Genomic DNA, 102,013 nt, shown 5'->3' with positions numbered 1-102,013 from the left:
GCAACACCACGAGAGCGGAGCGGACACTGGAGGAATAGTCCAGCCCGCTCACAGCGTCCTCGCTGTGTGTTTTTCTTCAAAGGAACCTCGTCCGACCGGCCATATGGCCGACCGTACGGGGTATCAACATATCTGGCGTTGACTTTTGGCACGCTGTTGAGTTCTCAAGGAACGGACGCTTCCTTTGAAACCGTTTCACCGGTTTCTCCGGGCGCTTCCCTTCGGTGTTTCACACGCTATCAGACCGATTTCGTTTCTCCGAATCCGTGCTTTTCGCAGACATGCGAAAGCTGATCCGAAGATCTGTCGTCAGGTGACTGATGGCGCTGCCTCGACCTGGATGTGCCCGCAGTGGACTGCGGCGCTTCATCCGGGGCAGGGATACGACAGTACAACCCTCGCGCAGCCGTGGCAAATCGATTCGGCCCCCAGGGGTGCCCTTCGGGGTGCACAGCTTGTGCGGAATCCGCAGTTCCTATGACTTACGCTTCTGGGCAGTGCGCTGCCTGGGACGGGCAGTGACAGTGCGTAACGAATTCTCCACCCCTGGGAGGCTTCCCATGACCACCGTGACCTCCCCGCTCGCCGGGCGCGTGATCGGACTCGAGGCGGTGCCCGATCCGGTGTTCTCCGGGGCGATGGTCGGCCCCGGTACCGCGATCGATCCTGTGCTCGAACCCTCCGTGGCGGTGGCGCCGATCGACGGCGTTGTCGTGTCACTCCACGCCCATGCGTTCGTCGTCGTCGACGGGGAGGGGCACGGCGTGCTCATCCACCTCGGCATCGACACCGTTCAGCTGGGCGGCGAGGGATTCGAGTTGCTCATCAACAAGGGCGACACCGTGCAGCGCGGCGACGCCGTGGTGCGGTGGGACCCCGCGGCCGTGGTGGCCGCCGGGAAGTCGCCGGTCTGCCCGGTCGTGGCGCTTGAGGCCACCGCGGAGTCCCTGGCCGACGTCAGTGCGGACGTCGATGTGAAGTCCGGCGACCTTCTGTTCAGCTGGACATGAGCTCAGTGCCGGTCGGAGCCGGTCTGATCGGCCATTACGGCGAGTAGACAACCACCGCGGCGGGTGATCCCGCCGCATCGAACCGGAGACGGGTGCAATGGAGACAACGCTGCGAGGCGTCGGCGTGAGCCACGGAGTGGCGATCGGCGAGGTGCGGCACATGGGGACCGCGGTCCTGGAGCCGCCGGCGAAGCAGATTCCGTCGGACGAGGCGCCGCGCGAGCAAGGGCGCGCTCGCCAGGCGGTGGAGGCCGTGGCCGCCGATCTGCTGGCGCGCGGCAATCTGGCGGGCGGCGAGGCGCAGGCCGTGCTCGAGGCACAGGCCATGATGGCGCAGGACCCGGAGCTGATGGCCGATGTCGAGCGGCGCATCGCCGTGGGCAGCACGGCCGAGCGCGCGGTGTACGACGCCTTCGCCGCGTACCGGGCGCTGCTGGCCGGGGCCGGTGAGTACCTCGCCGGGCGGGTGGCCGACCTGGACGATGTGCGGAACCGGATCGTGGCCCGGCTGCTGGGGGTGCCCATGCCGGGTGTGCCCGACAGCGACGAGCCGTATGTGCTGATCGCGCGGGACCTGGCCCCCGCCGACACCGCGCTGCTCGACCCCACCCTGGTGCTCGGGTTCGTGACCGAGGAGGGCGGGCCGACGAGTCACAGCGCGATCCTCGCGCGCGCCCTTGGTGTGCCGGCGGTGGTGGCGCTGCCCGGCGCCGGTGAGCTCGCCGAGGGGATCCTGATCGCTGTGGACGGCAGCACGGGAGAGATCTTCGTGGCCCCGAGCGAGGAGAAGCAGGCCGAGCTGGCCCTGGCCGCGGAGGAGCGGAAGGCCGCGCTGGCCGCGTCCTCCGGGCCGGGTGCGACGTCGGACGGGCACAAGGTGCCGCTGCTCGCGAACATCGGCGGCCCGGCGGATGTGCCGGCGGCCGTTGAGGCCGGTGCCGAGGGCGTAGGGCTGTTCCGTACCGAGTTCCTCTTCCTGGACGACAGCACCAAGGCGCCGTCGGAGGAGAAGCAGTTCGAGGCGTACCGCCAGGTGCTGGAGGCCTTCCCCGAGGGCCGGGTGGTGGTGCGGGTCCTGGACGCGGGCGCGGACAAACCGCTGGACTTCCTCACCCCGGCCGACGAGCCGAACCCGGCGCTGGGTGTGCGTGGGCTGCGGACGCTGCTCGACCACCCGGATGTGCTGCGGACCCAGCTGACGGCGCTGGCCAAGGCCGCGGCGGGGCTGCCGGTCTACTTGGAGGTCATGGCCCCGATGGTGGCCGACCGGACCGACGCCAAGGCGTTTGCCGACGCGTGCCGGGAGGCGGGGCTGCGGGCCAAGTTCGGCGCGATGGTGGAGATCCCGTCCGCCGCGCTGCGGGCGCGCTCGATCCTCCAGGAGGTGGAGTTCCTGTCGCTGGGCACCAATGACCTGGCGCAGTACACCTTCGCCGCGGACCGCCAGGTCGGCGCGGTGGCCCGGCTTCAGGACCCGTGGCAGCCGGCACTGCTCGATCTGGTGGCCCTTTCTGCCGAGGCCGCGCGGGCCGAGGGCAAGAGCTGTGGCGTGTGCGGAGAGGCCGCGTCGGATCCGCTGCTCGCGTGCGTGCTGACCGGCCTGGGCGTCACCAGCCTCTCCATGGGCGCCGCGGCGATTCCCTATGTGCGTGCCACGCTGGCCAAGCACACGCTCGCCCAGTGCGAGCGGGCGGCCGCCGCGGCCCGCGCGGCGGACACCGCCGAGGATGCCCGCGTCGCCGCGCAGGCGGTGCTGTCCGGCGAGTGAGCCGGTGATGTGAGGTGTGGTCCGGGAGGCGTCCCGTCGCGGTGGGTGCGGCGGGGCGCCTCCCGTGTACGTCGGTCTCCTTACGAGCCGTCCGGTCCTTCCGGGCCTTCCGGGTCCGGCAGCGGGATGCCCGGCCGGTACTCGACGCCGTGCTCGGGCGGGACGGGCTCGCCGGTCTCCGCGTCGGTGCAGTACGCGCTGAAGACCTCGGCCTCGCTCAGCGGCCGTAACCAGCCCTGGTGCAGCGCCCAGCCGCGGACCGTGTCCGGGGCGCCGGGCGTGGTGGTGCGCAGCACGACGCCGCCTGGGCTGTTGGTGGCGATTCCGCAGGCCAGCACGGTGCTGAAGATCAGGGCCTCAATACCTTCCACGACTTCTGTGGCTTCCGCGTGGACCACTGCCACGAGCGGGGCGCCGTTCGCCGGGACGCTGCACACCACGTGGTGGCGGCCGGGCCCGGCCGCCTCGAGCAGTCGCCGCAGCGCGGCCTGGGCGCGGCGGAACGCGGCGTGGCCCGGGTCGTCGCCGCACCCGCAGCCGCCCGCGCGGGACAGCAGGGCCGTGGCGTACTCCCAGGTGGCCTGCTGCTCGGCGGCGCCGACGAGCCCCTGGACGAGTTGGTCGAGCGGCTGGCCCTCGTATGTCACGGTCGGGCCCGCGGCGGCCACGTCGGCCGTGTAGCGGGTGCGGGCGACGGAGGTGTCGGGGTCGATGCCGGAGTCCGCGCAGAACTCCTCGTACTCGGCCGGGTCGAAGAGGGCGATGGAGGTGTGCACGCCCTGTGCCGCGAGCATCCGCAGCAGCCCCTCCGTCTGCCGCAGATACGCGGCGTGGTCGTCGAAGGCGAACGATGCGTAGCGCCGCATGGCCGCGAAGTCCTCCTCGCCGGCCAGCAGCGCCACGGTGCTGGGCGCTTCTCTGCGCAGCGCGCGCCGCGCGGCGCGGTCCCTCCGGTCCGTGCCGCCCTGTGTGGTGTGCGCCATGACTCCCCCTCTGCGCGGTCGATCAGTGCTCACTCACCGTAACCGGGGGCACTGACAACGCGCGGTGCCGCTACGCGGCGGGCGGGGTCGGCGGGGCGGGCGGGGCGGACTTGTCGCGGGCCAGGCGCTCGTAGAAGCGCAGCAGCTCCACGTTGTCGACCGAGCCCGGGTTGACGGCCTTGTCCAGGGTGGTGCCCTGGAGCAGCCGCTTGACCGGCACCTCGATCCGCTTGCCGGTGAGGGTGTGCGGCACGCCGGGCACTTCGATGATCTCGTCGGGCACATGGCGCGGGGAGAGCTGTTCGCGGATGGTGCGCTTGATGCGGTCGCGCAGCGCCTCGTCGAGGGCGGCGCCCGGAGCCAGGTGGACGAACAGCGGCATCCAGTAGCCGCCGTCGGGCTGTTCGACGCCGATGACGAGGGATTCCCGGATCTCGGGGAGGCGCTCCACGGCCTCGTAGATGTCGGCGGAGCCCATCCGTACGCCCTGCCGGTTGAGCGTGGAGTCGGAGCGGCCGTGGATGACGACCGTGCCGCGCTCGGTGAGGGTGATCCAGTCGCCGTGCCGCCAGACCCCGGGGAACATGTCGAAGTAGCTGTCGCGGTAGCGGCTGCCGTCCGGGTCGTTCCAGAAGCGGACGGGCATGGACGGCATGGGGCGGGTGATGACCAGTTCGCCGACCTCGTCGAGCACCGGTTCGCCGCTCGGGTTCCACGCCTGTAGGTCCGTGCCGAGCCCGGGGGCCTGGAGTTCGCCGATGTGGACCGGGAGGGTGGGGACGGCCCCCGCGAAGCAGCTGCACACGTCCGTGCCGCCGCTGACCGAGGCGATCCACATGTCGCCCTTGTCGGCGGCGAACTCGTCGTGGATCCAGCGGAAGCCGTCGGGCGGCAGCGGGGAGCCGGTCGTGGCCACGCAGGCGACGCGCGAGAGGTCGAAGTCGCGGGCCGGGTGGACCCCGGCCTTGCGGCAGGCCATGACATAGGCAGCCGAGGTGCCGTAGAGCGTGGTCCCGGTGCGCTCGGCGACGCGCCACTGGGCGGCGGTGTCGGGGTAGCCGGGGCTGCCGTCGTAGAGGACCACGGTGGTGCCGACCAGCAGGCCCGACACCAGGAAGTTCCACATCATCCAGCCGGTGGAGGTGTACCAGAAGAACCGGTCCCCGGGGCCCAGGTCGCAGTGCAGGCCCAGCTGTTTGAGGTGCTCGATCAGGATGCCGCCCTGGGACTGGACGATCGCCTTGGGCAGTCCGGTGGTGCCCGAGGAGTAGAGCACCCACAGCGGGTGGTCGAAGGGCACCTGCTCGAAGACCGGTTCCGCCGGCTCGCGCACCACGGCGTCCCATTCGATCGCGCCCTCGGGGGCCGGGGTGCCCAGCAGCGGGATGTGGACGACGGCGCGCAGGGTCGGCAGTTCGCGGCGCAGCTCGGCGACGGTCTCGGTGCGGTCGTGTTCCTTGCCGCCGTAGCGGTAGCCGTCCACGGTGAACAGGACCACCGGTTCGACCTGCTGGAAGCGGTCCAGGACGCTGCGCGCGCCGAAGTCGGGGGCGCAGGAGGTCCATACGGCGCCGACGGCGGCGGTGGCCAGGAGCGCGACGGCCGCCTGCGGGATGTTCGGGAGGTAGCCGCTGATCCGGTCCCCGGGGCGTACGCCCAGGCGGCGCAGCTCGGCGGCGGCCGCGCCGACCTGGCCGCGCAGCTCGGCCCAGCTGACGGGCCGCGGCTCCTGGCTCTCGTCGACGTGGAGCAGGGCGGGTTCGGTGGCGCGGGCGGGGTCCTCGGCGGCGCGCAGCGCGTGTTCGGCGTAGTTGAGGGTGGCTCCGAGGAACCACTGGGCGCCGGGCATGGCGGCGTCGGCGAGCACGGTGTCGTACGGGGTGGCGAAGCGCACCTCGAACCACTCGGCGACCGCCTGCCAGAAGCGCTCCAGCTCCGTCACGGACCAGCGGTGCAGCGCGGCGTAGCTCGCCGCCGGGTCGGCGGGGTCGGGCGCGGGGGCGCCGTGGCGCTCGGCCGCCCAGGTGTGGAAGCGGGTGAGCTGGGCCCGGGCGATCCGCTCCGGCCCCGGCTGCCAGAGGGGGCGCGGCAGGTGGTCTGGGTGCGCTGCGGTGGTCATCTGTCGGCTCCCGGCTCCTCGCGGTGCGCGGATTCGCGCGGTGTGTGTCCCGTGCAGGACGATGCCATGTGATCGACTTGTGCACCAGGGCCGCCACTCCATATCGGGGGCGGTGGGGATGTGTCGGGACCACGGGTGAACGGCAGTTGAACGCCGCGCGCACGGGGCTCCGTCAATGGCAGGGTGATCAACATGGATGCGCGTGACCTGGTGCGGTCGGTGAAGGTGGTCGGTACGGCGCAGGGGCTCAGGTCGCTGCGCTCGGCGTGGCGGCGTCGGCGTTCCGACGCGGTCGGGCTGCCGCCGCGGGGGCCCGAGCGCGCGCGGGTGCCGGGCGAGGTCCTGGGGGCGGATCCGCAGCCGGGCGGCGGGGTGGTGCGGTTCGCGCGGTCCTCGCTGCTGGTGCGGGTGACGGCCGGTGGCGCGGTGTTCTGCGGGTGGGACGGCGCCGAGCCGGAGCCTTCGTACGCGCTGGACGGGCCGTGCCCGGACGCGGACGAGCGGGTGCGTCTCGAGCCGGACACGGACGGCGGCTGGCGGGTGGTCTCCGAGCGGGTGACGGTGACGGTCTCGCGGACCGGGGCGGTGGAGATGCGGACGCCGGGCGGGGTGGTCCTGCGGCGGGATCTGCCGCCGCGCTGGTGGGAGCCGGCCAGGGCCGATCCGGAGGGGCGGGGCGTGGATGCCGACGGGCCGGGCACGGGCGGCGACGAGCCGGCTACGGACGGGGCGGATGCGGACGGGGCGGGGCCGGGAGCGGGCCGGGCCGTGGCGCGGTGGGAGCACCGGTCGCAGGTCGCGGCGGACGCGCGGTTCTTCGGGCTGGGCGGGCGGGCGTCCGGGCCGCGGCTGCGGGACGGCTCGTACCGGCTGTGGAACACCGATCCGGGCGGCAGCTTCGAGCCGGAGGACGACCCGCTGTATCTGACCATGCCGGTGCAGCTGGTGGTGGCGGACGCGGGCACCCATCTGGTGTTCCACGACAACTCGTGGGACGGCACGGTCACGCTGCGGGAGGGCGAGGAGGGCGAGGGCTCCGGGCACGACCGGCCGGGCGGCTGCCGGATCCGGATGGAGGGCGGCCCGCTGCGCTACTGGGTGATCGTGGGTACGCCGGCGCGGGCGCTTCAGGGCTGGGCGGCGCTCACGGGCGCTCCCGCGGTGCCGCCGGGCTGGGCGCTGGGCCACCACCACGCCCGCTGGGGGTTCGGCGGCCAGGAGGAGGTGCGGCGGGTGGTGGCGGGCTACCGGGAACGGGAGCTGCCGCTGTCGGCGCTGCATCTGGACATCGACCACCTCGCCGGGCACCGGGTGTTCACGGTGGACACCGGCCGCTACCCCGATCTGCCCGGGCTGGCGGCGGAGTTGCGGGAGGGCGGGACGCGCCTGGTGTCGATCGTCGATCCGGCGGTCAAGGCGGAGCCGGGCACCGCGGCGTACGACAGCGGCTCGGCCGAGGAGGTGTTCGTACGCGACGCGCGCGGGCGCGAGGTGCGCGGGGTGGTGTGGCCGGGCGAGGCGGTGTTCCCCGACTTCACCGATCCACGGGTGCGCAAGTGGTGGGGCGGGCTGTACGCGGAGCGGCTGGCGCAGGGGTTCTCCGGGGTGTGGCACGACATGAACGAGCCGGTGTCGTTCGCGGCCTTCGGCGATCCGACGCTGCCTCGCTCGGCGCGGCACGTCCTGGAGGGCCGGGGCGGCGACCACCGCGAGGCGCACAACGTCTACGGTCTGGCGATGGCGCGGGCCGGCTACGAGGGGCTGCTGGAGCTGCGGCCCGAGGAGCGCCCGTTTCTGTTCTCCCGGTCGGGGTGGGCGGGGCTCCAGCGGTACGGGGGCAGCTGGTCCGGGGATGTGGCGACCGGGTGGCCGGGGCTGCGCGCCTCGCTGTCCCTGGTTCTGGGTCTTGGCCTGTCGGGGGTGCCGTACTCCGGCCCGGACGTCGGCGGGTTCACCGGCAGCCCGTCCCCCGAGCTGTATCTGCGCTGGTTCCAGCTGGCGTCGTATCTGCCGCTGTTCCGCACGCATTCGGCGATCTGGGCGGGGCGGCGGGAGCCGTGGGAGTTCGGGGAGTCGGTCCTCACACACGCGGCGGCCGCGCTGCGCGAGCGGCAGCGGCTGCTGCCGTACTTCGTCACGCTGGCGCACGAGGCCCGGCGCACCGGGGCGCCGTACGCGCGTCCGGTGTGGTGGCGGTGGCCCAAGGACCGGGCGCTGCGCGACTGCGAGGACGCCTTTCTGCTGGGGGACGCGCTGCTGGTGGCGCCGGTGCTGGAGGAGGGCGCCGAGCGGCGGGCGGTGCGGCTGCCGCGCGGCCGCTGGTACGACACGGCGACCGGCCGGGCGTACGAGGGCCCGGGGCAGGTGATGCTGGACGCCCCGCTGTCGCGTGTGCCGGTGCTGGCGCGGGCGGGCGCGGTGGTGCCGGTGGCGGGCGCGGACGGCGGGGTGGAGCTGGAGGCGTGGACTCCGGTGCGGGGCCGCCCGGGCCGCGGGACGCTGGTCGTGGACCCGGGCGACGGCTGGGACAGGCCGGAGGTGGTGCGGTTCGTCTCGCGGCTGCGGGACGGCGAGGTGGTGGTCGAGCGGGACGGCGCGGCGGAGCCCGGGTACCCGGTGCGGGTGCGCGGCGAGGCTCCGAAGGAGCGGCCGCGCCGGCAGTGAGCGGGGCCGGATGGGCAGCGGATGGGCCGCTTGAAGGCCCGCGGATGGGCGTGTCGGTTCCGGTGGGGCTTGTTCCGGACCCGCCCGCCCTGATATCTGAGGTGGGCATGCCGAGATTCACTGTCGCGCTGCGCGCGCTCGCCCTGCCCTTCGCCGCCCTGCTGGCCCTCTCCGCCCCCGCCCCGGCACAGGCCCGGGCCGAACCCAAGGCGCCGAAGGAGTTCGTGGCGCTGAGCGCCGTGGACCCGACGATCCTCCAGGAGATCCGCTACGACACCCCGCACAACTTCACCGGCCACCGCGTGGACGGCTACCTCGAGCCGCTGTGCATCCTCACCCGCCCGGCCGCCGAGGCCCTGCACCGGGCGCAGGGCTCGCTGCTGCGCCAGGGCTACACGCTCAAGGTGTACGACTGCTACCGGCCGCAGCGCGCGGTCAACGACTTCGTGGAGTGGGCGAAGGACCTCGACGACCAGTCGATGAAGGGGGAGTTCTACCCGGACGTCGACAAGACGCGGCTGTTCGAGGACGGTTACATAGCCGAGAAGTCGGGGCACAGCCGGGGCAGCACCCTGGACCTGACGATCGTCAAACGGCCCGCCGTGCCCACCCGTCCGTATGAGCCGGGCGAGAAGCTGGTGCCGTGCTACGCGCCGAAGGGCGAGCGGTTCCCGGACAACTCCGTGGACATGGGCACCGGTTACGACTGCTTCGACACGCTCTCGCACACGCTGGACCCGCGGATCCAGGGCGTGCAGCGGGCGAACCGGCTGCTGCTGAAGGACACGCTGGAGGCCCTGGGCTTTGTGAATCTGGCCGAGGAGTGGTGGCACTACACCTACAAGCCGGAGCTGTTCCCGGACACCTACTTCGACTTCCCGGTCTCGCACCGGTCGCTGCGCGGACACTGAGGCGGGGGCTCCCCCGTGCCCGGCGGGCGGCGGCACGGCTCACAGCCGGCCGCCCGCCGGGTCGGCGGAGAGCCGCTGCGCGATGTAGACGGGGAGCACGGAGAGGGCGACCAGCAGGGCGGCCACGACATTGACGACGGGCGCCTGGTGGGGCCGGGCCAGGTTCTCGTAGATCCAGATGGGCAGGGTGCTGGTCCCGGGCCCGGCGGTGAAGGTGGTCACCACGATCTCGTCGAAGGACAGGGCGAAGGCCAGCAGCCCGCCCGCGAAGAGCGCCGAGCGCACGGCCGGGAACGTGACGTGGCGGAAGGTCTGCCAGGGGCGTGCGCCGAGGTCGGCCGAGGCCTCCGCCATCGAGGGCGCCAGCCGGCGCAGCCGCGCCCCGACGTTGTTGAAGACCACGACGACGCAGAAGGTGGCGTGCCCGACGACCACCGTGAACAGGCCGAAGCCGACGCCGAAGGGGTCGAGGAAGGTGCGGAAGGCCGCGTTGAGGGCGATGCCGCTGACGATGCCGGGCAGCGCGAGGGGCAGCACCAGCAGGAAGGACACGGTGCGCCGCCCGAAGAAGCGGTGGCGGTGGACGGCGAAGGCGGCCATGGTGCCGAGCACCAGCGCGATGGCGGTCGCGGCGAGGCCGGCCCGTACGGAGGTGAGCAGCGCTTCCCGGGCTCCGTCGCTGTGCAGCGCGGCGCGCCACCACCGGCCGGTCAGGCCGCTGGGCGGCCAGCCGAAGGACCGGTCGGAGTTGACGGAGTTGAGCAGGACGAGCAGCAGGGGCGCGTAGACGACGGCGAGCCCGGCGGCGGTGACACAGCCGAGGGCGATGCGGGCGGTGCGCGACAGCCGCACGGGCGGGACCTCCTTGAACGGGACGGACGGGCGGGGTCTCAGAGGGAGTCGAGGGCGCCCGCCCGGCGTACGGCGGCCAGATAGCAGACGATCAGGACGACGGGCACCGCGGAGAGCGCGGCGGCCATGGGCAGATCGAGGGTGATCTGCGAGGCGATGACGTTTCCCAGCAGCTGGGTCTTGCCGCCGACGATCTGCACGGTGATGTAGTCGCCGAGGCTGAGCGAGAAGGTGAAGACCGACCCGGCCAGCAGCGCGGGCCGCACGGCGGGCAGGACGACGGAGCGCAGCGTGCGCCAGGGCCCGGCGCCGAGGTCGGCCGAGGCCTCCAGCGTCCGGTCGGGGATCCGCTCCAGGGCGGCGTACACCGGCAGGATCATGTACGGCAGCCACAGGTACGCCAGCACGATGACGACGGCGGTGGTGCCGTATCCCGGTCCGTGCAGCCCGAGCGGTGCCAGGGACCAGTTGAGGACGCCGCCTTGGCCGAGCATGACGCGCCAGGCGTAGGCCTTGACCAGGTAGCTCGCCCACAGCGGGGTGAGCACGGCGACGAGCAGCGGCCGCCGCCAACGGCGTCCCGCGACGCGCGCCATGAAGAAGGCCATGGGCAGGGCGAGGAGCGCGTCGATGAGGGTGACGGCGACCGCGATGGACAGGGTGCGCAGCGCGACGGTGCGATAGACCGGGGTGGTCAGCAGGTCGTGGAGGTTGTCGGTGTTCCAGGTGTGGACGACATCCGAGGTGAAGGAGTCCGTCGTCCAGAAGGCGGAGATCAGCAGGACGCCGAGCGAGCCGAGGTAGGCCAGGGTCAGCCACAGCAGCGGCGGGCCGAGCAGGGCGGCGAGGCGGAGGCGGGCGGCGGCGCGGGGGCGTTTGGCCGGGCGAGTCTCTTTCTCGGCGCCGTTGCTGACCGGGCGGGCCGCGGGGGCGACCACCTCAGCCCTTGATCTCGGTCCAGGCCCTGGTCCACTGGGCGTAGTCGGTGCAGGTGGTGTTCTTGCGGCCGTCGAGGCACTGCTTGATGGGCGTGGTCCAGAAGTGGACCTGCCGGTAGTAGCTCTCGTCGTCGGCGTGGTAGACGGCGCAGTGGCGGGGGTCCTTGGTCCGGGCGCACGCCTTGGCGTTGGCGGGGGCCTCGCCGAAGTACTCGGCGACCTGGGCGTTGACCTTCGGGGACACGATCCAGTCGAGCCATTTGTAGGCGCAGTTGGGGTTCTCGGCCTTGGCGGAGACCATCCAGGTGTCGGACCAGCCGGTGGCGCCCTCCTTGGGCAGCACGGCCTTGACCGGAGCCTTCTCGGCCTGGGTGAGGTTGGCGATGACCTGCCAGGTGGTGCCGATGACGCTGTCGCCGCCCTTGAAGGCGGTGATCTCCTTCTGGTAGTCGCTCCAGTACTCCCCGATCGCCCCGTGCTGCTTCTTGAGCAGGGCGACGGCGGCGTCGAGCTGGCCGCGGTCCAGGGCGTAGGGGTCCTTGATGCCCAGTGAAGGCTGGGTCTTCATCAGGTAGAGGGCGGCGTCGGCGATGTAGATGGGCGAGTCGTACGCGGTGACGTGGCCGCGGTAGGCGTCGGCGTCGTCGAAGACGGCGCGCCAGGAGTCGGGGGCGGGCTTGACCTTGTCGGTGCGGTACATGAGGAGGTTGGCGCCCCGGCCGTGCGGAATGCCGTACATCCGGCCGTTCCTGGAGTTGAAGGGGCGCATCTTCAGGCCCGGGAAGATGTCCTTGTAGTTGGGCACCAGCTCGGTGTTGACGGGCGCGGCGTCACCGGAGGCGATGAGGCGTAAGGTCGCGTCGCCGGAGGCGGACACGGTGTCGTACTGCCCGGTCTTCATGAGCGAGACCATCTCGTCGGAGGTCCCGGCGACCTTGGTGTTGACCTTGCAGCCGGTCCGCTGCTCGAAGGGGTGGACCCAGTCGGCCCCGGGGTCGTTGGAGCCGTCCTCCGCGTAGCCCGCCCACGCGATGATGTTGACCTTGCCCTCGCCCTTGCCGAGCTTCTCCGGGGCCTTCGCCTTCTCGTCGTCGCCGTTCGAGCCACATGCCGTGGCGGCCAGCAGCAGGGCGCACGCCACGGCCGCGGACCTCCCCACGAATGTCTTCCGCATCCTGGTCCTCCCCTACGACATGGCTGTCTGGGATCCCGCCAGTATCAGGGGCGGGATTCCGCCTCGCCAGGGCGCCTCATGCAATGTCCAGGTCAACCGGCGGCTCAGCCGGGCAGCGGAAAGGCGTCGTCGTCGTCCCACAGCAGCCGGATCTCGGCCTCGGGGCGGACGGCACGCGGCAGTTGGGCCAGGTTCTGCCGGATCACGGTCAGCCGGTCGCCGTGTGGAAGCACAACGGTGAAGCGGGTGTGCGCCCCGGCGTGCACGATGTCGGCGATGCGCCCGGTCACGCTCCGCTCCCCGTCGGCGGACGGCTCGGCGAGGGCGGCGAGGCGGATGCGCTCGGGCCGGATGCTGTAGGCGCCAGAACGGCCCACCACACGGACGGCCGCGGCGCCGCGCAGCAGGTTGGTGCTGCCCATGAAGCCCGCAACAAAGGCGGTGGCGGGGCGCTCGTACACCTCCACAGGCGGGCCGATCTGTTCGATCCTGCCGTCAGAGACCACCGCGACGCGGTCGCTCATGGTCAGCGCCTCCTCCTGGTCATGGGTGACGAGGAGGAAGGTGATGCCGGTGGTGCGCTGGAGCTCCTTCAGCTCGGTCTGCATCTGCCGCCGCAGGCCCAGGTCGAGCGCGCCGAGGGGCTCGTCCAGCAGCAGCACGGCGGGCCGGTCGACCAGCGCGCGGGCCAGGGCGACGCGCTGCCGCTGGCCGCCGGAGAGCTCTGCGGGGCGGCGCGGCCCGAAGCCGTCCAACCGGACCGTGGTCAGCGCCTCGCGGGCGCGGGCGAGCCGCTCGGCCTTGCGCACGCCGCGCACCATCAGGGCGTACGCGACGTTCCGCTCGACGTTCATGTGCGGGAACAGCGCGTAGTCCTGGAAGACGGTGCGCACGTCGCGGCGGTGGGGCGGCAGCGCGGTGACATCGCGGCCGGACAGCTCGACGCGGCCCGCGGTGGGCCGCTCGAAGCCCGCGACCAGGCGCAGCAGGGTGGTCTTGCCTGAGCCGGAGGGGCCGAGGAGGGAGAAGAACTCGCCCTCGGCGAGGGAGAGATCGACGCCGTCGACCGCTCGTACGGAGCCGAAGTCCTTGCTCACGGCCGCCAGCCGGACCGCCGCTTCCATCGTGGCCACACGTGCTCCCTTCGCTGGGGTGGTACCCCTGATACCGGGGTTACGTGCCCCACGGCCGCTGTGCCACACTTCTGACGTATCGTCAGCTCTCGTTGTCCGGCCGTCTGGGAGGCGTCGTGCCGCGCACCCGTACACCGGTGGTCCCCGGGTGGTTCACCGCCGAAGGCGAGGAGTTCCGGCTGCTGGGGACGCGGTGCCGGGTCTGCCGCTCGGTGTTCTTCCCCCGGGAGGACTCCTTCTGCCGCAACCCCGGCTGCGCGGGCACCGAGCTGGACGAGGTGCCGCTGTCCCGGCGCGGCCGCGTCTGGTCGTACACCGACGGGCGCTACCGGCCGCCCGCGCCGTATGTCAGCGACCCCGGCGTGGAGTGGCGGCCGTACACCCTGATCGCGGTGGAGCTGGCGGCCGAGCGGATCGTGGTGCTCGGGCAGGGCGCGCCGGGGGTGACCGTGGCCGACCTGGCCGTGGGGATGGAGGTCGAGGCCGTGCCCGGGGTACTGAACGAGGACGCCGAGCACATCTGGACCACCTGGAACTGGCGACCCGTCAAGCCCCGCGCGCCCCGCGCCGAGGAGCGGTCATGACCGGGGCGGGCGGCGAGGTGGCGGTGCTGGGCGCCGGGATGCACCCCTGGGGCAAGTGGGGCCGCGGCTTCGTCGAGTACGGCACCGTGGCCGCGCGCGCCGCGCTCGCCGACGCCGGTCTCGACTGGCCCGCCGTCGACTCCGTGGTCGGCGCCAACACCGTGCGGAGCGGCTACCCCGGGCAGGTGGCGGGCGCGACCTTCGCGCGGGCGCTGGGCTGGCAGGGGGCGCGGGTGACCAGTGTGTACGCGGCCTGCGCCTCCGGCGCGCAGGCCATTCAGACCGCCCGCACCCAGATCCTGGCCGGGCTGGCGGACACCGTGCTCGTCGTCGGCGCGGACGCGGCGCCCAAGGGCTTCTTCGCGCCCGTGGGCGGCAACCGGCCCGATGACCCCGACTGGCTGCGCTTCAGGCTGCTGGGCGCCACCAACCCCGCGTACTTCGCCCTCTGGGCCCGCCGCCGGATGGCCCGGTACGGCGACACGCCCGACGACTTCGCGCGGGTCAAGGTGAAGAACGCGGCCGCGGGGGCCGCCAACCCGAACGCCCGCTACCGCGCGGCGGTCAGCGCCGAGGACGTCGCGGCCTCCCCGGTCGTCGCCGACCCGCTGCGCCTGCTGGACATCTGCGCGACGTCCGACGGGGCGGCCGCGCTGGTGCTGAGCAGCCTGGACTTCGCCCGGCGGCGGGGCGTCCGGCGGCCGGTGCGGATCCGCGCGGTCTCCACCGTCACCCCGCGCTATCCGCGCACCGAGCTGGACCTGCCGGACATCGCGACCGACTCGGCGGCGGCCGCCCCGGACCCGGAGCCCGGCTCCTTCCGCTCCGCCCTCGCGCGGGCGGCATACGAGGAGGCGGGGCTCGGGCCCGAGGACCTGTCGCTCGCGGAGGTGTACGACCTGTCCACCGCGCTGGAGCTGGAGTGGTACGAGGACCTGGGGCTGTGCGGGGCCGGGGAGGGCGCGAAGCTGCTGAGCGAGGGTGCCACGGCGCTCGGCGGGCGGCTGCCCGTCAACCCGAGCGGCGGCCTCGCGTCCTTCGGCGAGGCGGTCCCGGCCCAGGCCATCGCCCAGGTGTGCGAACTGACCTGGCAGCTGCGGGGCCTGGCCGGGGAGCGGCAGGTGGCCGAGGCGCGGACCGGGATCACCGCGAACCAGGGGCTGTTCGGACACGGGTCGTCGGTGATCGCGGTCCGCTGAGCGGTGCGGTGCGGTGTCGGTCGGGTCTGTGCGGGTCGGTGCCGGGTCGTCGGTCGCGGGCCGCCGACCCGGGCCGCTCGTCAGGCCAGCGACAGGAACAGCTTCTCCAGCCGCACCCGGTTGCGCTCCCTGGTCTGCGTCCGGGCGCCGTTCTCGTCGGCGAGACAGTGCTGAAGACCGCTGGCGATGATCGCGAAACCCGCCCGGTCCAGCGCCCTGGACGCGGCCGCCAGCTGAGTGATCACCTCTTCGCAGTCCCGGCCGTCCTCGATCATCCTGACGACCCCGGCGATCTGCCCCTGGGCCCGGCGCAGCCGGTTCAGCACCGCGGTCAGCTCCTCGGCCGCCAGCTCCAGCTCCAGTTCCGGCTCCGGTTGCGGTTGCGGCTCCACAGCCACTCCTTCCAGATACCCGGCGGGCGACCTGCCCGGCCGGAGAAGTCCCGAGACACACCACGGCCCGCACCCCGGACGGCGGGGTACGGGCCGTATCGCCGACGCCGACCTGGCGGCGCGCGCCGGCCTAGCGCCTGGCCGCGGAGGCCATCATCGCGTGCTCGACGACCGAGATGAGCACTTCCTTGGCGGATTCCCGCTGCCGTGCGTCGCACAGGACGACCGGCGTGCCCGGGTCGAGGTCGAGCGCGTCGCGCACCGCCTCCTCCGGGTAGCGCTGGGCGCCCTCGAAGCAGTTGACGGCGACCGTGAAGGCGATGCCGCGCCGCTCGAAGTAGTCGACCGCGGCGAAGCAGTCCTCCAGCCGCCGGGTGTCGGCGAGGACGACGGCGCCGAGCGCGCCCGTCGCCAGCTCGTCCCACAGGAACCAGAAGCGGTCCTGTCCCGGGGTGCCGAACAGATAGAGCACCAGGTCCTCGCGGAGCGTGATGCGCCCGAAGTCCATGGCCACGGTGGTGGTCGTCTTGGCCTCCACCCCCGCGATGTCGTCGACCGGACGGCCCGCCTCGGTGAGCAGCTCCTCGGTGCGCAGCGGTTTGATCTCGCTCACCGCGCCCACCAGAGTCGTCTTGCCCGCGCCGAACCCGCCCGCCACCAGAATTTTCAGTGTGACCGGGTCGATGACGTGTGAGCGGCCCGGGTCAGAGTGCCCGTAGACCATTGATCACCTCGCGCAGAATCCTCTCGTCCGGCAGTTCCGCCGGAGGTACGGGCCGGGACACTCGGACGAGTGCGGCGTGCAGCAGGTCACCGATGAGCACTCGGACGACGCCGACCGGCAGGTCGAGTTCGGCCGCCAGCTCGGCGACGGACTGAGGGGAGTCCCGGCTCATCTCGACGATGTCGATGTGCTCCGGGGACAACGTCTGGTCGGCGACGGGCACCTGGCTCACGCTGTCGGCGACGACCACCGCGATGAGGTCGAGCTTTCCCTCGGCCGCACTGCGGGTGCGGCCCCGTGTCATCGCGTACGGCCGGACCACCGGTCCCGCCGCGTCGTCGATCCAGTGGGCAGTGCCTTCACCCTCTGCGGTCATCTCCCCCCTCCCCCGTCACCCGCCGGATCGCGGCGCGCTGCCCAGATGCACGCCCACCCGCTTGACCAGCAGCGTCATTTCGTATGCCACCTGTCCGACATCCGAGTCCGCGTCGGCGAGCACGGCCAGACAGCTGCCGTCGCCGGCGGCGGTGACGAACAGGAAGGCGTCGTCGAGCTCCACGATGGTCTGGCGGACCCGCCCGACGTCGAAGTGGCGGCCGACCCCCTTGGCGAGGGAGTGGAAGCCCGAGGCCACGGCCGCCAGGTGCTCGCCGTCCTCGCGGGACAGGTCGCGGGAGCCGCCGGTGGGCAGGCCGTCCCCGGAGAGCACCAGCGCCTTGCGGATGCTGCCGACGCGCCCGACCAGTTCATCGAGCAGCCAGTTCAGCTCGCCTGATCCCCTCGGCGAAGCGTTCCGTGCTGCGTGCGGTGCGGTCATCGACCGTCCCCCTCATATGTTGTTCCAGGTGCTCTGTCCGCCCTACCGCTGCCGTCGGACGTCTGGCGTCGGCCGCGCTGCCATCCCCGTTGGAGCGAGGCCATGGTGGCCCGCGCCTGCTCGGCGTCGCGTTCGGGGTCGGTCTCGGCAGGGTAGCGGTCCGCCTCGGTCTGCGGAGCGGGGTCGTTCTTCAACTGGGGTGCCAGGCTGGCCTGCCGCACCCGCTTGGGAAGGCCGGACGCCGACCGCTGGGCCGGCACGCCACGCGCCGGGCGGGCGGGCTCCCCGTTCCAGGCCGTCGGAGCCTGCTGTTCGGGGGTGGGGGCGGGGGCACCGGGTCGGCCCGCGTTCCAGGGGGAACCGCCCTGGCCGCCGCCACCGGACGGGCCCTGGCCCTCCGGGCGGCCCTGCCGCTGAGCCCAGGACGGCTGCCCGGCGCCCTGCGGCGGCCGCGCGTGCCGGCCGCCGCCCGAGGCGCCCTGCACCGGGCGGCCGTGGTCCGAGACCAGCACCGGCGGCACCCGGCGGGGCAGCGGCGCCGGGGCGCCCTCGTCCCGCATGGCCGGGGCGCCGTCCCGCGCCTGCTGGTGCTGCACCTCGGCGACCGGCTGATGCGGTTGATGCGGCTGATGCGGTACGGGACCGGTGGGCCGGGCGCCCGCGGGCGGCGGCTGCGACAGACCGCGGGCGCGGAAGATCGCGCCCACCTCGTCGTCGTCCTCGATGTCGCCCCCGTTCGCGACCGGCGCGAGCGGCGCGAGCGGCACGGCGGACGGCTCGAGCTCGACCGGTCCGTCGACGACCGACACCTTGCGGCCCGCCCGGTCGGAGAAGGCGACCGGCGCCGCGTCGACAGCCTGAAGCCTGCTGTCCGGGCCCATCCTGACGTCGGAGACGCCGCGCTCCCGGCTGCGCTCGTAGGAGTCCTCGGCCTCCTGGCCCTGCTCGCCGCTGTCGGTGAGCAGGGTCGAGGGGATGAGCACGATCGCGGTGGTGCCGCCGTACGGGGAGGGCTGGAGCGAGACCCGGACGCCCTGCCGCTGGGCCAGCCGGCTGACCACGAACAGGCCGAGCCGGTCGGTGTCGGACAGCTCGAAGTCCGGGGTCTCGGCGAGCCGCTGGTTGGCCTCCAGCAGGGCATCGGACGTCATGCCCAGGCCCCGGTCGTGGATCTCCAGCGTGAACCCCTTGGCCACCCGCTCGCCGTGCACCTGAACGGAGGTGTGCGGGGGCGAGAAGACGGTGGCGTTCTCCAGGAGCTCGGCGATGAGGTGGGTGAGGTCGCCGACCGCCGGGCCGTTGACCGCGAGCCGCGGCATGCGCCGGACCTCGATCCGCTCGTAGTCCTCGACCTCCGCGACCGCGGCGCGGACGACGTCCATCAGCTGGATCGGCTTGCGCCACTGCCGGGAGGGGGCCGCGCCGGAGAGGATGACCAGGCCCTCGGCGTGCCGTCGCATACGGGTGGTCATATGGTCCAGGCGGAACAGGTCGGCGAGCTCGTCCGTGTCCTCGGTGCGCCGCTCCATGGTGTCCAGCAGCGTCAGCTGGCGGTGCAGCAGCACCTGGCTGCGGCGCGCCAGGTTGACGAAGACGTCGGAGACGCCCTGGCGCAGCTCGGCCTGTTTGACCGCGGCCTCGACGGCGGCCCGCTGGAGGGTGTTGAGGGCCAGGCCGACCTGGCCCATCTCGTCCGGGCTGTAGTCGCGGCGGGGCGCCTCGGTGTCCACGTCGATCTGCTCGCCCGCGCCCAGACGGCGCATCACGTGGGGCAGCCGCACGCTGGACGCCTCCTGGGCATCCTTGCGCAGCTGGGACAGGTCGCGGATCAGGCTGCGGCCGATCCGGAACGAGACGAAGATCGAGACGATCAGGGCCAGCAGGCCCAGGATGCCGGCGGCGAAGGCCCGCAGCATGACGTCGTCGGCCACCGGGTCGATGCGCTGCTGGAGGCGGTCGGTGGCCTCCTTGCCCAGCCGGTCGTAGTCGTTGAGCACCGGCTGGGCGGCGACCTCCCAGTGCTCCTCGTCCAGGGCCTTGAGCGCGTCGGACGGCGTGGTCGAGGCCATCAGCTTGCCCTCGGCCAGGCGGAGGGCGGCGGGCGCGGACTTGGTGCGCCGGTAATCCGCGAAGATCTTCTGCTCCGAGGCGGGCAGGATCGGCAGGCTGGTCTCGTACAGCAGGTTCCGCTCGGCGATCAGGTCGGAGATCGCGTGCAGGTCCTCGGGCGTCATCTTGCGCGCCGTCAGCGCCGAGACGTACAGCGCGTCCTCGCGGGAGAGCGCCTCGCGGGCACGGATCATGGCGACCAGTGCGCGGCCCTGCTTGTCCAGGTCCGTGTCGGGCACGGCGTGCAGCGAACTGCGGAAGTTGTAGCAGAGGTCGACGAGTTTGTTGTAATACTCATATGTCGCCGCGCGGTTGATGCCGCGGTCCTCGACCTTTCGGCGCAGGGCGTCCAGGCCCTCGGTCGCCTTGAGGATGGCGGAGAGCTGGTCCTCCGACTCGTCGTTCATCATGTCGCGCACGCCGCCGTCCGTGGCGGCCTCGCGCAGGGTGCCCATGACCTCGTCGGTCTTGCGCTGGAGCGCGTGGAGGACGGGCAGCGCGTCGGCCTGGCGCGGATCGGCGAGCAGAATGAGGGTCTGGCGGCGCTCCTTCTGGATGGCGTGTACCGCATCCTCGGCCGGCTGACCGGCCTTGTCGATGATGTCGGAGGCGTCCAGCAGTCGAATCGCCTCACGAACGGTGATCACTGTAGCGAAGGCCCAGATTGCCGTCAGCGAGACAAGTGGCACCAGCAACAGCGCCACGATCTTCCGGCGGATCGATTTCCCGCGAAAGCGCATGGCCTCCCCAACGTCAACCCCGTTATACGGGGGCGGTGTTCGAGTTCCGACAACAAGCGGCGCGAGCCTACTACTGCCCGTTCTACAACTCGAAGGCATGTCCGCTAGATGCCGGGGCGGGCCCACCCGGACGCCATCACGAGTTGTCCGGTGATGCCTGACTTACCCCCCGCTTTCCGGCCCTCCACTATCGGCTTCGACGGACGAGAATGAGTCAACCCTTGGCCGGTTTTCCCCTCTCTGGGGGAACCTCCCAGCGCTGTTATTCGTGCACTGAGGGGGCACACTAAGGGGGAATACGACCCATGTCCCGCTTTTTGAATCCCGCAGGACCTGGGCAGCCGCTGAAAGGTGTAGGGGCTTCATGGACGCCATGGACAAGGATCGGGACATCCCGGAGCGCGCGGTGCGGCCGCTGTGGACCGAGGTACCGGCCCGAAGGCGCCGGCTGCCCGATCCGGTCCGTACAGCGGCGGTGCGGGCGGTCATCATCGTCGCGGTGACGTTGACGCAGGCGATGGTGGCGGTGCTGAGCACGCTGGCCGACTCATGGCTGGCGTTCCCCGCGGTGCTGACCACCGTGGCCAGCACGGTTCTGGCCACGTGGGGCGTGCTGGACGTATGGGTGACGCGGCAGGTGTGGAACCAGCGCTACGGGGTGGTGTCACGGCCCAGCAGCACCGCGCGGGAGCTGCGCCGGCAGCGCCGCCGGGCCCGGAAGGCGGAGCGGGTCGGCTCGCCGCGGGCCGCGGAGCGCCGGTCGGCGCGCGGCGCGGCGGCCTGACGGGGCCTCATGGGCCTCATGAGGCCTCATGGGTTTGGCGCCCGCCCCCGCTGGGCGGGCGCCGAACCATGTGCTGCCTTCTACCACGGCGCGGCCCGCTGCGACGCCGACCGCCACGACGCGGCTCGCCGCGGCGCAGCTTGCCGCGGCGCAGCTTGCCGCGGCGCCGTCTGCCGCGGCAGGGGCTACCCCCGGCCGGGACGCCCCGCCGGGGCGTCCGCCGGAGCCGGGGCCGAGGCCGGGGCGTCCGGGCGGCGGTACATCCGGGTCGCCGTGATCTGCCCGTGCACCTGGCCGTCCTCCGCGTCCCGCTCCGGCAGCCCGGGACGCAGATGCTCCTCGACGCTGATGTACTTCAGCCCCGCGCGCAGATCCGCGTCATTGCGCAACCGGATGACCAGCGGAAACTCGGCGAGCGCCGTCGTGTCGAACAGGCCCGTGGTGTAGAGCAGCTGGACGCCCAGCGCGTCCGCGACCGCCCGCTGGAGCTCCAGCAGATACGTCGCGTTGGCGCGCCCGATGGGGTTGTCGAGGAACAGCGTGCCCGCGTGGCGGTGCCGGTCCCGGCCCCGGTCGTTGCTGCGCAGCGCCGCCATCGTGCAGTACAGGGCGATGGCCGCGGTCAGCAGCTGGCCGCCGGAGAAGACGTCGCCCATCTGGCGGACCGGCACCCGCTCGGCGCGCAGCACCGCGTCCGGCTTGAGGATCTCGACGGCCACACCGCGCGGCTGGAGCGCGGCGTCCACGCCGCGCAGCAGCAGCGACATGCCGTCGCGGCGCAGGTCGGAGTTCTTCCGCACGGCGGAGCGGGTCGCCTCGTCGATGACCTCGCCGAGCCGCTCGGCGAGCATCGCCTGGTCCGGGTCCTCGAAGCGGATCCGCAGGAACTCCTGGCCCGACCACTCCCCGAGCCCTTCGGGGAGCCGGGAGAGCCGCTGGGCCGAGCGCAGGGTCGTCAGGGACGACTCGACCAGGCCGCGCAGCCGGTCCACGATGCTGTCCCGGTTGCGCTCCAGCTGGGCCAGCTCGTCGGTCAGGACGCGCAGCCGGGGCGCGAACGCCTCGGCCCACGCCGCGGCGTGCTCCGGCAGCGCGGCCGCGGGCAGCTCGCGGATCTGCTGCCGGGCGGGGGTGCGCACCTGCTCGTAGCGGGTCGCGTTGGCATGCCGTACGAGCACGTCGCTCGCCTCCCGGACGGCGGCCTCGGCCGCCGACAGGTCGCCCGCGCAGCCGCGCAGCGAGCGGCGGGTCTCGGCGGCCGCCTGCCGGGCCTCCGCGAGGCTCCCGGCGTACGCGTCGGGCTGCGCAGATGTTCCATCGGCCGCGTCCTGGTGGTCGCGGAGCAGGTCCCGTAGCAGCGCGGCGGTCTCCTCGAAGCCGCCCGTCGCGTCCTCGGCGGCGCGGTGGGCGCGCAGCAGCTCGCTGTGGGTGGTGCGGGCTGTCTCCAACGCGTCCGTACGGGTGCTGAGTTCGGCGTTGGCCGTCCGCAGCAGCTCCTTGGCCTGCTCGGCGTCCTGCGGGACCATCCCCTCCGGCAGCTCGGTGTGCGCGTCGCCGTCCGCGGGCGCCAGCCGCTCCGCCTCGCCGCGCAACCGGCCCAGCTGCTCGCTCGCCGCCGACGCGCGCGACTCCATCATGTGCACCAGCGACTCGGCGCGGGCCGCGGCGGCCTGGCGGGACGGGCCGTCCGCGCCGTCGGTGCTCTCCAGCAGCTGCGCGGCGCGGGTGCGGACCTTGTTGGTGAGCCGGTCCAGCGAGGCCAGCGCGGCGCTCTCGTCGCTCTCCGCACGGGCCTGCTCGGCGCGCAGGTCGGCGCCGACCCCGACCTTCTCGTACACCTGCGAGGCCGCGCGGTACGCCTCGCGGAGCGCGGGCAGCGAGGTGGTGGACGGGGTGCCGTCCGCCACGTCGTCGGGCGCGCCCGCGATCTCGGCGCGCTCGGCGCGCAGCGCGCGGGCGGTGCGGTGCGCGTCGTCGGCCGCGCGCTGGGCCGCGCGCCGGTCCTCGTCGGCCGCGCGCGCCCGGTCCACGCACGCGGCGGCCCGCTCCTCGTACTCCGCGGCCTCGTCGGCCAGTTCACGCAGCCTGGTCTGCCACGCGGCGCGCTCCCGCAGCCGGAACGCGAGCCCCGCCAGCGCGTCGGCCGCCCGGCGGGCCCGCTGCGCCGCCTCCTGCCGCTCGTCGCGCACCCGGGCCGTCTCGCCGGCCGCCTCGTCCGCCTCCACTCGCGCCGTACGGGCCTCCGCCAGCTCCCGCTGCGCCTCCTCGGCCGCCTCACGCCCCCGCTCGGCCACCTCCGCCAGCTCCGCGAGCCGCCCCGGCGGGCAGCCCGTACGCCACGACGACAGCCGCGCCGCCAGCGCCCGGTCCCCGGCCAGCCGAGCCGCCAGCCCCCGGATGTCCTCGTCCCGCGCGGTGGCCCGCGCCCGCAGCTCGCGCCGCTCGTCGTCGGCGGCCCGCTCGTCGTGCATCGCCGGGTTCGGCGGCACCAGGAACACCCCGCCGTCCTGCGCCCCGGGCGGCGGCGTCGGCGCGAGCAGCGCGGCCGCCGTCCCGACGGCCACGGCGGAGCGCGGCAGCAGCGACGCCGTGGCAAGCGCCTCGCGGGCGCGGACATGTGAGTCGGGGTCGGTGATGACCACCCCGTCGACCAGCTCCGGCCGAGCGGCCAGCACCGCGGCGTGATCGGTGGGGTCCACGGCCTGCGCCAGATACCGCCAGCCGGGCAGCGCGGGGATGCCGTGCTCGCCCAGGTACTCCACCGTCGCCAGCACATCAGGGCTGGGCGGCAGCAGCCCGCCGTCACCGAGCGCGGCCAGGATCCGCGAGTCGTCGGCCGCGGCCGTACGCAGGTCGAACAGCTGCCGCTCGGCGGACGCGACGCTCTCGTCGAGCAACTCCCGCAGCGCGTCGGCGCTCCGATCGAGCTCCTCGGCACTCAGCGGCCCCTCCCCCCGGACCCGCCCGGCGGCGCCACGAGCCACGCCCCCGGTCGAGCCACTGGCGCCGCCCGTCACACCCTCACCCCGCCGGGCCGAAGCCGCGGCCAGATTCCCCTCCCCGCGAGCCGTCGCGCCCCTGGCTCCGCCCGCCGCGCCGCCAGCCAGGCGTACGGCGCCGCCGGTCGGGACGTCGGTCGCGGGCACCACCGCGCCGGTGGCGCCATCGGCCCAGCCCGCCGCGTCGCCGGTCGCACGCTCGGCTCCGGGCGCCGCGCTGCCGGTCGCGTCCGCGCCTTGGCCGGGCGTGGTGCCCTCACCCCGACGGGCCGCGTCGCCGGTCGGGCCCGCTTCCCCGGGAGCCGTGTCACCCTTGGCTCCGCTCGTCGCGCCCTCACCCGGCCGGGCCGAAGCCGCGGCCAGATTCCCCTCCCCGCGAGCCGTCGCGCCCCTGGCTCCGCCCGCCGCGCCGCCAGCCGGGCGTACGGCGCCGCCGGTCGGGACGTCGGTCGCGGGCACGACCACGTCCGTCGCGCCATCGGCACGGCGCGCCGCGTCGCCGGTCGCGTCCGCACCTTGGCCTGGGGTGACGCCCTCATCGCCGGTCGAGCCGCCAGGCCCGGACACCGCCACGCCGGTTGCCCCATCGGCCCGGTGCGTCGCGCCGCCGGTCGGGCTCCCCTCGCCGCGAGCCGTCGCGCCCGTCGTGGCCTCGGCTCCGCTGTCCCCGTCGGCGGGCGCGTCCCCGGCCTGATGGGCCGTAGTGCCGGGCGCGCCCTCGGCCGGCGGAGCCCCCGCGTCCGCCGCGGGCCCGTCGACGGCGGCACCCAGCCCGGCCAAGCCGGGCTCGCCGTCGGCCGGGCCGTGACCGGCCGACGCGGCGTCATCCTGACGGGCCGTAGCGGCCGTTGCGCTCTCGTCGCTGTCGGACGTGGCGGGCCCGTCGTCGCTGAGTTCGGGGGACCAGCAGTCCTCGTCCGGGGCGGCCGGGTCGGCGGTGCCCGCGCTCTCTTCGGGGGCGTTCTCCGGCTCGTTCACCTGGGCGGAGACGCCGCCGGGCGGGCGGGCTTCGGCCGGTAGGGAGCGGGTGTGGCGCCCGGGGGCGGGCTGTTCCAGTTCGTCGACGCGCATCGTCACCCGCCCGGGCGAGCCGGCCTCGGCCGCCAGCGGCCGCCCGGCGCGGGGGGCCGGGACGGACGGGGTGGCCGGGGTGGCACCGGGGAGGCCGAGGAGTTCGACGAGGCGCTGTTCGGAGCCGAGGGACTCGGCCGCCCGCCGCTCCGCGTCGTACGCCGCCTCCGCCGCGCGGGACGCGTCGGCCGCGCGGGCGGCGGCCAGCTCCGTGCGGGACTGCTCGGCGGCGGCCGCCTGGGCGGTGTCCGCGGTGCGGCGGGCCGCCTCGCGGGCGACGTCCCAGGCGGCGACGGCGGTCTTCTCCGCGTCGCTGGCGGCGAGGGCGGCGCGGGCCGGATCGGCGTCGGGGGCGGAGTCGTCCAGCCAGCCGGCGCGGACCGCCTCGGCGGTCTCCTGCTCGACCTCGGCGAGCCGCTGCCGCAGGTGCTCGGTCTCGCTGCGGGCGCGCTGGGCGGCCGTGGCGGCGGCGGTGGCGTCGCGGTGGGCGGCCTCGCCCGTCTCCTGGAGGGCGGCGGAGCGCTCCTCCTCCTCGTTGGCCAGCCGCTCGCCGTCCTCGGCCGCCGCGTGCAGGGCGCGTACGAGGTCGGCGGCGGCCTTGGCTCGGGCGGCGAGCGCGGGGGCGGCGTCCCGCTCGGCCTCGCGGATCGCGGCGGCGACGCGCGCCGAGCGGTCGGCGGCGGCGCGGTGGCGCAGCACCGTCTCGGCGGCCTGCCACGCGGAGTGCAGGGTGCGGGCGTCGTTGACCTCGCGGCGCTGCGCGGCCGCGCCCTTCTCCGCGGCGGCCAGCGCCAACGAGGCGTGCCGGTAGGCGATTTCCGCGGCGACCAGGGAGCTGCGCCCGCGCGCCTCCTCCGCCTCGGTGACGGCGTGGGCCGCGGTGGCGACCTGCTGGGCGAGTTCGGCGGCGCGCTCGCGCTCCTCGGCGCCGCGCCCGGACAGCCGCCGGGCGAGCGTACGGGTGCGGCGCTCGGCGCCCGCGTGCACCCCGCGGGCCTGCTCGCGCCGCTCCCCCGCGTCCGCGATGCGCGACAGCAGATCCAGCGAACCGGCCGTGAAGTCGCGCTCGGCGGTCAGCTCCGCGCGGCGGCCCAGCTTGTGGGCGAAGCCGTGCACGAGGTCGGCGAGCCCGTCCGTGTCACGGGTGTCGGTGACGGCGCGCAGCAGCAGATCGGTGAAGTCGGAGTCGTTCTTGACGGCGAACAGGCCGGCGGCCTCGCCCTCGTCGGCGTTCATCTCCCGCTGGTAGCGGAAGAGTTCGGGGTCGAGCCCGAGCTCGCCGAGGTGCTCGTTCCAGCGCTCGTGGATCTCCACCCAGGTCACGTCGAGGTGCGGATAGGCCTTGTCCGCCTCGGTGATCGCGTCACGGAAGCCCTTCATGGTGCGGCGGCGGCCGCGGGCCGTGGAGCCGCCCTCGACGATGGGCCGCACCGCCGCGGACTCCGCGACGGGCAGGGAGTCGAGGCTCAGCCCCGGCCCGGGGCGGAAGGAGTACCACGCCTCGGCGAACTTCCGCGGGTCGTTGGACACCTGGCGGCCGCGCCACTCGCTGACCTTGCCGACGACGACGGTCTCGCCGGTGACGGTGTGCTGCCACTCCAGCGCGACATGCCCGCAGTCGTCGGCGAGCAGGAACTTGCGCAGCACGCCGGAGCTGGCGCCGCCCAGGGTGTTGCGGTGACCGGGGAGCATCACCGAGAAGATCAGCTTGAGCAGGACGGACTTGCCGCCGCCGTTCTCCAGGAAGAGCACGCCGGCGGGCGCGGGGCGGCGCGGCGGGCCGACGGGCTCCTCCTCGAAGAACTCCGCCTGGGTGGGGGCGGGGCTGGGCACCGGCTCGCCGACTCCGCGCAGGTCCAGGACGGTGTCGGCATAGCGCGCACCGGCCGGCCCGATGGAGTAGAGGCGGACCCGGGACAGCTCGTACATGGCGGCGGACTCTCGTTGTCGTGAAGGTGGTCGGTAGGTGCGGGTGGTTGGGTGGGGGCGGGGTGCCCAGGTCGGGTCAGGTGGCGTGGAAGGGCAGGCCCGCGTCGGCGGCCAGGTCCAGGTCGTCGCCTTCGTCCGGCGGCAGCAGGGTCGCGCCGCCGTCGCTCATGGGCACCACGCCCAGTTCGAGCAGCTCGGCCATGGCGGCGCTGCCCGCCATGTCGCGGACCTGGAGCTGGTAGCGGGCGGTGGTGCGGTACGCGCCTCCGGCGTCGTCCCCGGTGCGCTGGAGAAAGCCGGAGTCGACGAGGAAGGCGACGGCCTTGCCGACGATGCCGGTCGTCGAACCGGCCAGCCGCCGCGCGTCCTTGGTGGCGCCGGTGGCGCTGCGCCGCGCGTACACCCGCCAGGCCGCCTCCAGGCCGGGGGCGTCGGTGGTCGGGTCGGTGTTCTCCCCCTGCTCCTCGGCCCGCTCCTCCAGGCGGCGGCAGGCCTGTCGTACGAAGGCGTCGATGCCGTTGACCGTGACGCGCCCGATGTAGCCGTCGTCGGCGAGGTCCTCGGGGCGGGGGAAGGCCATGGCGGCGACGACGAGATGGGCGAGGCCGTGCAGGAAGCGGTCGGCGGAGTCGGTCGAGGCGCGGCGGGCGTAGTCGCCCATGCGGACGGCGAAGACGGAGTCCTCGGCGGCGGCCAGGGCCATCCCGGCCCGGGTGGAGACCTCGAGCACGATCAGCCCGAGGCCGGCGGCCACCGCGTCGGCCAGCCGCGCGAACGCCGGGTCGTCGCGGTGGCGGCGCAGCAGCTCGGCGTACTCGACGTCACGGGCGGGCAGCAGCTTGGGCTGGAGCCCGAAGGCGACCAGACGCGCGGCGTCGGCCGCGTCGGCGGGGGTGAGGGGTGCGCCCGCCGCCGCGCCCGCACCACCACCTGACGCGCTCGCTGCCCCCGGGGCGCCCGGGGCGCCCGGGGCGCCCGGGGCCGACGGCATCAGGTCAGGCTGGGCGGCGTCTGCGGGGTCGTACTCGGTCACGGGTGAAGCTCCTTGGGGGCGGCGGGCCGGCGGGCTGCGGCGGGCCGGCGGGCGTCAGCGGGCCGGCGGTCCGGGGCGGTCTCGCGGGCCGGGGCCGGGCCGCCGTATCGGCACAACACGCGCATTACGCCACCTCCGCGCGGTCCGCCGCCATCCCGGCCGCGTCCAGCATCGCCATGCCCACGATCAGATCCGCGCCGCCGAACTCCGGGTCGTCCAGATCGGTGCCGTCGTCGACGGCGAACAGCAGCCGCTCCTCCCCCTGGCGGTAGGCGGTGCCGACGGGCGGGCTCGCCGCGTGCACGGCCAACAGGGCAATCAGGTACGGGAGTTCGGGGTCCCGGCGGCGGGCCTCGGCCAGGAGGCCGGAGAGCCTGCGGGGGGCGTCGGCCGGGAGGTCCAGCAGCTGCATGGCGGTCGCCAGCTGCTCCTCGCTGAAGCGGCTGTCGTCGGGGGTGGCGATCAGGTCCGGCTCGGGCATCTCCGCGCCCAGGTGCTCGCGCTCGACGGGCGGGGTCAGCAGCATGTCCACCAGGTCGCCGACGCGCACGGACGTCGGGGTGCGCAGCCCCGTGCCGCGGGCGAAGAAGGCGTCGGTGACGCGGAGGGCGCGGTCCACGGGGAGCGGCAGCACGGGCGCGAGGAGCTGCCCGTACAGGTCGAGCCCGGCGCGCGCGGCCGGTGTGGCGAAGGCCTGGCGGTCCTGCTCGGCGCGGAACAGCGGTCCGGCCTCCAGCAGCCGGGACTGAAGCTGGGTGTGGCGGCGGATGCAGTCCTTCACTATGTCGACGAGCTCGGCGGCGCGGCGCTTGTTCTCGGCGCTCTCCGCCTCGTCGCGGGCCTTGCGGATATTGGTCAGGATCGCGTTCTCATGGCGGTAGCGGTCGGCGACGTGGTCCAGGGCCTCGCTGATCAGGTCGGGGACCGTGCTCAGCCAGTCGACGGCGCGGACGTTGCGCCGGGTGGCGTCCAGGGTCCGGCGCAGCGTCTCGGAGTACTGCACGGTGCGGTAGCGGGCCTGCTCGGCGGCGAGTTGGGCGTCGGCGAGGCGGCCGCGGCTGACCAGCACCTCCAGCTTCACCTCGGCGGCGATCTGGGCGCTGGTCACGTCCGTGTCGAGCGCGCCGACCAGGACGTTGACCGCCTCGTCGGTGGTGCGCAGATAGACGCTGCCGCCGGGCCCCGGCACCTCTTCGACGAGCTTGAAGTCGTAGTCGCGGCGCACATAGACGCCGTCGGGGCCGAACGTGCCGTACACCGCGCGGAAGCCGCGGTCCACACTGCCGACGTTGATCAGGTTTTCCAGCACCCAGCGGGCGACGCGCTCGTGCTCGGTGGCGGGCCGCTCCGGGGCCTGGGCGGCGACGCGGGGCAGCAGCCTGGCCACTATCTGGTCGTGGTCGGCGCCGGTGTCGAAGTCCATGTTGAGCGTGACCAGGTCGATGGCGGCGAGGGCGACCTCCGCCATCGCGTACACCGAGTACTCACCCGCCAGGCTGCCCTTGCGCGCGTCGAGGTCGTGGAGCGGCGCGGTGCAGGCGAGCGCGCGGAGCCGCCGGGCCAGGCCTTCGTCGGCGGCCGGGCCCGGGGCCGGGCGCGCTGCCCCGGCGTACCCGTTGAGCTGGGGCGCGGCCGCCCCGGGCGGTGGAGAAGTCACGTCGCACAGATTAGGCGCTCCCACCGACAACGGACGAAACGGCGCGGAGCGGCCGAGCGCGTCGACCGAACCGTCAGTCTAAGGCCTGTGCCGGACCGGCTCGGGCGGGCCGTTCAATGGGTGGCCCCCTCGGGGACGCGGAGGTCTTCGCGGGTGGTCACCGCCGTGGTGACGATGGCCCGCAGGGCGTGCGCCACCGTGTCGGCGGGCAGCGAGGGCTCGGCCCGGTCCACGACCTGTTCGGGGGCGTACGGGACATGGACGAATCCGCCGCGCAGGGCGGGCCTGCGGGTGGCTATCAGATGGGCGAGCCCGTAGAAGACGTGGTTGCAGACGAAGGTTCCGGCCGTCTGGGACACGGAGGCGGGAATTCCGGCCGCCCGCACCGCCGCGACGCAGGCCTTGACGGGCAGGGCGGCGAAGTAGGCGGCGGGGCCGCCCGGGACCACCGGCTCGTCGACGGGCCGCCGGCCGGCGTTGTCGGGGATCCGGGCGTCGTCGACGTTGACCGCGACGCGCTCGACGCTGATGCCGGTGCGGCCCCCGGCCTGCCCGACGCACAGCACCAGGTCGGGGTCGGCCGCCTCCACCGCGGCGGCCAGCTCCTCGAGCGCCGTGCCGAAGACGCAGCTCAGCCGGGCGGTGGTGACCTGGATGCCGGGCGGGGGCCCGGCTGCGACCAGCGAGACGGCCTGCCAGGACGGGTTGACGTCCTCGCCGCCGAAGGGCTCGAAGCCGGTGAGGAGCACACGGGTCACAGGGATCACTGGGGTCATTCGGGCCCCCTCAGAAGGCGAAGAGCGAGATGATGACGATGTTGCAGGCCAGCAGCGCCCCGGCGGTGGGGATCTGGGCCTTGATGGGCCCGTACTGGTCCTTCAGTTCGAGCAGCGCGGCGGGGACGATGTTGTAGTTGGCGGCCATGGGCGTCACCAGGGTTCCGCAGAAGCCGGCCAGCATTCCGACGGCGAGGACGACCGCCGGTTCGCCGTGCAGCTGCTGGATGAGCACGGGCCAGCCGACGGCGGCGGTCATCACGGGGAACGCGGCGAAGGCGTTGCCCATGATCGTGGTGAACACGGCCATGCCGACGCAGTAGACGGCCACGGCCACGTACTTCTGACCGTCCGGCAGCAGTTGTTCGGTGATCTTGCCGACCTGGGTGCCGACCCCGGCCACCTGGAAGATCGAGCCGAGCACGGCCAGCAGCTGGGGCAGCAGCAGCGCCCAGCCCATGGACTCCAGCAGACCGCGCCCGGCGTGCAGCGACACGGCGGGGTTGCGCTCGCGGACCACGAACATGGCGACCGCGAGCCCGGCGACGGCGCCGAATCCGAGGCCGAGGACGGTCTCGCTGCCCGGCTCGAGCACCGGCTCGCCGCCCACGTGCCAGTGCTTGAGGGCGGAGGCGCAGACGACCGCGACGAGCGGGATGGTGAGCGCGGGGATGAACAGCCTGCCGCGCAGCCGCGCGGCCAGGGCGGTGCGCTGCTCGGCGGTGGTGGTGCGCGGGGTGCCGCGCCCGGTGCGGCCGAAGCCGGCCAGGCAGACCATGGCCAGCACGGCGACCCCCAGCGGCTCGGCCGGGGCCTGCTCGCGGACCACCCAGGTGCTGTAGAGGAAGCACGCGCCCAGCAGGCCCCAGAAGGCCGCGGAGCCGAGGCGCTTGGGGTTGCTGCGGTCGACCGTCATCTGTGCGGCCATGGCGAGGAAGACGGCGCCGACCAGCCAGTAGAACCACTCGACCTTGATCACTTCGCGTCCTCCTGGGTGCGGTCGCCGGGCGCGGCGGAGCGGGCGGCCGCGGCCGTCAGTTCGCGGTCCAGGGTGCGGTCCAGGCGCAGCAGCCGGGCGCCGTGGATGAGGAAGGCGCACACGGCGGTCGGGATGGCCCACAGGGCCAGCTGAAGCGGCTCGAGGTGGGTGTCGTAGGTGGTGTTGACGAAGCCGGTGATGAGCAGGATCGAGCCGATGGCGAGGAAGCAGTCCTCGCCGAAGAACAGTCCGACGGTGTCGGCGCTCGCGGCGTACGAGCGGACGCGCTCGCGCATCCGCTCGGGCAGCGGGCCGTGGCGGCGCTCGGCGGCCCCCTCGGCCATCGGCGCGACCATGGGCCGCACGCTCTGCGCGGGCCCGCCGATGCTGGTGAGGCCGAAGGCCGCGGTGAGCTGGCGGAGCCCCAGGTAGAGGGCGAGGAAGCGGCCGGCGGTGAGCTTGCCGAGCCGGCCGATGAGGGTGCGGGCCTGTTCCTGGAGTCCGTTGCGCTCCAGGAGGCCGATGACCGGGAGGGTGATGACGAAGATCGTCACCGCGCGGCTGGAGGCGAAGCCGTTGCCGAAGGCCGCGAGAACCTCCCGGGGCGAGAGCTCGCCCAGCAGCCCGGTGACGATGCCGGAGACTCCCACCACCAGTAACGGATTGCGGCGGGTGGCGAATCCGAGGACCACCACCAGGACTCCGAGAAGAACGATCATTGGTCCCGCCTTCCGTGAGCAGGACCTCACGGAAGCCGTGAGGAAGAGTGCATCGGAGGCTAGAGGATCGTTGAACGATCCGACAAGCGCCCGGATCGTTTACGGCTCGGAAACCCGCTGGGCGTAGGCCTCGGCCAACTGGAGCCGGGAGTCGTTGAGATAGGCGGCGAGCAGCCGCTCGGCCTCGGGGGCGTCCCCGGACTGGAGCACCTCCAGGATGTGCCGGTTGCGGATCAGATAGGGCGCGTGGAAGCGGCGCGGGTCGTCCATGACGTGGAAGACGAGGCGGAGTTCGGCCAGTACGCCGCGCATCAGCTCATCCGCGCGCGGGCTGCCCGCGAGGGCCACGATCCCCTGGTGGAAGCGGATGTTGGCGGTGGACAGGTCCCGCCAGGCCCGCTCCCGCGCGGCGTGCTCCCCCGCCACGACGGCCGACTCGACCGCTTCCAGCGGGTACGGCGGCGCCCCGAGGCCGCGTACCGCGCCGCACTCCACCATCGTGCGCACCCGGAAGATGTCGGTCAGGTCGTCCACCGTCACCACGCGCACGAACACGCCGCGGTTGAGCTGGTGCACCAGCAGCCGCTCGTGGGTGAGCAGCCGGTACGCCTCCCTGAGGGTGTTGCGCGAGACGCCGAGCGACGCTTTGACGCTGTCCTCGGACAGCCGGGTGCCGGGCGGGAAGAACCCTTCGGCGATGCGGTCGCGCAGGACGTCCGCGACGCGCTCGGCGGTGCTCGTCCGCCCCAGCAGCGCCCGGTCGCCCTCCAGCCCGGCCAGCCCGGCCAGCCCGTCCGGCCCGGCCGGCGCGGAGGTCTCCACAATCAGCCGTTCCGCCCCGTCTCTCACCCTTGTTCCCCTTCGCTGCTCCTGAATCCCGTATGGCGAGAAGTCAATCCCAGAACCCGCACCGGAACAACATTCTTCTTGTCGGATCGTTCAACGATCCCCTACCTTGTCATGTCATGGCGGACCTCACCATCGATCTCAACGCCGACCTCGGCGAGGGCTTCGGCCGCTGGCAGCTCACCGACGACGACGCCCTGCTGTCCGTCGTCACCAGCGCCAACGTGGCCTGTGGCTACCACGCCGGCGACCCCTCGACCATGCGCCGGGTGTGCGAGCTGGCCGCCGAGCGCGGTGTGCGCATCGGCGCCCAGGTCTCCTACCGGGACCTGGCCGGCTTCGGGCGCCGCACCATGGATGTGCCGCCGCGCGAGCTGACCGACGAGATCGCCTACCAGATCGGCGCGCTGCGGGTGTTCGCCCGGTCCGCGGGGGCGGACGTGGTCTACGTCAAGCCGCACGGCGCGCTGTACAACCGCTGCGTATACGACGCGGCGCAGGCCGCCGCCGTCGTCGAGGGCGTGCTGCTGGCCGCCGACGCCGACGCCCCGCTGCCCGTCCTGGGGCTCCCCGGCTCCCGGCTGCACGAGGCGGCCGGCGCGGCCGGACTGCCGGTGGTGAGCGAGGGCTTCGCCGACCGCGCCTACACCGCGGCCGGGACGCTGGTCCCGCGCGGCGAGCCCGGCGCCGTGATCGCCGACCCGGGCACCGTGGTCAAGCGCTCCCTCAACTTCGCCCGCGACAGGTCGGTGACCTCGATCGACGGCGAGCCCGTCGAGGTGGACGTGCGGTCCCTGTGCGTACACGGCGACACCCCCGGGGCCGCCGACATCGCCCGCCGGGTCCGGGCCGAACTGGAGTCCGCGGGCGTGCGCGTGGAGCCGTTCGCATGACCGGCCCCGGCGGACCGGTCCGGGTGCGCGGGCTGCCGGTCGGGGACCACGCGCTGCTCCTGGAAGTGGACACCGGCGAGGCCGCCCTGGCCCTGCACGCCGAACTGCTGCGCCGCTCCGAGGCCCGGACGCTGCCCGCGGTGCGGGAGATCGTGCCCGCCGCGCGCACGGTGCTGCTGGACGGGGTGGCCGACCCGCGCCGCCTCGCGGCCGAGGTGGCGCGGTGGGACATCCCGCCGCCGGCCGACGGCCACGGCGCCACCGTCGAGATCCCGGTGCGCTACGACGGCCCGGACCTGGCCGATGTCGCCGAGCTGTGGGGGGTCGCCCCGCAGGAGGTCGCGCGCATCCACTCGGGCACCGAATTCCGCGTCGCCTTCTGCGGCTTCGCCCCCGGCTTCGGCTATCTGACCGGCCTGCCCGAGCGCTGCCGGGTGCCGCGCCGCGCCACCCCGAGGACCAGGGTCCCGGCCGGTTCGGTCGCCCTCGCGGGCCCGTACACCGGCGTCTATCCGCGCTCCTCCCCCGGCGGCTGGCAGCTGATCGGCACCGCGGACGCGGTGCTGTGGGACACCGTGCGCGACCCGGCCGCGCTGCTGTCCCCCGGCACGCGCGTGCGGTTCGTACCGCAACAGCCCCTACGAGAGGAGAGCTCCGCATGACGGACAGCGCCTTCGTCGTGGTGCGGGCCGGCGCGCTGACCACCGTCCAGGACCTCGGCCGGGCCGGCCACGCCCACCTCGGAGTGGTGCGCTCCGGGGCGCTCGACGAGCCCGCCCTGCGGCTCGCCAACCGCCTGGTGGGCAACCCCGAGGGGGCCGCGGCCCTGGAGACCACGCTCACCGGCTGCGCGGTACGGCTCCGCCGCGCGGCGACGGTGGCGGTCGTGGGCGCGCCCTGCCCGGTCACCGTGGACGGCCGCCCGGCCGCGTGGGGCGCGCCCGTGCGCGTACGGGCGGGCGCGCTGGTGGAGTTGGCGGCGGCCACCCATGGCGTGCGCGGCTATCTGGCGTTCGACGGCGGCGTGGCGGCCGAGCCGGTGCTCGGCAGCCGTTCCACGGATGTGCTCTCCGGTCTCGGTCCGCCCCCGCTCGCCGACGGCGCGGTGCTGCGGCTGGGCGCGCCGTACGGCCCGGCGCCCGCGGTGGGCGCCGCGTTCTGCCCGGCGCCGCCGCGCGAGCTGGTGCTGCCGGTCGTACTCGGCCCGCGCGACGACTGGTTCACGCCCCGGGCACTGCGCACCCTGGCCACCGGCGCGTTCCGGGTGTCGGCCGCGAGCAACCGGATCGGGCTGCGCACCGAGGGCCCCGCGCTGGAGCGCGCGAGGGACGGCGAGCTGCCCAGCGAGGGCATGGCCCTGGGCGCGCTCCAGGTGCCGCCGGACGGCCTCCCGGTGCTGTTCCTGGCCGACCATCCGACGACCGGCGGCTACCCGGTCGTCGGCGTCGTCCCCGAACCCCATCTGGCCGCAGCCGCCCAGGCCGTCCCGGGCACCGCGGTGCGCTTCGTACCGCGGAGGCCCCGGTAGAGGCCCGGGAGGCCCGGTAGCGGAGACCGGAGGCCGGGCCGGTGTCCTGAGTCAGAGCTTCGCCGACGCCGAGGACGCGGAGCAGTCGAGGCTCTTCAGGTCCACCGCGTCGGCCATGGCCTGCATACCCTTGTCGTTCGGGTGCAGATGGTCGCCGCCGTCGAAGAACGGCAGGATGCGCTCGTGGTCGTACGGACTGCGCAGGGCCCGGTCGAAGTCGGTGACCGCGTCGAACACACCGCTGTCCCGAATGAACGCGTTGACCTCCTGACGCACGGCCTCGGCCTCCGGATCCCACTCCGACCAGCCCTTGAACGGCCCGACCGTAGCGCCTACCACGCGCTTCCCGGCCGCGTGCGCCCGCCGGACGATCTCCCGGTAGCCGGCGATCATGTCCTCGGCGGTCACGCCGGTGTGCGCCTTGATGTCGTTGACGCCCTCGAAGAGGAACACCGTGCACACGCCGGGGTGGGACAGCACGTCCCGGTCGAGCCGGTGCAGTGCGCTCTGCCCGGCGCCGTCGGCCAGCACCTTGTTGCCGGAGATCCCCTCGTTGGCCACGCCCTTGATCGTCGTGGTGGTGGATTGCCGGAGCCGGCGCGCGAGGTAGTCGGGCCAGCGGCGGTTGAGGTCCGTGCTGGACTGCCAGCCGTCGGTGATCGAGTCGCCGAGGGCCACCACGGCTCCCGTTCCCGGGGACGCCCGGACCGTCACGGCGTCCAGGTAGAACCAGGAGCCGATGGTGCCGCCCCAGTTCGCCGGGGAGTCCTCGGCGGTGTGATCGCCCTGGGAGACATACGAGGTCTGCATGCTCATGCCGTGTCCGGTCGCCGGGCCGGCCGCGTCCGGGCTGTGCACGCTGATCACCAGGTTGGTCCCGGCGGCCACCCGGCCCGGCAGCGGGTCGCTGGTGACGGTCGCACCGGCCGGGACCGTAACGGACCGCGCGCCGCCGAACATCAGCTGCTGGTTGCTGCCGCGCACCAGGCCGGCCCCGACCGCCTGGACGCCCGCGTAGACGCTGTCGAAGGTCACCGGCCGGTCCCCGAAGGCATTGGAGAGCCTGACGCGCAGGTCACTCCCGCCGACGCTGGTGTGGACGACGAGCCGGTACGCGCGGTCCGGCACGCCCTCCCCCAAGCGGTCGGCGCTGGCTCCCCAGGTCACGACCTCGCTCCCGGCCGGCGCGGTCCGGGCCGTCGCCGGGACGGCCTGAACGGCCAGGGCGGCGACCGCCAGGGCCACCAGCACGCACCCCCGGCCCCGTCGGGCCCTCATCGGGTGAACCCCTTCAGCGTGACCGACTCCCCCGGCGCCAGCGTCACCGGCCGCGACGCCCCGCCGAACACCACCGTGGTGGTACGGCCGCCGACGCTGCGGACGCGTACCTCGGTCGGTGTGCCCTCCCGCCAGCGCAGGTCCACCACGAACCCGCCGCGCACCGGCACGCCGGCGACCGAGCCGGACGCGGCCCAGGCGCCGGGAAGCGCCGGCAGCAGCTCGATGTGTCCGGGGCGCGAGTACAGCAGCATCTCGATCATCGCGGCCGGTGTGCCGAAGTTGGCGTCGATCTGGAAGATGCCGCGTCCCCGCTCGACCTCGTAGATGTCGAACAGGTTGAACGCCGTGCCGTTGCTTCCGTCGGACGACGGAAGCAGGTTGTCGGCGACGAGCTGGTAGGCCTTGTCCGCGTTCTTCAGGCGCGCCCAGCACAGCGCCCGCCAGGCGTTCGCCCAGCCGAAGCTCTTCGTCCCGCGCGCGGTGAGCAGCGCGCGGGCGCCGTCGACGATCTCCTTCGGGGTGGAGCCGTCTGGGCGGATGCGGTCGCCGGGGAAGAGACCGACGAGCGGCGAGAGGTGGCGGTGGGTGGTCTCGCCGAGGTTGTCCGGCGACATCCACTCCTCCAGCCAGCCCGTCGTCGGGCTCACCCGCGGCAGGTACAGCCGGTCCCGCAGACCGGTGACGGTCCGCGCGTAGCCGGCGTCCTTGCCGAGTACGGCGGCCGCCTCGGCGTAGTTGCCGAACAGCGCCCACACCAGCTCCTGGGCGTAGGTGATGCCCTTGGCGTCCAGCGGGCCGTGCTCGGGCGACCAGTCGCTGTCGGCGATCAGCACCTCGCCCGAGCCGTCCGGCGCGGCGATGGTGAGCAGCCGGGCCTCCCAGAACGCGCAGGCGCCCTTGAGCAGCGGGTAGATCTTCGCCAGGTATCCCCGCGACCCGCTGTACTCGTAGTGCTCGTACAGGGTGTTGCCCAGCCAGGCGTTGCCCGCGGGATGCCACCACCAGCCGCCCCCGCCGTAGGGGTTGGTGGAGATGGCGACCGTCCAGCCCGCGACCTTCCCGGTGGAGTTGCGGTACCGGTTGCGCGGGTCGTTGAACAGGCGGCGGGTCAGGTCGGTCCACGCGGGCAGCTGGGCGAGGCAGTAGTCCGCGTAGGCGTCGAAGCACTGCGACAGGCCCGCCCGGTCGGCCATCCAGTAGTTCATCTGGATGTTGATGTCGGTGTGGTAGTCGCCCATCCAGTCCGGGTCGTTGCCGTCCAGCCACAGGCCCTGCAAGCCCAGCGGGAGGCTGCCGCGCGAGCCGGAGATCATCAGGTAGCGGCCGTACTGGAGGTACTGCGCCTCCAGCTCCGGGTCGGGGGCGCCGTCGCGGGCCCGTGCCGTGAGCCTCCCCCAGGTGTCCAGGGAGCGTTGCGCGTCGGTCGACGTGCCGAGCGAGAGGCTCAGCTGCTCGTACAGCGGGCGGTAGTCGGCGACATGGGTGCGCAGCAGGGTGCCGGCCGGGTGCCGGGCCGCGGCGGCGACCTTGGTGCGGGCCAGCGCCTCGGGGTCGAGGGCGGGGTCGCGGTACCCGCTGTCGGCGTCGGGCGCGTAGTTCGTGCCGCCGCTGAGGACGACGGTGAGGTCCGTGCAGCCGGAGAACTCGATGCGCCGCCCGTTCACCCGGACCCGGCCGCCGCTGCCGTACGCCTTGACCGCGGCCCCGTAGCGCAGGCCGTTGGGCAGCGTGGCGCCGAAGGACTCGGCCCCGGCCGGCTCCTCGCCGTGCGTGCCCTCCAGGGTGACGGTGCCGGTGTGGCGGCCGCCGCCGCTCTGGGTGAAGTGCAGGACGATCGCGTCGTCGGGGCGGCTGGCGAAGACCTGCCGGCGGTAGGTCACGCCGGAGCGGACGTAGCTGGTGGTGACCAGGCCCTGGGCGAGATCGAGGGTGCGGCGGTAGCCGTTCACGCCGGACAGGTCGTGGTCGGGGAGGTCCACCGTGAGCCGGGCCAGCAGGGTGAAGGAGCCGAAGTCGGCGCGGCCGTACGGGAACTGGCCGTCGCTGTCGAGCGTGTCGTTGAGGCCGCCGGTCCACATCGTGGCGTCGGTGACGAGGAGCAGTTCACGGCCGGGGTCGTTGCTCGCGAGGGCGCCGAGGCGGCCGTTGCCGACCGGCAGGCCCTGCTCGATCAGGGAGTGCTCGTCGCCGGGGGCCCGCCACCAGAGCTGGTCGTGCGGGCTGCTCGGTGCGGGCGCGGTCGCGGGGCGCCGGGGTTCGGCGGAGGCGGTGAACGCGGGCAGAGCGCCGAGGGCGGCGGTGAGACCGGCCGTCGCGGCGAGCGACAGCACGGACCGTCTGCTGGGATCGGTCGGGACGGTTCGTCCGCTGGGGTCCGTCGGGTGAGAGGGCATGGCGGCTCCAGAAGTCTGAGCGGGGCCCGGCCGCCCGGCCGGGCCCCGGGGGGTCAGGAGGACTTCGGTACGTCGATCCGGTCGATGTCCGGCGCGTAGCCGGAACCGCTGTCGAAGGTGACGGTGTTGGCACCGGCCTTGAGGCTCACCGGGACGTGGACGGTGTTGACCGTGGACCAGTCGCCGGTGGAGGGGAACTTGTGGCTGGTGGAGCCGTTGCCGTTGGCGGAGACCAGGGCGGAGCGGGCGTCACCGCTGATGTAGGAGACCTTGATCTGGTAGGTGCCGGCCTTGGCGACGACGACGTCGTTGAAGGTCAGCCGACCGCCCTGGTAGAGGTTGCCGACCTTCTTGCCGCCGGAGCAGGCGGAGCAGTCGCCGACGGACGCGTTGCCGGCGTGGGTGTTGGCGGGGTCCTCGGCCTCGGCGCCGGACCAGGTGACGGCCTGGCCGCGCGGGGTGACCTTGAACAGGCGGGAGCCATGGGCGGGCAGGGCCTGGGTGATCCGGTCCCGGTAGGTGCCGAGGTTCTCGTGGTTCCACAGGTCGCGCACCGCGGCCTTGCCGGTGAAGCCGAGCGTGGAGAAGTCGGCGGTCACCGCGGCGGGCGCGTCGGCGAGGTTGAACAGGGCGACGGTGAAGGTGCCGTCGGGGTTCTTCGCGGCCCACACCTGCTGCCGGTCGGAGGGGGTGACGGGCACGGCGGGCGGGGCGTCGCTCTGGTCGACGGCGATGACCTCGGTGTTGGTCAGCAGGGACAGGCCGTAGGAGTCCAGCCGGGTGAGGTCGTCACCCGTGTACAGCGGGGACTTGGAGATGGCCCAAAGGGTGGCATAGGACTGCCGCTCGGCCTTGGTCAGGCCGTCCATCGCACCGTTGCCGACGTTGAGGGAGTCGAGGTCGTTCCAGCCGCCGGGGCCGGCGTGCCGGGCCCAGGCCGGGGCGTCGTCGAACCGGTCGTCGACGGAGTTCTCCCAGCTGACCAGGGTGTTGCAGTAGCACTCGACGTCGGTGTCGATGCGCCAGCCGTGGGAGTACTTCTTCCAGTCGGCGAGGTGCCCGTAGTCCAGGGACCAGGAGATCTCCAGGTGGATCGGCCGGCCGGTGGCCGCGATGGCCTGCTGCCAGGCGGCGACGTCGGCGACGTTGTCGTAGTTCTCGCCGCTCTTGAAGGAACCGGGGCCGACGCCGTCGAGCTTGAGGAAGTCGTAGCCCCAGTCGGCGAACAGCTGCGCCTGGGAGTCGATGTACTTCTGGGCGCAGGGCTTGGCGAAGTCGAGCTTGTAGGCGCTGTCCCAGCCGTTGGTGGTGCGCAGGTCGGCGTAGACGAGGTCGGCGGTGGTGCAGCCGGGCGCGTTCCAGATGGGCGCGTCGCCTTTGTCGTACGCCTCCTTCTCCAGGCCGACCGGCAGATAGATGCCCGCCTTGAGGCCCTTGGCGTGGATGTGGTCGGCGACGGCCTTCATCCCGCGGGGGAAGCGGACCGGGTCGGCCTGCTGGCGGGCGTATTGGTCGAAGTGCGGCGTCCAGGCCTTGTCACGCCACCAGCCCGCGTCGATGTTGACGTATTCGTAGCCGTACTTCTTCAGCTTCGCGGCGAGCGCGTCGGTCTGCTTCAGGACGTTGGCCTCGGTGAGGTAGCTGTAGTCGCCGTCCGGGTTGAGCCCGGGGTACTTGGACGACTGCATGCTCCAGCTCGTCCAGCCCATGTAGGGCTTGGCGGCGGGCGTCGGCGCGGCGGTGTCCGCCTGGGCCGGCGGCACGGCGGCCAGGGCCCCCACGGCCATGGCGAGGACCGCCAGGAACCTCGGGGCGCGCGTGCGCAGCACGGAGTACGAGGGTGACCGCATGGGTCGTACCTCCTGGGGATGGGGATGCGACGGGGGGGTGGTGCGCGGGGCGGCTCAGCCCTTGCCCGAGCCGATGGTGAGGCCGCTGATGAACTGGCGCTGGAGCGCGAAGTAGACCAGCAGGGTGGGGATCGCGGTCAGCAGGGCGCCGGCCGCGATCAGGTTCGGGTTGGTGAAGTACTGGCCCTGGAGGTTGGCCAGCGCCGAGGTGATGGGCCGCTTGTCGCCGGTCTCGATGAGGGTGAGCGGCCAGAAGAAGTCGTTGTAGATCCAGATCGACTCCAGCGTCGCCAGCGCGGCGAAGGCCGGGCGGCACAGCGGCAGGATGACCTGGAAGAACTGGCGCCACACCTGCGCGCCGTCCACGACGGCGGCCTCGGAGATCTCCTTGGGGATCGTCTTCATGTAGTTGCTGAGGACGAACGTGCAGAAGCCGCACTGGTAGGCGATGTGGATGGCGATGACGCCCCAGGCCGAGTTGTACAGCAGAAGGGAGTCGCTCATCCACGGTGGGAGCGGGATCAGCAGGTACAGCCGGTACAGCGGGGTGATGAGCACCTGGGCGGGCAGCAGGTTGCCCGCGGTGAACAGCATCAGCAGCGCCAGGTTGAAGCGGAAGCCGAAACGGGAGACGAAGAAGGCGACGGCCGCGGAGAACAGCAGGGTGCCCAGCACCGAGGGGACGGTGATGAGGAGCGAGTTGAGGAGGAAGTGCGGCATGCCGGACTGGGTCCAGGCGTCGGTGTAGTTCTCCAGGCTGACGCCGTGCGGCCAGGAGAAGTAGCCGTGCCGGGCGGTGTCGCCGTACGACCTGAAGGACGTGTAGACGGCCCAGAGCAGCGGGATCAGCCACAGCAGTGAGACGCCCGCGAGCAGCAGGTGGCGGCGGGTGTCGCGGCGGGGGCGGGCCGGCCCCGCCGGCGGTCCGGGACGGCGGGCCGCCGGCGCCCGGGTGGAGCGTCGCTCCGCGGTGGTGGTCACCGGTCCTCCTTGCGGAAGGTCTGGACGAGGAACGTGCCGATCGCGGCCAGGGAGACCAGCAGGAGGACGACCGCGAGCGCGGACCCGTAACCGACCTGGCCCGACTCGCCGATGATGTTGTCCGTGATCAGCAGGGACAGCAGTTCCATGCCCGGTTTGCTGCCGACGCCGCCGCCGAGGACGTAGACGATGTCGAAGGCGCGCAGCGACTCGATCACCGTCACGACCAGGATGATGATGTTGACCGGTTTCAGCGCCGGGAAGATGACGCGCAGGAAGGTCTGGCGGCCGTTGGCCCCGTCCAGCGCCGCGGCCTCCTTCAGCGCCGGGTCGAAGCTCTTCAGGCCGGCCAGGTAGAGGATCATGATGTAGCCGGTGTGCCGCCAGCCGGAGGCGACCAGGACGGCCCACAGGTTCAGGTCGGGGTCGCCGAGCCAGTCGATGTGGTGCCCGGCGCCGGCCGCCCCGAGGGCGCTGTTCAGCAGTCCGGTGTCGGGGTTGTAGATGATCTCCCAGATGAACCCCACGACGGCCAGGGACAGCACCATCGGCAGGAAGATCGCGGTCTGGTAGATCCTGGTGAAGCGGATCTTCTTGTCGAGCTGGTAGGCGAGGAAAATGCCGAACGGGGTCGGCAGCAGTGCGGTGAACAGCAGCCAGATCACGTTGTGCCGCACCGCGGGCCAGAACGGCGGGTAGTTGGTGAAGATCTGGTGGTAGTTGTCGAACCCGGTCCAGCGGATGTCACCGAGGTCGATGCCGTCCCAGCTGGTGAAGGACAGCGCCACCGAGGCGAGCGCGGGGAGCCAGACGAAGACCAGCAGAGCGAGGACCGGGATGCCGATGACCGCGGTCAGAAACAGGCGGTCACCGGTGCTCAGGCGGCCGGGCCGGTGCGGGGCGGAGGGCGGAGAGGACACAGTGGGGGCCTTTCCGGTCCTGGTCAGACCGTGAAGAAACGCGCGCGCTGCGACTCGATCTTCTTCAGCGTGTCGGCGCCGTCGTCGGGGTGGCCGAGCCACTGGATCAGTCCGGGCAGCAGGACGGTGGAGACGAACCCGGGGTCGCTGTCGCGGTCGGCGAACTGGCTGATGTGCCGGGCCGAGCCGATGAGCTGGGCGGACTTCTTCTGGAGCGCGTTGTACGAGGACGTGTCCGCCTTCTCGTTGACCGCGAGGTTGCTCGGGTCGACGTCCATGTACTGCTGCTCGGCCCGGGCGCTGCCCAGGAACTCCAGGAACTTCCGCGCGCCGTCCGCGTTCTTGGGCCGGCGGCTGAGCATGAACCCGTCGGTGGGCGCCTCGACGGCGTCCTGGCCGTGCGCGGCGTCGATCTCGGGGAAGGGGAAGAAGTCGATGTCGCCGCGTATCTTCTGGTCGGTGATCTGCTGGCCGACGAACAGACCGATGACGGCCATGCCGGACTTCTTGTCGAGCAGGGACTGCGCCGCGTCCTGCCAGGACCGGCCGCCGGCACTGCTCTGGTAGTAGGGGGTCAGCTCGCGCCAGAGGTCGAGGATGCGGGCGGTGCGCTTGTCGGTCCAGGAGACCTGGCCGCGCATCAGCTGCATGTGGAAGTCGTAGCCGTTGGCGCGCAGGTTCAGATAGTCGAAGGCGCCGAGGACGGACCAGCTGTCGCCGCCGCCGTAGCCGGAGGCGATCGGGGACAGGCCGTCCCGCTTCATCCGCTTGGCCAGGGCGATGAACTCGTCCCACGTGCGCGGGACCTGGTATCCGCGCTCCTCGAAGAGGCTGCGGCGGTAGAACACGGCCCACGGGTAGTTGTACAGCGGCACGAAGTAGTACTTGCCGTCCTCGCCGCGGCACAGCTGCTTGGTCGCCTCGCTGAAGCCGCCGCCGATCGTCTCCCAGACGTCGTCGATCGGGCTGCACAGCTTTTTCTTGGCGAAGTGCTGCATGCGGTACCCGGCGAACCAGGTGAAGACGTCGTCCGGGGTGCCCTGGAGGTAGCTGGTGATGCTCTTCTGGAAGGTGTCGTGGTCTACGGTGTTCGTCTTCACCTTCAGGCCGGAGTCCTTGGTGAAAGCCGAGGTCAGCGCCGCGTAGGCGGACTTGGGCGTGGCGTCGGCGCCGTTGGAGCCGAAGGTGACCGTCTTGGGGTCGGCCCCGGCCCCTCCACCGCAGGCGGTGAGGACCGGCGCCGCCAGGGCGGCCGCCCCGACGCCGAGCATGCTGCCGACGACTCTGCGGCGGCCGGGACCACGCGCAGCCAGGGGAGTGCGGCTCTGCTGCGTCATTGTTGCTCCTCGTGCGTGTCAGTTCGGGTCTGCTGTGATGAAGGACTGGATCGCGGTGGCGGCGGCGCCGCGTGCCCACTCCTCGAAGGGCAGCGGGCGGGTACGGACGTCGCACCGGGCGGCGGAGCCGAAGGCCGCGGCGGTGAAGGCTTCGCGGATCTGCTCGGCGAACAGGTCGTAGGCGGCCAGCCCCTCGCCGGAGATGATCACGCGTTCGGGGCCGAGCAGGTTGGCCACCGTGGCGATGCCCCGGCCGATCGCCTCTCCCGCCTTCGCGTAGACGGCGCGGGCGCCGGCGTCACCCCGGTGGGCCAGTTCGATGGCTTCGGCGATGTCGGCGACCTCGGCGCCGGTCACCTCACCGACCTGGGCGACGATCGCCGAGTCCGCCGCGATCGCCTCCACACAGCCGCGGTTGCCGCAGCGGCAGGGCGGGCCGGCCGGGTCCACCGTGACGTGGCCGATCTCGCCCGCGACGCCGTGGGCGCCGGCGACGACGCGGCCGTGCACCACCAGACCGCAGCCGATGCCGGCGCCGACGGTGACGACGGCGAAGTCGGACAGCCCCACGCCCTCGCCGAACCACTGCTCGGCCACGGTGAGGGCGCGTACGTCGTTGTCCACGGTGGTCGGCAACCCACAGGTCATTTCGGCGAGTTCGGCCAGCCGCAGGTCGCGCCACTCCAGGAACGGCGAGTAGCGCACGGTCCCCTCGGCCCGGTCCACGTCGCCGGAGACGGCGATGCCGAGCCCCAGGACCCGCACCCCGAAACCGTCGGCCTCGGTCAGCAGCTCCTGCACCAGCTCCGCCGCCACGGCCAGCACCTGCCCCGGCTCCCGGCCGCGCAGCGGGACGCGGCGGGCGACGCGGATGCGGCAGCACAGGTCGGCAAGCACCCCGATGATCTCGTCGCCGGTCACCTTCAGACCGATGAACAGGGCACGCCCGCCGTCGACCCGCACGAGGTTCGCCGGGCGGCCGAGCGCCGGGCGCGCCTCGTCGTTGGCGTCCTCCAGCAGATAGCCGGCCTCCAGCAGCGGGCGGACGGCCTTGGTCACGGCGGCCGGGGAGAGCCCGGCCCGCCGGGCCACGTCCAGCCGGGTGAGGGGGCCATGGGACAGGACCGTGGTGAAGGTCTGGGAGGCGGCCGGTGTGTTGACCGGGAACGCCTCGACACGGGAGATCGACGACATGGCCGGGAACCTATGACCCATAATTTCTGCTGTCAATAAAAGAAACAGAACTCTTTCGACGACCGACACTTGGCAGGTAGCGCCTTCGAAAGTCTGGTGAGCGCGAGTGGGTTGACACCCTATTGAAGGAAGCGCTTGGCTCTGCTGAGCATTTGCTGACCCTCTGATCGTGAGGTTCCATGCCGCTCATCCACCGCTCCCCGGACACCGGCGTCTGGCTGCTGACCACCCCGCGCACGTCCTACGCACTGCGGATCGACGACAGCGGCGCGCCCTGCCACCTCGCCTGGGGACCCCGGCTGACCACGACGGAGGCGGACACGCTGGCCGTGCCCGCCGGGGACCCGCCGAGCAGCTTCGAGGGCCGGCCCCCGGTGGGCGAGGAGCTGCCGGTCGACGGCGGCACCCGCTACGGTCCACCGTCGCTCCAGGTACGCCACCCCGACGGCACCCGCGGTTTCGCATGGCAGCCCATGGGACACCACGTCCTGACCGACGTGCCCGGCAGCGCCGAACTCGCCCTGGAGTTCCGCGACCGGCACAGTCCGCTGCGGGTCGCGCTGCACTACCGGGTCCGCGACGACACCGACGTGATCGAACGCTGGACCGTGCTGCACAACACCGGGCCCGAACCCCTGGAGCTGCTGCGGGCCGACTCCGCCGCCTGGACCCTGCCGCCCCTGCCCGGCTACCGGCTGAGCCACGTCACCGGCCAGTGGTCGGCCGAGACCCAACTGCGCCGCGAGCCGCTGCCGTTCGGCGAGACCGTGCTGACCAGCCGGCGCGGCATCACCAGCCACCACACCAACCCCTGGATCATGCTCGACGGCGGGACGGCCACCGAGGACCACGGCCCGGTGTGGAGCGCCGTCCTCGCCTGGAGCGGCAGCTGGCGCGTCACCATGCAGCGCACCCCGGACGGCCGTACCGGCCTCACGGGCGGCGTCGGTCACGACGGGACGTGCGTGCCGCTCGCGCCGGGGGAGGAGTTCACCACCCCTGTCTTCGCCGGCCTCTACGGCGAGGGCGGCTTCGGAGCGACGAGCCGCGCCTGGCACGCCTACATCCGGACCCATGTCCTGCCGCACCCCGCCGAACCGGCCCCCGTGCTGTACAACTCCTGGGAGGCCACCGGCTTCGACGTCGACGAGGCCGGCCAGAAGGCGCTGGCCGAGCGCGCCGCGCGGATCGGCGTCGAGCTGTACGTCGTGGACGACGGCTGGTTCGGCGCCCGCCGCAGTGACCGGGCGGGCCTCGGCGACTGGTCCCCGGCGCCCGACCGGTTCCCGGCCGGCCTCGGCCCGCTCGCACAGGCGGTGCACGGCCTCGGCATGCGGTTCGGCGTCTGGGTCGAGCCGGAGATGGTCAATCCCGACAGCGACCTGTACCGCGCGCACCCGGACTGGGTGCTGCATGTGCCGGGCCGCGAGCGCACCGAGCTGCGCAACCAGCTCGTGCTCAACTTCGCCCGCGACGACGTCGCCGACTGGGCGCACGACTGGCTGACCCGGCTCGTCGCCGACCACGGCGTCGACTTCCTCAAGTGGGACATGAACCGCGCCTTCGGCGAGGCGGGCTGGCCCGGCCGCCGCGACGGCAGCGACCGGCTGTGGACCCGGTACGTCGCCAACCTCTACGGCGTCCTCGACCGGCTCCGCGCCGCCCACCCGCACCTGCGCATCGAGACCTGTAGCGGCGGCGGGGGACGCGTCGACCTGGGCATCCTCGCCCGCACCGACCAGGCGTGGGTGTCCGACAACACCGACGCGGTGGACCGCCTGGTCATCCAGCACGGGTTCAGCCAGATCTACCCGGCGCGGGTGATGTCCGCGTGGGTGACCGACGTGCCCAACCAGCTCACCGGCCACTCGGTGCCGCTGCGCTTCCGCTTCCACGTCGCCATGGCCGGCCTGCTCGGCATCGGCGGCGACCTGACCCACTGGTCGGAGGAGGAACTCGCCGAGTCGGCCGAGCTGGTGGCGGCCTACAAGAAGGTCCGCCACCTCGTCCAGCGGGGCCGCCAGTACCGGCTCACCGAGCCGCTCGGCGAAGGGCCCACGGCCGTGCAGTACCTCGCCGACGACGCTTCGGAGCTGCTGCTGCTCGGCTACCGGCGCAGCCCGCGGTACGGCACCCCTCGCCTCCCCGTCCTCCTCCGCGACCTGGTGCCCGGCACCCGCTACCGCGACACCGTGACCGGCACGGTCCACCACGCGACCGTGCTGACGCGGTACGGCCTCGACCTCCATCTGCCGTCGGGCGGCTGGGCGAGCACGGCACTGCATCTGGTGCGGGTGCCGGACGAGGCGACTCGCCCCTAGGGCAGGCCGACCGCCTGGCCGAGCGCGGCGGCGGACCGTGCGAAGAACTCGTCGCGCGCCTCGACGATGCCGTTGAACTGGCCGAAGAGCTCAAAGCTGACCAGGCCGAACAACTGCGCCCAGGCCGCGATGAACCCCGCGAGTGCCGTGTCGGGCAGGTCGGTCCCCAGAGTCCGGGCCAGGGCCCGGGCGTCGGCCCGCACCGCCTCGGGCACCTCGGCCTCCCCGGGGACGCGCAGAGCACCCGCGGCGTGGGCCTCGCCCACGATGGCGAGCAGGGCCAGGCCCACGCGGGAGGCGGGCACGACCGTGGTCCGGGGCGCGGAGTAGCCGGGCACCGGGGAGCCGTAGATGAGGGCGTACTCGTGCGGATGGGCCAGCGCCCACTCCCGTACGGCCCGGCACACCGCGCCCCACCGCTCGATGGGCTCCTGGCCGTCCGCCTTCGCGAGGGCCTGCTCGGCGGCCGCGCCGAGGCTGTCGTACGCATCCACGATGAGGGCGGTCAGCAGGTCGTCGCGGCTCGGGAAGTAGCGGTAGAGGGCGGACGAGACCATGCCGAGCTCGCGGGCGACGGCGCGCAGCGACAGCTTGGCCGCGCCCTCCCGGGCCAGCTGGCGGCGCGCCTCTTCCTTGATGGCGGCGGTGACTTCGGTACGGGCCCGTTCCCTGGCCCCTCGGATCGCGCTCATGGGAGCCAGTGTCTCATCGGATGGAGCGCTGGCCAATAACGAGAGCAGTGCTCTTGCTACAGCGCACCGGTTCGTGCACACTGATCTCAAGCGAGAGCAGTGCTCTCATACGAGAACGCGGGAGGACACCATGCCGGAGCACCACATCAAGCCCAGCCGGTTCGACGGCGCCATGAACGCCACCATCACCTGGCTCGCCCGGCGCGGAGTGAGCTTCTTCGGCACCGCCGAGCTGTCCGTCGTCGGCCGGAAGTCCGGCGAGTGGCGGCGTGTGCCGGTCAATCCGCTGTCGCTCGACGGCGAGCGCTACCTGGTCTCACCGCGCGGCGCCTCCCAGTGGGTGCGCAACATGCGGGCGGCGGGCGGCGGCCGGCTGCGGCTCGGGCGCCGCACCCACACCTTCACCGCCACCGAGCTGCCGGAGGGCGCGGAGAAGACCGAGGCACTGCGCGCCTACCTCGACCGCTGGGGCTGGGAGGTGAAGAGCTTCTTCGACGGGGTGACCGCGAAGTCCTCGGACGACGAACTGGCGCGGATCTCCCCGCTGCACCCGGTCTTCCGTGTCACCGTCACGGACGGCGCCAACACGGACAGCGCCGTCACCGCCGCCGGGGCCCCGGCCGCCGGGGCATGAGCGTCCGGCGGCGGGTCCGCCGCGGCGCTATCCGCGGTCGAACGCGGTCAGCGCCCGCCGCGCCGCCGGATGGCTGCGAACGATCTCGGCCAGCGTGGTCGTCCCGCGGGTGATCTTCGTGAACGCCCGCCAGGCCGGCCGGAAGCCGGTGAGCGCCGCGTGGAACATCCCGGGGCGGCGCGCGAACACCGTGTACAGCCGCCGCCCGACCCCCATCTCCACGCCGAGGCCCGCCTTGATCGCGAAGGCGTAGTTCAGCGCCTGACGGCGGGCGTCGACCGCGTCATGCGCCTCGGCGATCCGCACCGCCCACTCCCCCGCGAGCCGCCCCGAGCGCAGCGCGAAGGAGATGCCCTCGCGGGTCCACGGTTCCAGCAGCCCCGCCGCGTCCCCGCACACCAGCACCCGGCCGCGGGAGAGCGGCGAGTCGTCGGAGCGGCAGCGGGTCAGATGCCCCGAGGAGACGCTCGGCTCGAACCCGGCGAGCCCGAGCCGGGCGATGAAGTCCTCGAGATAGCGCTTCGTTGCGGCGCCCTCGCCACGGGCCGAGATCACCCCCACCGTCAGGGTGTCGCCCTTGGGGAAGACCCAGCCGTAACTGCCCGGCAGCGGCCCCCAGTCGATGAGCACCCGGCCCGACCAGTCCTCGGCCACGGTCGGCGGCACCGGGATCTCCGCCTCAAGACCGAGGTCGACCTGGTCGAGCTTGACCCCGACATGGGCGCCTATCCGGCTGGCGCTGCCGTCCGCCCCGACCACGGCCCGGGCCAGCACGGTCTCGCCGTCCGCGAGCACCACGGCCACGGTGCGCCGGTCGGGCACGGACGGGCCGTGCTGCTCGACCCGCGCCACCGCGGTGCCGGTGCGCACCCGGGCGCCCGCGTCCTTGGCGGCCTCGACCAGACCGGCGTCGAACTCGGGCCGGTTGATCAGGCCGAACAGGGCCTGCTTGGAGCGGCGGGTGCGGGTCAGCCTGCCGTTCAGCGAGAACGTCACGGCATGCACGCGCTCGCGCAGCGGCAGCTCGAAGCCGGGCGGCAGCGCATCGCGCGTGGGGCCGATGATGCCCCCGCCGCAGGTCTTGTAGCGCGGCAGCTCGGCCTTCTCCAGCAACAGCACCCGACGGCCCGCGCAGGCGGCGGCATAGGCGGCGGAGGCACCCGCCGGACCCGCCCCCACCACGACGACGTCCCAAACCGACTCGTCCGCTGGCTCTGCCGGGGATGCCCCGTTCCGGGCCGCGTTGTCGCTGCTCACGTGTGCTTCCGCTCCCACTCGACCGACCTGATCGCCCTGCGCCGCCACTGCCGCGGGCCACCGTCGCATCCTACGGCTCACCTGGGAGTGACCCCGCTGTGGGATGATCGGCAGCACAACCATCAAGCCGTACAGTCGTACATTCGTGCCATCGCGCGCATCCCACAGGAGCGTCCTCACATGGAGCAGGCACCTCACGCCCGGTCCGAAGGCCCGGCGGCCACCGCCCCGGCCGACCGCCGGGCCCTCGCCGCCACCGTCGCCGCGCTACAGCCCCGCGCCAGGACAGAACTGGCCGAACTCGTGGCCTTCAAGTCGGTCGCGGACCCCGCGCAGTTCCCCAGGAGCGAGTGCGAGGCCGCCGCGGCGTGGGTCGCCGACGCCCTGCGCGCCGAGGGCTTCACGGATGTGGCGCTGCTGGACACGCCCGACGGCACCCAGTCCGTCTACGGACTGCTGCCCGGCCCGGCCGGGGCCCCGACGGTGCTCCTCTACGCGCACTACGACGTCCAGCCGCCGCTGGACGAGGCCGCGTGGATCTCGCCGCCCTTCGAGCTGACCGAGCGCGACGGACGCTGGTACGGGCGCGGCGCCGCCGACTGCAAAGGTGGCTTGATCATGCACCTCACCGCGCTGCGCGCGCTCAAGCAGCACGGCGGGGTACCGGTGAACGTGAAGGTCATCGTGGAGGGCTCGGAGGAACAGGGCACCGGCGGCCTGGAGCGGTACGCGGAGGCGCACCCCGAGCTGCTGGCCGCCGACGCGATCGTCATCGGCGACACCGGCAACTTCCGCGTCGGGCTGCCGACGGTCACCGCCACGCTGCGCGGCATGACGCTGCTGCGGATCCGGGTGGACACCCTGGAGGGCAATCTGCACTCCGGCCAGTTCGGCGGCGCCGCCCCCGACGCGCTCGCCGCGCTGATCCGCATCCTGGACTCGCTGCGGGCCGAGGACGGCACCACGACCGTGGCCGGCCTGACGGCGGACGAGACCTGGGACGGACTCCAGTACCCGGAAGAGGACTTCCGCAAGGACGCCAAGGTGCTGGACGGGGTCGAGCTGATCGGCACCGGCACGGTCGCCGACCGCATCTGGGCCCGCCCCGCGGTCACCGTCCTGGGCATCGACTCCCCTCCGGTCGTCGGCGCCACCCCGTCGGTGCAGGCGAGCGCGCGGGCGGCGGTGAGCCTGCGGGTGCCGCCTGGCGTGGACGCGGGCCGGGCGACCGAGCTGCTGACCGCCCATCTGGAGGCCGCCGCGCCTTGGGGCGCGCGGGTCTCCGTCGAGCAGGTCGGCCAGGGCCAGCCGTTCCGCGCGGACACCTCGAGCCCGGCGTACGCGGCGATGCGGCGCGCCCTGGGCGAGGCGTACGACGGGCAGGAGATGGCGATCGCGGGCGCGGGCGGCTCGATTCCGCTGTGCAACACGCTCGCCGCGCTGTACCCGGAGGCGGAGATCCTGCTGATCGGGCTGAGCGAGCCGGACGCGCAGATCCACGCCGTCAACGAGAGCGTCTCGCCGGAGGAGTTGGAGCGGCTCTCGCTCGCGGAGACGCTGTTCCTGCGGGCGTACGCGGCAGAGGCTGCCGGGGCTGCCGGGGCTTGACGAGGCCGCGCCGCGGCATGAGGTGGTAGCCCCGGCGCTCCCATGGCGCCCCGAGTCGGGCGTCTCCTGAGCCGACGTCACGGCCCCGCGCGGCGGGGCGCGCCCGCCGGCGCCGACAGACCGAGCCGGGCCGGGTCAGGCGACCGGGCCGGGCCCGGTGCCGGAACGGCCCGGTGCCGGAACGGCCCGGTGCCGGAACGGAACCGGGCCCGGTGGCACCGAGCCGGGCGCCCCGCCGTACCGCCGCTCCGCGGCGTGGCACGGCGGGGCGCCGCGCCCGTGCCCGGGCGCTCAGCCCGCCGGGGTGCCCGCCTCCAGATACAGGGGGCGCCCCTGCTCGCGTGCCCGCAGGGCCCACCGCAGTCGGCTGAGCCGTACCGGAGGCAACAGCTCCGCCGCCTCGTCCTCCGTGACGAAGCGCCAGCCGCGCAGTTCGGAGGCCGGGAGCAGTACGTCCCGGGCCGCCTCGGTGGTCAGCCGCCCGCCGTCGAAGAGCAGCCGCAGGCCGCCGTAGCCAGGTGGACAGGGCTGTTCCCAGTCGACGACCAGCAGCCGCAGCGGCTCGGTCGGCCGCAGGCCCAGCTCCTCGACCACTTCCCGGACGCCGGCGTGGGTGGGCGGCTCGCCGGACTCCACGACCCCGCCGGGGAACTCCCAGCCGGGCTTGTACGTGGGGTCGACGAGCAGCACCCGGTCGTCCTCGTCGAACAGCAGGACCCCGGCCGCCACGGTCTCGGCCCTGGGCTCCGGGGTCTGCACGATGTCGCAGCCGCCGGCGCCCTCGCGGACGGCGTCGGCGATGTGCTCGGCGGTCCGCCGAGGGGTGAGCCCGGTGGTGTCCACGACATACGCGTCGTCGACGAGCCAGGTCAGGGCCGAGCGGTAGGGCGCGAGGTGGTCCAGGCACCAGCGGCGGACGGACTCGATGGCGTCCGCATCGCCCGGGACGGCCTCGCGCTCCGCTATTCGTTCGCGCAGTATCGTTTCGTCGGTGTGCAGCAGCACATGCCGCACGGGGATGCGACGAGCCGCGAAGCCGCCGAAGATCTCATCGCGGTACTCCTGTCTCAGGACTGTCATCGGCACCACGAGCGGGCCACCGGTCTCGGCGATCAGCGCCGCGCCGGTATCCACGACCAGCCGCCGCCAGGACGGCAGGTCCTGATAGTCGGACACCTCATCGAGGCGCTTGCGCGGCAGCATCATCCGCAGGCCGTCGCCGACCAGCGCCGGATCGTAGAATGTGCTGCCGGGCAAGAAGTCCACCAACTCGCGGGCCACGGTGGTCTTACCCGCGCCGAACGCACCGTTCAGCCAGACGATCACATTTCCCCCTATTCCATCGCCCCCTGTCAGTTGCCCGCATCACCCAGTCGCGAAAACGCGCGGGGGCCGGGGAGCTCCGGATCGCGCCGCCGCCGGGGCGGCGGCGCGGGTTCCGCGGACCGTGGCGCAAGCCCTCAGCGGGCCCCGGTGGGCTCGCAGCGGGCCCTCAGCGGATGACCTTCAGCCCTTGCTCGCGCCGAGCGTGAGACCCGCGATGAAGTGGCGCTGGAGGAGCAGAAAGACCAGCACGGTGGGCAGCGCCACGATGACCGAGCCCGCCGCGAGCAGGTTGTAGTCCGTGAAAAACTGCCCGCGCAGGTTGTTGAGCGCGGAAGTGACGGGAAGCTTGTCACCGTCCGAGATGAAGACGAGGCCCCACAGGAAGTCGTTGTACATCCAGGTGAACTGGAGCGTGCCGAGCGCCGCCAGCGCCGGGCGGCACAGCGGCAGGGTGATCCGCCAGTACTGGGTCCACACCCCGGCGCCGTCCACCACCGCCGCCTCCAGAATCTCCAGCGGCAGGGTGCGCATGAAGTTTGCCAGGACGAACACGCAGAAGCCGACCTGAAAGGCGATCTGGACGGCGATCACCGCCCAGTAGGAGTCGTACAGGGTCATCGAGTCCGACATCCAGTACGGCAGGTCGATCTTGGTGAAGAGCACATACAGCGGGGTGACGATCACCTGCTGCGGCAGCAGGTTCCCGGCCGTGAACACCATCAGCAGGACCAGCCCGCCGCGCATCTTCAGCCGCGAGACGGCGAAGGCGACGAAGGAGGCGAAGAACAGCGTCAGCAGCACCCCGGGCACCGCGATGATGAGCGAGTTGACGAAGTACTTGCTCATCCCCGAGTCGGTGAAGGCCTGCTTGTAGTAGTCGAACGACAGATGGCGGGGCAGCGAGAAATAGCCGTATTCGGAGGTCTCCTCGTAGGGGCGCAGCGAGGCGTAGACGGCCAGTAGCAGCGGGGCCAGGAAGGCGAGCGAGACGGTCATCAGGAAGGCGTGCAGCCCGAGGCGAGCGGGGCGCGTCCGGCGGCGCGCGCCCCTCTCGGGCGTCGCCGGGGCGGGGGTCCGCGCGGGTGCGGTCCGGGTGCCCGTGGTCATCCCCCTGGTCATCGTTTTTTCTCCCCTCGCAACTCCTGGACCAGGTAGGTCACGATGAATCCCAGGGACACGGTGAGCAGGACGACGGCGATCGCGGACCCGAAGCCGATGCGGCTGGCCTCGCCGATGATGTTGTCCGTGACGAGCACGGAGAGCAGTTCGAGGCCGTTGCGGCCGTGGTTGATGGCGTAGACGATGTCGAAGGCGCGCAGCGCCTCGATGACGGTGATGACGCCGACGATGACGTTGACCGGCCGCAGCGTGGGCAGCACGACCCGGAAGAAGGTCTGCCGCTCGTTGGCCCCGTCGAGGGCCGCGGCCTCCTTGAGCGAGGAGTCCACGGACTTCAGCCCCGCCAGGTAGAGGATCATCACATACCCGGTGTGCCGCCAGGCGGCGGCCAGCAGCACCACCCAGATGTTGAGGTCGGGGTCGCCGAGCCAGTCCACCGGGTCGTCGCTGTTGCCGAGGATGGCGTTGAGCACCCCCTGGTCTCGGGAGAAGACCAGCTGGGCGATGAAGCCGACGATGGCCAGCGACAGCACCACCGGCATGTAGAGGGTGGACTGGTAGAAGCGGCTGAACCGGACGCCCCGGTCGAGGAGTACGGCCAGCAGCAGCCCGAAGGGGGTCGCGACGAAGCCCAGGACGGCCAGCCACAGCAGGTTGTTGCGGGCCGCCGGCCAGAAGGGCGGATAGTCGGTGAACAGGATGCGGTAGTTGTCGACGCCGACCCAGCGGAGGTCGCCGATCCCGTCCCAGCTGGTGAAGGACAGTCCGATGGAGGCGAGGGTCGGGCCCCAGACGAGGATGAGGTCGAGCAGTACGGGTATGCCCAGCAGCACGCCGATGACGGCGAGGTCGCGGGTGGTGAACTTCCGCGGGCCCCGCCGCCTGGCACGCCGCGCGCTGGTGAACGGCACGGCGGGGTCTCCTAGTCGCTGGTGAAGATGGTCTTCTTCTGGGACTCGATGCTCTTCGTCAGGGAGTCGATGTCGTCCGGGTTGTTGATGAACTGCTGGATGGCCCGGATCATCACCTGGGACGCGAAGTCGGGGCGGGTGTCGCGGTCCATGAACTGCGAGATCTGCTTGGCGCCGGCCACCATCTGCACGGCCTTCTTCTGGAGCGCGTTGTACGAGGACGTGGACGCGCCGTCGTTGACCGCGATGTTGTTGGGGTCCCGCTTGAGATAGATCTCCTCGGCGGCGGGGGTGGCGAGGTACTTCAGCAGCTCCTTGCCCTCCTTCTGCCGCTTGGACTTCTTGGACAGCAGGAAGCCGTCGATCGGCGCCTCGACCGCGTCCTGGCCGTAGGCGGAGTCGATCTCGGGGAAGGCGAAGAAGTCGAGGTCGTCCCGGTCGGCCTCGGGGAACTGCTGGCCGGGGTGCGGAAGTCCGAAGACGGCCATGCCCGACTTCTTCTGCGCCAGGCTCTGCGCGGCCTCCTGCCAGGTGCGCCCGTTGGCCCCCTTCTGGTGGTACGGCATCAGACCGCGCCACAGGTCGAAGACGTGCTTCACCCGGGGATCGGTCCAGGATTCCTTGCCGCCCATCAGGGAGATGTGGAAGTCGTAGCCGTTGGCCCGCATATTGAGGTAGTCGAAGGTGCCCATGGCGGGCCAGCCGTCCTTGTCGCCGAAGGCGATCGCGTCCAGGCCGTCCTTGTCCATCCGCTTGGCGAGCGCGCGGTACTCGTCGAAGGTCTTGGGGACCTCGTAGCCGTGCTGCTGGAACACGCTCTTCCGGTAGAAGACCGCCCAGGGGTAGTAGTAGTACGGCACGAAGTACTGCTTGCCGTCCTTGCCGGTCGACTGCTGCTTGAGCGCGTCGGAGAACCCGTCGAAGCCTTTCCAGAGGTCGCTGATCTCGGCGAGCAGCCCCTGCTGGGCGAAGAACTGCATGCGATAGCCCGCGAACCACATGAAGACATCGTCCGGGGTGCCCTTCAGATACCGGTTGATGTTCTCCTGGAAGGACTCGTGGTTGACGGTGTTGACCTTGACCTTCTTGTCCGACTTCTTCTCGTAGGCCGTGAACACCTCGTCGAACGCCTTGCGCGGCACGGCGTCCGAGGCGTTGGAACCGATCTTCACCTCATTGCCGGGGCCGCCGCCGCAGGCGGTGAGCAGTGTCGGGAGGGTGATCGCGCCGGCTCCGACCATGGTGCCCCGGAGCAGAGAGCGACGGGAGATCCGATGTTCTGACGATGACTGTGCCATGTGCCCCTCCAAGGAGGTTCAATCAAACACAACCGAACGCGAGTGAGTGGATCTCACCCGTCGGGCGGGGCTCAGTCAAGAGTTATGACGAGATATCGAACAACCGTTATCGGTTCTCTTCCAACAGACTCCAACACGGTCTACCGTAAACGACCGCGAGTTACGTGATTTGACGCAGCGTCACCCCGTCGAGAACGGAGGAACCGCATCATGCGCCATCTCTTTTCCCCTGTCACCCGCCGAAGAATCATCGGAGGAGTGGCCGCCGCACTGCTCGGAGCCACCGGGGCGGCCGGGCTGACCGTCCCGGCCGCCGCCCAGCCCGCCGGGGCCGTGGCGGACACGCCGACGGCCGGATCCGCGCCGGACGACCCGCTCGCCCTCACACCCCCGATGGGCTTCAACAACTGGAACTCCACCCACTGCCGGGCCGAGTTCAACGAGACGATGGTCAAGGACATCGCCGACATCTTCGTCACCAAGGGGCTGAAGGAGGCCGGGTACCAGTTCGTCAACCTCGACGACTGCTGGGCACTGCCCCAGCGCGACGCGGACGGCAAGCTGGTCCCGGACCCCGTGCGCTTCCCGAACGGCATCAAGGCCGTCGCCGACTATGTGCACTCCAAGGGGCTGAAGTTCGGGATCTACACCAGCGCCGGCACCAAGACCTGCAACAGCGCGGGGTTCCCGGGCGCGCTGGGCCATGAGCGGTCGGACGCCCAGCAGTTCGCCGACTGGGGCGTGGACTACCTCAAGTACGACAACTGCAATAACCAAGGCGTGGACGCCAAACAGCGCTATCTCGCCATGCGCGACGCGCTCCGCGCGACCGGCCGTCCCATCGTCTACAGCATCTGCGAATGGGGCCAGAACAAGCCATGGGAGTGGGCCGGCGACATGGGCCAGCTCTGGCGCACCACCGGCGACATCAGCGACAGCTGGGGCAGCATGCTGTCCATCGCCAAGCAGAACCTCCCGCTCGCCCCGTACGCCGGGCCCGGCCGCTGGAACGACCCCGACATGCTGGAGGTCGGCAACGGCGGCATGACGCCCACCGAGTACCGCAGCCACTTCTCCCTCTGGTCGATCATGGCGGCGCCGCTGCTCATCGGCTCCGACCTGCGCAAGGCCACCCCCGAGACCTACGAGATCCTCGGCAACCGCGAGGTCATCGCCGTCGACCAGGACCGGCTGGGCAAGCAGGGCAAGGTGCTCTCCTCCGGGGGCGGGGGGTGGGTCGTCGTCAAGGAGCTCGCGGGCGGGGACCGGGCGGTCGCGCTCTTCAACGAGACCGACCGGCCCCGGCACATCGCCACCACGGCCGACGCGATCGGCCTGCCGAAGGCCGACGGGTACCAGCTGCGCGACCTGTGGCAGCACCGCAGCTACAACACCGCGGGAGAGGTGGCGGCCACCGTCCCGGCCCATGGCACCGCGCTGTACCGGGTCTCGGCCGACGGGCGCTGGGCCGCCCACCCGCCCGCCGTGGAACTGGGCACCGACGCGGCCGCGCTGACCGAGGCCGGAAACACCGCCGAGGTCACCACCACCGTCACCGGCCTCGGCCGCACCCCGGCCCGCCGGGTCTCGGTCCGCCTCACCGGCCCCGACGGCTGGCGCGTGGAGGCCGCCTCCCCGACCGACGCCGACGCGCTGGCCACCGGTCGGAAACTGACCACGCGCTGGCGGGTCACCGCCCCCGCCGCCACCCCGGTCGGCGCCTACGAGCTGAAGGTCTCGGCGGCCTACCGCTCCCCGCAGGGCACCCGGGCCACGGCGGAGCTGCCGACGCCGGTCCATGTGGTGGTGGCGCCGCCCTCCGGGACCTCGTACGCGAGCGATCTGCCCTGGCTGAGCGCGGTCAACGGCTGGGGTCCGGTGGAGAAGGACACCAGCGTGGGCGAGAACGCGGCGGGTGACGGACATCCGATCACCATCGGCGGCACCGTCCACGCCAAGGGCCTGGGGGTGCATGCGCCGAGCGAGGTGACGTACTACACCGGCGGCCGGTGCACCAGGTTCACGGCCCAGGTCGGCGTGGACGACGAGGAGGAGGCCGCCGGGACGGTCGCCTTCGAGGTCTGGGCGGACGACGAGAAGGTCGCCTCGACGGGGACGCTGACCAACGCCGACGCGGCCACGGCCGTCACGGCCGACCTCGGCGACGCCACCACGGTCCGGCTCGTGACCACCGACGCCGGGGACGGCATCACCAGCGACCACGGCGACTGGGCGGACGCGGCCTTCAGCTGCTGAGGCCGGCCGGCCCTTCCCCGCGCGCCCGTCAGCACACAGGGAGCCCGGGGAGGGGCTGGTCGTTGTCCCCGCCCTTGATGTAGACGTCGCTGATGAACACGTTGGTGTTCCCGCTGTCGTCGTCCGTCTTGGCCCACCACACGTTCGTCCACTTGCCGTAGGTCTCCCGGCGCCCCAGATTCTTCTGGCAGTAGAAGTAGTTCAGGCCCTCGTTGAGCATGCCGACCGGCTGGCCACCCGCCGTGTACGAGGTGGAGGCCCGCCACACCTGGCAGTTGTACTTCCCGCCGCCCGCGGCATGGCAGACCGGCGCGGGGTCGGGGTCCGCCGAGGAGCCGTCGTCGTCGCCCCCGCCCGAAACCCCGCCGCTGCCACCGTGATTGCCACCGCCCGACCCGCCGCCGGAGCCGCCGGACGCGCCCTTGCCGCCGCCGTCCGGCTCGCCCGACGCGGACGGGGAGCCGGAGCCCGTGGGCTGCGCGGTCTTCTTCCCGCCCTCGTCGCCCTTGTCCCCCTTGCCGTCCTCGCCGCCCTTGTCGCCCGTACGGCCCTTGTCGCCCTTGTCGCCCCTGTCGCCCCTGTCGGGGGTCTTGCCGCCCTCCGGTGACGCTGAGCCGGACGGGGACGCAGGGGTCTCCTCCTGGCGCGCGGTCGTGGCCTTGGCGTCGTCACCGCCGACGAGCGCGTAGGTCAGGCCTCCCCCGGCGAGCAGAACGGCGACGACCATGGCCGCGACCAGCGCCTTCTTACGACCGGGCCGCGGCGGCGCCCCACCGCCCGGCCGCCCGCCGCTCACCAGCGGCTCATCGGGGACCGGCGGCCCGAAACCCTGCGGGGCAGAGGGCAGCAGAGGGGAGGGCGGCTGGATGGACGGCGGGCCGCCGGACGGGTCGCCAGGCCGCCCCGGCCGTAAGAGCGGCGGCGCCGCGGAGCCCAGCACATCCGGCGCCGTCGGCGTGCGCTCCGCCCGGCCCGCGGCGGGCCGCGGCTCCTCCCCGGCCACCACCGCCTCCAGCATCACGCGTGCCTCGGCCGCGGTCGGCCGGGCCGCCGGGTCCTTGTCCATCATCGCGTGCAGGACCGGGGTCAGCGGCCCGGCCCGCCGCGGCTCCGGAAGCGGTTCGGTGACGATGGCCGTCAGCGTCGACCACACCGAGGTCCGGCGGAACGGGGACGAGCCCTCCACCGCCGCGTACAGCGTCATGCCGAGCGCCCAGACGTCCGAGGCCGGGCCGGGCTCCTGGCCCTGGGCGCGCTCCGGCGCGAGATAGTCCAGGGAGCCGATCAGCTCGCCGCTGCGGGTCAGCTTCGTGGTCGCGTCGTCGCCCGGCGCTTCCATGCTCGCGATGCCGAAGTCGGTGAGCACGACCCGGCCGTCGTGGTCGAGCAGCACATTGCCCGGCTTCACGTCCCGGTGCAGCACGCCCGCGAGGTGGCCCGCGCCGAGCGCGTCCGCCACCTTCGCGCCGATCGCGGCGGCCTCCAGGGGCTCCACGACGCCCCGCTCGTCGATCAGGTCGTCCAGCGAGCGGCCCTCGATCAGCTCCATGACGATGACCGGAAGCCCGCCCTCCTCCGTCACGTCGTGCACCGTGATCACGCCGGAGTGGCGGATCCGCGCCGCGGCGCGGGCCTCCCGCTGCATCCGGACGCGCAGATCGGCGAGTTCGGGCCCGGACGAGTCGGTGTAGGCGCGCAGCACCTTGACCGCGACCTCCCGGCCCAGCACCTCGTCGACCGCCTTGCAGACCACGCCCATGCCGCCCCGGCCGATCGCGCCGGTCACGCGGTACCGACCGCCCAGGACCCGGCCGGTCAGGTCCCCGCTCATGTCCCCCGATGACACCGTGCTCAGTCCCCCTTGCATGCCGTGGTCGCGCAACAGCTTAGGGGCAAGCACCGACAGTGCCGCTCAACTCACGGGCGCGCCACGGGACATGAGCCCGAAGCCTTCCAGCGGGGCCTGCTGGGCGGCCGCGGCCGCGGCGCCGACCAGTCCGGCGTCCGTGCCCATCTGCGCGGGGACGACCTTCAGACCGGCGACGAACGACAAGGTCGCGTAGTCGCGCAGCGCGCGCCGCAGGGGGGCGAAGAGCACGTCCCCGGCGCCCGCCACCCCGCCGCCGACCACGGCCACCTCGATCTCGACCAGGGTCGCGGTGGCCGCGATCCCCGCGGCCAGCGCCTGCGCGGCGCGCTCGAAGGAGGCGCGCGCGACGGCGTCGCCGGCCCGCGCCGAGGCGGCCACCGCCGCCGCGCTCGTGTCGCCGTCCGGGCCGGGGCGCCAGCCGCCCTCCAGGGCGCGGCGGGCGATGTTGGGGCCGCTGGCGATGCGCTCGACGCAGCCGCGCGCGCCGCACGGGCACGGGTCGCCGTCGAGGTCCACGCTGATGTGACCGATGTGCCCGGCGTTCCCCGTGGGGCCCGGGTGCAGCCGGCCGTTCAGCACCAGCCCGCCGCCGACGCCCGTGGACACCACCATGCACAGCGCGCCCGTACGGCCGCGCGCCGCGCCCTGCCAGTGCTCGGCCGCCGTCATGGCCACCCCGTCGCCGACCAGCGTGAGCGGCAGTTCGCCGACCGTCTCCCGGACCCCGGCGACGAGGGGGAAGTCGCGCCAGCCGGGGATGTTGACGGGGCTGACGGTGCCGACGGAGGCGTCCACCGGGCCCGCGCTGCCGATGCCGACGGCGGCGACCCGCGACCACTGCGCGGTGCGCGACAGCTCGTCGAGCACCGCCGTGACCTCGCGCATCACGGTCTCGCCCGACTCCTGGGCGGGGGTGGCGCGCCTGGCCCGCGCGACCAGCTTGCCGCCGCCGTCCACCAATGCGCCCGCGATCTTGGTCCCGCCGATGTCCAGTGCGGCGATGAGGTCACGTGGCATGTGAGTCGACTCTCCTGGCGGTCTCTTGGTGGTAACGCTGTGGGGCAACAGTCTTCCCTGCCGCTGACAACGTTGTCCAGGGGCTATGCTCGGACACCGCTTCCGCACGACGACCAGCGACGGGACATGCGCACCGTGACCGACACCGCTCCGGGCACCGCCACCACCTCGCGCCGCTACGGCACCCGGCCCACCATGAAGGACGTCGCCGCGCGGGCCGGGGTCGGCCTGAAGACGGTCTCACGGGTGGTCAACGGCGAGCCGGGGGTCACCCCCGACACCGAGCGGCGCGTCAAGGAGGCCATCACCGCGCTCGGTTTCCGCCGCAACGACAGCGCCCGCATCCTGCGCAAGGGCCGCACGGCCAGCATCGGGCTGGTCCTCGAGGACCTCGCCGACCCGTTCTACGGGCCGCTCAGCCGCGCCGTCGAGGAGGTCGCCCGCGCACACGGCGCCCTGCTGATCAACGGTTCGAGCGCCGAGGACCCCGTCCGCGAGCAGGAGCTCGTCCTGGCGCTGTGCGCCCGGCGGGTCGACGGCCTCGTCGTCATCCCGGCCGGGAGCGACCACCGCTATCTGGGCCCGGAGATAGCGGCGGGCGTCGCCACGGTGTTCGTGGACCGCCCGGCCGGCCTGATCGAGGCCGACGCCGTGCTCTCCGACAGCTTCGGCGGCGCGCGCGACGGCGTGGCCCATCTGATCGCCCAGGGCCACCGCCGCATCGGCTTCATCGGCGACCAGCGGGGCATCCACACCGCCGAGGAGCGGCTGCGCGGCTACCGGGCGGCGATGGCCGCGTCGGGGCTGCCGGTCGACGACGCGTGGGTGTCCCTCGGCGTCACCGAGCCCGACCGGGTCGGGGCGGCGGCCCTCGCGATGCTGGACGCGCCGGAGCCGGTCACCGCGCTGTTCGCGGGCAACAACCGCGTGACGGTGACCGTCGTACGAATCCTGGCCGGGCGCGGCGCGGCGGTCGCCCTCGTCGGCTTCGACGACTTCGAGCTCGCCGACCTCCTCTCCCCCGGCATCACCGTCATAGCCCAGGACTCGGCCCAACTCGGCCGTACCGCCGCCGACCTGCTCTTCCGTCGCCTCGACGGGGCGGGCGGCGAGCCGCGGCGGGTGATCCTGCCGACCCGTCTGATCACCCGCGGCTCCGGGGAGCTGCCGCCGGCGGCGTAATCCGGCTCCGCGGCGCCGTCCGGCTCCGCCCCCGGATGCGCCGTCCGGCTCGCCGCGGCGCCCGTCTGCCGTCAGGGTGGGTCCGACGGCGGCAGTCCGAACGGGCGCGACACGGCGCGCCGGGACGAGGTGAGGCGCGATGGCCCGGTGCCGGGTGCGGACGTTCTGCGCGGGAGGCCTGGTGGCGGCCACGGTCCTGGTGTCCGCCGGGTGTTCGGACGGCGGCAGCCCCTCGTCCGCCGCGTCCCGCGCCTCGCAGGCCATCGCCTCGGCGACGGCCTCCGCGAAGGCCGAGCTCGACAGGATCAAGCACGGTGTGAACGCGAAGGGCGATGTGAAGACCGGCACCGTCTCGATCGGCCAGGACGGCCACGCCGTCGCACCGATCACCGTGACCAACAAGCAGGATCACAAGGCGAGTTACGCCGTGGAGGTGAACTTCCGCGACGCGGACGGCAATTTGCTCGATGTGGCCGTCGTGACGGTCTCCTCGGTCCAGCCCCGCTCGTCGAAGAAGGCCACCGCGCGCAGCCACCGCGAACTCAGTGGGCACCTCAAGGCGCAGGTGGGCGCGGCGGTGCGGTACTGAACTCCGCGGCGGTCGCGCTCGCGGCGGCCGCCCTCGTGGTGGTCGTGCTCAGGCCGCGAGCACCTTGGCCTTGGCCTGCTCGTACTCCTCGGCCGTGATGTCGCCGTGGTTCTTCAGCTCCACGAGCTTGGAGAGCTCCGCGGCGTGGCCGCTGGCGGCGGTCTCGCGTACGAACTCCTTCAGATCCGCCTCCGCCTTCATGGCCGCCTTCGACTCGCGCTCGCCCATGCCGCGGCCCCGTGCCACCAGGTACACGAAGATGCCGAGGAAGGGCAGGACGACGACGAAGAAGCACCAGCCGGCCTTGCCCCAGCCGCTCATCGAGTCGTCGCGGAAGAGGTCGCCGATCACGCGGAAGAGCAGGATGAACCACAGGACCCACAGAAAGACCCACACCGTGGTCATGAACACGTTCAGCAGTGGATAATCCATCGTGTACCTCCATCGGGCGCGCCCGGCGGAGCCGACGTGACCCCACACAGCGCCGACACCTCAAGCTTACGGCGGCCGCCCCGCCCCGGACCGGGTCACCCGGCCGGTCGCGGCCAGCAGCGCGATCACCCCGAGCGCGGCCAGCAGGACCAGCGCCAGGAAGAGCACCGTCAGCGCGGTGGGGTGGTTCCAGGCGCCGAACGCCACGGCCGTCGGCAGCAGCGCCCCGGCCGCCAGCGCCCGCCGGTGGCCCGCGGCCCAGGTGCCGGCCCGCCCGGTGCGCAGCCCGCGGGCCGCGCTCCAGCGCGCGGCGGCCTCGGCCGCGCCGTCGGCGCTCCGCCGCGCCGCGCGGGGCAGCCGGCCGGGCCCCGCCAGGTAGGCGCCCAGCGCGACGACGAGGCCGAGCACCCCGACGGTGCGGAGGGTGGCCCGCGGGACGCGCAGCAGCGTGTCGTAGACGGCCGCCGCTGCCGCCCCGGGCAGCACGCGCGGCGGCATGTGGTCGAGGCAGTACCGGCGGGCCACGGCCAGACCCACGGCCAGGGCCAGCGAGGTGGCGGCGGTCCCCAGCGCCGCCCGGGCCAGGGCGCGGCGGCGCCGGTGGGCGAGCAGCACGCCGGAGGTGCCGAGCAACGCGGTCAGCGCGGGGAGCCAGGCCCCGGCCAGGTCCAGCAGGCGGGCCGCCTCCCTGGCCCGGCCCAACTGGGCGGAGTGGAACAGGACCATGCGCCGGTCGACGTCGGGGACCGCCTTCGCCGAGGAGAGTCCGGCGTTCCGCAGCTGCCGCTTGACCTTCGCGAGGGCCGCGCCCACATCCAGGGTCACGGTGTCGCCGTCCACTCCGACGATTCCGTGCCCCCTGCCGGTGAGCACGCGGACGGCGGCGGAGTGCGCGGCCCGGTTGGCGCCGACCCACACGGCCGGGAACTGGTCGCCGCGCACGACGTCCGCCACCACCGCGGTCACCGCCTGGTCGACGGCCGGGTCCAGCTTGGACGCCAGCCGCTCGACGGCGTGCGCGGCGTTGGGCGGGAGCCCATGGCGGCGCAGCCAGGAAGCGAGGTCCGCGGTCATGTCCCGGCCGCTCCGGTGGATCTCCACGGCCCGGCGGACATGACGCAGCGCGGCGTCCTGGATCGCCGGGTTCTTCGCGAGCGGGGAGACGGTCGCCACGTAGCGGCCGGTGTCGAGGACGACGTCATGGAGCCACACCGACGCCACGGACACGGGCACCAGCAGACAGGCCAGCGAGATGAGCAGCCCCGAGGCGGCGCTTCTGACGGAACCGCGGATCCCGCGACGGCGCGCCGGAGCGTCGGCCGTCCCCGCGGCGGCACGGTCATGCGGTGGAGTCGGCGGCGGTAGGGGCTTCGGGGCGGGTGGCCTGCCCGGTGGCTCGTCGGGAGCGCCGGTCATGACAACATCTCCCGCCCTACCCGGCGGCACCGCATCCCGGGTGAGGCGTCGGAGTGAGCCCATACGGCCGACCACCGGGCGACGGGCCGGAGTCCGCGGGGTCACTCGGCCCTCGGCGCGGGCGGGAGCCGGGCGTGCCGAGGGCCGGCGAGACCCCGGCCTGTCGAGGCCCCGGCCTGTCGAGGCCCCGGCCTGTCGAGGCCCCGGCCTGTCCGGACCCCGGCCCGTCGGGGTCAGCTCGCGGCGGCGGGGGCCCGGCCCGAGAGGGTGCCCAGGGTGGCGCGGGACAGGCCGGTGAGGCGCTCCACCTCGCCGGCGTCCACCGCTCCGCAGTCCAGGCCGCGCAGCAGATAGCCGCTGAGGGCCTTGGCCGTGGCCGGTTCGTCGGCGATGGCGCCTCCGGCGCCGCCCGCGCGGTTGACGTACGCGCCCAGGCGGGCCGCGGCCTGGGGCAGGCCCTCGCGGTAGAAGGCGTAGACCGCGGCGTAACGGGTCGGCAGATGGCCGGGGTGCATGTCCCAGCCCTGGTAGTACGCGCGCGCCAACGAGCGTCGTACCAGGCGGTGGTGGAGCCGCCAGGCCTCGTGGACCTGGTCGGCCGACCCGACGGGCAGCACGTTGATCGAGCCGTCGGAGAGCCGGACGCCGGTGCCCGCGGCGGCGACCTGTATGACGGCCTTGGCGTGGTCGGCGACGGGGTGGTCCATGGACTGGTGGGCGGCGCTGACCCCGCAGGAGGCGCTGTAGTCGAAGGTGCCGTAGTGCAGCCCGGTGGCCCGGCCGTCGGCGGCGTCGATCATGCGGGCGACGGTGGCGCGGCCGTCGGGGCCGAGGATGGCCTGGGTGGTCTCGATCTGGATCTCGAAGCCGATCCGGCCCGCGGCCGGGCCGTGCGCCCGCTCGAACTCCTCGCACAGCCGGACCATGGCGGTGATCTGCTCGGCGTAGGTGACCTTCGGCAGGGTGAGGACGAGCCCGCCGGGCAGGCCGCCGGCGTTCATCAGCCCGGTGAGGAAGATGTCGAGGGTGCGGATGCCGCGGTCACGGACGGCGGCCTCCATGCACTTCATGCGGATGCCGATGTACGGCGGCGCGGTGCCGTCCGCGACGGCGGCGGCGACCAGGGAGGCGGCGCGGGCCGCCGCGGCGTCCTCCTCGGCGTCGGGGCGCGGGCCGTAGCCGTCCTCGAAGTCGATGCGCAGGTCCTCGATGGGCTCGCGGGTCAGCTTGGCGCGCATCCGCTCGTAAACCGGTTCGGCGAGGTCGTCCTGGATGTCGAGGACGGCGGCCAGCGCGGCGGGGTCGGGCGCGTGTGCGTCGAGCGCGGCGAGCGCCTGGGCGCCCCAGTCGCGGACGATGCCGGCGGTGAAGAGGTCGGCGGGCACATAGACGGTGTGGACGGGCTGGCGGGTGCCGGGGTCGCCGGGGTAGCGGCGCGCGAGCTCGGCGTCGACACCGGCGAGGGAGGCGGCGATTCCGTCCCGTACGGCGCCGGGAAGGCTGGTCGCGAACGTCTCTGGCTGTCCCATCCGCACACCCTCCACGCCACTGCGATTACTTCCGCACTGCGGAATCCGAAATCCGTAAGGCGAAGTTATCCGCGGCTCGACCGCGGGTCAACACCCCCCGGACACGCGCACGGCCCCCGTGCGCGGCGCGTCGTCCGCACACGGGGGCCGTCCACTGGCACAGGGCAGCCCGGCAGAGGCCTCAGCCCTTGCGGGCCTGGATCTCCTCGGTGAGCTGCGGGACCACCTCGAAGAGGTCGCCGACCACGCCGTAGTCGACGAGGTCGAAGATCGGGGCCTCGGAGTCCTTGTTGATGGCCACGATGGTCTTGGAGGTCTGCATACCGGCCCGGTGCTGGATCGCGCCGGAGATACCGGTGGCGATGTACAGCTGCGGGGACACGCTCTTGCCGGTCTGGCCGACCTGGTTGGTGTGCGGGTACCAGCCCGCGTCCACCGCCGCGCGCGAGGCGCCGACGGCCGCGCCGAGGGAGTCGGCCAGCGCCTCGACGAGCGGGAAGTTCTCCGCGCCGCCGACGCCCCGGCCGCCGGAGACCACGATCGCGGCCTCGGTCAGCTCCGGGCGCCCGGTGGACTCGCGCGGGGTACGGGAGGTGATCCTGGTGCCGGTGGCCTGGTCCGAGAAGGTCACGGACAGCGCCTCCACGGCCCCGGCGGCCGGCGCGGCCTCCACGGCGGCCGAGTTCGGCTTGACGGTGATGACCGGGGTGCCGCTGGAGACCCGGGACTTGGTGGTGAACGCGGCGGCGAACACCGACTGGGTGGCGACCGGACCCTCGTCGCCGGCCTCCAGGTCGACGGCGTCGGTGATGATGCCCGAGCCGATCCGGACGGCCAGCCGGGCGGCGATCTCCTTGCCCTCCGCGGAGGAGGGCACCAGCACGGCGGCCAGGGAGCCCCCGGCGGACACCGCCTTGTAGGCGGCCTGGAGCGCGTCCACCTTCGGGACGACCAGGTAGTCGGCGAACTCGGGCGCGTCGGCGGTCAGGACCTTGACCGCGCCGTACTCGGCGAGCGTGGCGGCGGTGTCGGCGGCGCCGTTGCCCAGCGCGACGGCCACCGGCTCACCGATCCGGCGGGCCAGGGTCAGCAGCTCGAGGGTGGGCTTGCGGACGGCACCGTCCACGTGGTCGACATAGACGAGGACTTCAGCCATGGGAATCGATCTCCTGCGGAAATGATGCGGACGGTTGGCGGTGCGTCAGGCGCGGCGGTCAGATGAACTTCTGACCGGCAAGGAACTCTGCGAGCTGCTTGCCGCCCTCGCCCTCGTCCTTGACGATCGTGCCCGCGGTGCGGGCCGGGCGCTCCGTGGCGCTGTCGACCGCGGTCCAGGCGCCCTCCAGGCCGACCTCGTCCGCCTCGATCTCCAGGTCCTCCAGGTCCCAGGAGGTCACCGGCTTCTTCTTGGCGGCCATGATGCCCTTGAACGACGGGTAGCGGGCCTCGCCCGACTGGTCCGTCACCGACACGACGGCGGGCAGCGAGGCCTCCAGCCGCTCCGACGCGGTGTCGCCGTCGCGGCGCCCCTTCACCGTGCCGTCCTCGACCGAGACCTCGGACAGCAGCGTGACCTGCGGGACGCCCAGGCGCTCGGCCAGCAGGGCCGGCAGCACGCCCATGGTGCCGTCGGTGGAGGCCATGCCGCAGACGACCAGGTCGTAGCCGGTCTTCTCGATGGCCTTGGCGAGCACCAGCGAGGTGCCCAGCGCATCCGTGCCGTGCAGGTCGTCGTCCTCGACGTGCACGGCCTTGTCGGCGCCCATGGACAGCGCCTTGCGCAGCGCGTCCTTGGCGTCCTCGGGGCCGACGGTCAGCACGGTGATCTCGGCGTCGTCGGCTTCGTCGGCGATCTGGAGGGCCTGCTCGACCGCGTACTCGTCCAGCTCGGAGAGCAGGCCGTCCACGTCGTCGCGGTCGACGGTCAGGTCTTCGGCGAAGTGCCGGTCGCCGGTGGCGTCGGGCACGTACTTCACACAGACAACGATCCTCAAGCTCACGCCGGCTCTCCTACTGCATCGTCTCGTCAAGCTGCCTTGTGCAGGCAGCATAGGCGCCTTCGGGCACGGATTCCGGCCGGTCGGCGACCGGGGCGGCACCTGCACCGATCGAAATATTACTCGCCAGTACACTCACCGTGTTCCCCGTAGGCAACCCGGTTGAACTGTGACCTTGCCAACGGGTGCCGGCGGCGGCTCAGACCGCCGCGCCGAGCGCCGCGATCACGTCCGCCCTGCGCGGCTGCCCGGCCGCGCGGCGCACCACGCGGCCGTCGGCGTCGAGCACCAGCACCGTGGGGGTCCGTACCACGCCCAGCCGGCGCACCAGGTCCAACCGCGCCTCGGCGTCGATCTCCACATGGGCCACGCCGTCCACCATCCGGGCGACCTCGGCGAGGATCCCCCGGGTGGCCCGGCACGGCTGGCAGAACGCGCTGGAGAACTGCACGAGCGTCGCCCGCTCCCCCAGCGCCGCGTCGAGTTCCGCGGCGCCCAGCCGCCCGCTCCGGTCCGGCTCGTCCTGTCCGCTTCGCACCCGCTGTCCTTCCGATCGTCCCTCGAAGGATGCAGCACCGGATTCCCGGGGGACATTCCTCCCCGCGGCCGCCCCCGCGTACGCCCTTCCGCCGACGTGATGAGGATCTCGCGGCCGCCCCGGGCCGCCTGGTAGGCAGAGGGGCGCGATATGGGGCACCATCTGCCAGAAGCCCAGAACCTACGGCCGCGTAACTTCCGTCGGGAGAGCCCTCCCAGGAAAAGAGAAGGGTCCCCCCCCCATGGCAGAGCTCGTCTACCCGCCCGTGATCGGGGCCGCCCGGACCATGTTCAGGGCGCAGGACCTGCGCTTTGACATCAAGGGCACCGAGAACATCCCCAAGCGGGGCGGCGCGGTTCTGGTGAGCAACCACATCGGCTATCTGGACTTCGTCTTCTGCGGGCTGACCGCCCGCCCGGCCAAGCGGCTGGTCCGCTTCATGGCGAAGGAGTCCGTCTTCCGCCACAGGTTCGCCGGGCCGCTCATGCGCGCGATGAAGCACATCCCGGTCGACCGCGCGGCGGGCATGGACGCGTACAAGCACGCGCTGCGGTCGCTGCGCTCGGGGGAAATCATCGGGGTGTTCCCCGAGGCGACGATCTCCGAGTCGTTCACCCTCAAGAACTTCAAGACCGGCGCGGCCCGGATGGCCCAGGAGGCCGGCGTACCGCTGCTGCCGATGGCGCTGTGGGGCACCCAGCGGCTGTGGACCAAGGGCCACAAGCGGGATCTGGGCCGCAACCACTTCCCGATCACGATGCGGGTGGGCGCGCCCATGGAGGCCGACCCGACCGAGCCCGCGGACACGCTCACCGAGCGGCTGCGCGCCCGGGTGCAGGAGCTGCTGGAGGCGGCGCAGCGGGCGTATCCGGTGCGGCCGAAGAACGCGGACGACACCTGGTGGGTCCCGGCCCACCTCGGCGGCACCGCGCCCACCCCGGCGCAGGCGGCCGGGCTCAAGCGCGGCTGACCCGTCCCCTCTTCCAGGACTCTCTTTCAAGGACTCCGGCCCTGTCCGAGCTCTCGGACAGGGCCGGAGTCCTATGTGCCGCTACGCCTTGCCCAGCTCCTCGCGGAGGGCCGCGATGAAGCCGTCGACGTCCTCCTCCGTCGTGTCGAAGGAGCACATCCACCGCACGTCGCCGGCCGCCTCGTCCCAGAAGTAGAAGCGGTAGCGCTTTTGCAGGCGCTCGGCCGCGTCGTGCGGCAGCCGCGCGAAGACGGCGTTGGCCTGGACCGGGTGGAGGATCTCCACGCCCTCGACCGCACGGACCCCCTCCGCCAGCCGCCGGGCCATGGTGTTGGCGTGGCGGGCGTTGCGCAGCCACAGGTCGCGGGCGAGCAGCGCCTCCAGCTGTACGGAGACGAACCGCATCTTGGACGCCAGCTGCATGGACAGCTTGCGCAGGTGCTTCATGCCGCGCACGGCGTCCGGGTTCAGGACCACCACGGCCTCGCCGAACAGCATGCCGTTCTTGGTCCCGCCGAAGGACAGCACGTCCACGCCCACCGCGTTGGTGAAGGCGCGCATCGGCACGTCCAGGGACGCGGACGCATTGGCTATCCGGGCCCCGTCGAGGTGGACCTTCATGCCCCGCTCGTGGGCGTGGTCGCAGATGGCGCGGATCTCGTCCACCGTGTAGACCGTGCCCAGCTCGGTGTTCTGGGCGATGGAGACGACCTGGGGCATGGCCCGGTGCTCGTCGTCCCAGCCGTACGCCTCGCGGTCGATGAGCTCGGGGGTGAGCTTGCCGTCCTCGGTAGGCACGGTGAGCAGCTTGAGCCCGCCCACGCGCTCGGGGGCGCCGCACTCGTCGACGTGGATGTGCGCGGTGTCGGCCGTGATGACCGCGCCCCAGCGGTCGGTGAGCGCCTGGAGGGCGACCACGTTGGCGCCGGTGCCGTTGAAGACCGGGAAGGTCTGGGCGGCGGCCCCGAAGTGGCTGCGCATCACCCGCTGGAGATGCTCGGTGTAGTCGTCCTCGCCGTAGGCGACCTGATGGCCGCCGTTGGCGAGGGCGAGCGCGGCGAGGATCTCCGGATGGGCTCCCGCGTAGTTGTCGCTGGCGAATCCGCGCAGATCGGGGTCATGGTGGCGACGGGCATCGGTGCGCCCTGGGTTCACGGCTCGGGGGTCAGCCACAGACGGGTTCCGTTCACTTCCCGGGCGGGCCGGTCCCAGAGTCCGGCGATGGCCTCGGCCAGCTCCTTGACGTCCGTGAAGCCCGCGAACTTGGCGTTGGGGCGCTCCGCTCGCATGGCGTCGTGCACCAGTGCCTTGACCACCAGGATGACAGCGGCCGCTGCCGGGCCACCCTCGTCCCCCAGCTTCCGGAAGGAGTCGGCGAGCGCGAGGGTCCAGGCCTCGGCGGCGGCCTTGGCGGCGGCGTACGCGGCGTTCCCGGCGGTGGGCTGGGAGGCGCCCGCCGCGCTGATCAGGACATAGCGCCCCTTGCCGCTGCGCAGCAGGGCGTCGTGGAAGGCGAGCGAGGTGTGCTGGGCGGTCCGGATCAGCAGGTTGTGCAGGGTGTCCCAGTCGGCGAGCGGCGCGTCGGCGAAGCTCTTGCTGCCCCGCCAGCCGCCGACCAGGTGCACCAGGCCGTCCACCCGGCCGAACTCCTTCTCGGTGCGGTCGGCCCATTCGCGGGCCGCGCCGAGGTCGAGCAGGTCGACGGTGTCGCCGGTGACGGTGGCCCCGCCGTGGGCGTAGCGGGCGGCGTCCACGGCCTCGGCCAGCCGGGCGGGGTCCGCGTCGGAGGCGATGACGGTGGCCCCGGCCTCGGCGAGGCGCAGCAGCACGGCGCGGCCCGCCGGGCCCGCCGCGCCGGCCACCGCGACCACGGCTCCGTCCAGCGGCCCCTTGCCGTTCGGCTCGTTCGGCGTGGGGCTCGACGTCAGTGTGGTCATGGTGGTTGCCTCCTCGTGCCCGCCGCTCATCCCTGCCACCGGCTTCACGCCGCCGCCTTGACGCCGCTGTCGGCCGTGATGCCCTTGGTGGAGGCGACCACGTCGCGCAGCTTCTTCGCGAGCGCCTCGTAGAACATGCTGAGCGGGAATTCGTCGGGGAGCACGTCGTCCACCAGCTTGCGCGGCGGCTGGGTGAGGTCGAGGGCCTCGGGGCCCTTGGCCCATACGGAGCCGGGGTGCGGGGACAGGTAGGACGACACCAGCTCGTACGCCTTGAACCAGTGGACGAGCTTGGGGCGGTCGATGCCGTCGCGGTACAGCTTCTCGATCTCGCCGCACAGCTGGTTGGTGACCTGCGGGGCGCGGACCCAGTCGATGTGCAGGGTGTTGTCCGTCCAGCGTACGACGTCGTGCTGGTGCAGGTAGGCGAAGAGCAGCTGGCCGCCGAGCCCGTCGTAGTTGCGCACCCGGTCGCCGGTGACGGGGAACCGGAACATCCGGTCGAAGATCACGGCGTACTGGACGTCGCGGGCCTGGGCGACCCCCTCGGCCTCCAGCTTCACGGCCTCCTTGAAGGCCGTGAGGTCACAGCGCAGCTCCTCCAGGCCGTACATCCAGAACGGCTGGCGCTGCTTGATCATGAAGGGGTCGAAGGGCAGGTCGCCATGGCTGTGGGTGCGGTCGTGGACCATGTCCCACAGGGCGAACGCCTCCTGGCAGCGCCGCTGGTCCTCCAGCATGCCCCGGACGTCCTCGGGGAGTTCGACGCGCAGCGCCTGGACCGCGGCCTCGCTCACCCGCCGGAAGCGGGCGGCCTCGCGGTCGCAGAAGATGCCTCCCCAGCTGAAGCGCTCGGGGACCTCGCGGACGGCGATGGTCTCGGGGAAGAGCACCGCGGAGTTGGTGTCGTAGCCGGAGGTGAAGTCCTCGAAGGCCAGACCGAGGTAGAGCTTGTTGTCGTAGCGCGTGCGCTCGAGCTCGGCCAGCCAGTCCGGCCACACCACGCGCACCACGAGCGCTTCGAGGTTGCGGTCCGGGTTGCCGTTCTGGGTGTACATCGGGAAGACGACCAGGTGCTGGAGGCCGTCGGCGCGCCCGCGGGCGGGCTGGAAGGCGAGCAGCGAGTCCAGGAAGTCCGGCACCCCGAAGCCGCCGTCCGCCCAGCGGCGCAGATCGGCGACGAGCGCCCGGTGGTACGCGGCGTCGTGCGGCAGCAGCGGGGCCAGCTCCTCGACGGCCCGCACGACCCGGTCGACGGCGGACCGGGCTCTGCCGCCGGGTGGAGCGCCGTCGGCCTCGAAGTCGATCGAGCCGTCCTTGGACTGCCAGGGCCGGATGGTCTCCACGGCGTCCTTGAGTATGGACCAGGACGGGTGCTCGACTACGCGGCCTCCGCGCTCCGCACGCTCCGCACGCTCCGCACGCTCCGCAGACAGAATGACACCCTCCGCCATCGAAGACGAAAGAATTTCCGCCATATCAACACCTCCACCGAAGAAACTCGCGTACCCACACCGTACGCATCGATGGATCACCCGCTCAAGTGACGTTACGGGAAATTATCCTGCGCCGCCCCTTGAACGCCGACGTTTTTCCTGTGGTCTCCTGCGATACACGCCCCCGTCGCCCACCCGCGCCCAGGCCGCGGCCGCGTCTTAACCCCCGTGTCGCGGTCGGCCGTTAGGCTGAGCGCCGCTCCGGGCAGCCGTCTCGGCAACAGCCTCAGCACGACCAGCAGAGCCGACAGAAGAGCGAGAGACCGTTGACCTTTCTCACCATCGGACACCGCGGAGTGATGGGCGTGGAGCCGGAGAACACCCTCCGGTCCTTCCTCCGCGCCGAGCGCGAGGGCCTGGACGTCATCGAGCTCGACCTGCACCTGAGCAAGGACGGCGAGCTCGTGGTGATGCACGACGCCGACGTGGCCCGTACCACCGACGGCAACGGCCCCATCAGCGACTTCACCCTCGCCGAACTGCGCCAGCTCGACGCCGGGCAGGGCGAGCGCATCCCGGTCTTCGAGGAGGTCGTGGACGCCGTGCGGGCGCCCCTCCAGGCGGAGATCAAGGACACCGCGGCCGCGCGGGCCCTCGCCGAGGTGATCACCCGCCGTGAACTGCTGGACCGCGTGGACGTGCTCTCCTTCCACGACGAGGCCCTCGCCGAGATCCGCACCCTGCTCCCGGACGCCCGTACCGCGCTCGTGGCCAGCCGCTACGGCCTGGATGTGATCGACCGGGCGCGGGCGGTCGGCGCCGGGATGCTGGTCCTCAACATCCGCCGGCTCACCCTGGAGCTCGTCCAGCGCGCCCACGCCGCCGACCTCAAGGTCATCGGGTGGACGGTGAACACCCCGGACCACCTGAAGCTGGCCCGCGGGCTCGGCCTGGACGGCGGCACCACCGACTTCCCGGAGATCAGGCGGGCGGCCCGCTACACGGCGTGACCGCCCCCTCCCGCCCCCTCCTGCCTCAGGCCAGCGGCTTGACCAGCAGCTCGAACTCGAGACCGGCGCGGCGCGGGATGCCGAAGCGCTCGTCCCCGTACGGGAACGGCGACATCTCTCCCGTACGGGCGTAGCCGCGCCGCTCGTACCACGCGATCAGCTCCTCGCGGGCCGAGATCACCGTCATACGCATCTCCCGCACCCCCCACTCGGCCCGCACCAGCCGCTCCGCCTCGGCGATGATCACCTTGCCGAGCCCGGCGCCCTGAAGCTCGGGCCGCACCGCGAACATCCCGAAGTAGGCATGATCATCGCGGTGCTCCAGCTGACAGCAGGCCACCAGCTCGCCGCCCAGCTCGACCACCAGCATCCGGCCGCTCTCGTCGCCCACCACGGCCGCGACCCCCTCGGGGTCGGTGCGCTGCCCGCCCAGGATGTCGGCCTCCGTCGTCCAGCCCGCCCGGCTGGAGTCCCCCCGGTAGGCAGACTCGATCAGCGCGACCAGCTCCGGCACATCGGCCTCGGTCGCGGTCCGGAAGGTCGGCTCGGCGCTGGGCCGGGCGGCGTCAACGGTCTCCATGACGTCGGAAGTCCTTTCCCTGCTGGCTGCTCCCCGCCGACGGCTCCCCGCCGTCCGCGGCAGGAATCGACCCTAACCCGCCGCCGGTGCGTAAGGTCACGCACATGGTGCACGTACTGAGCAGCCGGACCCTGCTGCGGCCGACCGACCCCGAACGCTCCCGCGCCTTCTACGGCGAGGCCCTCGGCCTCGCGGTCTACCGGGAGTTCGGCGAGGGCCCCGAGCGCGGCACGGTCTACTTCCTCGGCGGCGGCTTCCTCGAACTCTCCGGCCGCTCCGACACCCCTCCGGCCCCCGGCCTCCAGCTGTGGCTCCAGGTCGCCGACGCCCACTCCGTCCACGAGGAGCTCGCGGCACACGGGGTCGAGGTGGTGCGACCGCCGCTGAAGGAGCCCTGGGGGCTGATCGAGATGTGGATCGCCGACCCGGACGGCGTCAAGATCGCGATCGTGGAGGTGCCGGAGGACCACCCCCTGCGCTACCGGCCGGGGACGTAGTCCCGTCCCGGACATGACGGAGCCCAGCCCACGCACGTCGATTCTCGGATTGTGGCCCGTTCTGTCCGGGTTCACGCGCCGGTCGCTGAGCGACGCCAGGTTCCCCTCTCGCCGGATGGTTTCCGCCCACGCCGGCTCAGCAGTCACCTGATGGAGGCGCCGAAGTGGCCACTCGTCCGGATCTGTCGCGTCGAACCATTCTCGCGGGTGCGGGTGGGCGCGAGCGGTGATCAGCGGGGCCCTTCGTTCTGCCTGTTCGGGCGGGCGCGGAGGACCTGATTCAGATGTCGTGGTGGGCCGAGAAGCCGTAGTGGATCGGAGCGACCTGGTCGATCACCGTCACTATGTGTCCCACCGGCAACGGCTCACCCCGCAGCTGTGGCACGTCCAGGCCGCCCCAGCCCAAGCGGTAGAGGCCGACCTCCTCGTCATGGACAACGCATCCACCCAGATCGATCGAGTGGATCACGCGCCCGGCGTCGACTATGGAAAGCGCCAGCTCGACGGGCGGCCTCTCTCCATCGTCAAGGAAGAGATAATCCTGCACGAGGGGCGTCACGACATCGAAGGCCCAGCGCAGCTCATCGAGGTCGGGTACCGCCCATCGAAAAACCGAGCCGGCCGAGCCTGAGTAGACCTCCATGACCAGGAGGTAGAAGCTGTAGGCGGAAACCGAACAGTCGTCAACAGGATCCAGCCACTTACCCTCTCGCAGCTTGGTGAGCACGTCGAGACCCACCGCAGCCGTCTCGTTACCCGGATCCGACCGCCGCACTTGCGAGTAGAGCTCGTCGGTTTCCTGCATTCTCCTCTCGTTGGTCCTGCGGGACTTCGCCAGGCCAAGAACGTCGCCCAGCATGTTGTCCTCGTGTATCTGCCGTAGGAGCTGACCAGCGAGGAGCAAGGCTGCGGCGGTGTCGTCAGGACAGGACGTGAGCGCCGCGCGCAACCAGGGTTCACCGGGCCAGCTACTGGGCCAGTCGGCCGCCTTCATATCCGCTGGGTAGCCGGGCGGCAGGTTGAGCAGGCGGCCCAGGTCGCGCGCGGCGGCTGGGTTGCCCGCCACCGCGCGGGCGTGTAGCTGAGTCAGGAACTGTTCGGTGATAGGCACAGCTTGGGACCATAGGCGGAACTGGCGGCGGCCGGGCGTCACACGGCACAATCCTCAGCCGTGGAGATCACCGCGCGCGCACTCAACCGGGCCACGCTCGGCCGTCAGCTGCTGCTGCGGCGGGAGTCGCTGGGCGCCGTCGACGCCGTCCGCCGCGTCGTCGCGCTCCAGGCGCAGCACGCCGCCTCGCCGTATGTCGCGCTGTGGAACCGGCTCGCCGGATTCGCTCCGGCGGATCTCGACGCCGCGTTCGCCGACCGTGCGGTCGTCAAGGCGACCTTGATGCGGATCACGCTGCACGCGGTCCACGCCGACGACTACCAGGGCTTCCGCGAGGCGATGGAGCCGACCCTGTACGGCTCCCGGCTCGGCTATCGCTTCGCCGCTGCCGGGCTCACCCCGGCGGACGCCCATGAACTGCTGCCGGGGCTGCTGTCGTTCGCCGAGCGGCCGCGAACGGCCGCCGAGATGGAGGCGTGGCTCGAGGAGCGGCTGGGCGTCGAGAAGAAGGCCGGGGCGTGGTGGGGGCTGAAGGGCTATGCGCCCCTGCATCACGCGGTCACCGGCGGGCCGTGGTCCTTCGGCTGGCGGCCGTCCTTCCGCGCGGCGCGGACGGGCGCCCTTTCCGCCGGGGGGCGGGAGATATCGCCGGAGGTGCTGCGCAGCCTTCTGCTGCGCTATCTGGAGGGGTTCGGCCCGGCGTCTGTGGCGGACATGGCACAGTTCGCCATGGTCCAGCGGACCCCGATACGCCAGGCGCTGCGCGCGCTCGACAGCGCCGTCGAGGAGCTCCAAGGGCCCGGCGGCGCCGCGCTGTTCGACCTCCCGGGCGCCCCGCGCCCGCCCGCGGACACCCCGGCCCCGCCCCGGCTCATGGCGATGTGGGACAGCATCCTGCTCGCGTACGCCGACCGCGGCCGCGTGATCCCTCCGGACTACCGCCGGGTGGTGATCCGCAACAACGGCGATGTGCTGCCCACACTGCTGGTCGACGGCTATGTCGCGGGCGTGTGGCGGCCGGTCGACGGGGGCATCGAGGCGACGGCCTTCCATGAACTCCCGCCCGCGGCATGGGACGGGCTCGCCGCGGAGGCCCGCTCCCTGACGGCCCTGCTGGCCGACCGCGACCCCCGGCCCTACAGCCGCTACGACCACTGGTGGGCCAAGCTTTCCGGCGCCCAGGTGCGCGTACTCCCCGGCTAGGTCCGGCACCCGCCACACCGCTTATCCTCGGCCGATGGACAGGATCACCACCCAGGCGCCCGCTCTCGTGCTGCGCCCCTGGGACCCCGCGGACGCTGTCGATCTGGTCGGGCTGTGCCAGGACCCCGTCCTGCGACGCTGGACGAACACGCCCGTGGACGACGAGGCGGGCGCGGTGCGCTGGATCCAGGAGCAGCAGCGGGGCCGGGCGGCCGGGCACCGCTTCGCGTTCGCCATTGTGGAGACCCGAGCCACGTCGTCCGAGGGGCGCTTGGTGGGCGATGTAGTGCTCAAGAACGTCACCCCCGGCGCACCCTCGGCCGAGGTCGGTTACTGGACCGCGGCGCACGCGCGCGGCCGGGGAGTGGCTTCCAGTGCGCTGCGGGCCTTGACCGACTGGGCCTTCACCACGTTCGCCGGTGACGGACTGGCGCGACTCGAGTTGCTGCACCAAGTGGACAACGCGGCGTCCTGCGGCGTCGCGCGGAAGTGCGGGTACGAACTGACCGCGCTGCTGCCGCCGGCACCGCCCGCGTTCCCCGGCGACGGCCATCTGCACGTACGGACACGGAAACCGTCACCGTCACCGTAGATACGCGCGTTCGTCGACGCGCCGGGTCGGCGAGCCCAGGAAGACATCCGGGGCGGCGGGACCGTAGGCGACGTTGAGGGTGTCGAGCCGGTAGGACCACTCCCCGCCGCAGAAGCCGACGAAGCGGTAGTTGATCCGCCACCGCAGCCACTCCCCGGGCGCGAGCCGCACCGCGGGCGGGCGGCGATGGCGGCGGGGCATGCTGAACAGCGACGCCTCAGGGGGACGGACCCGCAGCAGGCCCCCGGCCTCCTGAAGCACCACTCCGGGGTCGGAGAGTTCCCGTACGGAGGCGTGCGGCTCGAAGGAGTCGGCTTCCCGCATGACGACCTCGTGTACGGCCGACGCCAGGCCGGGCGGCAGCGGAAACGCGAGGGGAGCCGCGTTCCTCCGGGCGGCTTCGGAGCCGCCCCGAGAGGTTTTGGTCCACTCGGTGCGCACCCATTGAACGACGGCGTCCATGGCCCGATCATCAGGCACGGGTCACCGCGCCGCCACCGGCTTTCCGCCGAGGCGGTACGAATCCCTGGAGGGGGCATGGTGCTGCGGGAGGCGAGTGGCGGATCGGCCGGGGGCGGCGCCCTGGAAGACCTCGTGCACTGGCGCGGCGAGACCGCCCGGCTCGTCCGGGCCGTGCGGTGCGAAGGCGACACCACGACCGTCACCTTCACCCGTGCCCACGCCGCTGCCGCCGCCGCGAGGGTCGTCGATGGGTCGGCGAGTCCGGACGAGCTCGTGGACTGGGCCCAGGCGGTGCACTTCGAGGAGTGGGTGGACTTCGAAGCGGGCCACGAGGACCTGCTGACGCAGTTCCTGTTCGAGATCTCGACGCCCGAGCTGTGTGAGCCCGTCACCGTCGAGCTGTGCCGACGGTGGCTGGGCGACCTGCGGGAATCGTCGGCACACCGCGCCTCGGGGGCTACGAGAACGAGTCCAGACCCGTGAGGTCGCCGGACAGCGCCCAGAGCCGGGCCGCCGCGGCGGGATCCGTGGCCCAGGGCTTGACTCCGCCGGTCAGCATGTCGTCGGTGGTGGCGGGCTCGGCGATGTCGCAGTCCTGGCAGTAGGCCCCGCCGTGGCCGTCCAGGAGGGGCGAGGTGGCGGCCCAGACGGCCGTCGCCGCGCCCTGGGCCGGGGTCTTGAAGCCGTCCGCGGGCCTGCCGTCGGCGGTGATCCAGCCCTGGGTCAACTGTTCGTCGTGAGGGATGTGCCGCTGGAGCGGGGTGAGGATGCTGCCCGGGTGCAGGGCGAAGGCGCGCACCCCGTGGTCCGCGCCCAGGGTGTCGAGGGCCTGGGCGAAGAGGGCGTTCGCGGTCTTGGACTGGGCGTAGGCCAGAAACCGGTCGTAGCCGGTGCGGAATTGGGGGTCCTCCCAGCGGATGTCGGAGAGGAAGTGGCCCGAGGAGGCCACCGACACCACCCGCGCCCCGCCGGGGGCCAGGGCCGGGCGGAGGCGGTTGACGGCCGCGCTCCCCCGTTGCCCCCGTGCGCTCCCGTGTGCCGGGCCGGTGCCGGGCAGCCTCGGGGGGATCCGTCCGTCCCGGGAGGTGCCGTGCACGGACCGTCGCTCGCCGGTTGGCTGCTGGTCGCGCTGTGCGCGGCCACGGGGTCGTACTGCCTGCTGCGCATGCGCGGCGAGCCGCCCGGGCTGCCGCGGCGGGCCGCGGGGGCCGAGGCGCTGATGGGGTGGGGCATGGCGGTGATGGCGGTGCCCGCCGCGGCGCTGGACCCCCGGCCCTGGGGCCCGCCCGTCCTGGCGGCGGTGTTCGCCGTGGCGGCCGTACGGGCGCTGCTGCCCGCGCGGCGCGGCGGCGAGGACCTGGGCCATCATCTGCACCACGCGGTGGGGGCGTTGGCGATGGTCTATATGGCGCTCGCGATGGCGGTGGGCAGCCCGGCGGGGGCCCACGGCCACGCCGGGCACGGGGCGGAGGGGCGGGCGCCTGGCGGGGTGCCGCCGCTCACGGGCGTGCTGCTCGCGTATTTCGCGGTGTATGTGGTGTGGTCGGCGACGCGCCGGCTCGTCCCGGCGGCCACGGTCACCGCGGGCGCCGGGGCGGGCGGCGAACCCGGGCGGCCCGCCTGGTCGCGGCGGCCCGAACTGGCCGACGCGTGCAGGCTGTCCATGGCGATCGGGATGTCCGCGATGCTGCTGACCCTCTGAGCGCCCCGCCCGGCCCTCCCCGCGGCCGTGGCGTACGTCACTTCCGGCCACCGAACCGTACCCGCCTCGCTGTCGTGCTCACTAAGGTGACGCCATGATGGTCCCGCTCGCGCTGATGGGCCTCGGCGCTCTGGCGGCGGCAATGGCGCCCCGCCTGCTGGCCCGGTCCGACTGGGCCGACCGCGAACCTGTGCTCGCCCTGTGGGTGTGGCAGTGCGTGGTGGTCGCCGTATTGCTGTGCTGCGGGCTGACCATGGCGCTGACCGCGGCGGCCGCGTCCCAGGCCGTGCGCGGGAATGTCTTCGCCCCCGCGCCCCAGGGCGTGGTGGAGGCGTACGCGCTGTCCGCGTACGGGCCCTGGGCCGCCCCCGTCGCCGTCGTCCTGGCCTGCGGCGCGGTGTGGACGGCGGTGATGCTGACGCGGGAGATCGGACGCGCGCGGGCACGGCGCAAGCAGCGGCGGGCCGAACTGCTCGACCGCTGCCCGGCGTTGCCCGGCGAGGAGCCCGCCGAGGACCGTCTGGTGGTGCTGGAGGGCGACCGGCCCGAGGCGTGGTGGCTGCCGGGCACTCCGCCCCGGCTGGTCATCACCACGGCGGCGCTGCGCCGCCTCAAGGGGCGTCGGCTGGATGCCGTTCTGGCCCATGAGCAGGGGCACGCCCGGGCCCGCCACCACTGGCTGCTGCACTGCTCGTCCGCGCTGGCCACCGGCTTTCCTCAGGTGCCGGTGTTCGCGGCCTTCCGCGACCAGGTGCACCGGCTCGTGGAGCTGGCCGCCGACGACTCCGCCTCGCGGCGCTTCGGGCGGCTGACGACCGCGCTCGCGCTGGTCGAACTGAACGAGCACCGGGGGGTGTTCGGGCCCGTCCCGGCCCAGCTCGCGGAGGTCCCGCAGCGCGTGGACCGGCTGCTCGCCCCCGCCGCGCGGCTCTCCCCCGCCCGCCGCCTGCGGCTGACGGCCGCGGCGGCGCTGGTCCCCGTCGTGCCGCTGGTGGTCACGCTGGTCCCGGCGCTGCGGGTGCTGGGCTGAGCCGGGCGTAAACCTTTCGCCGGGGCGGGGCGCCCGCGGCTACAGTCGCGCGCTGTCACCTACCCGGGAAGGCCTGAGCCACATGACCCGCACGACGTGCACGACCCCCGCACCGACCGAGCGGCCCGGCGACCGGGCGCTGACGACCCCCACCGTCTCGTGTGTCTTCGTGTGCCACGACGGCGCGGGGCGCATCCTGCTCGCCCGGCGCGGCGCGGCGGCGCGCGACGAGCCGGGGACCTGGGACACGGGGGCCGGGGCGCTCGAACACGGCGAGTCGTTCGAGGCGGCCGTCGCGCGTGAGGTCCGTGAGGAGTACACCGCGGAGGCCCTCACGGTCGAGACCCTCGGGGTCCGCAACATTCTGCGCGGCGATCCCGTCTCCCACTGGGTGGCCGTGGTGTGCGCCGTGGAGGTGGACCCGGCGCGGGTCGCCATCGGCGAGCCGCACAAGTTCGACGCGCTCGGCTGGTTCGCCCCGGACGACCTGCCCGCCCCGCGCCACTCGCAGCTGGCGGCGACCCTCGACCTCTTCCGCGCCCTGCGAGGCTAGGCCCTGGCCGCCCCCCGCGCCCGCCGGTGCGCGATCATCGACTCATGCATGTGTCGAAGCTCCATGCCGTACGCACGGCCGCCGTCCTCGCCGCGCTCTTCGTGATCCTGCTGGTGCCGGTCGCGGCCGGCTGGGGGCCGCTGGTGGACGCGGACGGGGACATCGCCGAAGCCCTGCACCGGACCGCGGTGACGCACCACGGCTGGACCGAGGCCAACAAGGTGCTGACCGACTGGGTGTGGGATCCCTGGACGATGCGTGCGGGGCTGACGCTGCTGGCCGGGTGGCTGCTGTGGCGGCGGATGTGGCTGCTCGCGATGTGGATCGCGGCCACCGCCGCCGCGGGGACGGCGCTCCAGCAGGGCATCAAGGCGGCGGTCGGCCGGGAGCGCCCGCACTGGACGAACCCGGTGGACTCGGCGCACTACGCCGCCTTCCCGTCCGGCCACGCCCTCACCGCGACCGTCGCGTTCGGCCTGCTGCTGTGGGTGATGACGCTGTGCGGGGCGCGCGCGGTGTGGCTGCGGGCCGCGACCGTACTGGCTGTGGTGTCGGTGGCCGGGGTGGGGTTCACCCGGGTGTATCTGGGGGTGCACTGGCCCACGGATGTGCTGGGCGGCTGGCTGCTGGGCGCCGCCCTCGTGTACGCGGCGGCGGCCACGTACCCGTACCCGCCGGACCGGGAGGACGAGCGCGCCGAGGAGTGACCCGCCGCCGGCGGCGAGCGCGAGCCCACCCGCATCGGCCGGGCGGGCACCGCCTGGGCCGCGGGCCTGGAACGATGGGGGCATGACGATCAAGGGCGCGCTGTTCGACTTCTCCGGGACCCTCTTCCGCATCGAGCCGACCGACGCCTGGCTGCGGGCCGTGCTCGACGCCTCGGGCACGGTCCTCCCGGAGGAGGACCTGCTGCGGTACGCCCGGCGGCTGGAGGACGTGGGGGCGCTGCCGGGCGGTGCGCCGCCGCTGGCGGTGCCGCCGCACCTGAGCGAGGTGTGGGGCACGCGGGACCGCAGCGCGGAGGAGCACCGCGCCGCCTATACGGGGCTGGCCCGGGAGGTGCCGCTGCCCGACGCCGGGCTGTACGACGCGCTGTACGACCGTCACATGCAGCCGGCCGCCTGGCGGCCGTACCCCGACGCGGCCGAGGTGCTGGGCGAACTGCGGCGGCGCGGGGTGCGGATCGCGGTGGTCAGCAACATCGGCTGGGATCTGCGGCCGGTGTTCCGGGCGCATGGTCTTGACGAGTTCGTGGACGCCTATGTGCTGTCGTTCGAGCACGGCGTCCAGAAGCCCGACCCCCGGCTGTTCCGGGTGGCGTGCGACGCGCTCGGGCTGGCCCCGGAAGACGCCGTGATGGTGGGGGACGACCGGCGGGCGGACGCGGGGGCTGCGCGGCTGGGGTGCCGGGTGCATCTGGTGGACCATCTGCCGGTGGAGCGCCGCCCCGACGGGTTGCGGCCGGTGCTCGACCTCGCGGGCGCGGCCCAGGCGCCCTGACGCCCGGTCACAGACTCGGTGAAACCGCCGATTCGGACGATCCCCCGCGTCGCCCGAACCGGCGGAGCATCGGGGCCCGCCCAGGGCACAGGGTGGCGGACAACCCGAGACCGCACTGAGTATATTGGCCATGAGCCAGTCAACGCAGGAGTTACAGCATGTCCCCCCGCAGCCCTTCGGTCAATGAGGAGTTGCGCCGCCGGTCCCAGGAGCGTCTGCTTCAGGCGACGGTCGATCTGGTCGGCGAGCGCGGCTACGAGGCGACGACTCTCGCCGACATCGCCGACCGGGCCGGGGCCGCGCGCGGTCTGGTTTCGTACTACTTCCCGGGCAAGCGCCAGTTGCTCCAGACGGCCGTGCACCGGCTGATGCACCTGGAGCTGGCCAAGGGGCTGGAGCGGGAGCCGCGGCCGGACGGCGAGGGCGCGGGCCGGGAGTGGCTGGCGCGGGCGATCGACGCGATCCTGGGGCTGGCCGTGGAGCGTCCGCTGCTGATGCGGACGCATATGGCGGGCATTCTGACGGCCGAGGGGTTCATCCAGTGCCCCGAGCAGCAGCGGCTGGCCATGCTGCTGCGCGACACGATGGTGCGGTACGGGTCGCCGGATCCGGACGCGGACTACCCGCTGTTACGGGCGCAGCTGATGGGCGCGGTGGTCGCGCTGCTGCTGCCGGGGGCTCCGATGCCGGTCGAGCGGCTGCGGGCGGAGCTGTTCAACCGCTACGGGCTGGAGTGGGAGTTGAGCCGCCCGCCGGGCGCGGAGCGGCCCGGCGGGACGGAAAACCAGGACGAGCAAGACAAGCAAGACAGCCGGGACGCCCCGGACGACCTGGGGTCGTCCGGGGCGGGCGGTCAGCGGTAGTCGGGCTGCGTCTGCACGTTCAGCTCGGGCACCCGCACCGACCGGGCGCTGTCGGTGCGCCGGTCGTCGATCTTCAGGACGTCGAAGCCCTTGGCGATGTCGTTCGAGTAGATGTAGCCGTTGTAGTAGTACGCGGACCAGGAGCCGCCGCCGACCAGCGTCTCGGTGGAGATGGGGCCGCGCTCGAAGTAGCCGATCTCCTTGGGGTGGTCGGAGTCGGTGAACTCCCAGATGGACACGCCGCCCTGGTACCAGGCCTGAACCATGATGTCGCGGCCCTTGACCGGGATCAGCGAGCCGTTGTGGGCGACGCAGTTCTCGGTGTTCGCCTGGTGGCGCGGGATCTTGTAGTAGCTCCGGAAGACCAGCTTGCGGCGGTCGCCCTTGCCGACGATGTCGTAGATGCCGTCGGCGCCGCGGTTCGGGCCGACCTCGGCGTTGCAGGTCGCGGCCCCGCCGCCGCCGAGCTCGTCGGTGAACACAACCTTGTCGCCGCGCTCGTTGAAGGTCGCCGAGTGCCAGAAGGCGAAGTTGACGTTGTCCTCGACCCGGTCGATGACGCGCGGCTTGGCCGGGTTGGCGATGTCCAGAAGGATGCCGTCACCCATGCACGCGCCCGCCGCCAGCTTCAGCTTGGGGAAGGTGGTGATGTCGTGGCAGCCGGTCGTCTTGGACACGCCCGGGTTGGTGGGGGCGCCCGGGTTGCCGCCGTCCGGGAAGAGCACCGGGAAGTCGATGACCGCCGACTTCTCGGGGGCGCTGCGCGGCACCTTGATGACGGAGATCCCGTCGTGTGGCGGCTGGCAGTCCGGGAAGGTGGCGTCCGGGGAGTACGAGGAGACGTAGATGTAGACGTTCTGCCGCTCGGGCACCAGGGTGTGGGTGTGGGAGCCGCAGGCGGTCTCGACGGCCGCGACGTACTTCGGCGCGGTCTTGTCGGTGATGTCGAAGACCTTCATGCCCTCCCAGGACGACTTCTCCGTGGCGGGCTGCGTGGTGCTGTTGCAGGAGTTGTCGCTGCGCGAGGAGTCCGTGGACAGGAAGAGCAGGTTCCCGGAGACGCTGATGTCGTTCTGGGAGCCGGGGCAGAGCACCTGGCTGACGGTCTTCGGCTGCTTCGGGTTGCTGATGTCGTAGATGACGAAGCCGTCGTAGTTGCCCGCGAAGGCGTACTTGCCCTGGAAGGCCAGGTCGGAGTTGGTGCCCTTGAGGGCCTGCTTGGGGATGTTCGTCAGATGGCTGACGTTGTCGCTGTGGACGACCTCGTCCACGCCGGGTATCTCGCCGCTCTTGATGGCCGCCTTGACGTCAGCGGCCTGATCCTCCGTTACCCGCTTGCCCTTGGGGTCGGCGCCGGGGTCGGGCGTCGCGGCCGCCGGGCTCGCGGCGAACAGCGAGGCGAGGAGGCCGAAGGCGACGACGGCTGTACCGAAGTGCCGGGGCCGCATCGGGGATCTGTGGCGCACCTGGAATCTGTGCCACGGCTTCAACTGCGTCCTCCCTTGGTTCACGTTCGGGTTGAACGATGCGTGGACCTGAGTCGTGGGCAGTATGGCTTGTTTCATGTACAGACCAACAGTCGGCAATGAATATGTAACGAAGATTCTCGGCCGGGATCAGCCACTTACGTGCTAATACGGTCACCAGCACAGCTTGCAAGCATCCCTGGAGGTCACGGTGTTGATCCGGCGTACGACCACGACCACCCGCGCCGTCCGGCTCGCGGTCGCGGCGGTGACCGCGGCCCTGGCGCTGGCCCTCACCGGCTGCGAGTCCGAAGGCGGCGCCAAGACCGACGACAAGGGCAAGGAGGCCGGTCCCTCGGTCATCGCGCCGGGCAAGCCCGGCGAGGCGGCCGAGAAGCTGACGGCCGAGGAGGCGGCGAAGGCCAAGAAGGAGGACGACTCCCCCAACTCGGCCGATTTCGCGTACGTGAGCATGATGATCGAGCATCACCGGCAGGCCCTGGTGATGACCGATCTGGCCCCCGACCGGGCGAAGTCGTCGAAGGTGAAGCGGCTCGCCGAGCGCATCGCCGCCGGGCAGCAGCCGGAGATCGAGGCGATGCAGGGCTGGCAGAAGACGAACGGCTGGACGAAGGACCAGGGCGGCGGCGCGCCGGAGCACGCGGGCGGGCACGGCCACGACGCCATGCCCGGGATGGCCACCGAGAAGCAGCTGGACCAGCTGCGCGCGGCCCGCGGCGCCGACTTCGACAAGCTCTTCCTCAAGCTCATGATCACCCATCACTCCGGTGCGGTCTCCATGGCCACGGACGTCCTGGCCAAGGGCAACAACCTGCGGGTGGAGGAGATGGCGGACGACGTCATCTCTCAGCAGAGCGCCGAGATCCGGCGGATGGAGCAGCTCGGATAGCGCACGCTCGGATAGCGCAGGCCCGGAGAGCCGAAAGCCGGCGCCCGGGCCGATGACCGGCGCCCCGGCGTCAGCTTTCGGCCCGGACGTCACCCGGGAGCCTGGCATCGGGCGCGTAATTCCGGACCGGAGCCCGTCCCGGGTGCGATGCTGGAGACATCCTGCGGAAGGAGCTCCTCCGTGCTTCGCGTAGCAGTCGTCGGTTCCGGGCCGAGCGGGGTCTACGCCGCCCAGGCGCTCGTCCAGCAGCAGACCGTGCCCGATGTGGCCGTGGACGTACTGGACCGGCTGCCGTGCCCGTACGGCCTGGTGCGCTACGGGGTCGCCCCGGACCACGAGAAGATCAAGTCGCTCCAGAACACCCTGCGCACGGTCCTGGAGCACCCCCGGGTCAGCTTCCTGGGCAATGTGCCGGTGGGGCCCGCGCCGCTGGTGCCCGAGCGGCTGCTGGGGCTCTACCACGCGGTCGTGTACTGCGTCGGGGCGGCGTCCGACCGCCGGCTCGGCGTCCCCGGGGAGGAGCTGCCGGGCAGCTTCTCGGCCACCGAGTTCGTCTCCTGGTACAGCGCCCACCCCGACTCGGCGATCGACGCCTTCGCGCTGGGGGCGCGCTCCGCCGTGGTCATCGGGGTCGGCAATGTCGCGGTCGACGTGGCGCGGGTGCTCGCCCGCGGGGCGGAGGAGCTGCGCGCCACCGATGTGCCGCACGCCGCGCTCGGCGTGCTCGCCGACAGCCGGGTGGCCGATGTCCACATGGTCGGCAGGCGCGGTCCGTCGCAGGCCAAGTTCACCACCAAGGAGCTGCGCGAGCTCGGCGCGCTGGCCGGTGCCGATGTGCTGGTGCGGCCCGAGGAGCTGGCGATGGACCCCGCGTTCGCGGACCCCTCGGAGCTGCCGGGGGCAGGTCGGCGCAATGTGGAAGTGCTGCGCGACTGGGCGCGCCGCGCCCCCGAAGGCCGGCCACGCCGGATCCATCTGCGGTTCTTCCTGCGCCCGGCGGCGCTGCTCGGCGAGGCCTCCGTACGGGCGGTGCGGTTCGAGCGGACCGCGCCGGACGGGATGGGCGGGGTCGCGGGGACCGGCGAGTTCGAGGACGTACCGGCGCAGCTGGTGCTGCGGTCGGTGGGCTACCGGGGCGTGCCGCTGCCGGGGCTGCCGTTCGCCACGGACAGCGGGACGGTCCCGCATACCGAGGGGCGGGTGGTGCGCGGCGGCGCGCCGTCGCCCGGCGAGTATGTCGCGGGGTGGATCAAGCGCGGTCCGACCGGGGTGATCGGCACGAACCGCTCGTGTGCCAAGGAGACCGTCGCCTCCCTCCTGTCCGACGCGGACGCCCTGGCCTCGCGCCCGGTGACCGAGGACCCGCGGGAGGCGCTGCGGGCGATGGGCCTGGAGCCGGTGGAGTGGCCCGGCTGGCTGCGGATCGAGGCGGCGGAGTCGGCGCTCGGGCAGGCGCTGGGGCGGCAGCGGGTGAAGATCCCGGACTGGCCCGGGCTGCTGACGGCGGCCCGCGACGCTCGGGGCTGAACTCCGGGAGCGCTCGCGGCCGAGTTGCCGGGAGCGCTCGGCGCCGAGCCCCGGCGGCCTGGTCACACAGCGGCAACGCCCGGGAAATCAACAAACTGTTCAAGGCTTCTACCGTCGCGTCCTGTTGTCGTGCTACCCACTCCCCAGCTGCCTCATCAGCCGCAGCGTTCCCGTAGCCGCCCAAGGAGCCCGTATGAAGTCCGCACGCCACCCCGTGGACGAGGTCCCGCCGCCCGGACAGCTCGCCGCCTTCGGTCTTCAGCATGTGCTCGCGATGTACGCGGGCGCGGTCGCCGTGCCGCTGATCGTCGGCGGTGCCATGAAGCTGCCGCCCGCTGACCTGGCGTATCTCATCAACGCCGACCTGCTGCTGTGCGGGATAGCCACCGTGCTCCAGTGTGTGGGGCTGTGGCGGTTCGGCGTACGGCTGCCGATCATGCAGGGCTGTACCTTCGCCGCGGTCACCCCGATGGTGCTGATCGGCACGGAGGGCGGCGGGCTGCCGGCGATCTACGGCTCGGTGATCGTCGCGGGCGTGGCGATGATCCTGCTCGCGCCGGTCTTCGGACGGCTGCTGCGCTTCTTCCCGCCGCTGGTGACCGGCACGGTGATCCTCGTCATCGGGCTGTCGCTGCTGCCGGTGGCGGGCAACTGGGCCGCGGGCGGCCAGGGTTCCGCGGACTTCGGGGCGCCGAAGAACCTGGGGCTGGCCGCCGGGGTGCTGGTCACCGTCCTGGCCGTGCAGCGCTTCGCGCCCGGCTTCCTGGGCCGGATCGCGGTGCTGGTGGGCATCGTGGCCGGGACGGCGGCGGCCGTGCCGCTCGGCTTCACCGACTTCTCGGGCATCGGCGACACCGACTGGCTCGGTGTCTCCACGCCCTTCCACTTCGGCGCCCCGACCTTCGAGGCGGCGGCCATCGCCTCGATGCTGGTCGTCGCGGTGGTGACGATGACCGAGACCACCGGGGACTTCATCGCGGTGGGCGAGATGACCGGCCGCGAGGTCGACGCGCGGCGGCTCGCGGACGGGCTGCGCGCGGACGGCGCGGCCACCCTGCTCGGCGGGGTCTTCAACACCTTCCCGTACACCGCCTTCGCCCAGAACGTCGGCCTGGTGGGGATGACGCGGGTGCGCAGCCGGTGGGTGGTGGCCACGGCGGGCGGCATTCTGGTGCTGCTGGGCCTGGCGCCCAAGCTGGGCGCGCTGGTCGCGGCGGTCCCGGCGCCGGTGCTGGGCGGGGCCGGTCTGGTGATGTTCGGGACGGTCGCGGCGAGCGGGCTGCGGACCCTGGCGGGGGTGGACTTCCGGGACAACCACAACCTCACGGTGGTCGCGGTGTCGGTCGCGGTCGGGCTGCTGCCGGTCGGTGTGCCGGGCGTGTACCAGGAGTTTCCGCACTGGTTCCAGACGGTGATGAACAGCGGGATCAGCGCGGGCTGCCTCACCGCCATCGCGCTCAACCTGCTCTTCAACCATCTGCCGGCCGGGGCCGGGCGGGCCTCAGCCCCGGTCGTCGGCGGCGTCGGCGGGGCGCAGGTCCTGGCGGGCGGCGGCGAGCAGGACGGTGTCGAGCAGTCCGGGGAACAGCGCCTCTAGGTCCTCGCGGCGCAGGGCGTTCATCTTGGCGGTGCCGCGGTAGATCTGGCTGATCACGCCGCACTCCCGGAGCACCCGGAAGTGGTGGGTGGTGGTGGACTTGGTCACCGGCAGGTCGACATCCGAGCAGGTCAGCTCGTGGGCCTCGGCCGCCAGGGCCCGCACCACCCGCAGCCGCATCGGATCGGACAGCGCGTGCAGCACGTCCTCGAGGCGGATGTCGTCGCGCGCGGGGTGCTCGAGCGAACGGCCGGTCGGCTGTTCCTGGGCGGGGGTCTGCGTCTGCACGGCTACTCCTCGGTGCCTGGCTGGCAGACCCATTCTACGAGCATGGTACGAGACTCTTCGTAATTTGACGCCTGGCGTACTACGAGGGTTATCGTACAAGGGTCCCGTGGAAGACATGAGAGGGAGCCCTGCCGTGAGCGCGCTGTTCGAGCCCTACACCCTGCGGTCGCTGACCATTCCCAACCGGATCTGGATGTCGCCCATGTGCCAGTACTCCGCCGAGGTCGACGGCCCGGACGCGGGTGTGGCCGGCGACTGGCACTTCTCGCACTACACCTCGCGGGCCGTCGGCGGCACCGGTCTGGTCCTGGTCGAGGCCACCGCCGTCAGCCCCGAGGGCCGGATCAGCCCCGCCGACCTGGGCCTGTGGAACGACACCCAGACCGACGCCTTCCGCCGGATCACCGCCTTCCTCAAGGCCCACGGCACCACGCCGGGCATTCAGCTGGCCCACGCCGGGCGCAAGGCCTCGACCGACCGGCCGTGGCTGGGCGGCGGGCCCGTGGCCGAGGACCGGGGCGGCTGGCAGCCGCTCGGGCCCAGCCCGGTGCCGTTCGACGAGGGCCACCCCGTGCCCGAGGAGCTGACGGCCGACCAGATCCGCGAGGTCGTGGCCCAGTTCGCCGAGGCGGCGCGGCGCGCGCTGGCCGCCGGGTTCGAGGTCGCCGAGGTCCACGGCGCGCACGGCTATCTGATCGGCGAGTTCCTCTCGCCGTACAGCAACCACCGCACCGACGAGTACGGCGGGTCCTTCGAGAACCGGACGCGCTTCGCGCTCGAGGTCGTGGACGCCGTACGCGCGGTGTGGCCGGACGAACTGCCGCTGTTCTTCCGGATCTCGGCGACCGACTGGCTGACCGAGGACGACTCCGACGAACGCCAGGGCTGGACCGCCGACGACACCGTGCGGTTCGCGCGGGAGCTCAAGGCACACGGCGTGGACCTGCTGGACGTCTCCACCGGCGGCAACGCGGCGCGGGTGCGGATCCCGACCGGCCCGGGCTACCAGGTGCCGTTCGCCGCGCGGATCAAGGCGGAGACCGGGCTGCCGGTCGCCGCGGTCGGCCTGATCACCGAGCCGGAGCAGGCCGAGAAGATCGTCGCCAATGACGAGGCGGACGCCGTACTGCTCGGGCGGGAGCTGCTGCGCGACCCGTACTGGGCGCGGCGCGCGGCGCGCGAACTGGGTGCGGCCGTCACGGCCCCCTCGCAGTACGGCCGGGCCGTCTGACCTGCGGCTGCGTGGGCCGAGCAGGCCGTTGTCAGTGGCGGGGTGCAGACTCTGTGATGTCGGACACATCGCAAGGAGTGATGCCCCATGGACGACGTCCTGCTCGCCATCGGCACCCGTAAGGGGCTGTTCCTCGGGCGCCGCGGCGGTGGGGGCTGGGAGCTGACCGGTCCGCACTTCCCGATGCAGGCGGTGTACTCCGTCGGCATCGACACCCGCCGCGCCGTGCCCCGGCTGCTGGTCGGGGCGGACAGTTCCCACTGGGGCCCGTCGGTCTTCCGCTCCGACGACCTCGGGCGCAGCTGGCATGAGCCGCCCGCGCCCGCGGTCCGCTTCCCCGAGGGCACCGACACCTCGCTGGAGCGGGTGTGGCAGCTGCATCCGGCCGGGCCCGCCGCGCCCGAGGTGGTGTACGCGGGCACCCAGCCGGGCGCCCTCTTCCGCTCCGACGACGGCGGCGAGACCTTCGAGTTCGTACGGAGCCTGTGGGACCACCCGCAGCGGCCGGAGTGGGGCGCGGGCTTCGGCGGCCAGGCAGTCCACACCGTCGTCACCGACCCCCGCGACGCCGGCGCGGTGCTGGCGGCCGTGTCCTCGGGCGGGGTGTACCGGTCGGCGGACGGCGGGGCGAGCTGGGCGCCGTCCAACACCGGGCTGAAGGCGGAGTTCCTGCCCGACCACTATCCGGAGTTCGGCCAGTGCGTTCACAAGATCGCGCCGGACGCGGTGGACCCCGACCGGCTGTATCTCCAGAACCACGGCGGGGTGTACCGCAGCGACGACGCCGGGGCGACCTGGACGGAGATCGGCAAGGGGCTCCCCGCCGACTTCGGATTCGCGGTCGCCGCCCACCCCGGGCGCGGCGGCGTCGCCTATGTGTTCCCGGTCAACGACGGCTCGGACCGCTATCCGCCCGACTACCGCTGCCGGATCTACCGCACCGAGGACGCGGGGGCGTCGTGGTCCGAGCTGTCCGCCGGGCTGCCGGAGGAGCACCACTACGGGGTGGTCCTCCGGGACGCGCTGCGCACGGACGACGCCGACCCGGCGGGTGTCTACTTCGGCAATCGCAACGGCGAGGTGTACGCGAGCGCGGACGACGGCGACAGCTGGCGGCTGGTCGCCGAGCATCTGCCGGACGTCCTGTGCGTGCGGGCCGCGGTGGTGGGGTGAGGGGCGAACCCGGGTGAGGGACGTACCCGGGTGAGGGGGCTCCGGTGAGATGGCGCACGGCCACGCGCCGAGCCACTAGAGTGACGCGACGTGGCACGACCCTTGAACGAAATCGTAGAAGCAGGCTGGGCCAAGGCACTTGAACCGGTCGAAGGACGCATCGCCGCGATGGGCGACTTCCTGCGGGCCGAGATAGCAGCGGGGCGCACCTACCTCCCGGCCGGGAAGAATGTGCTGCGCGCCTTCCAGCAGCCTTTCGACGAGGTGCGAGTCCTGATCGTGGGTCAGGATCCCTATCCGACGCCCGGCCACGCGGTGGGGCTGAGCTTCTCGGTGGCCCCCGAGGTGCGGCCGCTGCCCGGCAGCCTGGAGAACATCTACCGCGAGCTGCACACCGACCTCGGTCTGCCCCGCCCCTCCAACGGCGATCTGACCCCGTGGTCCGAGCAGGGCGTGCTGCTGCTCAACAAGGCGCTGACCACCGCGCCGCGCAGGCCCGCCGCCCACCGCGGCAAGGGCTGGGAGGAAGTCACCGAGCAGGCCATCCGGGCGCTGGCCGCGCGCGGCCGCCCCCTGGTGTCCATCCTGTGGGGCCGCGACGCCCGGAACGTACGGCCGCTGCTCGGGAGCCTGCCGGCCGTCGAGTCCGCCCACCCCTCCCCCATGTCGGCCGACCGCGGCTTCTTCGGCTCACGTCCGTTCAGCCGCGCCAATGACCTCCTCGTACAGCAAGGGGCCCAGCCGGTGGACTGGCGCCTTCCCTGACCGCTTCCTTCCTGGTGAGCGGCAGGTAGTCTGCCCGCCATGACGACACACCCGAACACCCCTGCGGGCTGGTACGCCGACCCGCAGGGCACGCCGAACCAGCTGCGCTGGTGGGACGGCGCACAGTGGACCGAGCACACCCACCCGGGCCAGCCGGGGCAGGTACCGCAGCAGCCGGCCCAGCCGGTCGCGGACCCGACGAAGATCCAGCATCAGGTGCAGCAGCAGGCGGGTGTCGCCCCGGTCTACGCGGGCGGCGGCACGCTCTTCAGCGAGCCGGTGCTGGTGGTGAACCAGAAGGCCAAGCTGATCGAGCTCACCAACGAGTACAGCGTCTTCGACCAGCACGGGCGGACCATAGGGTCGGTGGTCCAGGTCGGCCAGAGCACGCTCAAGAAGGTGGCTCGGTTCATGACGAGCCTCGACCAGTTCATGACCCACAAGCTGGAGATCCGCGACGCCCACGGGCAGCCGCATCTGGTGCTCACCCGCCCGGCGAAGTTCATCAAGTCCAAGGTGCTGGTGACCCGCCCGGACGGCCAGCCGGTCGGCGAGATCGTACAGCAGAACGCCATCGGCAAGATCAACTTCGCGATTCAGGTCAACGGCCAGCAGATCGGCGCCATCAAGGCGGAGAACTGGCGCGCCTGGAACTTCGCCATCGTCGACCACACCGACGTCGAGATCGCCCGGATCACCAAGACCTGGGAAGGTCTGGCGAAGACGATGTTCACCACCGCGGACAACTACGTCCTCCAGATCCACCGCCAGCTGCCCGATCCGCTGCTGAGCCTCGTCGTGGCCACCGCACTCACCGTGGACACGGCGCTCAAGCAGGATGCGCGCGGGTTCGGCTGAGCCGGTGGGCGACCGCACAAAGCGGGAAACACAGCGGGAATTCGTCCTCGGGATCGACTCGGGCGGCTCCGGCGTCCGAGTCGCGCTGTCCCATGGCGACGGTCCGGGGAACGGCCCGACCTGGTCCTCGCCCACGCCCGCCGTGGTCGGCGACCGGGGCATCGACGCGGAGAGCCTGCTGGCCCGGGTGGAGCCCGCCGCCCACGCGCTGCTGCGCGAGGCGGGAGCGGACCGTGTGGCGGCGGTGTGCGTCGGCGCCGCGGGCATGGCCACGCTCGGCGACGATCTGCGCGCCAAGCTGCCCGACGCGCTGGCGAGTTCGTTCGGCGCCCGGCGACTGGCCCTGGCGGCCGACGGGGTGACCGCCTACGCCGGGGCCCTCGGCCAGCGGTCCGGCGCCGTGGTCGCGGCCGGCACCGGCCTGATCGCCCTGGGCGCCCTGGTCGCACTGCCGGACGACAGCGCGGACGGCGCGACGTTCGACATGGCAGCCGACGCGGCGGGCGATGCACGCGCGGGCGGCGGCTGGCGGCGCGCCGACGGCTGGGGCCATCTCCTCGGCGACTGCGGCGGCGGCGCCTGGATCGGCCGGGCCGGCCTGGAGGCGGCGATGCGCGCGTACGACGGGCGCGACGGCGGCTCCCGTCCGCTCCTGGCCCGTCTGGAGGCGGTGTTCGGCCCGGCCGGCGAGCTGCCGGGCAAGCTGTATCCGCGCCCGGACCGGCCCGCCGTACTGGCCTCGTTCGCGCCCGAGGTCGGGCGGTGCGCGGCGGAGCGGGACCCGGTCGCGGACGCGATCCTGCGGGACGCCGCACGGCACATCGCCGAGGCCGCGGCGGCGGTCTGCCCCGATACCGAGGGATGCGCGGTCGGGCTCACCGGCGGCCTGTTCCGGATGGGTGACCCGCTGCTCGTACCCCTGCGCGCCGAGTTGGCGGCGCGGCTGCCGCACGCCCGCGTGACCGCGGCGGCGGGAGACCCGCTGACCGGCGCGGTGCGGATCGCCGCGGCGCTCGCCGGTGACTCGCTGCGCCTTCCGGTGGACGCCGCGCTGCTGCGCGTCGTGGACGTCGGTCCGGCAGCGGCCACGCCCTGATGCACTGATTCGCTGACGCTCTGATGCCCTGAGCCCGCCGATACACGACCCGGCACGGCATCGCAGGGCTTTGTACGCCGTAGCGCAGTTAGCCTCGGCAAATGGGGACAGATACCCCCGCCTCGCACCCTCCCGAACAGTCGATCACAACAAGCGACTAACATGCGGCGCCATGAGCTCCCCCACTGGGCCCGCGTCCGGCCTGCCTGTACGAATGCCGCGTCCCCGCCAGCCCGGACGGCACCGCCGACCGGAGCCCGTGGCCGCCCCCGTCGGCGCACCTCCGCTGGTACTCGCCGTCCCGGGCTCGCCCGACGGCGCCACCCGGAGCCTGGCCGAGGAGATCGTGAGCATCGCCCGTTCCGAGCTGCCCGGCCTGGACGCCCGGATCGGTTACGTGGACGGCGACGGGGACACGGCGGAGTTCCCGGCCCTGGAGTCCGTGCTCACCCGCGCCGCCCAGGAGCGCGGCGAGCGCGCGCGCCTGGCCGCCGCGGCTGCCCGGGCCGAGGCGGAGGCGGTCCGGGCCGAGGCCGAGGCGCTCGGCGAGGAGGCCCCGGCGGTGGCCGCCGAGCCCGCCGCCGCGGACGAGGCGGCGTCTGCCGTCGTGGTGCCGCTGCTCGCCGGGCCGGACAACGCGCTGCTGCGCCGGATACGCCAGGCCGTCAAGCACAGCGGCTCCGCCGCCGAACTCACCGACGTCCTCGGCCCGCACCCGCTCCTCGCCGAGGCCCTGCACGTGCGCCTCTCGGAGGCGGGCCTGGCCCGTGCCGACCGCGCCCGCCTGTTCACCGTCGCGACCGCCGCGGACGGGATCATCCTGGCCACGGTCGGCGGCGCCGAGGCGACCCAGGCAGGTGGCATCACCGGGATGCTGCTCTCCGCGCGCCTGGCCGTGCCGGTGATGGCCGCCGCGCTGGACGAGGACGGGGCCGTCATGCGCGTCGCCGAGCAGCTCCGCTCGGCGGGCTCCGCCCGGCTCGCCCTCGCCCCTTACCTGATCGGCCCGGAGGTCGCGGCCGACCTCCCCGCGGCCGCCGCCGAGGAGGCGGAGTGCGCGGCCGCGGAGGCGCTCGGCGCGTACCCGGCCGTCGGCAAGCTGGTGCTGTCGAAGTACGCGACGGTGCTGGGCATCAAGCTCCAGCCCGCCCCGGCGATGCGCTGACATCGCGCCGGGCCTGGTCACGGACACCGTGCGGGCCGCCGGGCCCGCCCGCGGCGGCCGGGTCGGGCACCGCCGAGTGCCCGACCCCGCCGCGGACACCCCGGCCGCGCACTCAGGCGAAGATCACGCACGAGGCCGCGGGGGCGGCGAGCGAGCCCCCCGGGGTCGGCACGCCGGTGGCCGGGTCGATGTCGAACCAGGTCACCTCGCCGGAGCGCTGGTTCGCGGCATAGAGGTGGCGGCCCGAGGGGGCCAGGGTCAGATCGCGGGGCCAGCGCCCACCGCAGGGCGTGGTGGCGACCAGCGTCATGGTGTCGCCGGAGGCGTCGAGGGCGAGGGTCGCGACGCTGTCGTGGCCGCGGTTGGCGACCCAGACGAAGCGCCCGTCCGCCGAGACGACGACCTCGGAAGGGAAGTTGGGGACGTCCGTGCCGTCCGGCAGGACGCGTACCTCGCCGAGCGCGTCGAGGGCGCCGGACGCCGCGTCCCACCGGCACACCGTGACCGTCGAGTCCAGCTCGTTGACGACGTACGCGCGGTGGCCGCGGGGGTGGAAGGCGAGGTGGCGCGGGCCGCTGCCGGGGCGCAGCCGGGCCTCGCGGTGCGCGCGCGGGGGCGCGTCCACGGTACGCACCGCGGCCCGCCGTACGTCCTGCCCGCCCCGTGCGTCCGGCTCGCCCAGCGCGTACACCCACACCGAGTCCGTGCCCAGGTCGACCGCGAGCACCCAGCGGCCGGACGGGTCGGGGACGACGGCGTGCGCGTGCGGGCCCTCCTGGCGGTCGGTGACCGGCCCGCCGCCCTCGTGGCGCAGCACCGCCGACGGTTCGGCGAGCGCGCCGCCGTCCCGGACCGGGAGCGCGGTGACGCTCCCGGAGCCGTAGTTGGCGGTCAGGAGACACCCGGCGGCGAGCGCGAGATGCGTCGGGACGGCGCCGCGCACCGGTACGGGCGGGCCGAGCGGAGCGGGCGGCCGGGCGGGGTCGGCGACGCTCAGGGCGGCGGCCGCGCCGTCGTCGGTCTCGCTCACCGCGTAGAGGACCTGGCCGCCGGGGGCGAGCGCGAGGTAGGAGGGGTTGGGCACGGCGTCCGTGGTGTGCAGAACGCTCAGCGCGCCCGTCTCCGCGTCCACGGACGCGACCGCGATCCCGGCGCCGCCCTCCGAGGTGAACGATCCGATGTACGCCCGCTGTCCCCTGCGCGTGGTGCTCACCGCACTGCCCTTCCGCCGACATCACCGTGGAGGGCCGACGCTAACGCAGCCGCGGGGCCCGGCGCGCGAGGTGGGCGCCCCGCTTGGCATGCTGGGCCCATGACCTCCCGCAACACGCCCGGCACCCCCCGCACCCCGGCGGTCCTGTTCGACCTGGACGGCACGCTCGTGGACAGCGAGCCGCAGTATTACGAGGCGGGGCGGCTGACCCTGGAGCGGTACGGGGTCACCGGCTTCACCTGGGAGCAGCACGCCCGCTTCATCGGGATCGGCACCCGCGAGACCCTGGAGATCCTGCGCGGCGAGTACGGCATCGACGCGCCCGTGGACGAGTTGCTCGCCGTCAAGAACCGGCACTATCTGGAGCTGGCCCGCGAGCGGGCCACGGCCTTCCCCGGGATGCGCGCGTTCGTGGAGCTGCTGCACGCCGCCGGGCACCCCCTCGCCGTCGCGTCCGGCTCCTCCCGCGCCGCGATCGAGGCCGCGCTGGAGGCCACCGGGCTGGGCGCCCGGCTGACCGTCCGCCTCTCGTCGGAGGACGTCGGCCGCAGCAAGCCGGAGCCGGATGTGTTCCTGGAGGCCGCGCGCCTGCTGGGCGCCGCGCCCGCCGACTGTGTGGTGGTGGAGGACTCGGCGCCGGGGGTCGAGGCGGCGCGCCGGGCGGGGATGCGCTGCATCGCCGTGCCCTATGTGCCGGACGGCCCGGACGGGCAGGGCGACGGCGCCGGGCAGGACAGCGACGCGGCGTTCGCCTCGGCCGGGCTGCTCTTCCCGGGCGGCCAGCGGGAGTTCGACGCCCGGGCCGCCTACGACTGGGCCACCGCGAACGGCAACTGACGCCCCGACGTCCACCGATCCATCCCCCGGTGACATGATGCGCTCGCCCAATAATCACGAGGAGATGGAGGGCATATGAGAAGATTAGGGGGAACCGCGGTGCGGCGCTGGGGAGCGGCCGTCATCGCATCCACGGCGGCGTTGACGATCGCGCTGCCCGTGTCGACGGCCGAGGCCGCCGGCGGCCCGTCGGGTATCAGCGCCAAGGGCGCGTATCTGATGGACAACGGCACCAACACGCGGCTGTGGTCCAAGGGGGCCGACACCAAGCGCCCGATGGCGAGCACCACCAAGCTGATGACGGCGATGGTGGTACTCGACACCAGGGGGTTGAACCTCAGCAAGAAGGTCACCGTCAAGCAGTCGTACATCGACTACGTCGCCCGCGTCGGCGGCAGCAAGGCGGACCTGAAGAAGGGGGACAAGCTCACCGTCAAGCAGCTGCTGTACGGTCTGCTGCTGCCCTCCGGCTGCGACGCGGCCATGGCGCTCGCCGACACGTTCGGCACCGGTGACACCACGGCCAAGCGCACCAAGTCGTTCATCTCCCAGATGAACAAGAAGGCGTCCGCGCTGGGGATGACCAAGACCCACTACGACACCTTCGACGGCATCTCGTTCGGGGAGCAGAACTACACCACCCCGCGCGACATGGCCAAGCTGGCCCGGCACGCGCTCGGCAACTCCACCCTCACCACGGTCGTCAAGTCCGTCGACACCGTTCAGAAGGCGCCGGCGGCCAACGGCAGGACGAGGACGTACTCCTGGAACAACACCAACCGGCTGCTGGGTTCGTACAGCGGCGCGATCGGCATCAAGACGGGCACCGGAACGGCGCCTGGCAGGTGTCTCGTCTTCGCCGCCAAGCGAAACGGACGCACGGTGGTGGGCGTGATACTCAACGCCCCGAAGCGGTACCCGGACGCCAAGAAGATGCTGGACTGGGCGTTCGACACCAACACCAAGGTGTCATGGCGCCAGTTGCCCCAGGGCACGCCGCAGGACTGATCCTCTCCGTCCCGTAGCGCCCGGCAGCACGCGACGCCCCGCCCGGACCGGTTCCGACCGGTTCCGGGCGGGGCGTCGTGCCGTTCGCCCGGAGCGGGGACCGGTCCCGGCGCCGCCTGTCTACGGTGGCCGGCATGCGGATCACCCGGAAACTCGTCGTCGGCTTTCTCGCCATCTCGGTCCTGGCGCTCCTGATCACGCTGACCGGGCCCTGGGCGGGGGCGCGCGGCACCGAGGCCGGCGCGGCGCCGCGCTGCACGCGCCACGCCGCCGGTCCCGGCGAGGCGGCGCGCTCGGCCCGCCCGGGCGACGTGGTCTGCTTCGACGGCGATCTGTCCCGGCGCCGGCTGGTCATCACCAAGGGCGGGACACCGCGGCAGCCGATCGTCTACTCCGGCCGCTACTCCGGCCGCGGCGACACCGTGAACGGGATCACGGTCGAGGCCGACGACGTGGTCGTCGAGGGGTTCCGGGCGGTCCGCCCCCGGGCGCCGGGGATCGAGCTGACCGGCCGTCGGATCACCCTGCGGGACAACACCGTGATCCGCCCGAAGGGCGGGGACGGCGACGGCATCCGCTTCTTCGGCGACGACCTCACCATCGCGCACAACACGGTGCGCGACACCGACAACAGCGGCGGCCGGCACGCCGACTGCATGCAGACGTTCGCCGGCGACACCCCGCCCAGCCACCGGGTGCGCATCGAGGGCAACCGCTGCGAGCAGGTCGACAACATGTGCCTCATGGCCGAGGGGCCGAACGACGGCGAGGGCGACGGGCGGGGCGCCACCCGGGACTTCGTCATCAAGGACAACTTCTGTGAGACGCTGCGCGCTTCGCAGGCCCTGATGTTCGAGGACGTCCAGAACGCGACCATCACCGGAAACACCTTCGCCGCGCCGACCCACCACGCCATCGGGCTCGCCATCCACTCCACGGGCGCCCGGGTCCGCGGCAACACGCTCCACGCCGGGATCCGCTACGAGGTCGGCATCGACGCCTCGTCGCGGCGGGGCTACGAGGGCCCGGAACCCGGCGGGGCGCCGTAACAGCCCTGCTGGGGAGGGGCAGGGGCGGGGGACGCGGTCCGCAGGGGTGGCCGCGTCCCCCGCCTCCGTCATGCGCTCCCCCGCCTCCCCGAGCACTCCCCGAGCGCTCCCCAGGCGCGCCTCCGACCGCCCGGCGTACGCCGCCGCGGGCCGCCTCGCCTCCACAGATGCGGGGGTTTGGTAAGTGCGCCCGAAACGCTGTGTGCTCGCCTCCTCACGCAGTAAGTTCGGTGCGCGCGCCGGGTCATGGCGCGACATGAGCCGGTGTGAGGGGAGTGTCCGAAGTGCGCCCGGGTGGGAAGGTCGGCAAGTACCGGCTCACGAAGGGGCCCGTCAACGGAGGCAGAGGCGCGGTCTGGTTCGCCGTCGACACGGAGCTGGGCCGGCCCGTCGTACTGAAACGGGCCCTGGCCGACGACAACAGCCGGGCCGCCTTCGGCGAACTCCTGGCCGAGGCCCGTGCGCTGGCGAAGTTCAGCCATCCGAACGTGGTCACCCTCTACGGAGCCGAACGCTCCGGCCGGGGCCGGAAGACCACCTTCTGGCTGGTGATGGAGCATGTGACCGGCGGCAGCCTGGACGGCTCGGCCCGGCTGCCCGCGAAGCTCGCCGCCCATATCGGCGCCCAGGTCGCGAACGCGCTGGACGCGCTGCACACCAAGGGCATCGTGCACTGCGACGTCAAACCGCACAACGTGGTGATCTCCGAGGACGGGGTCGCCAAGCTGGCCGACTTCGGCGCCGCGTACCGCATCGACGGCAGCAGGACGGTCACGCCGAGCGGCCCGATCAGCCTCACCCCCGCCTATGCCGCCCCCGAGGCCTTCCGGGGGGCTCCGGAGCGGGCGTCGGATGTGTTCTCGCTCGGGGCCACGGTGTACGCGCTGGTCACCGGGGAGCCGCCGCCGCGCGGCCCCGGGCGCGCGGTCCGGACCGAGGCGCTGACCGAGGAGGTGGGGCCGCTGCGCGAGGTGCTCACCTCGATGCTCCATCGCGACCCGGGGCGGCGGCCCGGCGCGGCGGCGGCGCTGCGGGCCCTGCGGGAGATCGCGGGGCCGGTGGACCAGCTTCCGCGGGTGCCGCTCGATGAGGTGACCAGGCCGTA

At 72.9% G+C, this 102,013-nt stretch carries 89 protein-coding genes and 1 pseudogene (1 of these 90 running past the window's edge); 41 read left to right on the top strand and 49 right to left on the bottom strand.

What is annotated here, in order from left to right:
• Positions 1–560 precede the first annotated feature (560 nt).
• Positions 561–1,010, top strand: a complete 450-nt coding sequence (locus ABTY62_RS21205; protein ID WP_352130965.1) for a PTS sugar transporter subunit IIA — start codon at positions 561–563, stop codon at positions 1,008–1,010.
• Positions 1,011–1,107: 97 nt separating this feature from the next.
• Positions 1,108–2,778, top strand: coding sequence for a phosphoenolpyruvate--protein phosphotransferase (ptsP, locus tag ABTY62_RS21200; protein ID WP_352130964.1), 1,671 nt, complete (start codon positions 1,108–1,110; stop codon positions 2,776–2,778).
• An 80-nt stretch (positions 2,779–2,858) separates the two neighbouring features.
• Here ptsP and ABTY62_RS21195 read toward each other — a convergent pair whose 3' ends face one another.
• Together ABTY62_RS21195 and ABTY62_RS21190 are read right to left on the bottom strand one after the other, a co-directional pair.
• Positions 2,859–3,761 carry a DUF8829 domain-containing protein gene (locus tag ABTY62_RS21195; RefSeq protein ID WP_352130963.1) on the bottom strand — a complete coding sequence of 301 codons (903 nt, stop codon included), beginning with the start codon at positions 3,759–3,761 and terminating at the stop codon, positions 2,859–2,861.
• Positions 3,762–3,831: 70 nt separating this feature from the next.
• Positions 3,832–5,880: an acetoacetate--CoA ligase gene (locus ABTY62_RS21190; protein WP_352130962.1), complete on the bottom strand. Its 2,049-nt coding sequence runs from the start codon at positions 5,878–5,880 to the stop codon at positions 3,832–3,834.
• Positions 5,881–6,072: 192 nt separating this feature from the next.
• Between ABTY62_RS21190 and ABTY62_RS21185 the strand changes: the two genes are divergently transcribed.
• Together ABTY62_RS21185 and ABTY62_RS21180 are read left to right on the top strand one after the other, a co-directional pair.
• Positions 6,073–8,544 carry a glycoside hydrolase family 31 protein gene (locus ABTY62_RS21185; RefSeq protein ID WP_352130961.1) on the top strand — a complete coding sequence of 824 codons (2,472 nt, stop codon included), beginning with the start codon at positions 6,073–6,075 and terminating at the stop codon, positions 8,542–8,544.
• A gap of 107 nt (positions 8,545–8,651) precedes the next feature.
• The gene (locus tag ABTY62_RS21180; protein ID WP_352130960.1) at positions 8,652–9,455 is read left to right on the top strand and encodes a M15 family metallopeptidase; all 804 of its coding nucleotides are present in this window, start codon (positions 8,652–8,654) and stop codon (positions 9,453–9,455) included.
• Between the two features lie 39 nt (positions 9,456–9,494).
• On the opposite strand, the gene ABTY62_RS21175 is transcribed toward ABTY62_RS21180, so the two are convergent.
• The 4 genes from ABTY62_RS21175 to ABTY62_RS21160 all read right to left on the bottom strand — a co-directional run bounded on the left by ABTY62_RS21175 (position 9,495) and on the right by ABTY62_RS21160 (position 13,543).
• The gene (locus ABTY62_RS21175) at positions 9,495–10,307 is read right to left on the bottom strand and encodes an ABC transporter permease (RefSeq protein ID WP_352130959.1); all 813 of its coding nucleotides are present in this window, start codon (positions 10,305–10,307) and stop codon (positions 9,495–9,497) included.
• A 38-nt stretch (positions 10,308–10,345) separates the two neighbouring features.
• Positions 10,346–11,146 (bottom strand): ABC transporter permease, encoded by an 801-nt coding sequence (locus ABTY62_RS21170; protein WP_352130979.1) that lies wholly within the window; start codon positions 11,144–11,146, stop codon positions 10,346–10,348.
• 100 nt (positions 11,147–11,246) lie between these two features.
• On the bottom strand, positions 11,247–12,419 hold the full coding sequence (locus ABTY62_RS21165; RefSeq protein WP_352130958.1) for an ABC transporter substrate-binding protein: 1,173 nt from the start codon (positions 12,417–12,419) through the stop codon (positions 11,247–11,249).
• 104 nt (positions 12,420–12,523) lie between these two features.
• Positions 12,524–13,543 carry an ABC transporter ATP-binding protein gene (locus ABTY62_RS21160; RefSeq protein ID WP_352130978.1) on the bottom strand — a complete coding sequence of 340 codons (1,020 nt, stop codon included), beginning with the start codon at positions 13,541–13,543 and terminating at the stop codon, positions 12,524–12,526.
• A 125-nt stretch (positions 13,544–13,668) separates the two neighbouring features.
• Between ABTY62_RS21160 and ABTY62_RS21155 the strand changes: the two genes are divergently transcribed.
• A complete protein-coding gene (locus ABTY62_RS21155; protein WP_352130957.1) occupies positions 13,669–14,136 on the top strand; it encodes a Zn-ribbon domain-containing OB-fold protein in 468 nt (155 codons plus the stop codon).
• Positions 14,133–15,335, top strand: a complete 1,203-nt coding sequence (locus ABTY62_RS21150) for a lipid-transfer protein (protein ID WP_352130956.1) — start codon at positions 14,133–14,135, stop codon at positions 15,333–15,335. The genes ABTY62_RS21155 and ABTY62_RS21150 overlap by 4 nt, the downstream gene beginning before the upstream one ends.
• A gap of 80 nt (positions 15,336–15,415) precedes the next feature.
• Here ABTY62_RS21150 and ABTY62_RS21145 read toward each other — a convergent pair whose 3' ends face one another.
• The 5 genes from ABTY62_RS21145 to ABTY62_RS21125 form a co-directional block, all read right to left on the bottom strand.
• The gene (locus ABTY62_RS21145; RefSeq protein ID WP_352130977.1) at positions 15,416–15,697 is read right to left on the bottom strand and encodes a metal-sensitive transcriptional regulator; all 282 of its coding nucleotides are present in this window, start codon (positions 15,695–15,697) and stop codon (positions 15,416–15,418) included.
• 160 nt (positions 15,698–15,857) lie between these two features.
• Positions 15,858–16,451 (bottom strand): GTP-binding protein, encoded by a 594-nt coding sequence (locus tag ABTY62_RS21140; protein ID WP_311726774.1) that lies wholly within the window; start codon positions 16,449–16,451, stop codon positions 15,858–15,860.
• Positions 16,432–16,827 (bottom strand): DUF742 domain-containing protein, encoded by a 396-nt coding sequence (locus ABTY62_RS21135; RefSeq protein ID WP_311726775.1) that lies wholly within the window; start codon positions 16,825–16,827, stop codon positions 16,432–16,434. The genes ABTY62_RS21140 and ABTY62_RS21135 overlap by 20 nt, the downstream gene beginning before the upstream one ends.
• A 15-nt stretch (positions 16,828–16,842) precedes the next feature.
• The gene (locus ABTY62_RS21130; protein ID WP_352130955.1) at positions 16,843–17,268 is read right to left on the bottom strand and encodes a roadblock/LC7 domain-containing protein; all 426 of its coding nucleotides are present in this window, start codon (positions 17,266–17,268) and stop codon (positions 16,843–16,845) included.
• On the bottom strand, positions 17,265–20,117 hold the full coding sequence (locus tag ABTY62_RS21125; RefSeq protein WP_352130954.1) for a sensor histidine kinase: 2,853 nt from the start codon (positions 20,115–20,117) through the stop codon (positions 17,265–17,267). Before ABTY62_RS21125 ends, ABTY62_RS21130 begins: the two co-directional genes overlap by 4 nt.
• A gap of 364 nt (positions 20,118–20,481) precedes the next feature.
• Between ABTY62_RS21125 and ABTY62_RS21120 the strand changes: the two genes are divergently transcribed.
• Positions 20,482–20,901, top strand: a complete 420-nt coding sequence (locus ABTY62_RS21120) for a hypothetical protein (protein WP_352130953.1) — start codon at positions 20,482–20,484, stop codon at positions 20,899–20,901.
• 185 nt (positions 20,902–21,086) lie between these two features.
• On the opposite strand, the gene ABTY62_RS21115 is transcribed toward ABTY62_RS21120, so the two are convergent.
• From ABTY62_RS21115 to ABTY62_RS21085, 7 genes are all read right to left on the bottom strand, one after another.
• A complete protein-coding gene (locus tag ABTY62_RS21115) occupies positions 21,087–26,900 on the bottom strand; it encodes a hypothetical protein (RefSeq protein ID WP_352130952.1) in 5,814 nt (1,937 codons plus the stop codon).
• A gap of 76 nt (positions 26,901–26,976) precedes the next feature.
• Positions 26,977–27,891 (bottom strand): hypothetical protein, encoded by a 915-nt coding sequence (locus tag ABTY62_RS21110; RefSeq protein ID WP_502997494.1) that lies wholly within the window; start codon positions 27,889–27,891, stop codon positions 26,977–26,979.
• Positions 27,892–28,057: 166 nt separating this feature from the next.
• The gene (locus ABTY62_RS21105) at positions 28,058–29,590 is read right to left on the bottom strand and encodes a hypothetical protein (RefSeq protein ID WP_352130950.1); all 1,533 of its coding nucleotides are present in this window, start codon (positions 29,588–29,590) and stop codon (positions 28,058–28,060) included.
• Positions 29,591–29,703: 113 nt separating this feature from the next.
• A complete protein-coding gene (gene pcp / locus ABTY62_RS21100) occupies positions 29,704–30,366 on the bottom strand; it encodes a pyroglutamyl-peptidase I (RefSeq protein WP_352130949.1) in 663 nt (220 codons plus the stop codon).
• A 10-nt stretch (positions 30,367–30,376) separates the two neighbouring features.
• On the bottom strand, positions 30,377–31,345 hold the full coding sequence (locus ABTY62_RS21095; protein WP_352130948.1) for a DUF979 domain-containing protein: 969 nt from the start codon (positions 31,343–31,345) through the stop codon (positions 30,377–30,379).
• Positions 31,342–32,064, bottom strand: a complete 723-nt coding sequence (locus ABTY62_RS21090) for a DUF969 domain-containing protein (protein ID WP_352130947.1) — start codon at positions 32,062–32,064, stop codon at positions 31,342–31,344. Before ABTY62_RS21090 ends, ABTY62_RS21095 begins: the two co-directional genes overlap by 4 nt.
• Positions 32,065–32,163: 99 nt before the next feature.
• Positions 32,164–32,853, bottom strand: a complete 690-nt coding sequence (locus tag ABTY62_RS21085) for a GntR family transcriptional regulator (RefSeq protein WP_352130976.1) — start codon at positions 32,851–32,853, stop codon at positions 32,164–32,166.
• 176 nt (positions 32,854–33,029) lie between these two features.
• On the opposite strand from ABTY62_RS21085, the gene ABTY62_RS21080 reads away from it, so the two are divergent.
• Genes ABTY62_RS21080 through ABTY62_RS21070 form a run of 3 tightly spaced genes read left to right on the top strand, consistent with a single transcriptional unit; the run spans position 33,030 to position 35,331 of the window.
• Positions 33,030–33,803 (top strand): LamB/YcsF family protein, encoded by a 774-nt coding sequence (locus ABTY62_RS21080; RefSeq protein ID WP_352130946.1) that lies wholly within the window; start codon positions 33,030–33,032, stop codon positions 33,801–33,803.
• Positions 33,800–34,465, top strand: a complete 666-nt coding sequence (gene pxpB / locus ABTY62_RS21075; RefSeq protein ID WP_352130945.1) for a 5-oxoprolinase subunit PxpB — start codon at positions 33,800–33,802, stop codon at positions 34,463–34,465. Before ABTY62_RS21080 ends, pxpB begins: the two co-directional genes overlap by 4 nt.
• Positions 34,462–35,331, top strand: coding sequence for a 5-oxoprolinase subunit C family protein (locus ABTY62_RS21070; RefSeq protein ID WP_352130944.1), 870 nt, complete (start codon positions 34,462–34,464; stop codon positions 35,329–35,331). Before pxpB ends, ABTY62_RS21070 begins: the two co-directional genes overlap by 4 nt.
• 51 nt (positions 35,332–35,382) lie before the next feature.
• On the opposite strand, the gene ABTY62_RS21065 is transcribed toward ABTY62_RS21070, so the two are convergent.
• The 7 genes from ABTY62_RS21065 to ABTY62_RS21035 are packed head-to-tail and all read right to left on the bottom strand — an operon-like array spanning position 35,383 to position 45,287.
• Positions 35,383–36,609, bottom strand: coding sequence for an SGNH/GDSL hydrolase family protein (locus tag ABTY62_RS21065; RefSeq protein ID WP_352130943.1), 1,227 nt, complete (start codon positions 36,607–36,609; stop codon positions 35,383–35,385).
• Positions 36,606–39,005: a glycosyl hydrolase family 95 catalytic domain-containing protein gene (locus ABTY62_RS21060; protein ID WP_352130942.1), complete on the bottom strand. Its 2,400-nt coding sequence runs from the start codon at positions 39,003–39,005 to the stop codon at positions 36,606–36,608. Before ABTY62_RS21060 ends, ABTY62_RS21065 begins: the two co-directional genes overlap by 4 nt.
• Positions 39,006–39,058: 53 nt before the next feature.
• Entirely contained in the window at positions 39,059–40,855 is a 1,797-nt protein-coding gene (locus tag ABTY62_RS21055) for an alpha-galactosidase D (RefSeq protein WP_352130941.1), read from the bottom strand.
• A 54-nt stretch (positions 40,856–40,909) separates the two neighbouring features.
• A complete protein-coding gene (locus tag ABTY62_RS21050; RefSeq protein WP_352130940.1) occupies positions 40,910–41,836 on the bottom strand; it encodes a carbohydrate ABC transporter permease in 927 nt (308 codons plus the stop codon).
• Entirely contained in the window at positions 41,833–42,756 is a 924-nt protein-coding gene (locus tag ABTY62_RS21045; RefSeq protein WP_311726792.1) for a carbohydrate ABC transporter permease, read from the bottom strand. The genes ABTY62_RS21050 and ABTY62_RS21045 overlap by 4 nt, the downstream gene beginning before the upstream one ends.
• Positions 42,757–42,779: 23 nt before the next feature.
• Positions 42,780–44,093 (bottom strand): ABC transporter substrate-binding protein, encoded by a 1,314-nt coding sequence (locus ABTY62_RS21040; RefSeq protein WP_352130939.1) that lies wholly within the window; start codon positions 44,091–44,093, stop codon positions 42,780–42,782.
• Positions 44,094–44,111: 18 nt separating this feature from the next.
• On the bottom strand, positions 44,112–45,287 hold the full coding sequence (locus ABTY62_RS21035) for an ROK family protein (protein WP_352130938.1): 1,176 nt from the start codon (positions 45,285–45,287) through the stop codon (positions 44,112–44,114).
• Between the two features lie 179 nt (positions 45,288–45,466).
• On the opposite strand from ABTY62_RS21035, the gene ABTY62_RS21030 reads away from it, so the two are divergent.
• The gene (locus ABTY62_RS21030) at positions 45,467–47,608 is read left to right on the top strand and encodes an alpha-galactosidase (protein WP_352130937.1); all 2,142 of its coding nucleotides are present in this window, start codon (positions 45,467–45,469) and stop codon (positions 47,606–47,608) included.
• Here the strand turns inward: ABTY62_RS21030 and ABTY62_RS21025 are convergent.
• Positions 47,605–48,300 (bottom strand): TetR/AcrR family transcriptional regulator, encoded by a 696-nt coding sequence (locus tag ABTY62_RS21025; RefSeq protein ID WP_352130936.1) that lies wholly within the window; start codon positions 48,298–48,300, stop codon positions 47,605–47,607. The genes ABTY62_RS21030 and ABTY62_RS21025 overlap by 4 nt on opposite strands.
• Before the next feature lie 130 nt (positions 48,301–48,430).
• Between ABTY62_RS21025 and ABTY62_RS21020 the strand changes: the two genes are divergently transcribed.
• A complete protein-coding gene (locus ABTY62_RS21020) occupies positions 48,431–48,934 on the top strand; it encodes a nitroreductase family deazaflavin-dependent oxidoreductase (RefSeq protein ID WP_352130935.1) in 504 nt (167 codons plus the stop codon).
• A gap of 27 nt (positions 48,935–48,961) precedes the next feature.
• On the opposite strand, the gene ABTY62_RS21015 is transcribed toward ABTY62_RS21020, so the two are convergent.
• Positions 48,962–50,191, bottom strand: a complete 1,230-nt coding sequence (locus tag ABTY62_RS21015) for a geranylgeranyl reductase family protein (protein ID WP_352130934.1) — start codon at positions 50,189–50,191, stop codon at positions 48,962–48,964.
• A 180-nt stretch (positions 50,192–50,371) separates the two neighbouring features.
• Here ABTY62_RS21015 and ABTY62_RS21010 point away from each other — a divergent pair, with 180 nt between their 5' ends.
• Positions 50,372–51,799 carry a dipeptidase gene (locus tag ABTY62_RS21010; RefSeq protein ID WP_352130933.1) on the top strand — a complete coding sequence of 476 codons (1,428 nt, stop codon included), beginning with the start codon at positions 50,372–50,374 and terminating at the stop codon, positions 51,797–51,799.
• Positions 51,800–52,090: 291 nt separating this feature from the next.
• Here the strand turns inward: ABTY62_RS21010 and ABTY62_RS21005 are convergent, their stop codons facing one another.
• From ABTY62_RS21005 to ABTY62_RS20990, 4 genes are all read right to left on the bottom strand, one after another.
• Positions 52,091–53,125, bottom strand: a complete 1,035-nt coding sequence (locus ABTY62_RS21005; RefSeq protein ID WP_352130932.1) for an NUDIX hydrolase — start codon at positions 53,123–53,125, stop codon at positions 52,091–52,093.
• Between the two features lie 180 nt (positions 53,126–53,305).
• On the bottom strand, positions 53,306–54,244 hold the full coding sequence (locus ABTY62_RS21000; protein ID WP_502997490.1) for a carbohydrate ABC transporter permease: 939 nt from the start codon (positions 54,242–54,244) through the stop codon (positions 53,306–53,308).
• On the bottom strand, positions 54,241–55,155 hold the full coding sequence (locus tag ABTY62_RS20995; RefSeq protein ID WP_352130931.1) for a carbohydrate ABC transporter permease: 915 nt from the start codon (positions 55,153–55,155) through the stop codon (positions 54,241–54,243). Before ABTY62_RS20995 ends, ABTY62_RS21000 begins: the two co-directional genes overlap by 4 nt.
• A gap of 11 nt (positions 55,156–55,166) precedes the next feature.
• Positions 55,167–56,453: an ABC transporter substrate-binding protein gene (locus ABTY62_RS20990; RefSeq protein WP_352130930.1), complete on the bottom strand. Its 1,287-nt coding sequence runs from the start codon at positions 56,451–56,453 to the stop codon at positions 55,167–55,169.
• 210 nt (positions 56,454–56,663) lie between these two features.
• Here ABTY62_RS20990 and ABTY62_RS20985 point away from each other — a divergent pair, with 210 nt between their 5' ends.
• Positions 56,664–58,709, top strand: coding sequence for an NPCBM/NEW2 domain-containing protein (locus tag ABTY62_RS20985; protein ID WP_352130929.1), 2,046 nt, complete (start codon positions 56,664–56,666; stop codon positions 58,707–58,709).
• 28 nt (positions 58,710–58,737) lie between these two features.
• Here the strand turns inward: ABTY62_RS20985 and ABTY62_RS20980 are convergent, their stop codons facing one another.
• Positions 58,738–60,540, bottom strand: a complete 1,803-nt coding sequence (locus ABTY62_RS20980) for a serine/threonine-protein kinase (RefSeq protein WP_352130928.1) — start codon at positions 60,538–60,540, stop codon at positions 58,738–58,740.
• An 81-nt stretch (positions 60,541–60,621) separates the two neighbouring features.
• Positions 60,622–61,596 carry an ROK family protein gene (locus ABTY62_RS20975; protein ID WP_352130927.1) on the bottom strand — a complete coding sequence of 325 codons (975 nt, stop codon included), beginning with the start codon at positions 61,594–61,596 and terminating at the stop codon, positions 60,622–60,624.
• A gap of 135 nt (positions 61,597–61,731) precedes the next feature.
• On the opposite strand from ABTY62_RS20975, the gene ABTY62_RS20970 reads away from it, so the two are divergent.
• Together ABTY62_RS20970 and ABTY62_RS20965 are read left to right on the top strand one after the other, a co-directional pair.
• Positions 61,732–62,778 carry a LacI family DNA-binding transcriptional regulator gene (locus ABTY62_RS20970; protein WP_352130974.1) on the top strand — a complete coding sequence of 349 codons (1,047 nt, stop codon included), beginning with the start codon at positions 61,732–61,734 and terminating at the stop codon, positions 62,776–62,778.
• 181 nt (positions 62,779–62,959) lie between these two features.
• Complete coding sequence (locus ABTY62_RS20965) at positions 62,960–63,367, top strand: FxLYD domain-containing protein (RefSeq protein ID WP_352130926.1); 408 nt, start codon at positions 62,960–62,962, stop codon at positions 63,365–63,367.
• Between the two features lie 48 nt (positions 63,368–63,415).
• Here the strand turns inward: ABTY62_RS20965 and ABTY62_RS20960 are convergent, their stop codons facing one another.
• The 6 genes from ABTY62_RS20960 to ABTY62_RS20935 form a co-directional block, all read right to left on the bottom strand.
• Complete coding sequence (locus ABTY62_RS20960; protein ID WP_352130925.1) at positions 63,416–63,799, bottom strand: SHOCT domain-containing protein; 384 nt, start codon at positions 63,797–63,799, stop codon at positions 63,416–63,418.
• Positions 63,800–63,865: 66 nt separating this feature from the next.
• Complete coding sequence (locus tag ABTY62_RS20955; RefSeq protein ID WP_352130924.1) at positions 63,866–65,215, bottom strand: hypothetical protein; 1,350 nt, start codon at positions 65,213–65,215, stop codon at positions 63,866–63,868.
• A gap of 233 nt (positions 65,216–65,448) precedes the next feature.
• Positions 65,449–66,744 (bottom strand): DUF6986 family protein, encoded by a 1,296-nt coding sequence (locus tag ABTY62_RS20950; protein ID WP_352130923.1) that lies wholly within the window; start codon positions 66,742–66,744, stop codon positions 65,449–65,451.
• 181 nt (positions 66,745–66,925) lie between these two features.
• Positions 66,926–67,900, bottom strand: a complete 975-nt coding sequence (locus ABTY62_RS20945) for an electron transfer flavoprotein subunit alpha/FixB family protein (protein WP_352130922.1) — start codon at positions 67,898–67,900, stop codon at positions 66,926–66,928.
• Positions 67,901–67,958: 58 nt separating this feature from the next.
• On the bottom strand, positions 67,959–68,744 hold the full coding sequence (locus ABTY62_RS20940; protein ID WP_352130921.1) for an electron transfer flavoprotein subunit beta/FixA family protein: 786 nt from the start codon (positions 68,742–68,744) through the stop codon (positions 67,959–67,961).
• Between the two features lie 196 nt (positions 68,745–68,940).
• The gene (locus tag ABTY62_RS20935) at positions 68,941–69,441 is read right to left on the bottom strand and encodes a TlpA family protein disulfide reductase (protein ID WP_502997489.1); all 501 of its coding nucleotides are present in this window, start codon (positions 69,439–69,441) and stop codon (positions 68,941–68,943) included.
• 79 nt (positions 69,442–69,520) lie between these two features.
• Here ABTY62_RS20935 and ABTY62_RS20930 point away from each other — a divergent pair, with 79 nt between their 5' ends.
• Positions 69,521–70,249 carry a lysophospholipid acyltransferase family protein gene (locus ABTY62_RS20930; RefSeq protein WP_352130919.1) on the top strand — a complete coding sequence of 243 codons (729 nt, stop codon included), beginning with the start codon at positions 69,521–69,523 and terminating at the stop codon, positions 70,247–70,249.
• Positions 70,250–70,330: 81 nt separating this feature from the next.
• Here the strand turns inward: ABTY62_RS20930 and ABTY62_RS20925 are convergent, their stop codons facing one another.
• The 3 genes from ABTY62_RS20925 to ABTY62_RS20915 are packed head-to-tail and all read right to left on the bottom strand — an operon-like array spanning position 70,331 to position 73,664.
• Entirely contained in the window at positions 70,331–71,404 is a 1,074-nt protein-coding gene (locus ABTY62_RS20925) for a threonine aldolase family protein (protein WP_352130973.1), read from the bottom strand.
• The gene (locus tag ABTY62_RS20920; RefSeq protein WP_311726815.1) at positions 71,401–72,186 is read right to left on the bottom strand and encodes an SDR family NAD(P)-dependent oxidoreductase; all 786 of its coding nucleotides are present in this window, start codon (positions 72,184–72,186) and stop codon (positions 71,401–71,403) included. The genes ABTY62_RS20925 and ABTY62_RS20920 overlap by 4 nt, the downstream gene beginning before the upstream one ends.
• Before the next feature lie 44 nt (positions 72,187–72,230).
• Positions 72,231–73,664, bottom strand: a complete 1,434-nt coding sequence (locus ABTY62_RS20915; protein WP_352130918.1) for a DUF6421 family protein — start codon at positions 73,662–73,664, stop codon at positions 72,231–72,233.
• Positions 73,665–73,948: 284 nt separating this feature from the next.
• Between ABTY62_RS20915 and ABTY62_RS20910 the strand changes: the two genes are divergently transcribed.
• On the top strand, positions 73,949–74,632 hold the full coding sequence (locus tag ABTY62_RS20910) for a glycerophosphodiester phosphodiesterase (RefSeq protein ID WP_352130917.1): 684 nt from the start codon (positions 73,949–73,951) through the stop codon (positions 74,630–74,632).
• A 25-nt stretch (positions 74,633–74,657) separates the two neighbouring features.
• Here the strand turns inward: ABTY62_RS20910 and ABTY62_RS20905 are convergent, their stop codons facing one another.
• Positions 74,658–75,212: a GNAT family N-acetyltransferase gene (locus ABTY62_RS20905; protein ID WP_352130916.1), complete on the bottom strand. Its 555-nt coding sequence runs from the start codon at positions 75,210–75,212 to the stop codon at positions 74,658–74,660.
• Between the two features lie 104 nt (positions 75,213–75,316).
• Here ABTY62_RS20905 and ABTY62_RS20900 point away from each other — a divergent pair, with 104 nt between their 5' ends.
• On the top strand, positions 75,317–75,709 hold the full coding sequence (locus ABTY62_RS20900) for a VOC family protein (protein ID WP_352130915.1): 393 nt from the start codon (positions 75,317–75,319) through the stop codon (positions 75,707–75,709).
• A 280-nt stretch (positions 75,710–75,989) separates the two neighbouring features.
• Here ABTY62_RS20900 and ABTY62_RS20895 read toward each other — a convergent pair whose 3' ends face one another.
• On the bottom strand, positions 75,990–76,820 hold the full coding sequence (locus ABTY62_RS20895; RefSeq protein ID WP_352130914.1) for a hypothetical protein: 831 nt from the start codon (positions 76,818–76,820) through the stop codon (positions 75,990–75,992).
• A 60-nt stretch (positions 76,821–76,880) separates the two neighbouring features.
• Between ABTY62_RS20895 and ABTY62_RS20890 the strand changes: the two genes are divergently transcribed.
• Complete coding sequence (locus ABTY62_RS20890; RefSeq protein ID WP_352130913.1) at positions 76,881–78,023, top strand: winged helix DNA-binding domain-containing protein; 1,143 nt, start codon at positions 76,881–76,883, stop codon at positions 78,021–78,023.
• Positions 78,024–78,057: 34 nt separating this feature from the next.
• Positions 78,058–78,615 (top strand): GNAT family N-acetyltransferase, encoded by a 558-nt coding sequence (locus tag ABTY62_RS20885; RefSeq protein WP_352130912.1) that lies wholly within the window; start codon positions 78,058–78,060, stop codon positions 78,613–78,615.
• Here ABTY62_RS20885 and ABTY62_RS20880 read toward each other — a convergent pair.
• Complete coding sequence (locus ABTY62_RS20880) at positions 78,607–79,077, bottom strand: hypothetical protein (RefSeq protein WP_352130911.1); 471 nt, start codon at positions 79,075–79,077, stop codon at positions 78,607–78,609. The genes ABTY62_RS20885 and ABTY62_RS20880 overlap by 9 nt on opposite strands.
• Before the next feature lie 75 nt (positions 79,078–79,152).
• On the opposite strand from ABTY62_RS20880, the gene ABTY62_RS20875 reads away from it, so the two are divergent.
• A complete protein-coding gene (locus ABTY62_RS20875; protein WP_352130910.1) occupies positions 79,153–79,560 on the top strand; it encodes a hypothetical protein in 408 nt (135 codons plus the stop codon).
• Here the strand turns inward: ABTY62_RS20875 and ABTY62_RS20870 are convergent.
• A pseudogene (locus tag ABTY62_RS20870) lies at positions 79,535–80,083 on the bottom strand (SDR family NAD(P)-dependent oxidoreductase); the annotation flags it as partial. The gene ABTY62_RS20875 and the pseudogene ABTY62_RS20870 overlap by 26 nt on opposite strands.
• 84 nt (positions 80,084–80,167) lie before the next feature.
• Here ABTY62_RS20870 and ABTY62_RS20865 point away from each other — a divergent pair.
• From ABTY62_RS20865 to ABTY62_RS20840, 6 genes are all read left to right on the top strand, one after another.
• On the top strand, positions 80,168–80,779 hold the full coding sequence (locus tag ABTY62_RS20865) for a DUF5134 domain-containing protein (RefSeq protein ID WP_352130909.1): 612 nt from the start codon (positions 80,168–80,170) through the stop codon (positions 80,777–80,779).
• A 94-nt stretch (positions 80,780–80,873) separates the two neighbouring features.
• Entirely contained in the window at positions 80,874–81,809 is a 936-nt protein-coding gene (locus ABTY62_RS20860; protein ID WP_352130908.1) for a M56 family metallopeptidase, read from the top strand.
• Positions 81,810–81,891: 82 nt separating this feature from the next.
• Positions 81,892–82,362, top strand: a complete 471-nt coding sequence (locus tag ABTY62_RS20855) for an NUDIX domain-containing protein (protein WP_352130907.1) — start codon at positions 81,892–81,894, stop codon at positions 82,360–82,362.
• Between the two features lie 44 nt (positions 82,363–82,406).
• Positions 82,407–83,069, top strand: a complete 663-nt coding sequence (locus tag ABTY62_RS20850; protein ID WP_352130906.1) for a phosphatase PAP2 family protein — start codon at positions 82,407–82,409, stop codon at positions 83,067–83,069.
• Between the two features lie 82 nt (positions 83,070–83,151).
• The gene (locus ABTY62_RS20845; protein WP_352130905.1) at positions 83,152–83,862 is read left to right on the top strand and encodes an HAD family hydrolase; all 711 of its coding nucleotides are present in this window, start codon (positions 83,152–83,154) and stop codon (positions 83,860–83,862) included.
• Positions 83,863–84,020: 158 nt separating this feature from the next.
• Complete coding sequence (locus ABTY62_RS20840) at positions 84,021–84,725, top strand: TetR/AcrR family transcriptional regulator (protein WP_352130904.1); 705 nt, start codon at positions 84,021–84,023, stop codon at positions 84,723–84,725.
• On the opposite strand, the gene ABTY62_RS20835 is transcribed toward ABTY62_RS20840, so the two are convergent.
• Positions 84,716–86,173, bottom strand: a complete 1,458-nt coding sequence (locus ABTY62_RS20835) for an LVIVD repeat-containing protein (protein WP_311726978.1) — start codon at positions 86,171–86,173, stop codon at positions 84,716–84,718. The genes ABTY62_RS20840 and ABTY62_RS20835 overlap by 10 nt on opposite strands.
• 229 nt (positions 86,174–86,402) lie before the next feature.
• Here ABTY62_RS20835 and ABTY62_RS20830 point away from each other — a divergent pair, with 229 nt between their 5' ends.
• The 3 genes from ABTY62_RS20830 to ABTY62_RS20820 all read left to right on the top strand — a co-directional run bounded on the left by ABTY62_RS20830 (position 86,403) and on the right by ABTY62_RS20820 (position 90,225).
• Positions 86,403–87,101: a DUF305 domain-containing protein gene (locus ABTY62_RS20830; protein ID WP_502997493.1), complete on the top strand. Its 699-nt coding sequence runs from the start codon at positions 86,403–86,405 to the stop codon at positions 87,099–87,101.
• A 180-nt stretch (positions 87,102–87,281) separates the two neighbouring features.
• The gene (locus tag ABTY62_RS20825) at positions 87,282–88,628 is read left to right on the top strand and encodes an FAD-dependent oxidoreductase (protein ID WP_352130903.1); all 1,347 of its coding nucleotides are present in this window, start codon (positions 87,282–87,284) and stop codon (positions 88,626–88,628) included.
• Between the two features lie 193 nt (positions 88,629–88,821).
• Positions 88,822–90,225 carry a nucleobase:cation symporter-2 family protein gene (locus tag ABTY62_RS20820; RefSeq protein WP_352130902.1) on the top strand — a complete coding sequence of 468 codons (1,404 nt, stop codon included), beginning with the start codon at positions 88,822–88,824 and terminating at the stop codon, positions 90,223–90,225.
• Here ABTY62_RS20820 and ABTY62_RS20815 read toward each other — a convergent pair.
• Positions 90,130–90,513 carry an ArsR/SmtB family transcription factor gene (locus tag ABTY62_RS20815; RefSeq protein WP_352130901.1) on the bottom strand — a complete coding sequence of 128 codons (384 nt, stop codon included), beginning with the start codon at positions 90,511–90,513 and terminating at the stop codon, positions 90,130–90,132. The two genes, ABTY62_RS20820 and ABTY62_RS20815, sit on opposite strands and share 96 nt — an antisense overlap.
• A 133-nt stretch (positions 90,514–90,646) precedes the next feature.
• Between ABTY62_RS20815 and ABTY62_RS20810 the strand changes: the two genes are divergently transcribed.
• The 6 genes from ABTY62_RS20810 to ABTY62_RS20785 all read left to right on the top strand — a co-directional run bounded on the left by ABTY62_RS20810 (position 90,647) and on the right by ABTY62_RS20785 (position 96,801).
• The gene (locus tag ABTY62_RS20810) at positions 90,647–91,744 is read left to right on the top strand and encodes an NADH:flavin oxidoreductase/NADH oxidase (RefSeq protein WP_352130900.1); all 1,098 of its coding nucleotides are present in this window, start codon (positions 90,647–90,649) and stop codon (positions 91,742–91,744) included.
• Positions 91,745–91,831: 87 nt separating this feature from the next.
• Complete coding sequence (locus tag ABTY62_RS20805) at positions 91,832–92,917, top strand: WD40/YVTN/BNR-like repeat-containing protein (RefSeq protein WP_352130899.1); 1,086 nt, start codon at positions 91,832–91,834, stop codon at positions 92,915–92,917.
• 90 nt (positions 92,918–93,007) lie between these two features.
• Complete coding sequence (locus ABTY62_RS20800) at positions 93,008–93,682, top strand: uracil-DNA glycosylase (protein WP_311726838.1); 675 nt, start codon at positions 93,008–93,010, stop codon at positions 93,680–93,682.
• A gap of 39 nt (positions 93,683–93,721) precedes the next feature.
• Positions 93,722–94,540: an LURP-one-related family protein gene (locus ABTY62_RS20795; RefSeq protein WP_352130898.1), complete on the top strand. Its 819-nt coding sequence runs from the start codon at positions 93,722–93,724 to the stop codon at positions 94,538–94,540.
• Entirely contained in the window at positions 94,521–95,636 is a 1,116-nt protein-coding gene (locus ABTY62_RS20790) for an N-acetylglucosamine kinase (RefSeq protein ID WP_352130897.1), read from the top strand. The genes ABTY62_RS20795 and ABTY62_RS20790 overlap by 20 nt, the downstream gene beginning before the upstream one ends.
• Positions 95,637–95,808: 172 nt before the next feature.
• Positions 95,809–96,801 carry a sirohydrochlorin chelatase family protein gene (locus ABTY62_RS20785; RefSeq protein ID WP_352130896.1) on the top strand — a complete coding sequence of 331 codons (993 nt, stop codon included), beginning with the start codon at positions 95,809–95,811 and terminating at the stop codon, positions 96,799–96,801.
• A gap of 112 nt (positions 96,802–96,913) precedes the next feature.
• Here the strand turns inward: ABTY62_RS20785 and ABTY62_RS20780 are convergent, their stop codons facing one another.
• The gene (locus ABTY62_RS20780) at positions 96,914–98,014 is read right to left on the bottom strand and encodes a lactonase family protein (protein WP_352130895.1); all 1,101 of its coding nucleotides are present in this window, start codon (positions 98,012–98,014) and stop codon (positions 96,914–96,916) included.
• A gap of 99 nt (positions 98,015–98,113) precedes the next feature.
• Here ABTY62_RS20780 and ABTY62_RS20775 point away from each other — a divergent pair, with 99 nt between their 5' ends.
• The 4 genes from ABTY62_RS20775 to ABTY62_RS20760 form a co-directional block, all read left to right on the top strand.
• Positions 98,114–98,851: an HAD family hydrolase gene (locus ABTY62_RS20775; RefSeq protein WP_352130894.1), complete on the top strand. Its 738-nt coding sequence runs from the start codon at positions 98,114–98,116 to the stop codon at positions 98,849–98,851.
• Positions 98,852–98,926: 75 nt separating this feature from the next.
• On the top strand, positions 98,927–99,859 hold the full coding sequence (locus tag ABTY62_RS20770) for a D-alanyl-D-alanine carboxypeptidase family protein (RefSeq protein ID WP_352130893.1): 933 nt from the start codon (positions 98,927–98,929) through the stop codon (positions 99,857–99,859).
• Positions 99,860–99,993: 134 nt separating this feature from the next.
• A complete protein-coding gene (locus ABTY62_RS20765; RefSeq protein ID WP_352130892.1) occupies positions 99,994–100,908 on the top strand; it encodes a right-handed parallel beta-helix repeat-containing protein in 915 nt (304 codons plus the stop codon).
• Between the two features lie 284 nt (positions 100,909–101,192).
• A protein-coding gene (locus tag ABTY62_RS20760; RefSeq protein WP_352130891.1) for a serine/threonine-protein kinase crosses the window boundary here: on the top strand, positions 101,193–102,013 show its start. The gene runs 1,084 nt beyond the window's last position; the window shows 821 of its 1,905 coding nt (coding positions 1–821); it begins with the start codon at positions 101,193–101,195; the stop codon falls past the right edge of the window.

The organism is Streptomyces sp. NPDC097640 (assembly GCF_040302705.1).
Taxonomy (GTDB): Bacteria; Actinomycetota; Actinomycetes; order Streptomycetales; family Streptomycetaceae; genus Streptomyces.
This window is presented reverse-complemented; position numbering and strand designations above follow the sequence as displayed.

Coding starts and splice junctions, on each gene's coding strand:
- ABTY62_RS21000 (WP_502997490.1), bottom strand. CDS start 54,244: ATGACCAGGGGGATGACCACGGGCACCCGGACCGCACCCGCGCGGACC.
- ABTY62_RS20770 (WP_352130893.1), top strand. CDS start 98,927: ATGAGAAGATTAGGGGGAACCGCGGTGCGGCGCTGGGGAGCGGCCGTC.
- ABTY62_RS20920 (WP_311726815.1), bottom strand. CDS start 72,186: ATGACCACACTGACGTCGAGCCCCACGCCGAACGAGCCGAACGGCAAG.
- pcp (WP_352130949.1), bottom strand. CDS start 30,366: ATGACCCCAGTGATCCCTGTGACCCGTGTGCTCCTCACCGGCTTCGAG.
- ABTY62_RS20820 (WP_352130902.1), top strand. CDS start 88,822: ATGAAGTCCGCACGCCACCCCGTGGACGAGGTCCCGCCGCCCGGACAG.
- ABTY62_RS20875 (WP_352130910.1), top strand. CDS start 79,153: ATGGTGCTGCGGGAGGCGAGTGGCGGATCGGCCGGGGGCGGCGCCCTG.
- ABTY62_RS20945 (WP_352130922.1), bottom strand. CDS start 67,900: ATGGCTGAAGTCCTCGTCTATGTCGACCACGTGGACGGTGCCGTCCGC.
- ABTY62_RS20950 (WP_352130923.1), bottom strand. CDS start 66,744: ATGGGACAGCCAGAGACGTTCGCGACCAGCCTTCCCGGCGCCGTACGG.
- ABTY62_RS20900 (WP_352130915.1), top strand. CDS start 75,317: ATGGTGCACGTACTGAGCAGCCGGACCCTGCTGCGGCCGACCGACCCC.
- ABTY62_RS21110 (WP_502997494.1), bottom strand. CDS start 27,891: ATGCCGTCGGCCCCGGGCGCCCCGGGCGCCCCGGGCGCCCCGGGGGCA.
- ABTY62_RS20790 (WP_352130897.1), top strand. CDS start 94,521: ATGCGCGCGGGTTCGGCTGAGCCGGTGGGCGACCGCACAAAGCGGGAA.
- ABTY62_RS20960 (WP_352130925.1), bottom strand. CDS start 63,799: ATGGATTATCCACTGCTGAACGTGTTCATGACCACGGTGTGGGTCTTT.
- ABTY62_RS20860 (WP_352130908.1), top strand. CDS start 80,874: ATGATGGTCCCGCTCGCGCTGATGGGCCTCGGCGCTCTGGCGGCGGCA.
- ABTY62_RS21180 (WP_352130960.1), top strand. CDS start 8,652: ATGCCGAGATTCACTGTCGCGCTGCGCGCGCTCGCCCTGCCCTTCGCC.
- ABTY62_RS20850 (WP_352130906.1), top strand. CDS start 82,407: ATGCATGTGTCGAAGCTCCATGCCGTACGCACGGCCGCCGTCCTCGCC.
- ABTY62_RS21070 (WP_352130944.1), top strand. CDS start 34,462: ATGACGGACAGCGCCTTCGTCGTGGTGCGGGCCGGCGCGCTGACCACC.
- pxpB (WP_352130945.1), top strand. CDS start 33,800: ATGACCGGCCCCGGCGGACCGGTCCGGGTGCGCGGGCTGCCGGTCGGG.
- ABTY62_RS20930 (WP_352130919.1), top strand. CDS start 69,521: ATGGCAGAGCTCGTCTACCCGCCCGTGATCGGGGCCGCCCGGACCATG.
- ABTY62_RS21130 (WP_352130955.1), bottom strand. CDS start 17,268: ATGACCGCACCGCACGCAGCACGGAACGCTTCGCCGAGGGGATCAGGC.
- ABTY62_RS20975 (WP_352130927.1), bottom strand. CDS start 61,596: ATGCCACGTGACCTCATCGCCGCACTGGACATCGGCGGGACCAAGATC.
- ABTY62_RS21160 (WP_352130978.1), bottom strand. CDS start 13,543: ATGGAAGCGGCGGTCCGGCTGGCGGCCGTGAGCAAGGACTTCGGCTCC.
- ABTY62_RS21065 (WP_352130943.1), bottom strand. CDS start 36,609: ATGAGGGCCCGACGGGGCCGGGGGTGCGTGCTGGTGGCCCTGGCGGTC.
- ABTY62_RS20990 (WP_352130930.1), bottom strand. CDS start 56,453: ATGGCACAGTCATCGTCAGAACATCGGATCTCCCGTCGCTCTCTGCTC.
- ABTY62_RS21040 (WP_352130939.1), bottom strand. CDS start 44,093: ATGACGCAGCAGAGCCGCACTCCCCTGGCTGCGCGTGGTCCCGGCCGC.
- ABTY62_RS20795 (WP_352130898.1), top strand. CDS start 93,722: ATGACGACACACCCGAACACCCCTGCGGGCTGGTACGCCGACCCGCAG.
- ABTY62_RS21060 (WP_352130942.1), bottom strand. CDS start 39,005: ATGCCCTCTCACCCGACGGACCCCAGCGGACGAACCGTCCCGACCGAT.
- ABTY62_RS20840 (WP_352130904.1), top strand. CDS start 84,021: ATGTCCCCCCGCAGCCCTTCGGTCAATGAGGAGTTGCGCCGCCGGTCC.
- ABTY62_RS20935 (WP_502997489.1), bottom strand. CDS start 69,441: ATGGTGCCCCATATCGCGCCCCTCTGCCTACCAGGCGGCCCGGGGCGG.
- ABTY62_RS21135 (WP_311726775.1), bottom strand. CDS start 16,827: ATGACCGCAGAGGGTGAAGGCACTGCCCACTGGATCGACGACGCGGCG.
- ABTY62_RS20885 (WP_352130912.1), top strand. CDS start 78,058: ATGGACAGGATCACCACCCAGGCGCCCGCTCTCGTGCTGCGCCCCTGG.
- ABTY62_RS20855 (WP_352130907.1), top strand. CDS start 81,892: ATGACCCGCACGACGTGCACGACCCCCGCACCGACCGAGCGGCCCGGC.
- ABTY62_RS20785 (WP_352130896.1), top strand. CDS start 95,809: ATGAGCTCCCCCACTGGGCCCGCGTCCGGCCTGCCTGTACGAATGCCG.
- ABTY62_RS20835 (WP_311726978.1), bottom strand. CDS start 86,173: ATGCGGCCCCGGCACTTCGGTACAGCCGTCGTCGCCTTCGGCCTCCTC.
- ABTY62_RS21195 (WP_352130963.1), bottom strand. CDS start 3,761: ATGGCGCACACCACACAGGGCGGCACGGACCGGAGGGACCGCGCCGCG.
- ABTY62_RS21115 (WP_352130952.1), bottom strand. CDS start 26,900: ATGTACGAGCTGTCCCGGGTCCGCCTCTACTCCATCGGGCCGGCCGGT.
- ABTY62_RS20915 (WP_352130918.1), bottom strand. CDS start 73,664: ATGGCGGAAATTCTTTCGTCTTCGATGGCGGAGGGTGTCATTCTGTCT.
- ABTY62_RS21165 (WP_352130958.1), bottom strand. CDS start 12,419: ATGCGGAAGACATTCGTGGGGAGGTCCGCGGCCGTGGCGTGCGCCCTG.
- ABTY62_RS21125 (WP_352130954.1), bottom strand. CDS start 20,117: ATGCGCTTTCGCGGGAAATCGATCCGCCGGAAGATCGTGGCGCTGTTG.
- ABTY62_RS21140 (WP_311726774.1), bottom strand. CDS start 16,451: ATGGTCTACGGGCACTCTGACCCGGGCCGCTCACACGTCATCGACCCG.
- ABTY62_RS20980 (WP_352130928.1), bottom strand. CDS start 60,540: ATGAGCGGGGACCTGACCGGCCGGGTCCTGGGCGGTCGGTACCGCGTG.
- ABTY62_RS21030 (WP_352130937.1), top strand. CDS start 45,467: ATGCCGCTCATCCACCGCTCCCCGGACACCGGCGTCTGGCTGCTGACC.
- ABTY62_RS21150 (WP_352130956.1), top strand. CDS start 14,133: ATGACCGGGGCGGGCGGCGAGGTGGCGGTGCTGGGCGCCGGGATGCAC.
- ABTY62_RS20955 (WP_352130924.1), bottom strand. CDS start 65,215: ATGACCGGCGCTCCCGACGAGCCACCGGGCAGGCCACCCGCCCCGAAG.
- ABTY62_RS21205 (WP_352130965.1), top strand. CDS start 561: ATGACCACCGTGACCTCCCCGCTCGCCGGGCGCGTGATCGGACTCGAG.
- ABTY62_RS21010 (WP_352130933.1), top strand. CDS start 50,372: ATGGAGCAGGCACCTCACGCCCGGTCCGAAGGCCCGGCGGCCACCGCC.
- ABTY62_RS21055 (WP_352130941.1), bottom strand. CDS start 40,855: ATGCGGTCACCCTCGTACTCCGTGCTGCGCACGCGCGCCCCGAGGTTC.
- ABTY62_RS20775 (WP_352130894.1), top strand. CDS start 98,114: ATGACCTCCCGCAACACGCCCGGCACCCCCCGCACCCCGGCGGTCCTG.
- ABTY62_RS21025 (WP_352130936.1), bottom strand. CDS start 48,300: ATGAGCGCGATCCGAGGGGCCAGGGAACGGGCCCGTACCGAAGTCACC.
- ABTY62_RS20765 (WP_352130892.1), top strand. CDS start 99,994: ATGCGGATCACCCGGAAACTCGTCGTCGGCTTTCTCGCCATCTCGGTC.
- ABTY62_RS21090 (WP_352130947.1), bottom strand. CDS start 32,064: ATGATCGTTCTTCTCGGAGTCCTGGTGGTGGTCCTCGGATTCGCCACC.
- ABTY62_RS20845 (WP_352130905.1), top strand. CDS start 83,152: ATGACGATCAAGGGCGCGCTGTTCGACTTCTCCGGGACCCTCTTCCGC.
- ABTY62_RS20880 (WP_352130911.1), bottom strand. CDS start 79,077: ATGGACGCCGTCGTTCAATGGGTGCGCACCGAGTGGACCAAAACCTCT.
- ABTY62_RS20905 (WP_352130916.1), bottom strand. CDS start 75,212: ATGGAGACCGTTGACGCCGCCCGGCCCAGCGCCGAGCCGACCTTCCGG.
- ABTY62_RS21120 (WP_352130953.1), top strand. CDS start 20,482: ATGGACGCCATGGACAAGGATCGGGACATCCCGGAGCGCGCGGTGCGG.
- ABTY62_RS21080 (WP_352130946.1), top strand. CDS start 33,030: ATGGCGGACCTCACCATCGATCTCAACGCCGACCTCGGCGAGGGCTTC.
- ABTY62_RS20805 (WP_352130899.1), top strand. CDS start 91,832: ATGGACGACGTCCTGCTCGCCATCGGCACCCGTAAGGGGCTGTTCCTC.
- ABTY62_RS20985 (WP_352130929.1), top strand. CDS start 56,664: ATGCGCCATCTCTTTTCCCCTGTCACCCGCCGAAGAATCATCGGAGGA.
- ABTY62_RS21185 (WP_352130961.1), top strand. CDS start 6,073: ATGGATGCGCGTGACCTGGTGCGGTCGGTGAAGGTGGTCGGTACGGCG.
- ABTY62_RS21020 (WP_352130935.1), top strand. CDS start 48,431: ATGCCGGAGCACCACATCAAGCCCAGCCGGTTCGACGGCGCCATGAAC.
- ABTY62_RS21190 (WP_352130962.1), bottom strand. CDS start 5,880: ATGACCACCGCAGCGCACCCAGACCACCTGCCGCGCCCCCTCTGGCAG.
- ABTY62_RS21035 (WP_352130938.1), bottom strand. CDS start 45,287: ATGTCGTCGATCTCCCGTGTCGAGGCGTTCCCGGTCAACACACCGGCC.
- ptsP (WP_352130964.1), top strand. CDS start 1,108: ATGGAGACAACGCTGCGAGGCGTCGGCGTGAGCCACGGAGTGGCGATC.